We start from the raw sequence: 99204 nt of genomic DNA, 5'->3' as shown, positions 1-99204 counted from the left end.
ACCACAACGTTGATAGGTCGGGTGTGGAAGCGTGGCAACACGTGGAGCTTACCGATACTAATAAGCCGTGCGGCTTATCCATATTTTTTGATTAATACTCTACTGATTGCTCTACTATTCGATTATCTGAGTTACTATAGGAAGGCGGGTCGCAATCCCACCCCCCTTCCCTGCTAAAGGAAACAAACAGATTTTTCCGGCGGTCATAGCGAAGAGGCTCCACCCGTTCCCATTCCGAACACGGAAGTTAAGCTCTTCTGCGCCGATGGTACTGCACGGGCGACTGTGTGGGAGAGTAGGTCGCCGCCGGTTTTATATATAAAGCCCCGTAATGCAAACGCATTACGGGGCTTTTTTGTTACCTTACCACACCACAGCCCCGGCAATTCCTGCTCAATCCGTTTTTCTGCCATATCAAAGGAAAATTGTTTGTTTTTTTTCAGGCCTGACAACTCTATGCGACCGCATCCTGGTCTCAATCATCTCCTGAGCTTCGATGCAAAGCGTCGCCAGAGGCTGGGCGACAAGCCTTTTGAGTCCTATCTCCTCTCCCGTCAGCTCGCAATACCCATATTCCCTGCGTTCGACACGGTCCAGCGCCCGGTCGATTTTCGCCAGCTTCAGCCTGTCTCTGTGATTGGCTTCCAGGGCCATCGCCAGTCCCGACTGCGAAGATGCCACGTCGAAGGGATCCGGATGATGCAGCCCCTACTCATGCAGGTTTTTACGGCTGGTTGAAGATTTGTTCACCAGGTCTACCCGTAGTCCCAGCAGCACCATTTTAAAATATCGCAGCTGGTCCTCGTTCATGTATCGTTCGCTTTCCAGTGGGAGATATCCACCGGATACATCCATGGTTCCCATAATGTCCTCTCGTTCTATGACATTTTCCAGATATTGTCGGCTGCAACTTTCAGATACGTTTTTTTTCTGACCCGTAATAATCAGGTTTGAACATGACCTTACCCGGCAAATGTTCGGTTACCATTAGAATAAAATGAGAATATCTGCTGTAGTCTGGCATATATTGCTCTTTGATATAGTGATGCAGTGTGCTACTATTGGCCTCTTTGATGCGCCAAAAACGGTGTCGCAAATTATGGTGCACCGCTTAACCACAACTGATTCAACCGTCTTTATTCCATGAACAACAAAGCATTAACCGCGATTATTCTCGCCGCCGGCAAAGGAACGAGAATGAAGTCACGGATGGCCAAAGTCCTTCATCCGCTGTTTTTCCGGCCAATGGTCGGCCATGTAATTGAAAGCGTCCTGGGGCTTACCCCTGGGCAGGTCATTATTGTAGTAGGTCATCAACATCAAAGTGTGCGTGAGCAGCTCAGGCAGTACCGGGTCGAATTTGCCGAACAGCAGAGACAGCTTGGGACCGGCCATGCGGTATTGGCTGCAGAGGATCTGGTTGATGATCGCCAGCGGGATATAATGATTCTCTGCGGAGACACTCCTCTTATCAGGCCGCAGACACTGTCGCAGCTGCACCGGATTCATACCGAATGCGGAAACGATCTCACCCTGCTGACCACAAAACTTGAGGATCCCACCAATTACGGGCGTATCGTCACTGATTTTAACGGTAATATCTCCGGGATAATCGAGGAGAAAGACGCCACCGAGGAGCAGCGAAAAATTACGGAAATCAACGGAGGTATCTACTGCGTCAGGGCAGAACTGTTGTTTCGCGCGCTCAAAAACGTCTCCAGCGACAACGCACAGGGCGAGATTTACCTGACCGATATTGTCAAAATTTTCGTTGACGATAAATTACAGGTGGGCAGATTTACCGTTGTTGACCCGAAAGATGTTCTCGGGGTAAACTCACGTCGTGAGCTCGCAGAAGCCCAGCGGGAGTTACAGCTGCGAAGAAACATGACACTCATGGATGACGGCGTCTCTTTTATCTCCCCGGAGACCACCCGCATCTCTTTAGAATCTACGGTGATGGCAGATACAATTGTTGAACCCTGCGTTCATATCTCCGGGTCCAGTCATATCGGTCATTGCACCACCATAGAACAGGGCAGTGTGTTGAAAAACTGCATTGTCGGCGACAATGTCTTCATTGGCGCCGGATGCTACCTGGAAAACATAACCATTGACGATGGAGCGCGAATTCCGCCCCTGACAAAGCAAATAATCTCCTGATCAACCGGCGGTTTTTATTTGGCACCGCCCCAGAAAAGTTGAGGAAAAAATTATGAGTGATTTGAAAAAAATGTATTCGACCATCCTGGGCGACTCCTTTCCCCATGAGATGACCATCTCTTTTGGCGATCAGAAACTTGTCTACCGTAAACGCACCTGGGCGATCCCCCAGAGCGACGGTTCGACAGACGAGCGTGGCATCCGCTATGGAGAAAACCCGGACCAGGAAGCCGCACTCTACGAGCTTGTCAACGGCAACCTGGTTCTAGGCGACTGCAGATTCATAGAGCCAGGAAACGGACTGGTCTCCGCCATCAAGGTGGAAGATATGCTCCAGGTCGGCAAACATCCCGGCAAAATCAACCTGACCGACATAGACAACGGCCTTAATATCATCAAATACCTGGTAGACAAACCGTCGGCGGTCATTCTCAAGCACAATAACCCGTGCGGGGCGGCTTACGGCGATGACCTCGCAACAGCGTTCAACAAGGCCCTCAGGTCCGATCGTATCGCCGCATTCGGCGGTGCGGTGGTGCTCAGCCGCCCATGTGACAAAGAAACAGCAGAGCTGCTGTCACAAAACTATCTCGAGGTCGTCTGTGCCCCCGAATTTGAAGAAGGCAGTCTTGAAATCCTGAGCAGACGAGCCAACCTTCGTATTATCAAGATAGCTGGCATCGACCGGCTTGTTGATTTTGAAAAATATCGTTTTGTCGATTTCAAGAGCCTCATTGATGGCGGCATTATCGTTCAGCAATCCGCAGTCAACTCCATCCGTTCCCTGGACGACCTGAGCCCCGCCACCGCTTCCTGGAAGGGTAACGACTACAGCTGCAAGCGCCAGCCGACCAAGCGCGAGATAGACGATATGATCTTCGGCTGGGCCGTTGAGCACGGGGTGACCTCAAATTCCGTACTCTATGTAAAAGACGGGGCAACAGTGGGTATTGGAACCGGCGAGCAGGATCGCGTCGGGGTGGCGGAGATAGCTGTTCATAAAGCGTATATAAAATATGCCGACATACTCTGTTTTGACACCCACGGAATAGGTTACGCTGACCTGGAACTTGCAATCTCAAGAAATGAGCGTGACCGGGCGGAGAAAGATCTCATAGACGAGCGGGTTGCCAGGGAGCGCGCTGACCTTCCCGGATCGGTAATGATTTCCGATGCTTTCTTCCCGTTCAGGGACGGCGCAGATGTGGGAATCGCTCAGGGGGTGTCGGCAATCCTGCAGGCGGGCGGTTCCATGCGTGATTTTGAAACTATCGAGGCGTGCAATGAGGCGGACCCGCCGGTTGCTATGATGTTTACCGGCCAGCGTTCTTTCAAGCATTGACCTGAAGTTGTTAGAAGCTGTTAACGGGCCAGGTGCACCTGGCCCAGATTTTTCTGCCCGCATATGGTTGCAACCGACCGGCTTGCTGATATGCGGGCAATTCCACCCGTTGCTGCTGCACCAGCTTTTTCTCAGGCGAAAACCGTGCGGAAGAAAATCACATAGCCAACCGTACCGACGGTGACAACAAGCAGCGCAAACAACGCAAGGCCTGCCAGAATACGGCTCAAATTCACCTTTATCCAGCTCTGTTGTTTTACTTTTTTGCCCCTTCTGCTGTTGCTACGCCTGGCGACCATAAAGCCGATATCCCCTTATTTTCTGAGCGGCAGATCTGGATTTTTTCCCCCGCCTCTTTTGTTATTTTTCACGCATTACCACATAGCTGGCAAGAGACTCCAGAACCATTTTCTCTTTTTCCATCCGTGGTGAAGTAAATATCCGCAGGTTGTCCACGGCCCGGCGCGACGCATCCTCAGCCTGTTGCCTGGCGGTGACAAAACCGTCATAGCGGTCGATCAGCTCGACAGTCTCCAGGAGTCCGTCACGCCGTATCTCCTCACTGGAGATGATTGTAAGCAGACGGTTGCGGTCGTCAGTTCCGGCCCGGTCAATTGCCAGAATCAGAGGCAGGGTCATCTTTCCCTCGGCCAGGTCATTACCCACAGCCTTTCCCGTTTTTTCAGGGTTACCGAGGTAGTCCAGCAAATCATCGGTCACCTGAAAGGCGCAGCCGAGATTTTCACCATAACTTTTCAACGCCTTTACCTGGTCGCCATTTCCTCCACCGAACATGGCGCCAACCTCGCAGGCGGCCGCAATAAGCAGTCCGGTTTTCCCCATTATGGCGTTGTAATAATCAAGTTCTGATAAATTGTGTTTTTGAGCGTTTCTGAGCTGCATAAATTCGCCCTCGGCCATACCCTTGGTGGCCCTGCAGAAGCTGGCGAGCCCATCTTTACCCGCCATTTGGCCGACTATATCCATCGCATGGGCATGGAGGAAATCCCCGGCGAGAATGGCGGAGACAACCCCGAATTTCTTGTGCACCGAGAGCTTGCCCCGCCTGGTTGCCGACCCGTCGATGATATCGTCATGGAAAAGTGTCGCGGCATGAAGATACTCAAAAGCGATGCCCAGCTGGTAAATCCGCTCATTTTCCACGGTGCAGAGACGGCCGGCAAGAACCGTCAGAAACGGTCTGATGCGCTTACCGCCGTTGAAAAGACCATACTCCAGCACCGCTGACAACAGCTCGTCGATATCAGGGCCAAACAGCGCTTGGTCCTGGCGCATGCATCGATCTATTTTCGCCGCCTCACCCTTGACCTGTTCCAGCAGTCCTGCCATTAGTTGTTGATTATCCATTAATACTCCAACATAAAAGTGTACTATTGGTTTGTTGCACCATCGAAAAATGTCTCAATATCTTCCATCTTCTCGGTGACCGGTGACGGCGGCAGACTTTTGAGAAAAGTCGAGCCATAGCTTTTGCGCCGAAGCCGGACATCCATAATTGCGATCACCCCCCTGTCCGAGGCAGCACGCATAAGCCTGCCGACCCCCTGCCGAAGAGAGAGAACGGCCCTTGGGACCTGAAAAGTGAAAAAGGGATTCCGGCCGCTGCTTTTTATCTGTTCAATCCTGGCCTTCAACACCGGGTCACTGGGTACTTCAAACGGCAGTTTGTCGATAATTACGCAGCTCAGGGACTCTCCGGCGATATCAACACCTTCCCAGAAGCTTGCCACCGCCACCAGCACCGACTCCTTTTCCTTGCGAAACCGGGCGAGCAGGGATTTTTTTGACTGCTCGCCCTGGACCAGCACAGTATACTCGATATTGCTGCGCAGGACATCGGCCAGTTCATCCATTGCCTTGAAACTGGTACAGAGGATAAGTGCCCTGCCCCTTGTCAGGCGGAGTATCTCGGTAATAGTCAGAGCAAGCATGGAACGGTAATTTTCTTCATTGGGGAGCGGAAACCCTGCTCCGGGTATATAAAGAAGAGAGTGGTGCGCATAATCAAAAGGTGAGGAAAACTGCGCAAACCTGGTCTGCTCATCCAGTCCCAACCGGTCTTTCATGTAGGAGAACGACCCACCGGTAGACAGGGTTGCCGAGGTGAGGATACAGGTCTCAACGTTGCTGTAGAGCACCTCGTGGAGAACCGGGGCAACCTCCAGAGGGGTCGTCGACAACACTACCGCTTTCTCTCTTTTTTCATACCATCTCACGAACGAGGCGTCTTCTGGACCAACCTCAAGAGCAATATGGCGAAGGTTCTGCTCCAACTCTTCAGCTCTTTTTACCAACCCCGCCCAGCTCTCTCCATATTGAGTGTAGCGTCCGAGTTTGTCCCCTACCCTGGCGATACCCGTCAGCAGCAGTTCAACATTTTCGCGCCAGACATCAGCCGTCACCCGGTCTATTAAACCGTCCAGGGGAAAACGTCCGGTTGCCCCTTCAAAAACGGACGTGAACTGCTCCGCTCTCACCCGCAACCCCGATAGACTTGGCAGCAGTTCATCAACAACGTCCGGGTTCAGCTGCTGTTGTGCCTGATGTTCTATATCCGCTACTAGGTCGATGAGTTGAAAATGGCTGAATCTCTTGCCGAAAAAGGTACTGACGACATTTTCCACATGGTGCGCCTCATCGAAGATCACCGCCTGGTAACCGGGAAGGAGATCGCCGTAGCCACTGTTTTTAAGCGCCAGGTCGGAGAAAAAGAGGTGATGGTTAACGATGAGCATCTGCGCCGCGCCAGCTTTTTTACGCAGCCTGGTGATAAAGCAAGAGGACAGCTCCGGGCAATCGCCGCCGAGACAATGGGTTGACCGGGCCGAAATTCGGCTCCACAGGGGAGAATACTCATTGAGGAACTCAAGCTCCGCCCGGTCTCCGGTGGTCGTTTTTTCAAGCCACCGGTCGATCTTTTCAAGATCGGGATCATCGCTTAAAAACAGCTGGGGTGTGGCCCGGAGCTGGAACCACCGGTAAAGGCAGATGTAATTTTCCCTGCCTTTCATGCACAGAGCCTTGGCCGAACGTTCAAGCAAAGTCTCCACCAGCGGCAGGTCCTTGTCCACTATCTGGTCCTGAAGATTAAGGGTCGCGGTGGAGATCACGACCTTTTTCCCGGAAAGCAGAGCGGGTACGAGATAGGCAAGGGTTTTACCTATGCCGGTTTCCGCCTCGATGACGACGAGATGAGGGGGCTGGTTTTCGTCGCACGCCTCTTCTCTGCCAAGGGCACAGCCGACCATCCGGGCCATGGCGAGTTGTCCCTGCCGCTCTTCAAATCGGCTGAAGTGGTTCGCCAACAATCCTCCCTTTAAAAAAATATCTTCCAACTCCATCTCCTGCTGTTGCCTCCGGGCCAAGTCATCGCCTTTTGCTGGGTCTTTGTATTTTAGTGGTCACAATCATATTGGAACATAACGCTGGTTCCAAGTAAAATCGGAACCATAAGACCATATCATTATTATTTTCCGAAACATCGGCTAAAATATGGAGAGAACTGCCACATTTTTTGTTTCCATCGGATGTGGAAAAGATATAATTGATTGAGCCGAAAAATTCCCCTTAACGTGACTGAACCATGGTAGAACTGCTCTCGACCAAGAGTACTGCAATACCAGCCGCAGACCTGCTCTCTGCCGGAGAAGTGGTCGCTGTAGTCGACGACTCCCCGGATATCCAGCTGCTGCTCACCCATTACCTGCAAAGCGGCGGCTTTAACGTCGTCCATGCCAAAACAGCGGGTGAACTAAAAAAACTGTTTGAATCCCACGACATAGCCCTTCTTATCCTCGACATAGAATTACCGGATAAAAACGGCGCCGAGGTTCTCAAGGAGACCGCACCCGCATATCCCGATCTCGGCATCATCATGGTCACCGGGACCGCCGACCTGGAGATTGCCCTTCACTGTTTACGGGAAGGAGCGGACGACTACCTGACCAAGCCGCTGGCGTTCAAGCCGTTCAGCCACACCGTCCAGAACACCCTCAAAAAGAGGCGGCTTGCCATCAACTACAAGACCTATCAGAAAGAGCTGCAGATAACCAACGCCAGGCTGCGATTCCTCCATCAGCTCAACCTGAAACTGAACACAGCTTACCTCAACCTCTTCGAGCTGGAGAAAATCCTCTGGACCATCCTGCTGGTCATAACGGCGGAAGACGGCCTGCATTTCAACAGAGCCCGGCTGTTGTCGTACGACTCCTCCACCGGAATATTTGAGGGGAAAATGGAGGTTGAGGCTCCCCTTGACCAGAAGGTCGGGCACCCCCCTCTCAACCTGGATGTGATACTGCAGACCCTTTCCGATGAGGAGCCGGAAGATGATGGAAAAAAATACGGCAGTATCGGCCAGCTCGATATAGAAAAGCTTGCGGCCGACCATATCCTTTGCCATGTTATCAAGACTCAGAGGCCGGTCTTTGTTAAAAACGGCAGACATCCCGGCAGCCACATTCCCAAAAAATTTCTTGAACAGTTAAACCTATCTTCCTTTTTTGTTCTTCCGCTGTTTTCCTCAAGTCAGTTTTTCGGCGTCATCATTGTCGACAACCACGGTACCGAGATACCGCTGAAACAGAGCGATATCTTCGATCTTGAAATTTTTGCCAGTCAGGCTAGTCTTGCCATTGAGCACAGCTTTCTCTACCAGAAGATGTCCGAGAAAATCTCGGCGCTTGAATCGGTAACCCTGGAGCTGGAAAAAAGCCGCGACCTTCTGGTTGCTTCAGAGCGGGATTCCACTCTCGGGAAGATTTCTTCAAAGCTGCTGCACCGAATCCGCAATCCCCTCACCTCAATCGGCGGCACAGCTCGTTTGCTCACCAGAAAAACCGACGATGAATATACCTTGAAGTTTCTGGAAATAATTACCGAGGAAACCGATAAGATAGAGCAGACCCTCAACTATCTGTTCACCTTTGCAGTTGACACCAAGCTGACGCTTACCCGCTGCGCCCTTTTTCCGCTGATCAGAAAAACTTTAATGTTTTTCTACACCGCCTTTCACGAACACGACATTGAGACCCAGGTCGGTCTTGACGAACCCGGACCCGTGATTGTGATTGATGAATATAAAATACGACAGGTCGTCATGCATATTGTCAAAAACAGCATTGAGGCCATGCACCAGGGAGGGACACTTACCATACAGGCGACGGAACAGCCGGACCACGTCTCATTTTTTATCACCGATACCGGACAAGGTATCGCCAAGGAGCATCTTCAACTGGTAACTGATCCTCTGTTTACCACCAAAGCCACCGGTAACGGAATGGGCCTCTCCCTTGTTGACCAGATCATCAAGGCGCACAAGGGTGTCTTTTCCATCGCCAACAGTCCGGGGGGCGGAACTGTCGCGACAGTCACTCTGCCAATACTACCGGCGCAACAGGGAAACAACCACCCCGAACAGCGCAAGAGCAGCTAGCAGCAAAAAAGATGTCTGAAAAGCATGGAGGAAATCCGGACGGTTGGCCGGGTTGAAATCGGTAAGCATCTTGCCGCCGCTGTATTTTGCGTACAACGAGGCAAAGAGCGTTGCGCCAACGGTAGCCCCGCTCACCATCCCGAAGTTTCTTGCGGTCGCGAGAATCCCCGCGGTAGTACCGGAAAAAGAATCATCAACTTTTGACAACACCGAAGCGCTGTTGGGCGACAGGAAGATTGACTGGCCAGCACCCAGCATGGCAAGGATAAGGGCAACTTCCGTCAGGCTGCTGGTGTCGGTCAGCCTGGAGACGAGAACCATTGCGCAAAAGCTGATAAAAAGTCCAAAAGTGGTTGGAATTCTGGCGCCGATCTTGTCATATACAAATCCTGCGGTCGGGGAGAGAACCATAAGCGTTGCCGGAACCGCCATCATCATTTTCCCAACGGTGTCCACAGGCACCTGCAACAGATATTCGAGATAAAACGGCATCAGTATCAACACCGAAAAAAGCACCGCAAACGATACCGCGGCACTGACCACGGCCGGCCAGTATTTTCTGCTGGAGAATATTTCAGGCGGTACAATCGGATTGACACACCGCTGCTGCCGGATGACAAACAGGCTGCCGAGCAGGACAACCATCCCAGCAAGAATTACAACCCCAGGACCGATGCGTTCACCCGCCTTGTTGAAAAGAGATATCAGCACGACGGCGACAGCTGCCCAGAGCACGCCGCCAAGCCAGTCGCAGCCGTTGACACTTCCCGCCTTGGCACCGGGCAATCGCCTGTACATCACCAGGACACCGACCCCGAAAACCAGGGCGGCAATAGCCATTGAGACCAGGAAAACAGCCCGCCAGCCATACACTAATAGCAGCTGGCCGCTGACATATGGGCCGCTCAGCAGGCCACAGGCCGTGGCAATGCCAACCAATCCAAGGCTCCGTCCGAGATAATTGGGAGGAAAGGTTTCCTTCAGGATGGCCGGCCCGGACGACATCATCATCGACGCCCCGATCGCCTGAAAAAAACGGCTGAACACAAGAAAAGAAAAGGTAGTCGACACGAAACAGCAGAACGCTCCGACTCCGAAAATCCCCATTCCGCCGATATATATATTACGCCGTCCTACCCGGTCACCGATCATCCCCCAGAACACCAGCGTGGCGGTAATGGTCAGCAGATAGACGGTTACAATGATCTCACTCTGCTCCAGATCGAGCTTGAGCGAACGGGTAATGGTGGGCAGTGCCACATTGATCATGCCGCTATCCAGAGTGGAGAGAAACACTCCGGTCATGACAAAAAAAAGAATTGGCCAGCGCATGAAGATACTCTTGTCAACACCCCGAGGTAAACAATGAAAAAAGCCCGGTGGAGTTTCCTCCACCGGGCTTTTATACTGAACTATTCTACTGGATGACGCTGTCTCTTTATTAGAAGCTCAGAGATACGCGTACACCGCCTTCGAATACGTCGTCGTCACCGGTAGCATCGCCAGCTGCGAGGTATGCGAGAACTGCATCAAGATTCAGGTTGTCCATAAGCGCGTAGGTGAGTTTACCGTCAACCTCAAAACCGAGCTCATCTTCACCGGCTGCGTTGTCTTCAGCAAGCATCGCGTACCAGAGGTCTGCAGAAAGGGTCAGCTTGTCGGCAGGCTTAACGGTTACGCCAGCGTTAACTGCGAGAACATTGCTGATTCCGTCACCAGGAGCGTTGGCAGAAACGTTATTATCGAAAACACCGTAACCCATGATCTCAGACCAGTAGTAGGAACGACCTACAGGATTGAAGAATGCTTCCATGTCGCCGTCGGCGGCATCATCGTCGCCGGTTGCGTAGAAGACCTGGCCGTGTGCAATACCTGCATCAACACCCAAGGCACCGAGGAACGCGCTGATGTCGTCATCACCGTAGTCGCCGCCGTTATAGATAAGAGTACCCCATACGCTGGCTGCGTCCATCTTCATGTCAAAGTCAGCACCGAGATAGTAGGAATCCCAATCGCCTGCAAGAGATACCACGCCTTCGTCATCTACGGAGGTGCCTTCGTCAGCTGAGTAGTATACAAAGTACGGGGTGAGGTTGAAGTTGTCACTTACCTGTACGCCAACCTGGAGGAAGGCGATACCTTCGGTGTAGTCATATCCACCACCGTCTTCGGTCTTTTCAGAGATGTATCCCAGGGTCGGGGTAACGTTGCCGAGATTGGGAGAAACCACGATACCGGAGAAGTCATCGTCGAAGAGGAAACCGCGAGCGATAGTGTGACCCTGGATACCAAGCTTGGTGCGAACGTTGCCGAGGGTGAAATCAGCGTAGGAGTGCTTGACCTCGAACACCATGCCGTCAGAACCGACATCTCCAAGAGGCTCGCTACCCCAGTTGGAGTCGATCTCGAACTTGTTTACGAATTTGAAGTTGTCGTTGAATTTTGCGGTGTAGTAGAGACGGGTACGATTGTCGATGCGTCCGTAGCTTTCGCCGTCCTGAGCAAATTCGTCCTGAACGAAAGCGCGGGTACGCCAGTAGCCGCCGAATTGATTTTCCACTGCAGATGCGGTCGTAGCTGCTACACCACCAACCATCATCAAGCCTAAAGTTGAAGCGATGATCTTCTTCATTTTCGTTTCTCCTGTGATTTTTTTATCCCTTGTGGGATTGCTTTATCTCTACCCTCTGTCAAAAGCGCTGATGCCCGGTCAATATGCGACCAGCAAAGGCTAAAGACATAAAACCATTCGCTGAACAGTATACGTGGCTCCATTCTTTGTCAAGATTTTTTTACCCGGCAGTATAATTTTTTATACTTTTGCTATTTTCTTCGTTATTCTGCCACCTTTTGTGAAAAAACAAGGTCGTATACCGCCAACTCGCTGCGAGAGCCTCCCGGGAGAATAGCGGCGAGGGAACCGCTGGCGGGAATGTTGGCGATAAAAAGCGTTGCCCCTTCGTTTTTATCAGACTTCCCGGCGCTTCCAGCAGTGGGTGGTGTGACTGGTGGACGAACAGCATAATCCACCAGATATCCGCGGTAACTGCCCGTACGCCATGCTTCCACAAGTTCATCGCCGACCCAGGCCATCCCCACCACGGAACCCGATTTATAGGGGCGCAGTTTTTCAAAAAAGCCAAACGCCGTCATCTTGTTCTCGTTGATGACGATCTCGTCAGCCCCGTTTTGATCAAGGTCCGTCACCAGAATCCTCGCCGGCACAAACACCAGTTCCCTGTCGCCGTCTTCGTCAGCCGTAAAATTTTTCCGATCCTGCTCGTTGATCGCTCCGCCGGTATTCGGTCCCAGATACATCTTGCTTCCGCCAAACTTTGCACTGCTCACCCACATAAGCTGGTTCGACGGGCTGTATACCCTTAAGTGTTCATCGCCGTCCACGGCAACGACTTCGTAAAAATTGTCACCGTCAAGATCGGCATAGGAAAAATCAAACAGATTGAGTCCTGGCGGCAACGCCAGCTGCTGCTGCGGTTTCAGGACAAAATCTTTGGCTACGTCCATGACAAAAATTCCCGGCCGGACAAGCTCCAGCCTCTCGGTCCCGCGGCGCTGTCCGCACAGACGTACACCTTCTCCTGGAATGTCGACGGGTCGCAGATACCAGCGGATATAGTCGGCGATCACCTCAAATCCCCTCGTTTCGCGCCAGCCCAGTATCAAAGACGCGACATCAATTCCGCTGGTTGCGCTGAGAACTATTTCCTGGGTGCCGTCTTCGTCTACGTCGACAAGGTTAAGGGCGTGAATCTTTACATCTCTTGACAGTTCGATTGAACCAAGCTTTACGATCCGCCTTCCCGACACCCGGTAAGCCTCCAGGGTGGAGTGCTGCAGCACGATAAACTCCTGCACCCCGTTGCCGTCGATATCCCCCGCCGCAAGTGCGGTAATCTCTTTATCAAAAGTCAGTTTTCTTTTTACTCCGACTGATGCAACCGTAAAGCCCGCGCGTCCGGAACCTGCCACAGTACCGGTATAGAGCCCCCTCTTGTAAGCCTCTTCGGGGTGAGCGGTAGTGAACCCGGAAAGACCTGAAGGATCGCCTTTTTCACTTTTGGCCTTCTCTACAATCTTGTAGCCAAAACTCTCTGCGGCAATTTTCGATGCCAGTCGTTCTATATCGCTTATTATCTCTTTTTCCGTCAAGGAGTTGACCGTATAATTTTGTTCATCCCGGTCACCGCTCAGCGGATACAGTGTTATGTTGACGGTAAGCCCGGAGACCGTCTCAAAAACCCCGCCCGTAACGAGAAAGTTCGAGGAATCATCGTCTGCCGGAAACAGACCTGCCAGTTTTCTCTCTTTGAGCTGGGCGAGGTCCTGTTTGCTGAGCACCGTATCGATTACCTGGATGCGATCCCTCGACGCAAGACGACTCATGAGCATGTTTTCAATACTGTCGCCCAGAAATCCGTACTTACCTATTGAGTTTTTATCGAACTTTGCAAAAACCAGGCGGTAAAGCTGGCCGCTGTCCTCCGCCCAAAGCGGCTGAACAAAGCAGAGAAGAGAGAAAAATAGAGTGAATAAAAGAGGAATGATTCGCATACCGAAATATCTCCTAAATCTAGCACCGGATCGACCATTACGCCGGCTTTGCGTTTATGCACCGGCTTATGCACCAGTGGCGGGTTCTAAATAACACACAGACCTATCTATATCTTACTTTTTTTCCCCAGGCAAGATGTGTCTTGCCGGTTGTACAACTGAGCTATAACTTGTGAAAATCCAGAGCATTACGTTTGCACCTGCTAATTTTCCAGCTTTTGTTGCCACCGCTACTTCTTGCTTGACAAAGAATCTAAAAAGAAGAATGATTTAAGTAACCATGCAGGATGACGTATCCTGCTGAAGTAGTTAATGAAACTTTTGATTTTGCATAAATAATGACGCTGCAGACAACAAATTATTTTTGCATGCTGGCAATCCTGGCTTCGCTTTTGCTTCGGCCCGGCGCAATCCTTGCCGAAGAGAGCACCAGCCACCGGGTATACCGCATTACATCGTACGATCTGGGGGCGATCCTCGAACAGCAGGAACAGACTCCGGGGCTGTATAGCGAAAAATACCGGCCGCTTCTGATCACCAGCATCGCATCCGACGTTTTTACCAGCGAACATATGCAAAAAGTCGCTTCGGGGGATTCCGAATCCTTTCTGCCGGGAACCAGCACAGTTGCACTGTCGGCTCGCTTTACCGCCACCGAAAATTTTTCGTTTGAAGGAGCTTTCGGCGTAACCCGCAATCACCGTCCCTTTCAGCTGGACAAGGACAACAAGGCAGGCTGGGAAGCCGATGTCGGGCTGATATACAGGCTGGTCGAAAACCTCTCCTACGAGCTTCACCTGGGCTATATGGATACCGGAGACCTGTTTGTCGACAAGAGCACCTACTCCGATATCGAAAACATCATCATGATTAGCAACCGCCTAACGTTAAGCTTCTGACAGCTGCACTCCGCTTTTTCTTTTTTTCATGGAGCACACGACCGACCTTGCCAGATGATATACTATCTTGGCAACATTGACAAAAGTTTCCTGCATTCAATCTCGCCTGGCGGTATTACCCTGACAAAAAACATAAAAATCAGAATTTGAACCAGGCAGACTTGACATCTGAGGTTGCGTAGAATAAGAGTTGGCAAGTCCATCCTGCAAACAGTGTCAATCTCAGATCATAGGTCAGGTCATTATGCCCCCTGAAACACATGAAACCTATAACATCCTCATGTATTCTCACGACACCTATGGTCTTGGCCATATTCGCAGGACCATGGCCATCGCCAACCACCTGCGCGACGCTAACACCAACGTGCTCATCCTTACCGGCTCTCCGTTGGTGGGAAGATTCAAGATGCCGAAGCAGGTGGATTTCGTCAGAATTCCCGGGATGATAAAGCAGACCAACGAAGAGTACCGCTCCCTGTCGATCCGTATCGAGGAGGAGCAGGCGCTATCCATCCGAACCAACATTATCCTGGCCACTGCAAAGACATTTCGGCCGAATCTTTTCATCGTCGACAAGGAACCCCTGGGGCTGAAAAAAGAGGTGCTGCCGACCCTTGAATGGCTGAAAGAAAACAGTCCGCACACCAGAACCGTCCTGGGACTGCGGGATATCCTGGATGATTACCGGGTGATCCGCAAAGACTGGCGGGATAAGGATGTATACACCTGCCTGGATCGTCTCTATAACGAGATATGGGTATACGGCAACCGGGAGATATACGACCCCGTGGAACAGTACGCTATTCCACAGACCATAAAGAATCGCATAAAGTATACCGGCTACATTCCCAGAAAAACCCTGCCGAAAAACTGCAAATCAAGGGTCAGGAGACGCTACAGGATCCTTGACGACGACAAGTTTATCCTGGTTACCACCGGAGGAGGGGGCGACGGTTTCGAGGTTATCGATCACTACCTGAAGATGCACGACTATTTTCCAACCTCGCTGCCGTTCAAATCAATCATTATCACCGGACCGTTTATGCCGAAACGCCAAAGGGAACAGATCAAGAAAAGGGCGAAGACCCTCGGAATAAAAACCCTGCCATTTCACCCGCAGCTTGAAGAACTGATGACCGCCGCCGACCTGGTGGTCTCTATGGGCGGCTACAACACCATCTGCGAACTCCTCACCCAGCAGACACCATCCTTGATCATTCCAAGAGAGACCCCGAGGAAAGAACAACTTATCAGGGCAGAGCGGCTCAAGGACAAAAACCTTCTCGATTTCATCCCATGGACAGGGGTAACGCCGCAGCTTTTCAGAGATAAAATTTTTTCCATCCTCAACAGGAAGGAAGAATATCTCCGGTCAATGGCTGCGTTCGAGCTGTCCGGGCTCGACATCATGCTGGCCAGGCTCACCCTTTTCAAGGAACAGGCACCGGCCGGGTCTGGAACCGGTTGCAACCTTCATGACTTTGCCTAGATTATCATCAGACGTCAGAAACTCATAATGTCAACTACATCTGCGCCACACACCCGCGGAGGTCCGGTACTCGCCTATGTACTGAAGGGATACCCGAGAATTTCCGAAACCTTCATCTCAAACGAGATCCTGCTCCTCGAGCAGCTCGGCTTTGCCATGCATCTGTTTCCCATGCGCCAGCCGAGGGAAACGTTCTGCCACGATTCGGTCAAGAAAATACGTGCCAGGGTGGACTATCTGCCGACCGAACTCACCCAGCAGTTCTGTACCCTGCTGCGCGCAAACATCTTTCTTGCGGCCAAGAAACCAGCCGCTTTCAGGGAAGCACTGCGCCACGCGCGGGCGGGACTAAGTGTTAAAACCGGCAACCTCGCAACCTTGAAACATCTTCTGCAGGCGGGTTTTTTAACCAACAACCACCTGCTGGGCGACTCGCGCATCTCCCAACTGCACGGACATTTCGCCCACTCCCCCACTTCGGTAACCCTCATGGCGTCGATCTTTTCCGGACTCCCCTTCAGTTTTACCGCGCACGCCAAGGACATCTACACCTCGGAGCCGGGAAAACTGAGGCGTAAAATGGAAAAAGCCAGATTTGTCATAACCTGCACCGACCATAACAGGAAATATCTCGAATCGATAGCCCAGGGTGTTTCGACACCCGTTTATTGTGTTTACCACGGCATAGACCTTGCCCTGTTCAGCAATCCCGAGGTTCCAAGGGTTGCCGTCAAGCCGCCCTACCACATTCTGACGGTGGCCAGGATGACAGAAAAAAAGGGGTTGCCTACTATTTACCGGGCGCTGGCGCTGTTAAAGGCTGCAGGGATCAGGTTCAGGCACACCCTGATAGGTGACGGCGACGACAGGGAAAAGATACTCGAGCTCATCGACTCGCTGAAACTTGACCAGGACTGCCGGTGGCTCGGCACCAGAACCCACCAGGAGGTACTTGAGCAATTCAGGCAAAGCGACCTTTTTGTCCTCGGATGCAATATTGCCAAAAACGGCGACCGGGACGGAATTCCCAACGTCCTGGTGGAAAGCCTCGCCATGGGAGTACCGGCAGTTTCAACGAGCGTATCGGCGATTCCGGAACTACTGGTCAACAACGAAACCGGCATCACCGTCGATCCGGGCGACCCGACCCAGCTTGCGGCTGCAATGAAAAATATCCTGACCGATGCGGCTCTTCGCCGGCGGCTGATCAGCGGCGGAAAGCGTATTGTCGCGGAAAGTTTTGACAACAGAATGTGGATAACGCGGCTGGCCGAGCTGTTTCGTCGCCACAATGACGCCTTCGGCCCACATCTTAGCCGGCAAGAACTCCAGGTGAACGGCCATGAAATCTTCTGAACAACCGACGCTGTTCGGACTCCTCAGACACGGACAGACCCGGTGGAACAGCCTGAAAAAGATCCAGGGCCAAATGGATTCTCCACTGACCGCCAGGGGCAGAAGCCAGATTGACCAATGGGGGACAACCCTTGGCCAGTGGCACTGGGACAGGATCGTTGCAAGCGATCTCGGCAGGGTGGTGGAAACTGTAGAAATACTCAACAAAAAGCTGCATCTGCCGATCACCTACGACACCAGGCTGCGGGAGCAGTCCTGGGGGCGGTGGGAGGGGCTGACTCTTCCCCACATCCATGAAAATTTTTCACAGGACCTCGCGCTGCGGGTGGCAAAGGGATGGGGTTTTTCCGCACCTGGCGGAGAATCAAGGGATGCGGTCCGCCAGAGGGTTCAGGGCATTCTTACCGAGATCAGCAGCAACTTTCCCGGGGAAAAGATCCTTATCATATGCCACCAGGGGGTGATCAAGGCGCTGATCTACCATCTCATGAACAGGGCTTTTCTGCCGGAAGAGGATCCTCTTCTGCAGGTAAACGGTTTTCATCTAGTTGCCCTGGAAAGTGGGGTGTTCTCAATCAACAAGCTCAATATTCCCCGCTCGTTCAGGTCATGAAGGTAACCTATTACTGTCAGCACGTCCTTGGCATCGGCCACTTTTACCGCAGCCTGGAAATCTGCCGCGCCCTTGCGGCCGAATTCCCCACAACCCTGATCCTGGGAGGACCGGATGTACGCTTTGACAGGGGAGCCATCGAAGTGGTCTCCCTGCCAGGTCTCATGATGGACCGTAATTTCGAGAACCTCGCCCCCTGCACACCCGGCCGCACCCTGGACCAGACGAAAGAGCTGCGGCAACGGCTGCTCTTTGACTATTTCCAGCAAAAACGGCCGGACGTTTTCATCACCGAACTCTATCCATTCGGCCGGAAAGCATTCAGATTCGAACTCGATCCGATACTTGAAGGGGTAAAAAACAGTTCCCTTGGCCCCTGCATCTGCCTCAGCAGCGTGAGGGATATTCTGGTGGAAAAAAAAGAGGGGCAGGAAAAATACCAGCAGAAGGTCATAGACACCCTCAACACTTATTTCGATGGGGTTCTCGTCCATTCCGACCGGGGGGTAATAGCTCTTGAATCATCGTTTCCGCGACTTGACGAGATCAGATGCCCCCTGCACTATACCGGTTTTGTCGCCCCAAAAGTTGACGGTGTTGGCAACAAGGGTATCCGCACCAGGCAGCAGATCGGTGATGACGCAAAACTCATCGTCGCCTCGATCGGCGGTGGCAATGTGGGGTCCGAGCTCCTTTTCGCCACCGTTGCGGCCTTCAGGTCACTTGTTGGCCGTAACAGCGGCAATTATCACCTCCAGGTCTTTACCGGTCCCTACTGCAGTGATGAGGCTTTTGACCAGCTGAAAAAGGAGCAGGCGGCCAATATCAGAATAGATCGGTTCACCGACTCTTTTATCCACTGGCTCGAAGCCGCCGATCTTTCCGTCTCCATGGGAGGTTACAACACCTGCATGAACCTTATCCGAACGGGCACCCCCGCTCTTATCTATCCATTTGACCAAAACCGTGAACAGGCGGTGCGGGCAGCCAGGCTGAGTGAGACCATGCCGTTTTCCCTGCTGACAAAAGATGATATGGAAACAACAAGGTTTGGTGCCAAGCTTGCGTCGCAGCTATGCAAACAAAGATCTGCGACCAAAATCAACCTCGACGGCGCCGCACAAACTGTACGCATAATCAGCAATCTCAGGTGACACCCCGCAATGACCAGACCCGTATCCCCACTTTATCGCGACATCCCCTCAACGGTGTCATCAATGGTGTCTGCATCTATTGACCGGGCATGTGGTAACGCTGATAAACATCCGCTGGTGTTCTTCAGGGCCGACGATATCGGTATTCCCTCAAGACAATTTCTTCGCCTTGCAGCCTGTTTTCGCAAACACCGCATGCCGCTCTGTCTCGCCGTTGTGCCTTCCTGGGTGACAGCGTCACGTTTTACCGAACTTTACCGGCAGCTTGACAAAACTAACAGTCAATGGTGCTGGCACCAGCATGGCGCGACCCACCGCAATTATGAACCGCAGGGGAAAAAACAGGAGTTCGGCCCTTCACGAAACAGGGAGGACGTGGAAAAAAGTATAGCGCACGGTTGCCGGCGGCTGCAGGAAATAGTCGGCGATCAATTCCACAAGATCTTTACCCCCCCCTGGAACAGGTGCAGCCCAGCTAGCCTGCAGACGCTGGTCGAGTTAAAATTTCTGGCAATTTCAAGATTTGGGCAACCAAATTCTGCCGCACCTTGTAACCTGCCGGATTTTTACGTCAATGTGGATCTGCATACCCGCAAGGAAAAGGATCCCCGCACCGCCCTGGACAACTTGCTCATTGAGCTTGAACGGGGCATAATGTCCGGCAGGTGCGGTATCATGATCCATCACCAGAGGATGAATCGGGCCGCTTTCGATCTCCTTGATCTGCTGCTTGAAAAAATCCGGTACGAGAAAAAACTTATACCGGTCACTTTCCGGGATCTGTTGCAGCACCCCTCTGGTTGAGTGAGGATTGCAACAGCTTTTTGAATTCACCCGGCACACAGTATGGATTAAATCAACACTGATATGGGGCAACCTCTTGAAAAGTTTTTCAAAAAGCATGATAAGATAAGAGAGACCCCAGGCAATGAAGCACTTTTTTGCGCAGCGCACACAGAGTTAAGGAGAGACCATGGCCGATCGCTATCAGCCGCTTGTCAGATACTTTCAAAAACTGTCAAGAATCGAGCACGCAATCACATTCCTTCAATGGGACCATATGGTTATGATGCCGCCCCGAGGCAGCGAAGCCCGGTCCAAAGCGCTGGCGGAACTGAGCGCAACGTATCACCGGCGGCTTGTCAGCGATGAACTGGGAGAGTTGTTACAGGAGGTGGAAGACAAGACAGACAATCCTGAGCGGATAGCGAGCATCAGGGAGATGAAAAAGGTCTATTCCAGGGCGGTCTGTCTTTCCTCCGACCTGGTTGAGGCCAAGACTATTGCCGGGGCACGATGTGAGTATCAATGGCGACAGCAGCGCAACGACAACGACTGGGACGGATTCGCCGGCAACTTCAGGGAAGTGGTGAAGCTTTGCCGGGAGGAGGCGCAGGCCAGATTTGCACGGAATCCGGACAACTTTGCCACCCCGTACGACACGCTGCTCGACCTTCACTGTACCGGAGACGACAGCGGGTTTATCCAGGCGGTGTTTACGCGGCTCAAGCGGGATCTTCCGGGGATCCTTGAACAGGTCCTCGAGCGGCAGCGAGAGACTAAGCGTCCGAATCTGGCGGGAGAGTATCCGGTTGCGCAGCAGCAACAGCTCAATAAAAATTTGATGCTCAGTCTCGGGTTTGATTTCGAGTCCGGCAGGCTCGATGTCAGCGCTCACCCCTTCAGCACCGGCTGCAGAGGAGATCAGCGCATCACCACCCGCTACCGGGAAAACGATTTTTTCGACAGCCTGCTGGCCACGGCCCACGAGACCGGACACGCCAGCTACGAAAACGGTCTTCCCAGACAGTACGATGGGTTGCCGGTCGGCGGTGCCCGCAACCTCTGTCTCCATGAAAGCCAGAGTCTGCTGTTTGAGAAACAGCTCCTGCTGACCAGACCCTTCCTGGAGTTTTTTCTTCCCGTCATTCACCGCTGCCTCCCCGCCACCTCCCATCTGAGCGCCGAAACATTATGGCTTGGAGCAACCAGGGTTGCGCCCAGCCTTATCCGGGTTGAAGCGGATGAGGCGACCTATCCTTTCCACGTGATAATACGCTTTGAGATCGAGCGCGACCTGATAAATCAGCAGATAGAAATTGATGACATCCCAGAACTCTGGGATGAAAAAATGCGTCGATACCTCGGAATATCCACCGGCAGCAACTTTAAAGACGGATGTATGCAGGATATGCACTGGACTGACGGAAGTTTCGGATATTTCCCGTCATACACCATGGGTGCGATAAACAGTGCCCAGTTTTCCGCGGCAATTCGATTGGCCCACCCGGACTGGCAGGAGCAACTTGCCGGGGGGAATCTCGATTTCATCCGCCGCTGGCTGCTGGAGAATATCTGGTCGGTGGGATCGACTATTGAATCCCAGGAGATACTGCAAAAAGCAACTGGCCAGAAAACAAACCCGGATTTTTTTCTTGATCACCTGAAAACCAGGTATCTCGACTGCGGCTATTGACACCGCGTGAAAATAACCCGGCACCATTGACTCTTGTCACAACCTCACCAAAAGGAGCGACCCCTATGGAGCTAAACGACACTCAATCCGCGCTGATCCTGGAAGTAACAAACGAAGGGGAGATATCTGTGGAGATCGCCACAAAAAACTTTGAAACCCTTGCCTCGGCGTTATGCCAGGCCATAGCCGCAAAACTTGTAAACGATGAGGATTTCCAGAACGACCTGATGGAAATGATCGATATGGACGAATAGCTTCTTCAGCGGGTACGTCGTTTTCACTCATGTTTTTATCTGGGTGAACAATTGGCATTGCCGCCATGTCAAGATACACCTATAATAGATAATAATAATTATCACAAATCTGTTTTCCTCTGGGTGGTGGTCCTGGCTTAAAACGGCGAAGATAGATTTCCAGGTGTTACGCTTTTTACCTTTTATCCGGAGTCTCGTGGATGCGGCGATTAGTTGAGCTACCTTTATCGAAGTCTTTCAAGATGGCTTTTCAGAGTATCAGGGTGAGATTTTTCCGCTCGATGGTAACCACCGTAAGTCTCGTCCTGGCCGTATCCTTTTTCACCTTCATCCAGGCCAGCAACGATACCGCCGAGGGACTTCTCTCGTCAAACGACCAGACGGTTCTTCTCGAACTGGTAAAGGCCGGTTACGACATCACCCCTGAAAGCGGATCGATAGAGAGTTCCGCCAAACAGCGCTGGATTCTCTTTCTCTCTCTTCTGGTCTGCGTTGTCGGAATAATCAACGCCCAGCTGATGTCTGTGACAGAGAGATTTCGCGAGATAGGCACGTTAAAGTGTTTGGGGGCTCTGGACAGGTTCATCGTACGACTCTTTCTGATCGAAGCGGCCATGCAGGGAATCACCGGAGGCTTAGTCGGCGCTTTTCTCGGCAGCTGCGTAGCACTGGGTTCCTGTCTGGCAACCTTCGGGGGAAAAGCTTTTTTCTTCATCCCCTGGGGACAACTCCTGGTCACCATCGCCGTTGCAACCGGAACGGGCACTCTTCTCAGTCTTCTGGGAGTCCTCTACCCAGCCTTTATCGCCGCCAGGATGCAACCTGTTGAAGCGATGCGGGTGGATCAGTAACACTAAAACACAACCCAGGGTGACAGTCAGCATGAGTCAGACAAGCAAAATAGTCCGGGTAACCGGAGTGGTGAAAAATTTCGACCTTGGCAAGATAGTGGTAGAGGTGCTCAAGGGGATCGACCTTGAGATAGAAACCGGCAAATACATTTCGATAATGGGCCCTTCCGGCTCCGGGAAATCGACGCTTTTCAACATGATAGGCGGGCTCGACAAACCGACGGAGGGCAAGGTCTTTATCGATGAAGTCGATATCGCCCAACTTGACGCCTATGAGCTTGCCTGGCTGCGATGCAGGAAAATCGGCTATATTTTCCAGACGTTCAACCTGATTCCAGTCATGACCGCTCTGGAGAACATTACCATCCCAATGACATTTGCCGGCGTTTCCAGCGACGAAGCGCTCAAAAAGGGCATGGACCTCCTGAGCCAGGTCGGTCTTGCCGGCCGTCATGAGCACAGGCCGTCGGAACTTTCGGGGGGACAGCAGCAGCGGGTGGCGGTGGCCAGGGCCCTGGCCAACAACCCGTCGATCATTCTTGCCGACGAACCAACGGGAAACCTTGACCTGACTACCGGGGAAGAGATTATCAAGCTCCTCAAGGAACTGAGCATCGAACGCGGGGTTACCGTGATTTCCGCAACCCACGACTATAAGATGCTCAACGTCTCTGACCAGGTTATCTGGATAAGAGATGGAAAAATTGAAAAAATTCAGCAGCGGGAAGAGCTGAATATCAGTACGGGCGGACTTGCAAGCGCCCATTAATCAGGCATCAAACGTTCTCATACCCACCAAGGACGCCACCGCTTATGATATATCTTTATCGTATACTGGTACTGCTGATCTTTTTCGGGCTGCTTGCGGATTCGCTCTGGTGCAGCGCCAGTGCACCAGAGCGGGAGAATCTTGAGAAGACAATCCACGAACTGAGCAGTTACTCAAGCCGGACAACCGGCTCTGGCGGATATGAAAAAGCTGCCGACTACATCGAAGCCAGGTTGCGCCACCTCTCCCTGTCACCCCAGAACTACCTCTACGACATCCCGGTACGCCGGTTTACCAAATCATGGCTGACGGTCAATGACCAGAAGTACCCACTGCACCCGTTTATCTATAACGCCGTCACCCCGGAAGCAACAGACGGCGCGTTTGACGGTCCCGTCTTTTACTGCGGCAGGGGATTACCCGGACAGCTGGACGGAAAGCGGCTCAAAGACAGCATCGTCCTGCTCGACTTCGATTCGGCCCGAAACTGGCAACTGCTGGCGTCCCTTGGCGCCAAGGCGGTGATTTATCTCTATGAAGGCAAGCAACAGGACCGGATCTTCTACAAGGAAAAATCCGAGCTGACCCCTATACAGTTTCCATGTTTCTGGATGAAACGCCGTCAGGCTCAACAGATATTCGGCAATCTGGAAACAACTGCCGCCCCGCTTGTCCAAAACGCCACACTTTTTGCCTCGGCCAGGTGGGAGCGAACCAGGGCGCGCAACATCTATGCTCTCATCGAGGGTGGTGATGCCAAGCTGAAAAACGAGCTGCTCATCGTTGAGAGTTTTTTCGACTCCGAAGAATTTGTCGCCGGACTCTCCCCCGGGGCGGACGCCGCAAGTTCAATCGCCACTTTTCTTGAAGTTGCCGAGCAGTTCACCAAGAAGCCACCGGGCAGGTCGGTCCTGCTGGTGGCTTCTAGCGGACAGTTCCAGACTCTTGCCGGAATGCGCGATATAATGTGGAGCCTCAACACGAGATCCAAGGATCTCCGCACCCTGGACCACAACCTCAAAAAACAGCTGCAGAGACAGAAAAAATATCTCAAGACTCTCGACCAGATGTCTTTTCCCCTGGCTCCGGACGCGACCAGGGACAACATCCTCAAACAGGCCATAAATCACGATGTCAACCAGGCGGTCGACCGGGTGTCACGGCGGTTGATGCAGCTGCGGCTGGCCGACCAGACCAGCGCTACCAAGCAACTCATCAAGGAAACGGCCGCCGAGCGCTTTTTATACCGGCGCCTCGGGTGGACCGAGGACTACAGCAGCCTGCCGGCCAAAGAGACGAAAGTCCTCAACCGGCTTATCGTCGAGGCGACGGACCGGACCGCAAGAATTATCGCCGACCTCAAAGGCCAGGCCAGTGCGCTCAGCTCGGCAAAGACGTTTAGAAATCTTGTGCGGGACTACGATGTGGCCGCCGTTGTCAGCCTCTATTTATCGAGCCACGGCAGCGGGGTGGGCGCATTCAACAGAGGCTGGCTCTACAACCTCAAATCAACCGTCAACAGGAGCCCGTCCTACACGACTGTCGCCTCGGTCCTGAGAGAAACCGGAGCTGGGAACGGGAATACAGCCAACGGTGTCCGCTACCACGACACGCTGCGCCCGGATAGTCTCAGGACCTGGGATTCCTGGTTTATCGACCGGCCAGCCATGGGAGGAGAGGTCAGTAGCCTTGCCGGATACCTGGGGTTGAGCCTGGTTACCACGGACGACGCCCGACCGCTCTGGGGAACCCCGGAAGATCAAGAAGAACAGATAGACTGGAACTACCTCGCCCACCAGGCACAACTGGTACGACGGCTCCTGTACGGTCTTGGTGGCGCGCCCCGGCTGCACGAAAACAATCTCCCGCGCGATGGGCTGGTAACCGTTACGGTACGGGCCAACCTGCTGTTGCAGGGGGAGCTTTTCGCCACTTACCCAGCCCACGACACCACCATACTCGGCTACCAGGGCCTCAACAGATTTTATGCCATGGTAGACGAAACCGGCTATTTCACGATAAAAGGACTCGCCGACAAGAAGCATGTGCTCGACAAGTTGATAATAGAGGGCTACCGGTTCGATTCGAAGACCGGCAAAGTAATCTGGGCGATTGACAAGAAAGAGACAGGCAAGGCCAACTATCGGCTCAAACTGCTGAGGAAGTCGATGCAGAGCGACCTGGTCATGTTCAACTGCCGGGAGACGACGCTTTTCGACCTGCTGGAACCGCGGACATTTGCCTACATGACCAAACTTCATCTCTTCGACGGGAGGAGGGATGCGCCACCCGAACACTATTGGTACAGCCGGATAGACACCAGGGAGTCGATAATCTCCTCGATCTACACAGCGCCCGGGACCCTGCTCAAGCTTACCTTGTCCGATACCGTTCTGACCACCAAGATGATCTTATCCAACGGCACCGACGAGAATCGCATGGGCCTTGGATATCCAGTGGACGATTTTCCCACTATTCCGAACACGATCTACCATGCCGCAAAAGACGCATGGACACTGCTGGAACCGCGAATCGTCAACCTGGAGAACCACGGGATCTTCGATCCCAGGATAAACGAACTCAGATCCCGGGGGCTGGCAGCTCTCGATGATGCGGAAAAAAGTCTTGACGCCCTGCACTATTCCCGGGCAAGAACGGCGGCAGCCACCTCCCAGGCACTGGCCGAGAGAGTATACGTACAGGTCGAAAAAACGCAGAAAGACGTACTGTTCGGAGTGCTTTTCTATATCGCGCTCTTTGTCCCCTTTGCCTTCGTAACGGAGCGCTTTCTTTTTAATTTCAACAACATATACAAAAGAATAGCCGGTTTCTTCCTGATCCTGGCGGTACTGATAGCGGTCATCTACAACGTACATCCGGCTTTTGAGCTCGCATACAGCCCAATGGTCGTCATCCTTGCGTTTTTCGTTATCGGGCTGTCGTTTATCGTGTCGCTCATAATCTTTTTCCGGTTCGAAGACGAAATGATTCTTCTGCAGCGCCGTGCCGCCCATAAAAGATCGGTAGAAATCAGCAGGTGGAAAGCTTTTACCGCCGCCTTTTTCCTCGGTGTCTCCAACCTGCGCAGGAGAAGGCTGCGGACGGTTCTGACCTGTTCCACCCTGGTCATCCTCACCTTTACCATTATGAGTTTTACCACCATCAAGTCGAACAAGAAGCAGGTAAGACTTCCTTTTTCCTCCTCGGCCCCCTACCGGGGACTGCTGCTGAGACAGATGAACAACAGGAGTCTGCCTCCCCAGGCCACCGAGATACTGATGTCGGCAATGTCTGCAAGCGATCGGTCCGCCCCCAGAGTATGGATTGAGAGTCAGGACCCGTCAAGACCGGTCCACGTGTCGGTACGCAATAAGGACAAAGAACTCGGGCTCCAGGGACTCATCGGCCTGAGTCCCGATGAACCCTATGTAACCGGACTTGACCGGTTGCTCACTGCGGGCAGATGGTTCAACAGGTCCGACATCAGGGCGATCATTTTGGAGAAGCAGACCGCGGATCTTCTCGGAGTCGCCCCCGACGGAGAACAGAATGTTTCCCTGTGGGGAATCCCTTTTACCGTGATCGGGACCTTTGATGCGAAAACTTTTGCCGAAGCCGTCGACCTGGACGGCGAACCGCTCACTCCGGTCATCTTTCCCAACGAGGCGGACACTGAAATGACCGAAGAGGAGCTGGAAGCCATGGAGTCAGGAGACGATGTCCGCTCGTTCCAGTCCCGCTACATCCACATTCCCGCCGGACAGACGGCAATCATTCCGGCACAGACGCTGGCGGCCGCCGGGGGAAGATTGAAAAACATCGCGGTGCGGCCCGCCAATCCCGAGCGGACAGGGAGCCTGGCCGGACAGTTGTCGGACCGTTTCAGCCTGGCCATCTTTACCGGAGAACCCGACGGGGTCTGGCTGTACAATATCAGCGACACCATGAATTACAGCGGAGTGCCCAACATCATTATCCCGCTGCTCATCTCCATTCTCATAGTACTCAACACCATGATAAGCGCCGTCCATGAACGGAAAAATGAGATAGGCGTCTACACCTCGGTCGGCCTTGCCCCCTCTCACGTCGGCTTCCTCTTCGTCGCCGAGGCCATGGCCCTTGCGGTTATCTCCGTGGTTCTCGGCTACCTCATCGCCCAGGTCCTGGCGGCGCTGCTGTCAACCACTGCGCTCTGGAGCGGCATTACGGTCAACTACTCGTCAATGGCCGGCGTCGCGTCAATGATTCTGGTAATCCTGGTGGTGCTGATCTCCGTCATCTATCCGTCCAGGGTAGCGGCGCGCATTGCCATTCCCGATGTCCACCGCACGTTTAAACTGCCCCTGCCGGAAAATGACAGAATTACCGTCACCCTTCCGTTTCTGATGAAGTTCTCCGAACACGAATCTATCGGCGGCTTTATTTACCAATACCTTGAGAGCCACCGGGATATCTCCCACGGTCTGTTTTCAAGCGGCCCGATACAGATAGTGTTCAGCTGTTCGACCGTGGACGAGATTATCAAGATGGTCAAGGAATCGGATGCTCCCCACCAGCTGCAGTGCCTCCATATCCGCTCCAAGATATGGCTTGCCCCTTTTGATTTCGGCATAATGCAGACCGCCGACCTGCAATTCTGCCCCGCCAGGGAGGGGGAGGAATTTTTAGAGATCAAAATAACCCTGCACCGACAGTCGGGGGAGTCCGCGGCCTGGCACCGGCTCAACGTCTCATTTCTTCATGAAATAAGAAAACAGCTCCTTATCTGGCGGTCCCTTGACCAAAAAACCCATGCCGAGCTGGGCGACCGGTTCAGGACCACCGTTGACCAAACCGAGTCACAGCTATCCCATGATGTCACAGACGAGGCCTACTGAGATGGAAGACACCCTGCAGTCCCGAAAACCAGCCATAGTACGAACAAGAGCAGTTGTCCTCGGACTGCTGCTGGCTGTGGTGATCTGTCTCCTGACCCCTTACAACAATATTTTCCTGCGCGCGACCCCCCTTGGCGGCGGACATTTTCCGCTCGCCCCGTTTTTCATATTTCTGCTTATGGCGACGGGGGTTGCCCTGATCGCCGCGATCTTCAAATCGAAACTTTTGCTCACCGGCCCGGAACTACTCGTGATCTGGATTCAGATGGTGGCAGGCTCAGGGGTGGCCTATACCGGCTTTGCCAGGACTTTTCTGATTAACCTGACAGCCCCTTATCATTTTGCCACCCAGGGCAACAAATGGCAGGAAGTGCTGCATCCGCTCATTCCTCCGGCACTGACGCCCTCCAATCCCGAAGCGATCATGCTGCTCTACAACGGATTACCGGACGGACGCCGCCGGGAATGGCTGGAGATCGTCACCGCCATCCCCTGGAGCGCCTGGATAACCCCTTTGGTTTTCTGGACTTTTTTCACCCTGCTCTGTTACCTGATCATGCTCTTTCTCATCAACATCATCTCCCGGCAGTGGATCCATAACGAGCGGATGAACCTTCCCCTGTTAAAGGTACCCGAGGCCATAAGCAGGGCGGTGAACGACAACCAGGCCGGGCTGTTTTTCTCCAACCGGTTTCTTCTTGCCGGGATCGCCGTCCCGGTCTTTCTCCACCTGGTGAACGGCCTGAACCTCTATTTCCCGTCGATCCCAGCAATCCCCACCCTGTTCCTCGCCGGCCCCTATTTCCCCAAGCAGGGGTTGCTCGCCGGCTTTTATAAGTTGAAGATATACATTTATCCGGCGTTTATCGGGTTCGCCTTTCTCACCTCAAGACAGATATCCTTCTCCTTCTGGTTCTTCTTTCTCAGCGCCGGTCTGCTTTACGGCATTCTCGGGCTGCTCGGATACACCATCCCCGCCGCGGAGCTCGGGATCACCTTCGGTCCCACCCTGGCCCGGCCGGAAGAAATGCAGATGATAGGAGCTTACGGAGTATTCTTTCTTTTTCTGGTCTGGCTTGCCAGGCTGCATCTTTTAGATGTGTGCCTCCAGTCTTTTTTCGTTAAAAAAAGCCCCCCCGTCCGCTCGGAATGGTTCGATGTACGGATATCTTTCTGGGGCGCAATCGGCGGGATGGGCCTTCTCGTCTGCTGGTATATATATCTTGGCATGGCCCCTGTAACAGCCACTCTTCTGGTCGGAGCTTTCTTCATGATCATGATCGTCGCCACCAGGGTCATCTGCCAGGGAGGCCTTGCCTATTTCACTCTGACCGCGGCCCCTGCCGACGGCATGATAGCTCTTTTCGGCACCAAGCTTTTTACCGGTGCAAGCGGTCTGCTGGCGGGGATGAGCCAGAAAGTTCTCTTTGTCGACCTCCGCGAGTCCTTACTCCCGACCCTGCTCCACAGCCGTCATCTGCACCGGGGAAAGAGACCGGCGCTGCTGCTCTTTGGCGGGCTTGCGCTGACCATCTCCGCATCCATGGCGGCGTCGATTCTCGCCATGATGGCTCTTTGCTACAAATACGGCATACGGGAGCTGCAGCTCGACTGGGCAACGAGGACCACGACAACCGTTTACGAAAATATTTACCGTCTGATCGCCACCCAGAGCGTCACCGGGGAATGGGTTCTCATATTCGCCCTGATCGGCGCGCTGGTGATGCTCGTGCTGGTGGTGTGCTATCATCGATTGCACTGGTGGCCAATACATCCGATCGGATATCTGACGGCATACAGCTCGGCCATGCGGATATTGTGGGTCAGTTTCTTCATCGGCTGGGCGTGCAACGCGCTGTGCATGCGTTATGGCGGAATCGCGATGTTTCGCAAACTGCAGCTTTTCTTTATCGGTTTAATTATAGGGGATTTTCTCATGGGAGGATGCTGGGCGATGGTCGGGCTCTTTTCCTCTGAAAGCTATCAGGTACTCCCGGACTGACCGGGAAAACCCGCCAATCAAGCCATCACTGAATCTATGTACGACGATAAGGAACTAAAGGAATATCGGGACCTGCTCCCGCCTCCCACCGAGTTTGACGAAGGGTTCGACTGGAAAACCATTATCGGTGCAATCTTCATCGGTTTTCTGATGATGCCGGGGTCGATGTACCTGCAGCTGGTCATAGGTCAGGGCATAGGTCCGGCGGCCAGGTGGGTTACCATTATCCTGTTTGCTGAAGTCGCCAAGAGAGCTCATTCAGACCTCAGGCAGCAGGAGATTTTCCTGCTCTACTACATGGCCGGTGCCGCCCTTGCCTCGCCTTTTTCCGGGCTGCTGTGGAATCAGTACCTGGTGCAGTCCGACGCCGCCAGGATGCTAGGGGTAACGGAATTTATCCCGTCCTGGATTGCGCCGTCTCCGGAGTCCCAGTCGATGGTTGAGAGGACCTTTTTCCACCGGGACTGGCTTGTGCCGATCCTGCTGCTGGTGGGTTCCCAGATAATTCAGAGAATAGATCATTTCGGTCTGGGCTACGCCCTGTACCGGGTGACTTCCGATGTCGAAAAACTGCCCTTTCCCATGGCCCCGGTAGCGGCACTGGGAACCATGGCTCTGGCGGAATCGGCTGAAGAAAAAAAGCAGAGCTGGAAATGGCGGGTATTCGCCATAGGCGGAGTCATCGGCCTTGCGTTCGGCTTTATCTATGTACTGCTGCCGATCATCTCCGGCCTCATTTTCACCGAACAGATCCGGCTGATCCCCATTCCGTGGATCGAGCTTACCGGTTATACCGAAGAAATTCTGCCGGCGGTTGCAACGGGGCTCCAGCTGGACCTCGGCCTTCTTTTTGTCGGCATGGTTCTGCCGTTCTGGGCTGTTATCGGCGGTTTTGCCGGACTTATCATCACCATCGTCCTCAACCCGATACTCTATAAAGAGGGAATACTTCACCGCTGGCATCCGGGAATGGCCACCGTCGATACCGTTTTTGCCAACAATTTTGATTTCTACATGAGTTTTGGCATCGGCTTGGGCCTGGCGATCGGTGCCATCGGCATCTGGTCGGTAATACGGTCATTCAGCCAGCAGGACACCAACCGCGGCAAGCTGTCGGACCTGTTCAATCCGCCGCCCGGCAGAGGGGATTTCAATTTCTGGATCGCAATATTGATCTACCTTTTCTCAACCCTTTCCTACGTTGGACTCTGCGTCTGGCTGGTCCCCTCCTTTCCCTGGGTATTTTTTCTCGCCTACGGCTTTATCTACACCCCGGTCATCTCCTATATCACCGCGCGGATGGAAGGGATAGCCGGACAGTTTGTCAGCCTCCCGCTGGTCAGGGAAGCCAGCTTCATAGCCGGCGCCAGGTTCTTCGGCTATCAGGGGATAGAGATCTGGTACGCACCGATCCCGATTCACAATTACGGTGAAGCAACGGTGCAGTTCAGGCAGATCGAACTCACCGGCACCTCGCTGAGGGGAATAATCAAGGCTGAAATCCTGGTTTTCCCGATCGTCATGATCGCCAGCCTGATGTTTTCCCAGTTCATCTGGCGGCTTGCCCCCATCCCGTCGGCGAGCTATCCCTTTGCCCAGGAACTGTGGCATCTCCAGGCGCTCAACACCCTGCTGATGCAGACTTCCACCATTGAAGGCAACTCGATGTTCTACCAGGCCCTCAATGGCACCACGGTGTTTTCCGGGTTCGGGTTCGGCCTTATCGTGTACGTCCTGCTCAGCCTCCTGGGGTTGCCGGTACTCCTTATCTACGGAGTGGTGCGCGGGCTCGGACAATCCACCCCCCACGGGTTGATCCTTGAGCTGGTCGGCGCCCTGGTCGGCCGTTACTATTTCCTGAAAAAATATGGATCGATGTGGCGTCAGTACGCCCCCGTCCTCCTGGCTGGTTTTTCCTGCGGTATGGGGTTGAGCGGCATGCTGGGTATGGGATTTGCCCTGATCCTCAAATCACTGAGCCATATGGCCTATTGACGGCGTCCGGCCGGTGCAGATGCTTTTTCTTGACACCGTCTCAATAGAGCAGCATATTTTGTGGTATACAACGATGTCCGCACTACTGACACAACCTGCAAAACCATTTTAAGAGGAATCTGTAATGCCAGCGTTACCCCTTAAAGCCATATGGCTGTCAACTGTTGCCCTGGTCTGTTTTTTGTTCGTAGCTCCGGTGCACGGGAAAGAGGTTCCCCTGTCGATAGCGGGAATTTCCATCGGCAGCGATATCAATTCCTATCCCAACATCATGGACACCAACTTCATGAAAGAAAAGGTGATTACCGACTGGCACGGGTTCAGGAAGGGAGTCATCTCCTATGGTGTCTGTCTCTATAGCGACCGGATCCTGAAAATCGACATGAAGTATGCGGACAAATCGAAAACTTTTTACAATAAGCTGCTCGATAAATTTAAAGAGAAATTCGGCGAACCCGATATCTGGGAAGGCGACTCATTTGGCGTCAAGTACATATGGAAATGGAACTTTTACGACGCTAACAACGACAAGGTAACCCTCAAACTGCAGCACAACAGCAAGGACACCAGCGAATCGATAGGAAACATGGTAAAACTTGCCTACCCGGAAAAGATCATAGAGGAGAGGAAGTGCTTCATGAAAATGTGCAGAAACACCATGAACAACTTTCCTGCCCAATCCCGTGATGAGTCGCAAAAAACCGGCTGGTCCTACCTGATCCCCGACTGACGATGACTGAACCATATCCACCTGGACCGGCAAAAATGGTTGGCTGGAACGGTATAGAACTGACCGTTCCCAAAACCTGGGAGGCAATTGTATCCGGACCGTGCCACCTGCTGTTTGAGTTTGATTTTGCGCCGCTTTTTGAACTTCGCTGGGAGCGTGTCGGCAAACTCTCGTCCAGCCGGTTTGAAGCACGTGTCAGACAGATCCGCCACCAGGCGCAAAAAGGTGGGCGCCCGCTGGCAAGGAGCATCAATAAAGACGACTTGGCGGCCAATTTTGATTTCACCCGGCTGTTTGGTGACGACCGCGGTGAGCTTTCCGAGGGAATTTGCTACTGCAGCCAGAGCACCATACTGCTCGTCTTCCAGGTGTTGACCCACCAGCACCGATTGAGAACTATGGTAAAAAGTGTTCTCAAGTCCCTCAAGTGCCGCCCGGGATCTGAGGTTTTATGGAGGGTCCAGGATTTTTCCCTCAAACTTCCCCCCTCTTTTCATCTCCAGGATTTTTCCTTTCTGGCCGGCTTCACCAGCCTGAAATTCAACGGTCCTGACTACTCGCTCATGGCTGGCAAACTGGCCGGTGCCGGGAAAAGGCTTGAGCACCAGTCGCTGGCTGCGCTCCTGCCCGTTCTTGCCGGAACCGACCATATCAGGTTACAGCAAAAAGAACACAGCTGCACCGGGTACAGAAAACCAGGATGGGGAAAAAGAATGTTCTATCGCCTGAAAAGAGAGCCCCCTTTTTTGACGGCAAAAATCTGGCGTACCACCGGGAGCGATCACCTCCTTGCCATCATTCTGTCATCAACGTCGAACATCTGCGACACATCTCTTGACAGCCACAGCCAACGCTATGAAATTATTTAGTAACAAAAAGGGTTTCCAACAGACTGCCGACGCACCGAAACTTACCCGCACCCAGTCTCTTGGCTGTATCCCGGTAAAAACGGAAGGTGTCACCTGGGCGGCGGGGGAGAACGGGGACGCCCTTATCGAGTATCCGATCGCGCTGAAACCGTTTTTCATAAACATCCTTGGCAGGTTCACCGGAACCCCCCGCACCAGGCTCACCAAAAAACTTCAGCTTGACGAGACCGGCAGCAGGGTCTGGTACCTGATGAACGGGCAACACGATGTCAAGACCATAATAAAACAGGTGGCGCAGGAAACCGGCCTGTCCCTGCAGGAAGCCGAACTGGCGGTTACCGCCTTTTTAAAAGAACTCGGTAAACGGGGACTTATCATGCTCCGTCACCCCTGATATCGTGAATCTTTTTGCGGTATTTTTTATCTGTTTAACCCGGTTTTTCAACAACGAGAGAACAGGAGCGCCATCATCACCTGGATGGTGAAATCGGCAGCCCCAGCTTTTTGGCAACCAGCTGCAAATCAAGCCAGGTGGCCTTTTTCATCTCGGCATTCTGCAGCAGGTAGGTCGGATGGTAGGTGGTCAGAACCGGTATCTGCAGTTGCTGGTCAACGGAGTACATGTGGAATTTGCCGCGTAATCTCGATAACGGCATCTTTTTTTCCAGGACGGCTCGAGCGGCGATCATCCCCATGGTACAGATGAGGTCGGGCCGTATCACTGCTATCTGGCGGCGCAGGTACGAAACACAGCTGCGCACATGGTCTGCGTGCGGCTGGCTGCTGGTCGAGATTGCGCATTTGATGACGTTGGTGATGAAGACCTGGTCAACCGACAGACCGATAGCTGCCAGCATGCGGGAGAGCATCACATCCTGTCTGTGACCGAAAAGATACCGGCCACCCTGGCCACTGTTTTGTTCATCTATGCCGAGCCAGTCGCCGATCACAAGCAGTTTTGCCTGCTCATTTCCCCTGCCCGCCACAGGATGGATCCGTAACCGGTGCAAGTCACAGGCGCTGCATCCGGCAACCTCGGTAGAGATTTCCTCCAGATTCGCTTTTATCTGTGCAAGGGTGAGCTCGTTTAGCGGCTTGGCCGGGGGGCGCCGGTCTTTTCTTTCTAGCGAAGATGGTGGATGAAAAGAGGTTGTTTTTTCCTCCGCCTTCCGGGCCGCCACAGGGACCGCCTTCATAAACGACCGCACGGAGGAACTTCCGGGGTAATACTTTATGCCTATTTCCCGGTGATACTGCAGCACCCCCCGTATGGCTGATAATATACTCTGTTTTCTGTTGTCCACCTGGCTCTCTTTTTTTTACAAAACCAAGGGTTCAATGAAACGGGAATTCAAAAATCTGCCACTCTTCGCCAATGTGCGGAACGTCACCGACAAATATCCCGTAATAGCTGAACGTTATTTGGGTCGATCCGGCAGGGATGGCAAGAGTTTTTCTCTTCTCCAACGAGTGCATGACCTGTCCCCTGACGGAATAAAAAGGGGTGACATCCAGTGTCGCCAGCACCCGCCCTTCTTCATCGAGAAAATTCAATTTCAGGAAAAAATTTTTTATTATCGGAAACGAATCTGTCAGGCTCCGGTCAAAATGAAGTCGGCCCCGGTATTCATAGGAACCCTCATTTTCCCTGAGCGAATAGACAAGCTTAAGTTCGGGAGTCTGGTACACCTGTTCTGTCTCCGAATCAACGGTCAGCACGATCCGCTTTTCCGGATCGGCAACACTGCCCTGTTCAGGAACAAGATACCCGGAACACCCTGCTGTCACCAGCGCCAACCAGCAAAACAGCCAGCATATAAATTTTGTTTTCATCCCACACCACACGGAATTTTTTTTGTTTATATCGAGTTTTCTAAAAAACTGAATCAGGCGCTGAGCCAGGAAATATTCTACCCCGAACCGTTGCCTGAGACAATCTTTTACATCTAAGGCCTGAAAAGTCAAAGCCATAAGCTTCATTTTTTGGTAATTTCATTAACCATGACTATTATTGTATGACACAAAAAAATGTAATCAACCAAACAAGAGAGGTACCACCCTTGACCAAGGAAGAATTCAGCCTTGCAAGAAAAAAACTTGGCAAGACCCAGAAACAGCTTGCAGAACTGCTCGGCGTGTCGTTGAAGACCATACACAGTTACGAGCAGGGGTGGCGGACTATTCCCTCCCATATAGAAAGACACATCTATTTTCTGCTGATCAACCAGCGAGGACGCAGAGACAGCCTCCAGCCCTGCTGGGAACAAAAAAACTGTGCAGTAAAGGACCAGTGTCCGGCCTGGGAATTCCAGAGTGGACATCTATGCTGGTTTCTCTGCGGAACCCTGTGCGAATGTACCCACGACGTTCCGCAAAAGGGCAAATTGGCAATCTGCAAGGAGTGTGCAATTTTCACCAATCTGCTGAGCTAGAACAAGCCCGGCGGTCATCGCGCTGAAGATTTCGGTGCCATGACCGCCGGGCTCAGCGCAGATTTGCCAGCCGTAACCTCAACAGTATGACCTGAACCCGCCATGCCCATTTTTGAATATCGATGCAACAAATGTGAAAATGTATTTGAATTACTGCAGCTTTCATCCTCACAGCAGGACAAAAAACCAACGTGCAACAAATGCGGCAGTGAAGACGTCAGCAAGCTGATCTCAGCAGGAGTTGTCCGCGCCGGCGGGGAAGGCTCGGCGCCCTCGCTCCCGTCGTCCAGAGGATGCGGAGCCTCAGGCTTCTCGTGAGCTGCCTGATGGTGGTTCCGTGCGAACCCCTCAGTTATTTTTCATTTTCCCGAGCGTGAGAAATCAAAAACTTTCTCGTTTTTCTTGAGGAGATTGTGCTTTCTCCTGGCAATATCCTCAAGATACTGCGGATCGGCAAGCAGCCGTTCAATATCCTGCTGTAGGGCGGCATTTTCCTTCTCCAGAAGGTTCGCTCTTTCCTCAAGCCGACGATAATCGGATAACTTGCCAAAAAAAGACAACAGCCCGGCGCCGGGAGCAAACATAATCCACGACAGGAATAGAAGAACGGCGACCGCCATGACTTTTCGAAAAACCTTCTTTTCCCCCGACGGCAGCATTTGCTGAAGTTTCGTTCTCTTTCTGGAGTGGTACATAATTCATCAAATTAAAAGTATGCAGATTCAACACCCGGTAATTTTAGTCAGCGCCTGTCTTGTCGGCCTCTGTACCCGCTATGACGCAAAGCTCAAACCAAGCCGTCACTGTCTGGCCATGCTCAATAAAACGTCCTGGATACCGGTGTGTCCCGAGCAGCTGGGAGGTCTGCCCACCCCCCGGGAAGCGGCGAACATCCGCGGCGGAGACGGTGACGCTGTCCTCAACGGCATAGCCACAGTTATAACAAAAAACGGCACCGATCTCACCCAAGAGTTTATCAAAGGAGCCAAGGAGATCGAAAAAATAGTAAACCTTCTCCACGTTGAAAAAGCGTATTTAAAAGCTGGGAGCCCTTCGTGCGCGGTAGCAGACCCCATAGGAGTTACTGCGGCCCTGCTGAGAAGGCGGGGGGTTGAACTGGTTGAATTCTAGGCCTGTTGCTCTCGTTCACCTGCAGCGTCTTCCCCCCCTATTCGCAAAATACGCAAAATGATTATACCCGATTCGTACAGGATATAGAGCGGCCCTCCCATCAGCGACATGTTCACCACATCAGGAGTGGGGGTCAGAACAGCGGACAAAATGGCGATCAGGAGCACCGCGTAGCGTCGGTTTTTTTCGTAAAACTTTCTTTTGAAGACCTTCACCTTGGCCAGAAACACCATAAAGATGGGCAACTCGAAAATCACTCCGAACGCGAGAATGAACAGGGTGATGAAATTGACGAACCTGCCGACCGAGATCACCGGCTTGAGCTCTTCCGAGCTAAATCCGAGCAGAAATTTAATACCGAAAGGCAGGGTGACAAAATAACAGAATATTGTCCCCGCATAAAAAAGCAGGCAGGTAAAAAAAATAAAAAAGAACAACTGTCCGCCGGGGACACCGAAGGGTTTGCACATCGACCGCCACAGTACGGTCATCAGCCATGGCACAAGGACATAAATTGCCGCAAACAGGGAAAGTTTGACGTGGGCGAGAAAAGGCCCGGCAACTGAAAAAAAGTAGAGTTTATCCGCCAAATGTTCCTGGACCAGATGAAGCAGGTGCGGCGAGAGAAAAAAAATCGCCACCGTCGTGAGGATAACGGTAACTCCCAGGCGGCGAATCGATTTACGCAACTCGGCGATAAAGATGACCAGTTTATTCAGGGGAATCATTTATTGCAAAAACCAGGTTGCTCTCATTGTAGAGTTGTCTTTTGACCTGAAAAGGGAGCATTCAGATGCTGCACTGTTTGCAGGACAACCTATCAGAAGCCTGGGAAAATTGCAATTTTATAGAGGTTGATTTCAACAAACAGCCGTGATAAATAATAAATTCCGCAGCGTTAACAATTCACATCAACCAGATAAAAAACCATGCTCGAGCTACGATTCATTAGAGAAAATATTGAGTTAGTTAAAGAAAAATGCATACGCAGGGGAATGGAGCCGACCCTGGTAAACGATTTTGCTAAAACGGACAAAAAACGGCTTGCACTGTTACAGGAGGTCGAAAACTTAAAAAATAAGCGTAATACGGTTTCCGACCAGATCGGCATATTGAAAAAAGGCAGTCAGGAAGAAAAGAAAAAAGCCGACGACTTAATCGTCGAGATGCGCGAGACCAATCAGTCGATCAAGGAACTCGACGGCCAGCTGGGCGATATTGAACAGAGCCTTGCAGAGATTGTCATGGCCATCCCCAATCTCTGTGACGACAGCGTCCCGGTGGGCCAGGACGATTCCGACAATGTCGAGATAAGAAAATGGGGCGAAAAACCGACGTTCACTTTCGATCCCAAGCCCCACTGGGAGCTCGGGGAGCAGCAGGATATAATCGATTTTGAAACGGCGGCAAAACTCTCGGGAGCAAGGTTCGCCCTGCTCAAAGGGTTCGCCGCAAGGCTTGAGCGGGCTCTCATTAATTTCTTCCTTGATCTCCATACCCAGAAACACGGCTATACCGAAGTGCTTCCCCCTTTCATGGTCAACACTCCCACCATGACGGCGACAGGGCAGCTGCCAAAGTTTGCCGAAGATCTCTTTAAGATACAGGACTGGGACCTCTACCTCATCCCCACTGCAGAGGTGCCGGTGACCAATATCCACCGGGGCGAAACCTTGAGCGAAAAAGATCTGCCGCTGAAATACACCGCATATACCCCCTGTTTCCGGTCGGAAGCGGGAAGTCATGGCAGGGACACGAGAGGGCTCATAAGACAGCATCAGTTTGACAAGGTGGAGCTGGTCAAGTTCACCACCCCAGAGACTTCCGGCCTGGAACTTGAGAGTCTTCTCAGTGAAGCTGAAACAGTTCTCAGGATGCTCGGACTGCACTATCGGGTAGTGACCCTCTGCACCGGAGATCTCGGTTTTTCGGCAACAAAGACATACGATATCGAAGTCTGGCTGCCTGGCCAGAACGCCTATCGCGAGATTTCCTCATGCTCCAACTTTCTTGATTTCCAGGCCAGGCGCGGAGGCATAAGATACAAACCCGCCGGCCAGAAAAAATCTAAACTTGTCCATACCCTTAACGGATCGGGGTTGGCGGTCGGCCGGACCCTGCTGGCAATTCTTGAAAATTACCAGCAGGAAGACGGCACCATCGTGCTGCCCGAGGTGTTGAGGCCGTACTTCGAAAATCGTTTTTAAATCGAACCCGGGTCCTTGATGCTTAAAATCACAGGGGCACGGGTTCCCCATTGGCTATCAAGGCCTGGTGTTACAGAACGGATGGAATGCAAAAAGCGACATTGTTTTTTTACCAGCTGATCCTGACCTTCATCCTGTTGCTCGGATGCGCTACGGGAGGCGGTGCGGCGCAGGACGCAGCTGTCACGGACCGGATTCGCACCCTGGTGGCGGACCTGGACGATACCGAGGTACGGCAGCTGCTCGAAGAACTACAGCAGGATACTGCTGCGTCCCGCCAACCAGCAGATGGCGCCACAACGACCGTCGGTCCACCCCCGTCGGCGACCAGGGTTCTGTCCCTGTTTGAATCCGAATTTCTTGAATCTGACAACCGCCTCCGAGCACTGTTCAAGGCCATCCCCGGTGTGAGCGATGACCTTTACCGGACACTGTTGACCCTATCTTCTTCAGGAACAGTTCGGGGTATTTATGTCAACATGTTGTGGATCGTTTTTTTCATTTCGGCAGGTTTTGCGGTCGAACAGATTGGCCGTCGCATGCTGTTTTATGGGAGATTCCGGATCAACAGGGAAGAACTCGATCCCCACCTGCCAAAGGGCAAACGTCTGCAGGCCAGCGTCATCCATATCCTGCCCGACCTGATCTGCCTGGTGATTTTCTTCGGAATATCCTGCTTGTCTTTCACCCTTTTTGGCCCCACCCAAAACACTCCTGTCTACCTTACGTTTCTGGCACTGCTGCTCACCATCACATCAACCCGGGCAATCTACAGCGGTTCTCTGATTCTGTTTGCCCCGGATGTTCCCGAGTTCAGATTCGTTACTCTCAAGAGCAAGACCGCCAGGGCCTGGAGCAACATCACCACCGTTGCTGCCGGATATATGATTTCGGTACTGATGTTTCTTGCCCTGATCCAGAAGCTCGGAGCGGGAGAAAAAACAGTGCAGCTGCTGTATCTGGGTTTTGCCACCCTCCTGCTGGGAGCCATCGGCGCAAGCTGCATCGTTTACCGGACCAAAGTAAAAAAACACCTCTTTTCCTCAGACCAGAAGAACAAGGAAACCCTGTGGGTCCTGGAGCAGCTCGGTGCGGTCTGGCACATCCTCGCCCTGTTGTACCTGGCGCTGTTGTGGGTCCTTCTGGTCAACTCCATTACCCTGCCGCAAAATGGGACACGGGCCGCGTTCATGTTCAGCGTATTTGCGTTTCCGCTGTGGCTGGCCGGCGACAGGATCGTCCAGCGGGTTGTCCTGTATGGCGTCACCCTGTTGAAGATCCACCAGGAACAGTACCAGGAGTCTGCGGACACGGAAGAGATCGTGCGCCAGAGAGAAGATGGGAAAAAGATATACCTCAGGATCAGAAAGTACGCCAGGACCGGACTAGCGGCAATAGTCGCGATATTGCTTGCCGGGTTGTGGGATTTCAGGATTCCGTTTATCTCCAGATTGGCCGCGATCGCCCTGGATTCTCTGATTATCATCGCCATCGCGCTCACATGCTGGCATCTCATCAACACCTGGATAGCTAAAAGGCTTCAGGATTCGCTGGTGGAAGAAGAGTCAGCCGTCGACGACGAATGGGGAGCAGGCCCTCCCAAGGGAAGAGCGGAAACGCTTCTGCCGATAATTCGCAAATTTGTCGCCATAGCTCTCACGGTTATGGTCACCATGACCATTCTCTCCGCGACAGGGATCAATATCGGGCCGCTGCTCGCCGGTGCGGGCGTGATTGGCCTTGCGGTGGGGTTTGGGGCGCAAAAACTTGTATCCGACATCCTGTCCGGTTTTTTCTACCTGCTCGACGACTCCTTCCGGGTCGGGGAATACCTCACTGCCGGCTCGGTTTCCGGCACCGTGGAATCGATAACCCTCAGGAACCTGATGCTGCGCCATCACCGGGGAATGCTGCAGATAATCCCACACAGCGAACTCGGGGCGATAACCAACTATATGCGTGGCGGAATCGTGGTGAAATTCAACCTCGATTTCCCATACGACACCGATATCGACAAGGTAAGAAAAATCATCAAGAAGGTCGGCATCGCCATGCTCGACGATGAGGAGATGGGCAAGGATTTCATACGGCCGGTCAAATCGCAAGGCGTTCGCGAGATCACCAACTCGGTGATGACCATCAGGGTCAAGTTCACCGCAAAACCCGGTTCCCACTTTGTCATCCGGCGCGAAGCGTTTAAACGGATAACCGAAGCATTACAAGCCAAGGGGATCGAGTACGCTCACCGTAAAGTTATTGTCGATATCCCCGGCCTTGACAACGCCGATAAGGTGAGCAGCCTTTCAGGGGAAACCAGGGAAAAGATCATCAACGGTGCCGGCGCTGCAGCTTTTGCCAAGAGCGGCCCGGACCAGAAACAGCAACCGCAGCAGCTGCGCCATGGCGACAAAGCGGTATTTTAAAATTCCCTGGCCAAATCCGGTTGTGCGAGGTAAAAACTACGTGCTGAATTCTATCTGTTTTTACCGTCTATTATCGCCGGGATGATCTCAGTGCTTACCGGGCGCACGGCCCCTGCCCGGGACAACGCCGCTCTGCCGGCTGCCACTGTCTTGTGCACCAGCGCACTGAAACCAATACCCGGTTACAGCAATTTCTCTATTTTACAACAAGGAGCACAGGCATGGCTGACTTTTACTATCAGGACCCTTTCCCGCTGGGCGAAGATCAAACACAATACCGAAAGATCGAAGGATCTGAAAAATTGGTTAAGGTCGAAGATTTCGGCGGCCGGGAAATAGTAAAAATCGACAGGGAAGCTCTGACACTGGTCGCCAACACGGCGATGAAGGATGTCTCGTTTATGCTGCGTCCGGCGCACAACCAGCAGGTGGCGAAAATACTCGAAGACGATGAGGCGTCGATGAATGAAAAGGGAGTCGCGCTCGCTTTTCTCAAAAACGCCGAGGTTGCCGCAAACATGGTGCTGCCCATCTGTCAGGACACCGGAACCGCCACCATCGTCGGTAAAAAAGGACAGAATATCTGGACCGGAGTCAACGATGCGGAGGCGCTGTCTCTTGGTGTCTACAAGACCTATACCGAGGAAAACCTGCGCTACTCGCAAACAGTTCCCCTCGATATGTACAGGGAGACCAACACCGGAACCAATCTTCCGGCGCAAATCGATCTTTATGCCACAGAGGGCGACGAGTATAAATTCCTGTTCGTTGCCAAGGGAGGCGGAAGCGCCAACAAGACCTATCTTTTCCAGGAGACAAAAGCGCTGCTTAACCCGGATACCCTGGTAAATTTCCTGGTGGCGAAGATGAAAACCCTTGGAACCGCCGCCTGCCCGCCCTATCACCTCGCTTTTGTGATCGGCGGCACCAGTGCTGAAGCCAACCTCAAAACCGTCAAGATGGCGTCGACAAAGTACCTCGACGAACTGCCATCCTCAGGCAACGAACATGGACGCGCCTTTCGCGACAGGGAGCTGGAAAAGGTCCTCCAGGAGGCCGCACAAAAGCTGGGTATCGGCGCCCAATTTGGCGGCAAATACTTCACCCACGATGTCCGGGTGGTGCGTCTCCCGCGCCACGGAGCTTCCTGCCCGGTAGGCATGGGGGTCTCCTGTTCTGCAGACCGCAACATCAAGGCCAAGATCAACCGGCAAGGCATCTTTATCGAGGTGATGGACAGCTCTCCGGGGAGACTGATCCCTGAGAAATACCGGGCCAAACATGACCACGGGGTGAAAATTGACCTGAACCGGCCGATGGAAGAGGTCCTGGCTGAACTGACTAAACATCCGGTCGGGACATCGTTGCTGCTTAGCGGCACCATCGTGGTCGGCAGGGATATTGCCCATGCCAAGTTCAAGGAACTCCTTGACAGAGGCGATAACATTCCGGAATACCTGAAAAAGCACCCGATCTACTATGCCGGACCGGCGAAGACCCCGGCGGGAAAACCTTCCGGCTCTTTCGGTCCCACCACAGCCGGCCGTATGGACAGCTATGTCGATCTGCTGCAGTCAAAAGGCGGATCCATGATCATGATCGCCAAGGGCAACAGATCGCAGCAGGTGACGGACGCCTGCCGACTCCACGGCGGTTTTTATCTCGGTTCGATCGGTGGTCCTGCAGCGATTCTTGCGGAAGAAAATATCAAGAAGGTTGAGTGTATCGACTATCCGGAGCTGGGTATGGAAGCGGTATGGAAAATCGAGGTTGAAGATTTTCCGGCATTTATTCTGGTTGACGACAAAGGCAACGACTTCTTCTCCGGCCTTATGTAATAAAAACATAAACCCGCACCGGGACCTGCGGCGGATCAGTGCCGCAGGTCCATTTCTTCATTGTCGTGGCCATCACTTCAGGTCGATGTGGATATCGATCGACTCAATCGTATCCCCGCCCGCTCTCTCACTGATAAAATCAGCTACCAACCTGGTGATTTTTTCACTGTCCTTTCCGACAAGAGATATCGGCCGGTCGTTGACCAGGACAACGCATGTTGTTGTTTTTTTCCCCTCAAAAAACCGGTCCAGGATGAATTGGGCTATTTCCCGGGCATCGTCCAGGGAAAAAACGGGCAGATGCGATACGACCCTGTGGCTGGCGGCAATAGCCACCACCCCGTCCACCTGCTCCCTGATCCGCATGTCGCTGTCCTTGAAAACCTCGATTTTGGCGATGCTGTCCGCTGTTTTGAACCCTTCACCGACAACCAGATCGACTTCCGGGAAAAACCTGTTGGCAAGGGTTGCCAAATCGAGCCCCTTGTTTCCGGTCCGGACGATCATCTGGTCGGGAGCAACCAGCATTATCCCGTCAGCTCCGGCTTTTGTGTGCTTGTAAGTATCCGTTCCCGGGGAATCGAACACGATCCCCTTCTCACTGCTCGATTTGATGACAGCCACATTGTAACCAAGCCTCTTCACCTCCGCCACTACACGGCTGGCAAGCGTCGTCTTGCCGCTGTCGTGCCACCCGATAAACGATACGATTGCCGGCATACATACCCCACAGAAAAGATGAAAAACGGTATTTCAGGCAGGGATCGCTAAAAAGAAAAATGTCCCGGCCTTCCACACCCTGCATCTCGTTTTTTTAAAAAGTATCTTGAAATTATCTGCAACCCTCTTTACGGTATCCCGCACCACGTCGTTTCAGCTACTCCAACGTGGCATGAATCCTAAACAACTATCTACGCGACAGACGACAATGAGTAAAGCACAAACATACACCACTTCGCTGACCATGAGTCACACCACCACCGTGCTCACTCCCGACGGGGCGCAAGAGCAGCTTGAGCAAGTGGCCATAGAGACCCCCTACTCCATTGCTCTCAACGATGAAACGATCGGTTCATCCATGGTATTGCCTTCAGCTCTTGAGGAATTTGGTGTCGGCTTTCTGTTCGGGCAGGGGTACATAAAACACCCCCGGGAGGTGAAGGAGGTCTACGTCTGTCCGGAAGGACGCATTGCGGTTTACGCAGACGTGGACAGCTCGACTCCCAAAGAAGTCATTATCACCTCTGGATGCGGCGGAACCGGAAAGATTTCAAAGGAAATGCTTGAAGGCGCCTTCGAACCGCTGCAGGAATGCACCATAACCTTCGATGAAATGGGCCGTTTCATCAAGGATTCCCTGCAAAGCTCGCCCCTGGGCCCCCAGACCCATTGCATCCACGGCTGCGGGTTCTGGCAGAACGGGCAACTTCAGGTCTACTATGAAGACGTGGGCCGCCACAACGCGGTAGACAAAGTCCTGGGCGCAATCCTCCTTGGCCGCATAGGTCCGAAAGGGGCAATCTACACCACCGGCAGACTCACCTCCGACATGGTACTCAAGTGCGCAAGAATCGGCATTCCCATCATTATGTCGAGAACGGCGCCGTCATCTCTTGGGCTGGCAATAGCCAGAAGAGCCGGGGCCACGCTCGCTGCCTACGCAAGACCGGGCAGGGTCAACGTATTCAACGAACCCCGGCGCATTATCTGTTAGCGTGCACAGTCACCGGGGAAGGCAGGAAATAAGCCAATCGAGCGACATCAGCTTTCTTTTGTTTTTCTGCCTTCAAGCCCCAGCTCTATGAGTTTTTCCAGAAACTGGGGAAAAGCCAGTCCGTATTCCGCCGCCGCCTGGGGCATAAGGCTGGTTTCGGTCATGCCGGGTATGGTGTTGGTCTCAAGCAGATAAACATTTCCGTCGTTGCCGATGATCATATCCGTTCGGGAATACCCCTTAAGACGCAAAGCCTTGTGTGCTTCAACCCCGTACCCCTGAACCAGATCCCTGAGTTGTTCACTTATATCAGCCGGGCATATCTCTTCGCTGGCCCCGGGCTTGTACTTGGCATTATAATCGAAAAACTCAAACTCCTCTCCGGGGATGATCTCGATAACCGGCAACCCGACCGGGTCGTCGTTACCGAGAACGCCAACCGTAATTTCCCGCCCCTCGATATACTTTTCCACCATTACCTGGCTGTCGTGAACCAGGGCCTTTTCGATCCCATCCACAAGTTCCTGCTTCGACCTGGCAATGGTCAGGCCAAGGCTCGAGCCTTCACGAACCGGCTTGATAACCACGGGAACCCCGAACCTGGCCTCCAGAGAGTCCGCATCAAAGCTGTCACCCTTCGTTACCAATTCCCAGTCGGCCACCGGCAGTCCATACAGTCTGTAGAGTTCCTTGGCCAGGTGTTTGTCCATCGCTATGGCACTGCCGAGAACTCCCGCCCCCTGGTAGGGTATCTGCAGTAAATCGAGAAAACCCTGCATGGTGCCGTCTTCGCCGTAGAGTCCGTGAAGAAGTATAAAGGCGAAATCGATGTTTGCGGCATCGGCGGCCAAACGGGGGAGGTCGGTTGCCGGATCGTACCGTTTTACATCGAATTTATCAGGATCGAGGGCTTTTTCCACTCCGGCGGCGCCGTTCAGGGAGACTTGGCGTTCACCGGACACTCCTCCGGCAATCAGGGCAATACACAGTTTGCTGGTCTGCATGTTATAGTTATCCTCCTGCTCTGTTTTCAGTTGTTCATAAAGGCAGTGAAAGTAAAAAACACTGCTCTGTGATACCGATGGATATGTTAGTATCCGGCAAGCTTAACATAATCGGGCAGCTTGCCCAAAAGCTGTTTTGCCATTATGGCAAAACAGTGGGTGAGGCCCGTCGGATTAACACATTTTCTCCTGAGAGAGCAGCGCCGCCACCCGGGTATTGGTGCGGCCGCCTGTACAATCGGTTGCCCCACCACGGCCCGCCCTCTTCTTCGCCGAGGGGAACAACCGCACCGTGCAAAATTCCATTGACAAACGGACTTGCTGTTTAGTATATAAAAGAGATTGTTGTCACTAAATAAGAACTATTTGTCGAGAAGACGTGCAAGTGCATGATCTTTTTCAATAAACAAGATTATTTCGTTAAACGGAGCCCATAATGATAGAAGTTGAAGTTCGAGGAGATCTTGAGTACGCGATCCGTCAGCTCAAAAAAAAGCTGCAGATAGACGGTATCAAAAGAGAGCTTAAGCGTCGCGAATACTATGAGAAGCCGAGCGTGAAAAAGCGCAGAAAGCAAGCTGAAGCTCGGAGAAAGCTCCGCAAGTTCAACAGAATGCGAAAGGCCATGTAAGCCGGTTGACGGTTTTCTGGTAACCAGCGTGCAATCGCCGATGCCCGCTGGTTACTTTTTTGCCGGACAGCCGGTGGTCCCTGTCATAACTACAGCCACACGAACAACTATCGCAAATTCTACCCTACCCCCGGTTTTTGCAGGGCATCACGAACGTTACCTGCATTACCTGATCACCGAAAGAAGATTTTCGGAAAATTCAATAGAAGCCTACGACAACGATATAACTATTTTTCTGACCTATGTGGCAGCGACAGGCACGCGCTCGCTCAACCGGGTCGACATCGCAACGCTCCACTCTTTTCTCGATCATTGCCGCACAGTCAGGAAATCGTCAAACCGGACCAATAGCAGACGGGTCTCGGCCCTGAAATCTTTTTTCGATTTTCTCGCCAGGGAAAACCAGGTCAACAACAACCCCTTCAACATCGCCGGATTGCCGAAAAGCGGCAGTACCCTGCCCAGGGCACTCTCGGTGGAAGAGGTCCAGCAACTGCTGGAACCGCCCCATATCCTCACCCCGATAGCCAGGCGAAACAACGCTATGCTGGTGCTGCTCTACGCCACCGGCCTGCGGGTTTCAGAACTTGTACAGCTGCCGCTTTCCGGATGCAACCTGCACGCAGGGTTTGTCAGAGTGGTGGGCAAAGGCAGCAAGGAACGCCTCGTGCCTTTTGGCGAGTTTGCCAAAGAAAGGGTCGAACTCTACATCAAGACGGCGCGCGCGCTGATTTTAAAAAACAGGCGGAGCAACTATCTCTTCATAACCCATCTCGGGACCTGCATGACCCGGCTGAGGTTCTACCAGATTATCAGGCAGGCCGCCCTGGCGGCGGGGATCACCAAGGAGATATCACCCCATATGCTGCGACATTCCTTTGCCACCCACCTTCTGAGCCACGGAGCGGATCTGCGTTCGGTACAGATGATGCTCGGGCATTCTGACATTGCCACCACCCAGATATATACCCATATCGACCAGGACAGGCTGAAAAAAATCCACAAGAAATTTCACCCCAGGGGATAGACCTCGCTCTTTTTTTCCGGCCAAAGGTCATACCGACCTTGCCCGAAACATCCAAGCGGCAAGTGTCAGGGTCAGCGAGGCGATAATCATTAGCGGCCAGATATGGGGCCATACCGCCGCCAGATCGGCACCCTCAAGAAAAATTGAGCGAAGCGCTATAATTATATAGCGGACAGGGTTGATCATATCCGCCTGCTGAAGCCATGGCGGCATATTCTCGACAGGGGTTGCCAGACCGGAAAGAGTTACCGCCGGCATGATAAAGACAAAGGAGCCGAGCAGACCCTGTTGCATGGTCATGGACAGCGAAGAGACCAGCAGGCCGACCCCGACCATGGTCACGATAAAACAGAGCAGCGCCACCGCCAGTGCCGCTATGGTCCCGCGAAACGGTACGCCAAACCAGTACACTGCTCCTGCTGCGAAAATCATGGCGTCGCCGAACCCGAAAATAATCCCGGGAAGTGATTTACCCACGAGAATCTCCGCCGGGGTAAAAGGGGCGACCAGCAGCTGGTCGAAGGTGCCGAATTCCCGCTCCCTGGCAACGGAAAGGCTGGTCAGGATCATGACCACGACCATGCTGATCAACCCTCCCAGCGCGGACACAATGAACCAGCGGCTGCGGAGGTTGCCGTTGAACCAGGCCCTCTCCTCCAGCAGCAGCCCGGAGGAGCCTGGTTGCACCACCCCCTGGTGCACCAACTCCTCGTTGAACTGGTGTACGATGGTACCGAGGTATCCGAGGGCGATCAGCGCCACGTTGGGGTTTCTCCCGTCGGCGATAACCTGGATTTTCACCGGTACCGACCGACGCACTTTTTCTGCAAAGGTGTCGTCAATATGGATGACGAGCCTGCTCTTTTCTCCGTCTATATATTCGGCTATCTGTTGCTGGTCGTGCAGCATGCCGGTCAGGCGGAACACCCCCGATCCTTCCACTTTGGCGAGGAACTGCCGGGACAGCGCCGAGCCGGATTGGTCAAGGACCGCATACCGGACGTTTTTCAGATCGTAGGTAGCGGCGTAGCCGAAAACAAAAAATTGTATCAGGGGCGGCCCAATAATGACAAAACGGCTCTTTGGATCCTTCATGATAAGGGTAAATTCTTTAACCACCAGTGCCAGTATCCGTCGCAGAACAATCATTATCCCTCCAGCCGTTTAGTTATTTTTCGATAGGCCAGGGTTATGAAGAAGATTGCCATAAAACCGAGCATCAGCCCGTCAGGCAGCAGCACCTCCCACACGTCACCGGCCATGAACAGGGTATGGCTTATGGAGACAAAATAACGTGCCGGAACTATATGGCTGACAATCCGGATTACAGCAGGAGTTGACTCAAGGTCGAAAATCAACCCGGAGAGAAAAAATGCCGGCAGGAACCCGGCCACAATGGAGATCTGGGCCGCGACAAACTGGATCCTGATGGCCGCGGAGAGCAGCAGCCCGAACCCGAGCGAGGCCAACATGAAAAGGGAGCTGAGGACGAACAGGGCGCCGAATGAACCGCGGAACGGAACGCCGAAGATGAGTACCGCAACCGCAACCGACAGACCCATGCCGACCATCCCAAGCAGATAGTAAGGGATAATCTTCCCCAGCAGGATGTCAATCCGACGAAGGGGGGTAACAAGCATTGCCTCCATGGTCCCCCGTTCCCATTCCCGCGCCACCACCAGGGCGGTGAGCAGGATGCCGATGAGGGTCATGATCAGGGTGATCAACCCCGGCACCATGAAATTCCTGCTTTCCACTTCCTCATTAAACCAGACCCGCTGGGCAATCGACACCGGCACCCCCACCATGGCAAGCCCCTCACCTGTACGTACGTCGAACCATTTACCGGCAACCGTGCGAACGTAACCCTGAATCAACCTGGCGCGGTTTGCATCTACACCGTTAACAATTACCTGCACCTGGCCACCAGCCCCTCCGGCCACCTTCGCCGAAAAATTCTCCCGCAGATGTATGATCCCGTCTACCCTGCGCACATTGAGCAGCTGTTCCGCCTCCGCCATCGTTGCCACCCGGGTCACAACAAAATTTTGCGACAGCTCAAAGCGCTGCAGCAGCTGGGAAGAGCCGTTTCCGTTGTCTTCTGCGACGACCGCCACCGGTATGTACTCGGCGTCAAGCGTCACGCCGTATCCGAAAATAAACAACAGCACCATGGGCATGACCAGTGCAAGGGCAATGGAGCTCGGGTCACGAAGGATCTGGAGAAATTCCTTGCGCAGGATACCGCGAAGACGCATGAAAAACAGTGCGGTGCTCATGATCTTTGTTCCTCTGGCGACGCTTTTTTTCCGGTTCCGCCATCCATGTTCACCGCTCCATCGGCCAGAGCGATAAAGGCGTCGTCCATGGTGGGCTCGGGATTATCGGGACTACAGGCGAGCTCCCTGATTTTTGCCGGAGATCCCATGGCAAGAGTCTCGCCCTGGCTCATAATCAGCATACGATCGCAATACTCTGCCTCCTCCATAAAATGAGTGGTGACCACCACCGTTACACCCTGTTGGGCAAACCCGTTGATCCGCAGCCAGAATTCACGGCGGGCAAACGGATCCACCCCCGAGGTGGGCTCATCGAGAAAAAGGATATCAGGTTCATGCAGCAGAGCCGCGGCCATCGCCAGCCGTTGCTTGTAACCGCCGGGAAGTGAAGCCGCCATCTTGTCCTGCCACTGTTTCAGGCCGAACTCATCATACGCCCACCGGATGCGGTGCTCCAGCCTGCTGTTGTTCAGGCCGTAGGCCTTGCCGAAAAAGCGCAGATTCTCTTTTACACTGAGCTGCCCATACAGGGAAAACTGCTGAGCCATATAGCCGAGCCTTGCCCTGGCACGGGCCCGGGAGCGGTGCAGATCATAACCGGCCACGCTGATCTTCCCTCCGCTTGCCGGCAGAAGACCGCACAGCATACGAAACGTGGTACTCTTGCCGGCGCCGTTTGGCCCCAGCAGTCCGAAGATCTCCCCGCGGTTCACCGTAAAACTGAGGTCCTTCACCGCGGTGAACCCGCCGAAAACCTTCTGCAAATTTTGCGTCGTCACGACCGCATCGTCTTGCCCATCTGGAACATCCGCCAAATTCCGGCCGCCCAGCTCCTGGCGGAAATGATGCCCGCTACCGGGAATCATCGCCATGAAGGCGTCCTCGAAACTCGGTTCAACCGGCTTGATCGCTCTTTTTTCCGGTACCAAAAACCCGATTCCCGGCTGCTTTTCCTTCTCGGTTACCACGCGGACCTTGCCCGAGCGGATGGTTACATCGACAACGCCGGACTCCGCTGCAAGCTCCGCATAGAGACGCCGTACCGACTTTGCGCTGACGGCAGCCACCTCGAACACTCGGCCCCGCATCTTTGTCATGAACTCACGGGGCGCACCTTCAAGTAATACCTGTCCCTGGTGCAGCACCACCACATGATCGCACCGCGCCGCCTCGTCCAGGTAGGAGGTGGAGACAAAGACCCCGATATTGTCCTTTTCCACAAGCTCATATACGATTTTCCACAGTTCCCTGCGGGACACCGGGTCAACCCCCACCGTCGGTTCGTCAAGCAGCAGGATACCGGGGGACTTTATCAGGGCGCAGGCCAGTCCAAGTTTCTGCTTCATGCCCCCGGAAAGCGCGCCGGCCTTTCTCCTGGTGTACGCGGCCAGGCTGGTCATCTGCAGCAGGCGGTCGTACCGCTTAGGCCTTTCAGCCCTGGGCACCCCCTGAAGATCCGCGTAGAGGTCCATGTTTTCAGATACGCTAAGATCCTGATAGAGCCCGAATTTCTGGGGCATATAGCCGACCGCCGACTGGACTTTCAGCGTCTGGGTTACAGAATCGAGGCCGAGCACGGTAACCGAACCGGAGGTGGGTACCAGCAGGCCGGCCGCAATGCGAATCATGGTGGTCTTTCCCGCACCGTCTGCCCCGACAAGTCCGGTAACCCGCCCCCGCATCGCTTTGACCCGGACATCCTGCAGGGCATGGACGATCTTTTTATTTTTTGCCACAAACTCTTTATGCAGACCGCAGATCTCAAGAACCGGATCGCATTGCACCTTTTCTGATGCAGCCAGCAAGTCGCCGTCCATCATTTTTCCCGCAGCACTTCCCTGCCGGCGGTTGAATCCTGCCGGAGAGGTGAACTCGCTCCCTTTTGCGGACGCGGTTCTTCGTCGACGACCACAGTTACCGGCATGCCCAGTCGCAGACGGTTATCGGGATCGGCCACCACGACCCTCGTCTCGTAGACCAACTTGGTCCTTAATTCCTCCGTCTGCACCGTCCTCGGGGTAAATTCCGCCACCGGGGAGATAAACCCCACCACTGCCTGTACCGGCTGTTCAGGAAATGAATCGCTGATCACCCTCGCTGTCATTCCGGTTCTTATCCGTCCAAGATCGGGTTCTGACACATAGGCCCGAACCCATTTCGGATCGGTGAGCGCGAGGATGAGAACAGGCTGGCCGGGCCCCGCCATCTCTCCGGGTTCCAGGATTCTGCTCTCTATCGTTCCTGACGCAGGAGCGGTAAGGGTCATGTCAGCCAGGCGTACCTGCAGCTGAGCAAGGCCTGCCCTGGCAGCCGCAAGCCGGTAGTCAGCGGCTGCTCGATCTTCCGCTCTTGGACCCTCGATCACCAGATCGAGCGCTTTTTGTTTCACCTTAAGCAGCGCCCTTTCGACCTCAAACCTTGACCGGGCCTCGTCGAGATCCAGTTTCGAGCTGGCTCCGCTGCCCGACGTCTTCTCAAGCCTGCGTAACACTTTCAGGTTATTGGCAACCTGCACCCTGGCAGCCTCCACCTCCGCCCGGGCCTGGGCGATTTCCTGCGGACGGCTTCCAGCCGCAAGCCGCTTCACCACTTGCTCCTGCTCGCCTATCCGTCCCTGCGCCTCCCGGATCGCCGCCATGACCAGGTCGCTCTTGAGGCGGGCAAGGACCTGCCCCGACTCTACCCTGTCACCTTCTTCAACCAGCACCTCGGTTATACGCTCCTGCTCCTTGAAAGCAAGACTTGCGTCCCGGATGTCGACGGTGCCGTAAATTTTCAACATATGGCCGGGTTGACCCTCACTGTCCCTGCGGTACCATTTCCTGCCGAAAATGACCGCAGCGGCCACGACCAGGATCACCACCACGACTACCATTGGCTTTTTCATGTCTCATCCATCCCCGATTTATCTTACTATTGTACAAAAACCACCACAACTGCGGACAGTTACCACCTGCATACCACGCCCCCTGGTGTTATCCGCCGGTACCGGTCGTCATCTTCCACCCGACAAGATCATGATCCGTGGCCCAGGCCATAACAACGCGGCGGCACCAATCCGCCGAAACAAGAACAACCTCTTTGGGAGGTATCAGCCCCCCACACATACACAATCGATCTCACCCCAGGGCGTTAACCACCGACCTGGTATGTTCGAGTATTATTTTCCTGATCTCCGCAATCTCGCCGGGATCGTAACCATCAAACTCGAGCGCCCGGACGACGGTTTCCCGAGCCACGCGAAAGATGATCACCTGTCCCATCAGGGCCACACCTCTCAGTTTTGCCGTTTTCCGGTCCTGCCGAGGATCGAGAACCACCAGCAGATCGGCCAGGGAGTCGAGCATCAATTCCATAAAACCTTTAAAAATAAGGTCATATGCAGCCGACGGACAGAGCTGCTCGCGCAGGATTATCCGCGAAACCCTGACAGCTTCGGGAGACCCTACCATGAACATGACCACATTTTCCAGCAGTCGCTCAAGCAGCAGCCGTGCCTTGCCTACACCGGAGTCGCAACTGAAATCGGTGGTGGCGATCTCCTGCTGCACCTGCACGATCTGCGACCGGACAATCGTCACCACCTCACTGACGGCAGCCCTGTACAGCCCTTCCTTGCCCTTGTAATAGTACGGTATTGACGCAATGTTGACGTTGGCCCCGGTAGCGATCATCCGGGTTGTGGCCCCTTCATACCCGTATCTGCCAAACACGTCGATGGCGGCACGGAGCAACCTCTGCTTTGTTGATTTCGTCTGCTGCCTGCTTTTTTCTGTCATTTTTGTTCCCGTTAAACGAAGTGCATCATACATCGACAGTATAAAATCAATCAAATGATTAAGTCAATCGATTGATTTTATACTGGAGCAGGATATGGGGCCTTTTTGTCACCCCCCCTTGCGAGATGATGTGGCAATCTTGACCGTTTTACCCTACAATACCTCTATATGACATTTACTCTTTTGATTTCTTTTACTTATACCGATGCCTTATGCAGTTGATCACCACCCATGTAAACGCCGACTTTGACGGCCTTGCCTCAATGATCGCGGTACAAAAGCTCTATCCCGGAGCGACCATGGCTTTCTCCGGCTCCCAGGAACGCAACGTACGAGCGTTCATTGCCCAGAGCCTCGGCTACAACTACACCTTCGCCAAGGTCAAAGACATCGAACTGGACAAGGTATCAAAACTCATCCTGGTGGACACCCGCACCTCGGGCCGGATCGGCCCGTTCAAGCAGTGCCTCACCAACCCCGGCATTGAGATACATCTTTACGACCACCACCTGGAAAATGGCGCGGACATAAAGGGCCACCTGGAAGTGATTGAAAACTGCGGCTCCACCACTACCCTGCTGGTAAACATCCTCAAAAAAAAGAAGACTCTCATCTCAAGCCAGGAGGCAACCATATTCGCCCTCGGCATTTATGAAGACACCGGATCCTTCACCCACCTCACCACAACCCCCAAGGATCTGCTGGCTGCTTCCTGGCTGGTCAAACAGGGTGCGGAGCTCGACCAGATCTCTCAATTTCTCACCCACGAGCTGACCTCCCACCAGATATCCATCCTTCATGAGCTGATGAAAAGCGCCAAGCAGTACACTATTCAGGACATCCCCATAGTGGTGGTGACTTACAGCCTCGACGAATACATGGATGAATTCTCCCTTATCGTCAAACGATTCATGGCCATGGAAAACCTCAACGTCCTGTTCGCCCTTATCTCCATGGGGGGCAGGATCTATTTCATCGCCAGAAGCAGGATCGCCGACGTCAACGTGGGAACCATCGCCCGGGACCTCGGCGGCGGCGGCCATGCCACGGCGGCTTCCGCCACCATCAAGGAGATGACCCTGATCCAGGCCCAGGAAAAACTTATCCACACCCTCCACCGCCATATCCACCCCCAGCCTATCGCCAGCGAGATGATGTCGACCCCGGCCATCACGGTAAATCCCGAACTCACCATAGACGCGGTCAAGGACGTCCTCACCCGATACAACATCACCGCAGCGCCGGTCTGTGCCGACAGTGACCAAAAAACCCAGAAAAGCACGGCAATACAAGGCATTATCACCAGACAGATTGTCGAGAAAGCAATGCACCACAACCTGGGCAGAAGGCCGGTAAGCGACTACATGACCAGCGAGGTGGAGACCCTTCCCCTTGGGGCGACCCTTGGTGATATCCAGAGGCTTATTATCGAAAACCGGCAGCGGATCATCCCTATCCTCGCCGACGACAACATAGTCGGCATCATTACCCGCACAGACCTGCTCAACCGGCTGGTCAACGACCCCGCCCACCTGCCCAAAGACCTGCTCAGCGAAGCAGATCATCCATCCCTTGAGAGGACGAGAAACCTGACCACAGTAATTGTCGAGTGCCTCCATAAAAAAATGACGACCCTCTTGAGGACCATCGGCGAGGTGGCGCAAAAAAGAGACTATAACGCCTACGCCGTGGGTGGATTCGTTCGGGATTTACTGCTGAAAAAACCCAACTTCGATCTCGACATCGTCATTGAGGGGGACGGCATCCTCTTTGCCAAAGCGCTGGCCGCCCACCTGGGGGGACGTTACCGCAAACATGAACGGTTCAAGACCGCAGTGGTGCTCATGAAAAACGGCTTCAAGATAGACATCGCCACCGCCCGTCTGGAATATTACGAATACCCGGCAGCCATGCCGACAGTCGAGCTCTCTTCCATCAAGCTTGACCTCAGTCGCCGCGATTTTACTATCAACGCCATGGCCATCCAGCTCAACCCCGCCCGTTTCGGTACCCTGATAGATTTTTTCAACTGCCAGAGCGATCTCAAGAAGAAGGTGATCAAGGTTCTTCACAATCTCAGTTTCGTGGAAGATCCCAGCAGAATATTCAGAGCGATACGGTTTGAAAAGCGGATGGGATTCCAGATTTCTCCCCACACCAGGAGATTGATCAACAACGCGGTCACCATGAAGCTGTTCGGCAAAGCTGCCGACATGAGGTTTTTATCGGAACTTAAAATCATCCTCAGCGAGGAGAACCCTCTCCCGGCTCTGCAGCGTCTGTCGGAATTTAATCTTTTTCAATTCCTCTGGCCCGACCTTCGCCCCCACTACAAGGTTGACCGAAGGTATGGCCATATTCTGATCCAGGCCCAGATGGCCATTTCCTGGCACCGGCTGCTTTACCTGGACGAGCCGTGCCAGAACTGGATGGTCTACCTGCTCACAATCATGTCGCGCTCGCCGGTGGATATTCTGCTGCGCTTCTGTAAACGGTTTGAGGAAACCCAGAAAAACACCAACTATCTACGGGATCAGAAAATTCTCTGCGACAGGGCAATACACACTCTCAGAAGAGACCGCCGGATGAAAAACAGTGAGATCGTGGCGTGCCTGGAATCCATACAGATAGAAGGGTTGCTCTATATGATGGCCATCGCCAGAAAAAACCATGTCAAAAAAGCAATCTCTTCATATGTAACCACCCTCAGGGAGCTCAAACCGGCCGTTACCGGAAAAGACCTTATCGCTCTCGGCTACACCCCCGGCCCCAGATTCAAGAAGATTCTCGATTATCTAAAAAATTGCCGGCTGGACGGGCTTGCGGCATCCAGCGAACAGGAAATCCTGCTGGTCACCAAAAAATTTCCCCGCTAACCCGGACTACTGATCACCAGAGTTTTTCACAGCTGACAGCGGCCGGCCTGCACACCCCGAAAGGCGCCCGGTTTTCAGGAACTATCCATCGCAGCGCAGGGCCGACCTCCGGTTTTGAGACGGGAACCACCGAGAAATTTCATCAATATCCGTTTTCATTGCAAAACCATGCTGTTGACTGTAATGTCAGGAAATCCGTGAGAATTGCGGCAAAGAGGTTGCCCTCCCGTTCCAAATGGTTACTGTTGAATCACACGATAACAGGACGTTTTGTTAACTATTAAGAAACTACATTCAGTACAATGAACAATTTTATAAGCGAACTGACCATCCTCGCCCCGCCGCTGCTTCTGGCGCTTACACTCCACGAATTCGCCCATGGCTACATTGCCTATCGACTCGGTGATCCCACCGCCAAGAGCCTGGGAAGGCTGACCCTCAACCCGCTCAAGCACCTGGATCCGCTTGGCACCATCGCGTTCTTCTTTATCAAGTTCGGCTGGGCGAAACCGGTGCCGGTCAATCCCGGTTATTTCAGAAATCCCAAACGGGATATGCTGTGGGTTGCGCTGGCGGGACCAGCGACAAATCTGGGGTTAGCCGTCATCAGTGCATTGCTGGCAAAAGGACTGTGGCTGCTGGCGTCGACAATTCCCTACTCCAGCCTGGCGGAAGCGATCCTGGTGCCGGTCAACGGCATGCTTATTGCCAGCGTATGGATCAATCTGGTTCTCTGCATCTTCAATTTCCTGCCGATCCCCCCGCTTGACGGCAGCAGGATCCTGGCCGGACTACTGCCCAACAGGCTGGCAGCTTCCTACATCCGCTACGAACGGTACGGATTCATCCTCATCCTCATACTCGCTTTCAGCGGCATGCTGTCCAAGGTTATTCTGCCACTGATCAGCTTTGCCAACCATCTGCTGCTGTCCTGATCGGAAAATGATCGCCGCCGGGCAGGTAGCTACTGTTTCCGGCACGGCACCAGGGTAACAAGCGATTCGTGAAAAGTCGCACCGCCTCCCATATCAGTCAGCTTCTGGGAGGTGAGGTCGTTGATTCCTTTATCTTGCCCCCCGGCCGGTGCGGGCTCTGCCGGCCAGTAAAGTCCCGGCGCGGCAACCACTTGCGGCCCCACATCGGTGGTCACTCTGGCCACTCTTGTAACCGATCCCCGATGGTTGACAATCTGCACCCGCTGCTTGTCTACAATCCCCAAGAGCTCTGCGTCGGCGGGGTTGACCAGCACGGTTCCAACCGTACCGGGATAACGCTCGCCGAAGGTGCTGTTCAACAGATCGGCAACAGGCGGCGTCACCAGCTGCAGCGAAAACCTCGACTGCAGGTCGGGGTCGTCTGCTTCTTCCTGGCACGTAAGGCTAATCGATCTTGGAGCGAGAGATTCGCTGTCGAGGACGAAGCTGAACTTGCGCCCGCCCGTTCTGAACTCCTCCCCGTACCCCTCAGCTTTTGGTGACACCACATATCTGCCGTCCATCATCTGCTCAGCTGACAGCCCGGAATCCGCCGAATCAATAGTGGCGAGGTATTGTAACAGCCGGTCGCGACAGCTTTCCTGAAACGGTTGTTCATCAAATCCCATCTCCTTTGCCATGAGTCTGAACAGGTCGAAATTACTTTTTGCCTCCCCGACCGGTTCAATCACCGGTTCAGCGACTCCAAGGTAGAAATGACCGTATCCGGTGTAAAGATCGAGGTTTTCCAGAAACGTGGTCGCCGGGAGCAGCAGGTCGGCATATCTGGCGGTTGGCGTCATGACCTGCTCATGGACAACGGTAAAGAGGTCCTCCCGTGCAAGCCCCTGACGGACCATGGAGCCGTCGGGGCAGACACTGAGCGGGTTGGAATTATAGACCACAAGCGCTTTGACCGGCGGTGTCCGGGCAACCAGCGCCCTGCCCAGCTGCACCATGTTTATCCGTTCGGTCTCTTTAGCCAGAAGCTTTTTGTGCACCAGAACTTCCCTGTCGCCACCGAACGCCCGGCTACTAAGCAGTACCCCCCGGCCACTCCCGCCACCAAACAATCCCAGCACGGCGCCAAGGGCGGTCACCGCCCGCACCGCCATTCCCGCCCTGCTGTTTCGGGTCATGCCGACGCCGATCCGCATAAATGTTCTGCGGTTTTCCGAGACCAGAGCAGCCAGCTGCTCCATCTGCTCTACTGCCACCCCACTTGCTGCAACAAATTCACCAATCTTCCGGGTTCGGAGATAGCTTTCAAACTCGGCAAACCCTTCGGTCGACTGCTCGATAAACGCTCCGTCGGTCTTCCTCCACCCCAGAAGAATCTTACAGCAGCCAAGGGCCAGGGCGCCATCGCCGCCGGGACGAACCTGGATATAGTAATCGGCAGATTTTGCCGTTTCGTTTCTGCAGGGGTCTATAACCACCAGTTTCGCCCCTTTTTTTCTTGCCTTGACCACATATTGCCAGAAATGAACGTTGGTGACCTTGATATCGATTCCCCAGGCGACTATCACTGAACTGTCCGCCGCCTGCTCAGGGGGACACCCAGCCAAACCACCGCAATGGGCGTCCCAGCCGGCCCCTGCCGCCGCCGAACAGATAGTCTGATCGAGCTGCAGGGTTCCCAGCCGGTGAAAAAAAGGAAATCCGGCGAACCTGTTGATCATTCCCATATTGCCGGCATAGCAGTAGGGCAGAATAGTTTCAGGGCCGAATTTGTCGCGAACCTGCGACAGTTTTTCACCACAGAGCCGTATCGCCTCCTGCCAGCTGATACGCCTGAATTTTCCGGCTCCTTTGTCGCCGATACGCAGCTGCGGATAAAGAATGCGGTCGCTCCCGTACAACCGCTCGGGATAACGGTGCATCTTCCTGCAGATAAAGCCGTTGGTATAGGGATGATCTGGGTCGCCGCCCAGCGCCGTCACCCGCCCGCCGGTAACATGAACGATCAGGCCGCAGCTGTCCGGGCAGTCCAGGGGACAGATACTTTTTTTCAGCTGTTTTACACCATCACCAGACAACATGGCCTCCTCTTTTTCAATTGTTCAGACTTATCCCTTATACCGGCAGGAAAGAGCTGGAAAACCTGTTGCCGGCAGACAACCTTATCCCAGGATGCCGTGACCGCTGTAGAGATATCGTTTGATCTTGTGGGTCGCGGTCTTGATAAAGGGTTCACGACGTTCGAAGACCTTTGCGATCCGGGACGATTTCGACACCTTTTCGTTGAGTTCAAAACGCATCTCATCAAGAAGTCTTTCTATGAATTCACGGCGTTCAGAACGTGACTTTCCCGCGGTCTCCTCATCGATAAACTCATAGTCGGGATAGACCCACGCCTCCAGCTGATCGTTGGCCTCGATTATCAGACTTTCCACCACCCAGTGATAGCTGTTGATCTTGTGCTCAATGGCCTCCGGGTAGACATTTTCCCCGTTGGTCAACACGATGACATTTTTAGACCTGCCGGTAACATGAAGGTTTCCCCGTCGGTCGACAAATCCCAGATCACCGGTGGACAGCCACCCGTCGTCGCTGAGCACTTCGTCGGTCGCTTCCTTGTCACCGTAATATCCGCACATCACGTTCGGCCCTGACACGGTGATCTCTCCTATGCCATGCTCCGGATCGGGACGGACGATTTTCACCTCCACCCCCGGAATAGGTTTTCCGGCCGATCCCACCGAGATGGTAGGATCTCCCAAGGGGCCCCCGGAAATAAGCGGGGCCGATTCGGTCATGCCGTAGCCTATCAGGTAGGGAAATCCGGCCTCATTGAAAAATCTTTCCACCTCAGGATTCAGTGCCGCCCCCCCGATGCCCATGAGTTCGAGGTTGCCCCCGAAAAAGGCCGTTAATTTTTTACCGATTTTCTTATAGATCAACTTTCTGCCGACCTCCAACCTGCACAGCAGCTTCAGGGCGACGGATTTTTCGATCTGCGGCAGGATCCGCTTCTTGTAAATTTTCTCAAGTACCAGAGGGACGGCAAAAATGGCAAAGGGTTTTTCATGGTTGCACAATTTCTGCAAAATAGCTGGAGTGGGAGTTTTCCCCGCATAGGCGATCCGCCCGCCGCAGAGCAGCGGAAGAATAAACCCGCAGGTAAACTCATAGGTGTGGGACATGGGCAGAATAGAGAGCCATACCGAGCCAGGCTCCACCTTGGCAAGCGTTGCCGCGGCATAGGCGTTGGCGGCAAGATTCCTGTGGCTCAGCATGACCGCCTTGGAATACCCGGAAGTCCCTGAAGTGTACAGGATGGAGGCCAGGTCGTTTTCCGCCACCGGGCTGAATACCGGATCGTTTTTTTCGTCGGCAAAAGCTGCCAGCGCCTCATCGAGATAGTCCGTAAAGGTCTGCACCGGGACGATATCGACTGTTGGAACATAGTTATCAAGAGTTATTACCGGACAGCGCAGCACCTCCTGCATCTCATAGATCTTTTCAATCTGTTTCTGGGTGGTAAACAGCACTTTGACCTGCATAACATTGAGAATATGGTGCACATCGGTCTCCGGCAGATCGGGAAGAATGGGGACCGCCACGGCGCCCAGACGCACAACAGCCAGATAGGCTATTCCCCAGTTATGGGAATTTTCACCCAGGATAGCGACACGATCCTCTTTCTGGATTCCCTCCGCCTGCAGCCTGACGGCCAGAGACAAAATTCTCTCGTGCAGTTCACCATAGGTCAGCGGCGCCTCCATGGCCATGCCTATGGCGGGCCTGTCCCTGTATTTTGCACAACTGGAGTCGATGACATAGTTTAGCGTCCTACCGACTTCAACCACTGAATTCATAAAGCACCTCTAACTCTTTCTCTCCGACAAGCCACTCTTCATGCAGGTAGCTGCAATAATACGATATTGGCTGTGATTGTACACAAAACCACAGGTCCGGTCAATTGCCTTACCCTTTAACCAGCCGCTAAAAACAGTAGAGCAAACGGGGGCCACCGGTTGACAGCTGCGATGAGGGTGCGTTTCGGCGGATACGGAAAAGACAGAAGTTAAAGGGGAAAACGGGAGGAGAATTGGTGGGGAATTCGTGTGAGATCGCAGGGGCAGGTGACAGGTGGCGCACTTCGGACTCCTGTCTGAAGTGCGCCACCAGCGCGCGTTACGCGTTTTTGCGGCTGTTCACATATGCCGCCAGGTCTTTTTCAATACCCGGATCGATATCCGGTTTCTCATACTTGGCAAGACGCTGGCTCAGCTTGGAGCCTGCAACCTCGTCGATTTTCAGCCTTCCGGCCTTGGTCCAGGCATCATGATTGGTTCGCACCATCAGATCCGGCATATAGAATTCTGACCGGCACAGCTTAAAGGTCTTGGGATGGGTCAGATACTGTCCGCCGGGGCCAACCTCGGCGATCATATCGATATCTATCGCCTCGTCACTGATGTCAATCGGCTTGATCATCTGCCTGACCATGCCGCAGATCTCTTCGTCCATCAGGAATTTTTCAAAGCTCATGGCGATATAGGAGCCGAGGATACCGCACGAATGGAGGACACAGTTGACACCGCCGCGCAGCGTGTTCAGAAGAGCCAGCGCCGATTCCGCCCCGGCCTGGCCGTCTGGATAAAGAGCGTCGGTAAGACCGCCGCCGGACCTGCTCGGCATGTTATAGAACCGAGCCATCTGGGCGGTGTAGTTAATATTTTTAGACAGCTCCGGAGCACCGATGGAGAGCCCGCCGGTTTTCATATCCATGGCTGACGAGGTGGAACCGTAGACCACCGGTGCACCTTCGCGGACCAGCTGGGCCAGGGTTATCCCGGTGAGGATTTCCGCATTCTGCAGCGCCATTACTCCGGCGAGGGTCACCGGGCCGGAGGCTCCTGCCATGATCAATGACGCCACGATGCAGGGCTGGCCGTGACGGACAAGCTCGATCAGCGACCCTAACATCTCCTCGGAAAACTGCAGCGGAGAAAGAGAGTTGATAAGCGATATGGAAACCGGCTTGTCCATGATCTTGTCTTTTCCGCCCCAGGCGATACCTGCCATTTCAATGCCGTCAAGAACTCCCTGGCGGGATACCGGGCTGCCCATAAACGGTTTGTCGCACAGCAGGATGGAAGAAAGTGTCATGTCCAGATGGGCGGTCGCCGCCGGAAGATCGCCCGGCTCGACCATCATCCAGCCATTCATGTCTATATGTTTGGAGGTATGGATTAATTTACAGAAGGTATCGTAGTCCTCCATACGCGCTTCCCGCTGGTCGCCGCTGGCATCTATGATATAGGGGGCGCCGTACCCCGGCAGCAGCACGAAATCATCGCCGCCGACAGACACGCTTTTTTCCGGATTGCGGGCTTCAATGGCAAATTTTTCAGGAACCTTGCTCAGTGCGTCCCGTACCTGGGTCTCCGTGGGGAAGACCTTTTTCCCTTCCACCTTGAACCCGTTTTTCTTGAATATTTCCAGAGCTTCCGTGTCGTTTATAACAATTCCCGCCTTACCCAGCAGCTCCATGGATGCGTCATGAACCTTAGTCATCTGGGCCGAACTCAATTCCTGCATTCTATCGTACATAGTATTCTCCTTTGCTTATGTCGTTATTCGCGATTGCTTCGCGCAACGACTTTTTCATTACTGGTGTCTATTTCTGGGCATCACTTTGTCCGTTGAGTCCTTTGAAGATGCCGAAAAGTACCAGCAGCAGCAAAAACATCAGGGGAAAAGCGGTGGCTATCGATGCGGTCTGAATCGCTTTCAAGTTACCGGTTCCGGCAAGCACAGCCGCCACGGCTCCCAGGGCTATGCCCCAGAAAGCGCGCAGATTCCTTCCCGGGGTTTCATGTCCGGAGACGAACATCGCCAGGGAAAGCGCTGCAGAGTTGGCGCTGGTAAGGAAAAACGTGCCGATGAGGAAAACGAGGAATATCGACAAGATACCCGTCATCGGCAGATTCTGGGCGATGGCGAAGATGGCGCTCTCCACCCCGTGCTCCTGCAAAGTGGAGGTGACGTCGAAGCTGATGCCGGCGCCGCCGACCACACCGTACCAGAGAAAATTGCCCAGGGTCGGGAGCAGCAACGTTGCCGCGATGGTTGCGCGGATGGTCCTGCCTTTTGAAATTCTGGCGATAAATACCGCGACAAACGGTGCCCAGCTCATCCACCACGCCCAGTAGAACACAGTCCACCCGCCGATCCAGTTGCCTTCGACGCCGGGAGCGGTATAAAGACTCATGGGCAGAAAATTAAGCAAGTACTGACCAAGGGAGTTGGTGGTAAGATTGATCAGGAAAATAGTCGGTCCAAAAACCAGGATAAAGAACCAGACGGCGACAAAGACCCACATGTTGACATCGCCGACAAGTTTTATTCCCTTTTCCAGCCCGGTGTAGACCGAGAAGGTAAAGATCGCTGTCAACACGGCTATTATGATATACATCCCGCTGTCGCCAAGCTCCATGCCATACTGGTATTTCAACCCGGCGGAAAGCTGCAGGGCGACAAAGCCGGTGGTGGTGGCGAGGCCGCCAAGGGTCGCAAAAACTGCAAAAATATCGAGAATTTTACCCCAGATCCCATTAATTTTATCACCGATAACGTAATAAAAGGCGGTGGAAAATTTCAGCGGCAGCTTCCGGGTGAAGCTAGCGTGGCCGATGGCCACCGTCAAAATGGCATAAATGGCCCAGGCGCTGAGTCCCCAGTGGAAAAAGGAGTAGGTCATGGCGTTGGCCGCTGTCTCAGGAGTCTTCGGTTCACCCCCGAAAAACGGCGGAGCGCTCATGTAATGGTAGGCGGGCTCGGCCGGCCCCCAAAAGACGATTCCAGCAGCAATGGCCGAACCGAAAAGCATCGCAAACCATGAAAAATTACTGAATTCAGGCTTGTCTTCGGCAAGTCCCAGCTTTATGCTGCCATACCGATTGCCCATCAGAGCAAAACAGCCGACCACCAGGAGAAAAGCGGTGAGAAGGTACAGCCACCCCCAATAAGTCGTTGTCCAGGAAAAAACCGCGTTGATGCTGTTTTGCATATTTTCAGGAAAAACAACCGACCAGAGAACAAACAGAACTGTAACTGAAGCAGAAACCCAGAATATAATCGGATCAAATGGTCTCTGTGCCGTAGTTGTAGTCGACATCTCAACTCCTCCCCACAAATTATTGGTTTAATGATTGCGACGGGAAACCGCCATTTCGTTGTGCCTCCTATAGTGCACACGTCATGCCAACAAGGGTCAAAGCTCTGCTTATTTTTTTTACAATGTATTATTGGACAGTTACCTCCATTCGGCGCTATTTTCGCCAGAAGCGGACATGAAAACTTTTTTTCAGTGAAAAAATCCTTGCATGCAAAACAGCGGTATATTGAAAATTTTTTTTCAGTATACCGGTAAAAGACATTTCGGATATGACCATTATGCGGACGGGTCGCCGATTGAAATGCTGATTAAAAAGTACAACAGAACTAGAAGCAGCGGGACCGGTCAGGTTGCGGCGGTATTTTTCCCTTTTATAAAAGTTTCGCGGACCAGCCCGTGCTTTTTCATTTTGTAATGGAGAAGCTGTCTTGAAATCCCGAGTTTTTTCGACGACTGGCTGATATTGCCGTTTGTGGCGGCAAGCACCTCTTTTATTGCCGCGTACTCGAGTGCCCGGTGTTCTTCGGCAAGATTTTTCCGCTGCGCCGTCTCCGTGTCCGTCGCCATGCTTTTGCCTTCCGGCTCCCTATTTTCCCCATTCGCTCCAATAGCGCCAAAAGCAGCGGTCTGGTCGGGGGCGGCGGCTGCGGGGGGCGAACAGGTCTCGGAGATAAACGGGGCGTCCCTCACCGCCTCAACCCCCAGCATCGATTCAAAGGCGGCGGAAAAATGTTTGAGATCTATGGTATCGTTATACCCGACAATATTCATCGCTCCCTCGATCAGGTGTTCGAGCTCTCTTATATTTCCGGGCCAGGCGTAATTTTCAAAAAGATCCATGACCTCATCGGAAACAGCCCGGACACCCGTTCCGAGAGTCCGGTTAAGGCGCTTGATAAAATGATTCACCAGCAGCGGGATGTCGTTTTTCCTCTCCGCCAGGGGCGGTATTTTGATCATCACCACTCCGAGCCTGTAAAACAGGTCCACCCGGAGCTCCCCGTCGTTGATCGCTTCACGGGGCGAACGGTTCACCGAACTGACTATCTTTATATTGAGGTCAATATCTTTGACCGAACCGATCCGGTGCACCTTCTTTTCCTGGAGCACGCGCAACAGCTTGGCCTGCAGGTTGAGCGGCATGGCAAGAAGTTCGTCAAGAAACAGGGTGCTGTTATTGGCGATCTCCAACAGCCCTGCCCGGTCAACCGCTCCGGTGAACGCGCCCTTGGTGGTGCCAAAGAGAATACCTTCCAGAAGGTGATCCGGAATGGCGGCGCAATTTACGGCGACGTAATTATGGTTGCTGCGCAGGCTGTGATTATGAATGGATTGGGCGAAAAGCTCTTTTCCGGTCCCCGTCTGACCGATAATCATAATCGGCGAAACCGAGCTGGCGGCCTCCCGCGCGGTGTGTACCGACCTGACAAGCTCCGCGTTTTGTCCGAGAATATCGCCGAAGGTGTAGCGCGTTCCGTTTTTCTTCTTGGGCTTGAGGTCCGGCACCGACACCACCGGCGTCGTTTTTTTCAATATCTTGTAGTCGCGGACAAAGCAGATGGCGCCGGCGACCCTGTCGCCGCTGTATATGGGGAAAACACCGCAAATGGTATTGGCAACCTTGCCGGCACTGGTTTTGTAGAAAAAAGTCCGGTTGCGCATGGGCTCCCCGCTGCGGATGCAAAGCATGATCAGGCTGGTGTCACGGGACAGCTGATATATGTCGGTCACTTTTCGACCAATGGCGTATTTCGCATCCAGCCCGTCTATCTGCGCCTGGGTCTTGTTGTAATAGACTATATTACCGTCACTGTCGGTAATAATGACACCTTCATCGAAATGATCAAATACCGATGTCACAAAGTCAATATTGTTGACATCAAACTTTGCTATGATTTTTTGCATACCGATGACACCCGCTCCCGTTGTTTTGATTTTCAGTCAAAGCTTACCTTTGCCGGCGCCAAAGTGCAAAAAAAGATATCCCTTTTTACCCGGCCAGGCTGTCTCTTACCAATACCACCCGTCATGACGGTTGCCAAGTCATTTGAATTGCACCACAATCATAGACAAAACCTTGTCATTGTCCCCCCATAAGCGATTTAACCCGGCTTACGGTCAGGGTAAGCGCCCCGAAATCCTCCTCGACCAGACCGGTCACCAGATAGCCCGCCCCGGTCCGCAGAAGATGGGCGTGGGCACGGTAGACTTCCGGAAAAAACGTGGTCTCCACCTGGCCGGTCTCATCCTCAAAAGTCAAAAACTCCATCACTTCCCCGGTGGCGGTGGAGACAAGTTTTCCCGTCAACAGCCACAGCGCAAGCTCCACCCGCTGACCAACACGGCCGCCAAGCTCCACCACCCTTAGCAACCGGTTGGTGCCGCTCTTTTTTACCTGCGGAAGGCGGCACAGCGGCCTTGCGATCTCCAGGGGATGATGGCTGCAGAGAAACCCGAGAACCCGATATTCCCGCCGCAGCCTGGTCGCAAGATCTGGGGGAGGAAGCGACGGGGGATCGGTTTTTTCCGTAAACAGCAACGCAACCCTGCTGCGGTCCCTCTGGAATGCCGCCCACTGCCACAGCAGAACGGTCCGGTTCGGTTGGGGCTGCAGGCCGTCCAGGGCGCCGGCATGGATAAGCGCCCTGGCTTCATTGTCCGCAGGACTGGTCCGGCGGAAAAAATCCTCCACCCCCGCAAACGGTCCCCGCTTTCTCGCCGCCACCAGTCGCACCACAAACGGTCCGGACACCCCGGCGATCGACTGCAGGCCAACCCGGATCCCTTGCCCCTCCCCCTTCCAGCGGATCGCGCTGTCCCGGACATCGGGCGGAAGAATTTTCAACCCGAGCCGCTTGGCCTCTGACACATAGGCAAAAGTCGAGTAGTATCCCCCCTGGTTGGAGATAACCGCCGCCATGAAATGGGCCGGAAAATGGGCCTTGAGGTAGGCTGCCTGAAACGACACCCGGGCATAGGAGGCGGAATGCGGCTTGCAGAACGAATAGCCGTCAAAGCTCATCATCATCGCCCACATCCGCCTGGTTTCATCCGCTTCTATGTTGTTGGCGCTGCAACCGGCAAAGAATTTCTTTTTATAATGCCCGAGCCGGTGCTCCCTGTCTTTTTTAGACATGATCTTGCGCAGCCCGTCCGCCTCTGCGTGGCTGAACCCGGCAAGGGCAACCGCCACCTTCGAGACGTCTTCCTGATACACCATCAGGCCGAAGGTCTCGTCGAGCACATCGCCGATCTCAGGACAGAGCGGCGTCCACCTCCCTCCATGAAGCCGGCGTACATATTCGCGCACGAATTCGTTGGCCGCCGGCCGAATGATGGAAGACTGGATCACGAGCTGGGCAAAGTCACCGGTCCCCGCTTTTTTCTCAAGCAGCCGCATGGCCGGACTCTCTATGTAAAAGCAGCCCATGGTCTCACCGTTGGCCACCGTCAGCCTGGTCCGCTGGTCTTCCTCCGGGCGCCACCCCTCTTCGTTAAAGACCGCCCCCCTGGCGCAGATATCCTCGATACAGTCGCGTACAACACCAAGACTGCGGTTGCCGAGAAGATCAATCTTCACCAGACCCGCCTCTTCTGTAGCATCCTTTTCCCATTGAATGACCGGAATACCCTTGGCGGCCATCTCCACAGGCACATAGCTGTCTATCGGTTCCGGCGTGATCACCACGCCTCCGGGATGGACCGAGATATAGCGAGGCACGCCGACAAGTTTTGCGGCAAGACGAAGGATATCCGACCAGGGATGGTCAAGATCCTGGTCTTTCAGGGCGGGCAGCGACTCCAGCTGGTGCTTGAGATCCTGGTCCTTGACCCGGTGCAGGTGCGAAATTTTCTTGGTCACCCGCGAAATTTCATGCCCCGGCAGGCCAAAAGTTTTGGCGGTTTCCCGTATTGCCATTTTCAGCTGAAAAAAAACGTGGTTGCAGACCATGGCCGCGTGACCGGCAAAATCGTGCAACACCTCGTTTAACACCTCATCTCGCTCATCCCAGGAAAAGTCTATATCGATATCGGGGGGATCACTTCTGCCGGGATTCAAGAAACGTTCGAAATAGAGATTATACTTCAAGGGACAAACATTCGTGATTTCAAGGCAATAGGCAACCAGCGACGCGGCCCCGGAACCGCGGCCGCAGATCCGCCGCTTTTTTCTGCCTCCGTCTCTACCACGGCGATGGACAATATCACGGACCACGAGAAAGTAGGTGGCAAAACCCATTTGGCAGATCACCTTAAGTTCATGTTCCAGACGCTCGATGACATCCTCTCCCAGGTCGTTGCCATACCGGCGCCTGGCGCCCCTGTACGCCTTCTCCCTCAGGCTCGCGGCCGTGCTCTTCCCGGTGTCACCGCGCCAGGGAGGCATCACCACGCCAAACTCGGGACCTGAGAACCCGCAGCGAAGGGCAAGCCCATCGGAGCCGTCGACGGCTTCGGGCCAGACGGCGAACGCCTCTTTGTAGGTGCCGATCGCTTCAAGCGCGGCTGCTGCGCGGGAGGAGCATTCCGACCAACAGGCGCCCTCGCGCACCGCCTGGAGCAGCGCGTAGAGTTCCTGGTCGGCCGCTGTTGCCAGGGAACTGTCCGGGGTGGCGATTGCCGGAAGGTTGTGGCGAAGGGCAAAATCCCGCAGCCTGAGACCGGAAGCCGACGGCCGGGAGCTGAGATCGGCGGCGACGTCCGCCCCCAGGCGGCAGTAGCGCTCCAGCAGGACGATATCGGAACAGAGAAGCAGCAGACCGTCGGCAAAAAGAGGCAGATCCCGGGACAGCTGAAACGACCCCCGCGCGTTGGCCCGCGCCGAAAGAAGGCGGCAGAGATTCCTGTATCCGGCACTGTTTTTAACCAGGCAGGTTACAATGCGTGGGGAACCGGCTTCGGAGACCTCGGCGCCCACAATCGGGCGCAGCCCCTGTTGTCGGCAGCCGCGCAGAAATTCCCAGAGCCCGTAAAGATTGTCGCGATCGGTAAGGGCCATTGCGGTATAACCGAGCCGCTTGGCGCGGTGGCACAACAGCCCGGGGGGAGCGGTCCCGCGCATCAGGGAATAGTAGGATCTCACCCGCAGAGGAATCATGACATGGGGCCAGGCAGCAACAACCCGTCAATGAACCGTACCCACGGGGCAGGTGTACTGCCGTCCCACCCCTATGATGTCGTGGCCGTAGCGCGACCGCAGCCCGTCCACCGCCTCCTGCAGTCCGTGCTGCCTGCGGCTTTTGGCGTCGAGTTCGGGAAACAGCGACAGCTGGGGAGACCTCGGCTGCAGCCGGTCGCACACCAGGCGGCAGCTGCGGATTCTGGTCCTGCGGATCCAGGCACGCTGCAGAGCGGTGGCGGCAAGTTCGCGCAGCAGACGGTCTTCCGCTGTCCCCTTGCCACATGACGCCTGCCGTACCACATGCGCCCCGTCGGAGTAACACAGCCAGATCCCTGTCCGCCGCGCCACCTGATTCCTGCCGCGCAGCAAAAAGCCCGCGCGCCCTGCAAGAACCGCCACCACGGCGGAAAGCGCCTCCCTGTCGTTGGTGTCCTCACCAAAAGTGTGCGCACACTCCACGGCGCCTGCGGCCTCATCACGGGTGGTGACCCTGCTGCCGTCATCTCCGCGGCTGGCGTCATAGAGGAAATCACCCCGGCCGCCGAAAGCCACCCTCAGCTGAGAACGGGAGAGAGTGACAAGGTCCCTGACGGTCGTCAGCCGGAACTCCTCCATCTTCAGCAACTCTTCGGCGGTTAATCCCGGCAGCAACCTGGTTGGCAGGGGCGCCAGGAAAGCGGCCTCTTCTCCCGGGGTCACGATATATTCCCCCACCGGTTTCACCAGCCTCGAGGCTACCTTGGATATCAGTTTGCTGGTTCCAAGCGTCCAGATCGGATCGATTCCGAGACTTCTGCGGACCTCGCGGCGCACACGCCAGCCGATGTCCGGCGCAGGGCCATAAAGCCGGTGCGTACCGGTCACGTCGACAAAAAAATGGCCGTCGCCCACCCCGCTCTCTATCAGGGGAGAATAGCCTTCAAGGGTTTTGCCAAACGCTGTCATCGCCTGCTGATAAAGATACGGCCGCGGGGTCAACACAACCGCCCCAGGGCAGAAACGCGTGGCCTGTCTCAATAACATTCCCTTGCGCACCCCATCGCCATAGGCCTCCTCACTCATATCATACACAACCGCACGGGATGCCCGGCAGGAAGCGATGACGACCGGCTTTGACCGCAGCGCGACATCGGCCTCCCGTTCGACCGCAACGGCAAAGTCAGCCACGTTGAAGTGGAGCACCGACCGTTCGTAGCGCATGGAATTCGCCCCCCTGTCAGCCATACAGTCCCTCCCCCGGCGGCAGCTCTTTTCCCGCCGCCGTAAAATGCCCATGCTGCTGCAGGATGCGCTGCAGCAGCATGCCGTTGTGCGGTGCCCGGGCCCGGACATGGTTGTTGAAAAAGACGAGCCCCCGGCCGCTGCGACGGGCCATCGGCACCAGATACTGCGCCGACCAGCTGGCCAGCTCCTCCCGGCAGTAGTCATAGGCGAATTTCTTCTGCATATTCCCCGATCGCCACCCCTCCTGATTGCGGCCATGAAAACGGACATAGAAGAGTTGCGGATTGGTGACGACGTCAAGGGAGGGAAAGAGTTCGGCAAGAGCGGGGACGTCGACGGCCACCAGCGTCACACGGCGTCTGCCGAGCTCTGAAAAAACGGAATCAGCGAGCCAGGACACGTGACGAAACTCCACCGCAACGGGCAGCCCGTGCAACCCGTCGAGGAGGGCGGCAAGGTAGGTCCGGTTGGCGATGGTCCGTTCGAAGCCGGGAGGGAACTGGACCAGAACCGCCGCCAGGCGGCCCGCCTTTACAAGCGGCGCTATTCCGTCACGATACTGCACCAGCTGGTGGCGCCAGTTGTCATCACGCTCGTGGGTCATGGTCCTGGTGAGCTTTGCGCAGAAAAGGAGATGGGAGGGACTCCCGGCTACCATACGCTCCAGGATATCCGCCCGGGCCATCTGGTACCAGGTATAGTTCAACTCCACCACCGAGAAACAGCGTCCGTACAGGCCGACCATCTCATTGCTTCTGGTCCCCGGGGGATAAAAACCGCTGTCCACCCATTCGGTATAGGAGTATCCACAGGTTCCCACATAGACGGAACATATCTCCGTTTTCCCTCCAGACAGTGGCGACATGGCCAGGTCGACCCTGCCGGGGCTGTCAGTTCTGGCCGTGCTCACCGTCAAACTCCCGATGTTTTCCCCTGATAACGCCGACAACTTTACCCTGCACCAGCAGCTCACTGAAAGGATAGCACATCACCGGATACGCATCGTTGGCGGGGTGTAGCTCGACATGGTCCGGATAGAGAAAAAAACGCTTTACGGTGGCCTCTTCGCCCTTGATCAGAACCGCGACGATCTCCCCGTTTTCGGCATATTGCCGGGGCTCACAGACGACGAGATCCCCGTCGAATATACCGGCATCCTTCATCGACTGCCCCTTGATCCGCAGACCGAACAGGTTCTCCCCCCTGAAAATCGAGGCGTCGACAACGACGGTCCCCTCCCACTCCTGCTGGGCGTACATGGGCAGCCCCGCGGTAATCCGGCCGACGATCGGCAGCTCACGACCGCGGCGCGATCCGTTCGTTTTGCCGGGAACAGGATTGAGACGAACGGTCCTGCCGTACCGCCCTTCACGCTTCAGGACCCGTTTGCGTTCCAGCTGGTTCAACAACTGCGCAACCGCGGTATGGCTGACCCCCAGATCCGCGGCAGCCTGCCGCAGACTTGGGATCCGCCCCTCCCCGTCCATCCGTTCCACCAAGTAATCAAGATACTGCTGCTGTTTTTCCGTCAGTTCCATGACCGCCCCCGACAAAGTACACTTACAATGTTTATTTGTAATAATTGTACATGTACAATCAGGTTTGTCAATAAACATTTTGCCGTCACCACCTTTCACCGATCAGCCGTACCGACAGGAGAGGGGAGCGCGCAGAAAAGCAGTACCGCAAAAAGCACAACCGGGATTTGCAATCGCAAATCCCGGTTGTGTGGGAAAATCATTTTGCGGTCTTTCTCAGGACATTACGGTAGAAAAACCCGCCCGGTCACAGGGACCGCACCAGCCGACCGAAACCTCCGGGGATGGTTCCCGAAGACCAGAATGCCCGCCCCTGCTTGAAATCGACAAACCAGTATCCGCCCGGCTTTCGCTGGGCATCGACGAAAATAAAAGGCTGCTCCTTTGAAAAACAGAGATCCAGGTACACTCCCTTAACGTTTTTCACCGGTTCCATAAGAGACATGGCCTCCTCCATTGTCGGCATGCGCCAGTCGCTGAAACCGCAAAATTCCCTTTCATTGAGCTCTGCTATGCTTTTACGCATCAACCGGATCGAACCGATATCGATGCCTCTGCGCTGCCACATCAGCGAGGTTTTCCGGTCGACAACGACATCGGGATCATTTCCGGCAACAAACGAATTTTCAAACCGGCCCGACGGGTTCTGCTCCAGATCAAAGAAATTCCATTTCTCCATTATCCCCTGAAGCTGTTCATCCTGGATGATGGCCCCGACACGCGGCAACGACACCACCTCTTGGGTAAAACTTTTCTCCGCAGCCGAGGGCAGTTGCGGCCCCATGTCCTCTATGACGGGAGTATCCACCCGCGGCACCACCAGCCGCGAATCACCGCCGTCAAGGACGTTGTCGATAAGCCACTTCTTGATCCGGTCGTTGATTGCGTAACTCTTCTCAAAAATCGATGAGGTTCCCTGGTCTGCCACACAATCCCTGATTATCTCCGGCGGTGCCTTCACCTCCGCCATGACCTTGGCGTGCTTCACCGCCCGCTCCATCAGGCATAGCTTCGGCTCCTTTCCCCAGTTGTCGACAAAAAAATAGTAGACACACTCATTATTATTGCGCACCCGCTCACGTCCGCCCCATGATTCGTAGGTCCCGAAAGAAAGCGCGGGATTCATCTCCCAATCGATCGGGCTGATTACCTGGTCTCCGACCCTGACTCCATGAAACTCTCCCATACCACCTCCACCTGTTTAGGGATTACCTGAACATTTCTCGACACCCCGGACCTTTTTCTAAAAAAAAAAGCGACCGGACGCATCCGAGTCATGAACCATTCACCGTAAACTCATTTTGCTTTTTGCGGCCAACAAGCTACAATAGCTTCAGGACCATTACACATAACCTCCGGATAACACCTGGATTTAAATATACATATTGTAAAGTATTAATTATCATTACCAAAATGTCCACCGTAATTGACCACAAAATGTTAAAAAGGGGCTTTCCCCTTCCAAGGGGAGTGACGATCCTCAAAAGTGGGATTAATTTTGCGATCTTTGCAAGGCATGCAACCCGGGTGGTTCTGGTTGTCGACATCCGGCGGCAGGAAAAGACAGAGCATTACGAGTTCGAACTGGACCCGGACGAGAACCGTACCGGCGATATGTGGCATATTCTCCTTGATGCCGACCTTGACGATTTCAGTTACGGATTCCGGATGGACGGCCCGAGCCATGACGCCAAAGGACAGAAACTGGGGTATGACAGCCGCGTCGTGCTGATGGACCCGTACAGCAAAACCGTTATGCCGAGAAAGTGGGGAACACCGGCACAGTACGGCCGCACCCCATGCTCCACCATCGTCTCCACGGAGTTCGACTGGCAACACGACAAACCCCTGAAGATACCCTTCTCCGAGACAATTATCTACGAACTGCACGTAAGAGGGTTCACCCGCTCCCCCTCTTCCGGGGTGAAGGCTCCGGGGACCTACCTCGGCCTGACGGAAAAAATCCCCTATCTCAAGGAGTTGGGAATCACGGCAGTGGAGCTGCTCCCGGTCACTGAATTCGACGAGAACGATACCGTGTTCCACTGTCCGGAAACCGGCCGGCGGCTCAAGAATTTCTGGGGATACAGCCCGGTCTCCTTTTTCGCCCTCCAGCCGGGCTATGCCAGCGATCCCGGCCAAACGGTCAATGAATTCAAGCAGATGGTCCGCACCTTCCATCAGGCGGGCATCGAGGTGTTTCTCGATATCGTCTACAATCACAGCGGCGAAGGTGGTTACGACGGCACCACCAGCAGCTTCCGGGGAATTGACAACAGCATATACTACCTCCTGGGTAAAGACGGCAGCTATCTCAATTTTTCCGGATGCGGCAACACCCTCAACTGCAACCATCCGGTGGTCAGGGAACTGATCCGCGACTCTCTGCGCTACTGGGTCACCGAGATGCATATTGACGGCTTTCGGTTCGACCTTGCGTCAATTCTCGGACGGGACCAGCAGGGCAACGTGCTCCCCAACCCGCCAATGATCGAAGTCATTGCCGAGGACCCGCTGCTCGGCGACACCAAGCTGATAGCCGAAGCCTGGGATGCAGCGGGCCTCTATCAGGTAGGCAGTTTCTCCAGCGACACCAGGTGGGCGGAATGGAACGGCCGCTACCGCGACGATGTCCGCTCTTTTTTAAGCGGCAAAAGAGCAACCGTCAGCCACCTGGCCACCCGGATCGCGGGAAGCTCCGATCTCTACCAAACCAGCGGCAGAAGCCCGCTCTGTTCGATTAATTTTTTAACCAGTCATGACGGATTTACCCTGTACGACCTGGTCAGCTACAACGACAAGCACAACCTGCCAAACGGCGAGCAAAACCGTGATGGAGAGACCCGCAACATCAGCTGGAACAGCGGCGATGAAGGAACAACCTCAGACACCGGTATCATCCGTCTCAGACACCGGAGAATCAAAACTTTTGCGGCGATACTGCTTCTCTCCCAGGGGGTGCCGATGCTCCTTGGCGGCGATGAATTCGGCCGCACCCAGCAAGGCAACAACAATGCCTGGTGCCAGGACAACGATACCGGCTGGGTCGACTGGACCCTGTTGGAAAAAAACAGGGATCTGCACAGATTTTTCAAAAAATGCATTGCACTGCGCAAGAACAACCCGATCTTTCGCCGGGACGACTTTTTCACCGATGAGCCATCTTCTCCCACCGCTTCCGCGGAAAGCACCATATCCTGGCAATATCTCGAGCCAAACCGGCCCGACTGGAGCGACGACTGCCACGGTCTTGCGTTCCTGCTCCGGCAGCACCTGGACGCCGGGGAAGTGTGCAGTTTTCTGGTGATGCTCAACGGCAACCGCGACATCCCCCTCTTTTTCACTGTCCCCGCTCCCCGTCCGGGGAAAATATGGAGAAAAATCATAGACACCGCCGCCGACTCCCCGGCAGATATTGTCGCAATCACCTCCGCACCGGCTTTAATGACCGAAATGGTCAAGGTCCTCCCTTTTGGCTGCGTGGTACTGCAGGACCGACAGCCCGCAAGTGGCCGTACCATTTGACCTGCGTGGCAGCACCCGGGCAGCGGACGGCGACCGCTGCGGCTCCGGTTGCAATCAAATCTGCCCGCCGAAAGGCAAAAACTCTTTGGCACAACACTCGTCTTATGATAGTCTTCTGCGCATAATCGGCATCCACTGTTAGCAACATTTCCCTTTCGTGAACAACTCTATTGTATACAGATGATAAAGGTTCTTTTAACCGGCGACTCCCTGGTTGCTGACCACAACTGGCAAAAAAGGCTCAAAGGTTACGACGTCAACAACCTCGGGATGGCGGGAGCAGTCACCAACGATCTGCTGAGCCTGATACCGCTTATTAAAAAAAGATCCCCCGGGGCTGACATAATAATGGTCATGATCGGCACCAACGACATGCTGTGCGGCAACATTGCCTTTACCACCTTCTTGAAAGAGATTCTGGTAAAACTCCACAACCAGTACCCGATGGCGGAAATACTAGTAAATTCATTGTTCCCGATGTCTCTCCCCCACCTTCCGGAAGATATCATACGTGATGTCAACCGCCGGATAAAGGAAATTGCGATCAAGACCGGCAGCTGCTTTCTCGATATCCATCAACGGGTATTACTCTCGGATAAGACCATTTTCCAGGAAGACGGAGTTCACTTGACTGAAAACGCTTACGAAATCTGGGACCGGATGCTTATCGAACATATTGCATTTCTCATTGAAGATGACTAACGTGGTCAGTCGTTGGCTGATCAATCTTCATTTTTTCCAGGAGTATGCAATGCAATCAAAACCTTTTTTTTCACTGTTGGGGCTGTTCTTTATCTGCGCGCTTTTGGTCTGTTCACCTCATTTGCCGGCAGCGGCAGGAACAACCTCCACACCACCGGCAGTTAGCGGGAAAGTTACCCAAACCATGAATGTTGCCGGATACACCTACATGCTGGTCGACACTGAAGGCGGGCAGAACTGGGTCGCCATCCCTGAGAGCAGTGTCGCAGTCGGCGACACGGTCCGCTACAAACCGGGTATGGTCATGGACAATTTCACCAGCAAGACCCTCAATCGCACGTTTGACACGATTACTTTCAGCGACGGACTCGAACAGCAGCCGGCGGCCCCACTGGGAGGCGGAGAAGACTCTTTTGCCGCAGCGGTTAAAGCCGAACAACAAACAACCCACACGGCCATGGCCCCTTCCGCTGAAGAGGTCTCCGGAGGCAGTGTAGGAGCCATTGTGCCGTTCAAGGAGATCCACGTCGACAAGTCAGTTGCGCCAAACGGATACAGTGTCGAGGAAATTTTCGCCAAAGCCGAAGAGTTGTCCGGCCAAAAGGTGCGGATAAAAGGAAAGGTGGTGAAATTCAGCCCCATGATCATGGGCCGCAACTGGGTCCACCTGCAGGACGGAACCGGTGACCCGATGCACAACACCCACGATCTTGTCATAACCACCGCCGAGACCGTAGAGTTAAACAGTACGGTAACCCTTGAGGGGGTTCTCAGCGCCGACAAGGATTTCGGCGCGGGATACAAATACGAGGCAATCGTAGAGCACGCCTCGGTCATCAAATAAAGGCAAGAGGAACATGCACTATCTACTTGTGGGCCCGGGCGCGCTTGGGTGCCTGCTCTATGCCCTGATGGCAAAAGGGATGCACCAGAACGATCGGTTCACCGTGCTCGACTACAACCGCGAACGTGCTGAACTTCTTTCCAGACGCGGAGTCATATACCAGTGCGGGGCTGCCGAACGGCTGCTTCCGGTGACCACCGCCTCCGACCCGGAGACGCTTGAGCCGGTGGATGTGGTTCTGCTCTGCGTCAAGTCCTACGATGTCAAAAACAGCCTTGACTTCTGCGCTCCGATCCTTGGAGAGAAAACGCTGCTGCTGTTCCTGCAAAACGGCATAAGCCATCTTGAACTCGACACCTGCGGCCATAAGGCGTACCAAGCCTACGGCACGACCACCGAGGGAGCCACCCTGCTCGGCCCCGGTCATGTGAGGCACGCCGGAAGCGGAACCACCTCCCTGGGATTTATCACCCCGCCCGATGAACATTTTAAAAACCTGCTCCAGAAAACGGCAGACACCTTGACCAGATCGGGACTGCAGGTCAACATTACCGGCGACATACTGGCAAGAATCTGGACCAAACTGTTCATCAATGTCGGTATCAACGCCCTTACCGCAACACTCAACTGCAAAAACGGGGAACTCCTCACCCTGCCCGGCGTTGATAAAAGAATGCGTGCGGCTGTTGAAGAGGCCAGGCTAGTTGCCGCGGCCCAAGATATTATCGTGCCGGTCGACCCCTTCGATGCCGCCAGACAGGTGTGCCGGAACACCGCCGGCAATATCTCCTCAATGCTGCAGGATGTGCGGAAAAAACGGCGAACGGAGATCGATGCCATCAACGGTGCCATTGTCCTGATGGCGAGAGAACATGGTATTTCGACACCGGAAAACGACCGTCTGGTAAAGCAGGTAAAAGAACTTGAGGCAACTTATGAAAATGGTTGATGGAAATTTTGCCACTCCACTATCTGCCAGGAAAATCAAGGTGTCGGAGATCGGTTTTGATTTTGACGGAGTGATCGCCGACACCGCCGAAGCGTTTATCCGTCTTTCCTGTGAAGATTACGGCTATTGCGACTTCACCAGAAAAGACATCACCAACTTTGAGCTGGAAAACTGCGTGAACATGCCGATGGAAATCGTCGAGCGCATTTTCACACAGATCCTGGAGGACAGCCTGGGGGCGAACCTGCAGCCCATGGCCGGAGCGCTCAGAGCTCTTGACCGGTTGACAGCCGGCGGGCAAGTGACCATCATCACCGCCAGGTCCCGGACTGAGCCGGTCATAGACTGGCTGACCCATCACTGCAAAGCCGACACAGCCAACCGCATCACCGTGGTTGCAACCGGCGACCACGACGACAAGGTCCGCCATGTCAAGGCCCGCAGAATAACATATTTTGTCGATGACCGTGCGGCCACCTGCAACCAGCTGGCCAAGGCGGGAATAGTCCCCATCGTTTTTACCCAGCCGTGGAATGCAGGAAAACATGCGCTTTACGCAGTCGACGGCTGGGAAGAACTTCTTGACCTTATCGACTCCGCCCGGTGAGATCATGAGATGCCCGAACTGCAACAGTGAAATAGAAGTCTATAGAAATCCGGTCCCCACGGTTGATATAATCATCGAGATCGGCGACTCCATTGTACTGATAAAAAGAAAGAACCCGCCGTACGGCTGGGCTTTGCCGGGAGGTTTTGTCGATTACGGCGAATCCTATGAAAATGCGGCACTCAGGGAAGCGCGGGAAGAGACCGGGCTTGAGGTGAAAAACCTCAGGCAGTTCCGCACCTACTCGGACCCGGACCGCGACCAGCGCATGCACACCGCGTCAACCGTATTTATCGGCTGCGCCGAAGGTAGTCCGGCAGGTGGTGACGATGCGGCCATGGCCAGGCTTTTTACCGAGCAGGACCTGCCGCAGCTGGCTTTTGACCACGGCAGGATACTGGCCGACTATTTCAGTTGCAAAAAACAGCGGTGAAACAGGTGCGCTTTCTTGCGTTAATATCCATCATCTTTTGCCGCTGAAAACATTAAAGACTGCCCCGGTGACCTACAGCAGTGAATGCAGCAGCCAGTAACTCAACAGCCCCACACCTATGGAGCCATAAAGGATCATTCAGGGAGTGCAGTTCTTTTTCAGTTTTCCGGCAAGCAACCAGAAAATCGCGCCGCCCATCAGGGCGGCCGCTGCAACGGTGATCATCTCCTTCACGCCGGTCACCCCCTTATCTTTGTACCGGGCCTTTTCCGCAGACGGATCGACGACGGAGTCACCTCGACCAGTTCATCGTCGTTGATATAGGCGATGCAATCCTCAAGTGACATAACCACCGGCGGAGTGAGAATCACCGCCTCGTCCGAACCGGACGCCCGCATATTGGTTAGTTTCTTACCCTTTGCCGGATTGACCACGAGGTCTGTTGAGCGGCTGTGCTCGCCGACAATCTGCCCCTGATAAAGAGGCTCGCCCGGATGAACAAACAGCTTGCCCCTCTCCTGGAGATTGAACAGCGCATACGCAACCGCGGTGCACGGTTCCTTTACCACCAGCACGCCGTTGACCCGATTGACGATATCTCCGGCATATGGTCCATACTCCTGGAACACGTAAGCCATCATCCCCATCCCCTTGGTATCGGTCATAAACTCGGAGCGATACCCAAGCAGTCCCCTGGTCGGGATGGTGAACACCAGCCTCGCCATGCCGTTGGCGTTATCCATCTCCTCCATCTGGCCTTTGAGTTTCCCCAGTTTTTCGATAACTGCTCCCTGGAACTGCTCGTCGACATCGACGGTCAGCCTCTCGTACGGCTCAAGAATCTTGCCGTCTTCCTCCCTCATGATGACCTGCGGCCGGGTTACCTGGAATTCATACCCCTCCCGGCGCATCTTCTCGATGAGGATGGAAAGATGAAGCTCTCCGCGGCCGGACACCTTGAATCCAACCCCCTCTTCCAGGACGTCGCAGTGCAGGGCGACGTCAGCAAGGGTCTCGCGGTGCAGGCGATCTCCCAGATGGCGGCTGGTAACGTAGCGCCCCTCCTTGCCGGCGAAGGGGGAATCGTTAGGGACGAAGTTCATGGAGATTGTCGGAGGATCGATGGTTATAAGCGGCAGGGGGGCGGGCCGTTCGGGATCGGTAAAGGTTACCCCCACGGTGACGTCTTCCATCCCCGCAACGGCTACAATTTCACCGACGCCGGCTTTTTCCACAGCGGTTTTACCATCGCATTCAAAACGGTAGATCTTGGAAATACGCACCGGTTTGATGGAGCCGTCCCTTCTGGCCACAACGATAGGCTGATTAAGCCGCATGGTGCCGTTGATGACCTTGCCGATACCGAGCCGACCGAGATAGGGAGAATAGTCGATGGTGCCGACCTGCATCTGCAATGGCTTGTCGCTTGAGCCGGTGGGAGCGGGAATATGGTCGACGATCATCTTTGACACCGGCTCCATGGTTCCGCCGTTTACCACCGGTTCCTCGGGATCATAGAGCGCGTAGCCGTTTTTAGCCGATGCATACACTATCGGAAAATCGAGGATCTCATCAGGGGCGTCGAGCTTTACGAACAGATCGAACACCTGGTCGACAACCCAGTCGCAGCGCGCCGCAGGCTTGTCTATCTTGTTGATAACGACGATCACCGGCAGGTGGTTTTCAAGTGCCTTTTTCAGAACGAAATAGGTCTGCGGCATGGGACCTTCCTGGGCATCCACCAGCAGCAGGGCGCCGTCAGCCATGCGCAGCACCCGTTCCACCTGGCCGCCGAAATCGGCATGCCCGGGGGTATCGATTATATTTATCCAGTAATCCTCGAATCTGTAAGACCCGTTTTTCGCGGTTATGGTTATCCCCCTTTCCCGCTCCAGATCCATGGAGTCCATCAGCCTCTCGGAAACCTCCTGGTTGTCACGGAAGATCCCCGAATACTTGAAAAGCTGGTCCACCAATGTTGTTTTTCCATGATCAACGTGGGCTATGATCGCCACATTTCTGATCTTACTCTGTTCCATCCCGTTACCCGTCAAGGCTGCATCGACCTGCAGCGTTATCGTCAGACCGTATTCGCCCGGCATATAAACAAAAAAAGCACACGCCTGTAACAGCGGTGCCGCCCGTTAAAAATCACATCAAAGTGTAACTTTACAGTATAACCCTTGATGAGATATTTTGCAAGCACGGGATTAACAACCAGCCCTTTCCCTCCTATTTTTCGACTTTTTTTACAACTGGGACAGAATCACTCCCCGATCATTTGCCGACCTGAGGAGGGCGGGAATATTTTCATCGATATAATCATAAACCTTCGCCCTCTTGTTTTCCGCAGGCCGCATTATTCTTCCGATTACCTGGAGAAGCCGCCCTTCGAAACGAATCGGCGTCGTCAAAAACAGCGTGGTCAGGCCGGGACAGTCGAATCCCTCGCCGATAAGCTGCAGAGTTGCCACCAGCACCTCGATATCGCCGCTCAGCACCCGGGCGACCACCTCGTTTCTCATTTCAGCAGAGAGCTGGCCGGACAACAGCTCGCAGCTTATATTGCCGGCCTTCAACCTGTCTACGAAGAACCGGCAGTGACTGATCCGGTCGGAGACGACCAGGATCGTTTTACTCTCTTTTTGGGCCGCTTCGGCGATAATATCGTCGAGAATCTGTCTGTTGCGCCCTTCATGGCCTACCAGAGCCTTGATCAGTGCCTGGTAATCCCCACGGTACCGGTAGGAAAAGCTGGTACCACGGCGAATGATTTCCGGCGAGAGAATCGCCCCGGTCGCCATCAGCTCATCCCTCTCGACCCGGTGTATCCGGTCGCCCATGAAATAGTAGATCAATTTCGTCATTTCCCCGTCGCTGCGAAACGCCGTCGCCGACAGGCCAAGAAGAAAGTGGCAGTCGAAAACGGAGACGACGTCGGTAAACAGGCTTGCAGGCACCCGGTGGCATTCGTCGACCACCAGGTGACCAAAGCATGGGGCAAGCTCTTCAACCCTTTTCCTGGCACTGTTTACTATGGCAACGGTTACCGGCCGTATCTCAAACCTACCATCCCCCACAAGCCCCGCCTCACAGCCAAGAAACTCGCGAATCCGTTCCTGCCACTGGTACAGCAGTTCCTTGGTGTGCACCACTACCAGGGTCGGCTGTTTCCTGCGGGCGATAAGGGCCAGGGCCATCACCGTCTTGCCGCTGCCGGTCCCCGCTTCTATAACCCCGAAAGATTTTCCCGCGGCGGCGCCAACCGCATCCTGCTGATAAGGACGCAATGTTGCGCTCAAGGTGAACTCCTCGGCTGCCAGCAGCCTCCGGTTGTCGACAATCTCCGGATCGAATCCGCAGAGCCTGCGGCAGCAGAGAACCGCCTGGTTGGCAAACCCCCGGGGAAACCTGAGCCCACCAGGTATGGAATCATAATATCTCAGTTGACGCTTCAAGTTCTTGCCGATCCACCGGCCATACTTTTTGGCGGCAGTATACTGCGGGTTTTCCAGGGTCAGCTTATTTTTGATCTCCTGTTCCAGATCAAAAGCGATCCCTGTAAACGCACAGTCGGAAGAAACGGTCAGTATCGGTTTGGTGGCCATAATCCGGTTGTATCCTCCGCGCCGGCGTGGACCGGATGCGGGACAGAGATGGTAATAGAGTTTCTCACTTGCAAATTGATCCTGCAGCAGGTACCCTACTTCGACTCTTATATTGCTTCTAATGTCGAGGTTTTAGGTTTATGAAAAAAATTCGCGCCGCCATGGCGGCTTTTATTTTACTTACCATAGTTATCGCTTTTCCGGCACATGCGTCAGAAAACATTATCCTGGAGATCCCCCAGAGTGTCATCGCCAGGACCACCAGAGCCCTGCTGCCCTACGACGTCGACACTCACTCCAAGTCAATTGACGGCAAGATAACCATTATCGATATCAGTAAGGTGCAGCTGGAAAAGGACCAGCTCAGCTGCCGCCTGCACATGGCTGGCAGCAACCTGGCCCTGGTAACGGATATTGCCGGGCACCAGATAAAACTCAAGGTGGGAGCCGTTGAGATCAATTTCCACAGCGAAGCAAGGCTGCGTTTTGACCGCAACCGCCAAAAACTGTTCGTCCGTCCCTTCATCAAAGACCTGACCACCACGGGGGACGGCATCAACGACGAGATAGGCCGCACCCTTGTTTCACTGTTCAACGGCAGGGAATTTCCCCTGGCCATGCAAAAACTGGAACCGCTCATTGTCGAAGCGGGAGCCAAGACCGTAGCCATCGATACCCGGATAGACGACATCAAAGCCAGCCGGGGCAAGATCACCCTCAGGCTGGCCCCCGTAATCACCGCGAAATAGATCCACCAGGGAGCAGTTATCACCACATCAGGTCATCCGGCACCTTATAATCGGCATAAGGATCGTCGGGGTCGCTGGCCTCCGGGGTGGGAGCTGCAGTTGTCAGGTGAATAAAGACAGCATTGCTGTTGGCCCGTATTTTCTCGGCCACGGCTTTGGGTATTACTTCAAACTGTTCTCCCAACTCGACAATACCCAGCTGGCCCGAACTCAGCATATCGGCTGTTTTTTTGGTAACGAAGATCCGGTGAATCTTTCCCGAGACGTTGAACCTGTACGCCACGCCGCCGTCGTCTCCGGCGACTTTGTGCTGCTCGACAAGTTGTTTTATCTTTGCATCTTCGGCCCTTTTCTGCAACTTGGCCTCGCGCTCTTTGTTCAGTTCACGGGCACGGGCTTTTTTCTTTTCCTGGGCTTCCTTGGCCATACGCAGGTTTTCGTCGGCGATGACGTCTGTACGTTTGCCTTTGGTCTTTTTCTTCTGCTGGTGCTTCTGCTTCTTGACCTCGTTGGCCTTTTTCTTGTCCACCAGCCCCAACTTCAGCAACTGCTCTTGAAATGTCTTGCCCATAACCAATAAATCCGTCCGATTATTTTAAAAACCTGCCGCACATCGGGCAGCAACCCTACCCTGCGACCATCTTGTTCACCTTTGTTTTTTTATCCCTGCGCCCATCTGCCTGCCGTCCCTTTTCATGGGGCGACCAAAGGAGCCGGACCAGTCCTGTAGAGAAGATAGCATGTTCCGCCAAGTGACGCCACCAGTAGACGCAGCTGAGGGCATGTAAAACGTTTTTACCGCCCAGCAACAGTAACCGCCAACACTATGGTCACCAGGAAAAAGTGATACAGAAAACATAGCTGCTTATCGATCGTTTTTGCAAACAGCTCTGTCGGTCGCAGCGGTCCTGCCTGCCCGAACCGCACGACACCACCCGGCCTGGACCAGACATCTTGTGGTTTTCACCTTACATCGGTCTATGTCAGGTAGTTTTGGTGGTCCGGTTGACCTATTGTGACGATGAAGAGCAACAAAAACTGCAACCTGAAACCTTATGGAGGAAAAGATGAAACTGACGATGATGATCATAGCGCTTGTTATGGCCGCAACTCCCGCACTGGCTCACGACAGGGATCAATACCATATCGACGCCCGGAAACAAAACGGCTGGCACCGGGAGTACCGTGCGGACACCCCGCACCGCCATGGCGCAGCGCAGGCAAGAATTCCGAGCACCAATCACACCGGCAGAACCTTCTACCGCCACCACCAGCAAACTTTTCAGGCGGGCTGGGACATCCCCCCCGGACAGGCGGCAACCGCAGACAACTGTTACAGATACTCCCTGCGTGCCGAGGGCGGCAGGGGAGCGGCGAGGATATTGTCGCTGCCGGGAAAAAACTACATACAGGTGGAAAACGGAACAAGACACGGGTTTGTCTGTTTCAATGAGCAGCAGACCCTGGAGCTTGGCAAGCTTGGCAATACGGCAACCGAGGTTCAGCTTGTTATCTCCCGGGTGGGAAAATACCGTTTTTCAAGCGGAGATCCGGGAGTCAGCTACAAAAACAACTGGTACAGGTCATATGTGAAACTGTAGCGCCTTTTAGGGTGCTGGACATGTCAAAAAAAGCGGATCGATGGCTGCAGGACAACGTTGACCCGCTTTTCACGCCGGCATAAGCGATCGACAGACAACCGCGTTGGGTTCAGCCGACCAGCTGGTTCATTTCGAAGATGGGCAGCAGGATGGACAGGACGACAAAACCTACCGCCACCCCCATCAGCGCGATCATGGTCGGCTCAATTATCGAGGTCATGGCAACGATAGAGATCTCGACCTCTTTTTCATACATTTTCGACACCTTTTGCAGCATCTGCTCGAGACTGCCGCTCTGCTCACCCACTTCGATCATCTGGACAAACATGGGCGGGAACCACGGCGACTCCCTGAGGGCCAGGGTCATGCTCTTTCCTTTACGCACATCATCCATGGAGGTCTCGATGACTCCGGCCACATGAACGTTATCGACAAGATTTTTGACAATACGCATCGAATCCATCAACCCGACGCCGCTCTCCAGTAACGAACCAAGGGTCGAGGCGAACCGCGCCAGGATTATCTTGCGCACCACCGGACCTACTACCCACACTTTCAATTTGACAAAATGGTACACCCGCCTGCCCGCCGGCTGGCCGATAACGTAGCGCAGCCAGAAAAACAGCACCATGGCCGAAGCGAGGATAAGCCACCAGAAATGCTTCAACACGTCGCTGAGATTGATAAGGACAAGGGTCGGCAGCGGCAGCGTCCTGTTCATTTCGGCAAAAACCTGCGTAATATTTGGCACGATATAGGTTATCAGGACAAAAAGTATCAGTCCGCCTATCACCGCCATAAAAAGCGGATATATCAACGCAGCCCTCACCTTCGCCTTAAGGATCTCCTGATTCTCGCCAAACTCGGCAAGACGGTCAAGGACGATATCAAGTGACCCCGAAGCTTCTCCGGCTCTTACCATATTTATGAAAACCGAGGAGAAAAGCCGCGGATGCCTGGCAAGCGCCTCGGTGAGACTGTTGCCCTCGTTCACCTCGTCTTTTATCTGCGCAATCACTTTCTGCAGGGCGATGTTGCCGGTTTGCTGCGACAAAGAGCCCAGCGCCTGTACCAGAGGGACACCCGCTCCGAGCAGGGTCGCCAGCTGCCGAATCACCGCATTGACTTCGGCCGACTTGATGTTTGCAAACAGGCTGAGACTGCGTCTGCCTTCTTTGCGGCTCTGCCTGTTGCTCTCCACTATCCCGACGGGAAAAATGTTCCGTCCGCGCAGTTTGGCCCGAGCGGCTCCTTCGCTGTCGGCATCGATAATTCCCCGAATCTTTTTCCCTTTTTTATCAAGGGCGCTGTAATCGTATACTGGCATAACCTTTACCGAAAATAGACATTTATCCTATCCGGCAGAAAGCCATTGTCCGGACGGTGCGAACGGCAGTTGTGCTGCTCCGTATCATGGTCCGGAGCCGTTCGTATCTGATCGATCATGACAACTCTATTATAACACAACAAATTTTCCGATCCTTTTTTTATTGCAGCCGCTCATTGACCCGGATCACATAATTTTCCCTGGCGCTGCCCTTTACCTATTTATCGATAGGCACTGGTTCACTATTATTGTAAGATAAAGTACTGTTCAGCCGGATCCAGGATCTCCAGGAGGTTGGGCCGTACGGCAAAAAAATATCGTAAAACCAAAAAGGTAACAAGTTTTCACACTCAATACGATTGATAAAGACAACATGTATACCCGCTACTTCGGCTTAAAGGAAAAACCCTTCACCATCGCTCCTAACCCGAACTACCTGTTCATGAGCGAACAGCACCAGGAAGCGCTGGCCCACCTGCTCTACGGTCTTAACAGCGAGGGATGTATCATCTTACTGACCGGTGATATAGGAACCGGAAAAACAACGATCTGCAGAAGCCTGCTGCAACGGCTGCCGCAGGATACGGAAGTGGCGGTTGTGTTCAATCCCAAGCAGACAATCACCGAGCTTCTCGGGTCCATCTGTGAAGAACTGGGCATAAAAAACATCAAGGAAGGCTCGTCAGCCAAAGCTCTTGTCGATGCCCTCAACGAACATTTACTGAACTCCCACGCCCGGGGCAAAAACACGGCATTGATCATCGATGAAGCCCAGAACCTGGATGTCGAAATCCTGGAACAACTCCGTCTTCTCACCAACCTTGAGACCGACACCAGGAAACTGCTGCAGATTGTACTGATCGGGCAACCGGAACTACGGACGATTCTGCAGGCTCCGGAACTGGAACAGATCAACCAGAGAATCACCACCAGATATCATCTTGGCCCCCTCTGCCGCGCAGACATAGATGCATACGTAGAGCATCGACTTGCAAAAGCCGGGATTCCGCCGATCCTGAAGCTGTTTGACCAAAAGGCGCTTAACTATCTGGCTAAAACGTCCAGGGGTATTCCACGAATAATAAATACACTTTGCGACAGAGCCCTGCTCGGGGCATACGCGACCAATAACGTCACCGTTTCCCACAGCATCATCAAAAACGCCAGAAAAGAAATAACCCAAGGGTTTTCATCAGTTTCACGACCGCCGGAACGTACCGGGAAAATTGCGGCACTGGTGCTGTCGGCGCTGGCGCTGCTGGGCGGCTCCGTTTTGCTGTTCCTGCAATTCTCCCCCTATTCGATGAGTGATCTTCCTGCGCTGAACCGAATCCGGCAAGAACAGCCGCAGCAGTTGTCGGCGCTTACAAACGGTGCCGACAACGGTCCGCTGGCGGCCAGTGATGCTTCCCGATCTCAACAGCCAACTCTTTCAGAGGCCAAGGAGTAAACACAGAATGTCCTTTATCCTGGATGCGTTGCAAAAATCGGATCATGAACGGCACAAGGAGTCCGCTTCCCCGCTCTATTCGGCGCACGGTTCATACCCCCAGGCAGCTTTGCCACCCAAAAACGGCAACACCCGTTTTTTCAAGCCACTGCTCTATCTTATCATCCTGGCGGTCCCGATTGGCGCTGCACTCCTTTTTTTCTCCGCCCACCGGGACCAACAGGAAGCACCGGCAACCGCCACCCTTGCACAGCAGGTGAAGTCGCCTGACCGGCATCACTACCCTCACACCCAGTCTGCTGACAGTTCAGTCGCGGCGATCGACACCGGCGAGCAGCCGGCAGGCGTCGTCCTTCAGGACGGACCTGCATTACCCGAGTCGTTACAGCCTCCCAGGCTGTCGCCTGAGAAACGTAAAGTCATATTCCAATATTTCCGCGATCAGTCGGACAACACGTTAGAGGTTGCCCCGAAAAACACCGAACCCGCAGCAGTACCGGATTTTTCCGAGCTTGCTGAAAATATCAAGAGCCGGATTCCGCCCCTGCACTTTGCCGGTCACACCTATTCCGAGACCCCGGACCAGCGTATGATCATCATCAACAACAACATCGTAAAGGAGGGTGACATGGTCGACGCCAGGCTCCGCCTGGTAGAGATCACCTGGGAAGGAGTCGTCCTGGAATTTGCCGGGACGCGGTTCGCCATGGAAGTCCGCTAACGGGGAAAGACAAAGGTTTTCCTTACCACATGCCAATTATCAAGGAGTTGCCGATGAAGGAGCGTTTGGCGAGGTGCACTCCGGAGGATTGCCGTCTTTTGGGCTCGACTTTACATTTCACTTTATCCCGTGGTTTGGATAAAATGAAGTAACCCATATCCATGCGCAGCCCGGCAAAATCCGGCGCACGCCCTCTTTGCCAAAGACCAAGCCGCCTGGCCCGCAGGTTTTTGCCAACCACCACCAATGGTTGACAGAAAAGAAAGCACAGCCGGCGCTGCAGATGGCAACAGAAAATGTGACAACACCTACGGAGTTCTTTTGAACGAAGAGAAACAATAGTGAAAATTAAATCTTGACCACCACTTTTATAAAGAATGCATATTGTTTTTTAACTGATTACCAATACACCATTGGTAGGATATATCGACACCGCCCCAATCATTTTTTGGCGCTCCATCTCCGGTAGAGTATCCACAGATCTTTTCATCTACCAGCAAGATCAGTGGTTCCAGGCGGTCAGTGCATCACTGAAGAAACAGACTTTGTCAACACAGCCTCAAGGGAGGGATAAAATGAAAAAACACAACCGACTATCGTTGCTGCTGGCAGCTCTTGTTGCGGTGGCGTTTTTCTTTCCGTCATCGACCTGGGCTTACTATGTGTTGACCCCTGAATTCGGCACAAACGGCGTTGTCCTTGATGATTCAGGGCTGGGTGATGATTTGCTCACCAGTGTGGTTACCCAGGACGACGGAAAAATTGTCGCCGCCGGTTATGTCAATAACGGCGCCGTGACCAACATTGCCGTCGCCCGGTACAACCCCGACGGCACGCCGGATTCTTCCTTCAACTCGACCGGCAAATTCACCGCAAGCTCAGGAACCGGCAACAGCAGGGCCGTCGACATCGCACTGCAGGAAGACGGCAAAATCGTTATTGCGGGAACGGCAGAAGAATCTGTCACCGAACTTGTTGTCCTGCGGCTCACATCGGACGGTTTTTTTGACGCAACCTTCGGCGACAACGGCCGGACCAGCCTGCCGGTTGGCAACGGCTCGGTTGCCGATTGCACACTCCAGCTCGATCCAGCGGGCAACATCCTGGTGGGCGGCTCCGGGGAGAACGGTTCGTCAACGTACGGTTTTCTAGCAAAATTCACCACGGAGGGTTCTCTCGCCGCCGGATTTGGCCAAAACGGCATCGCCCTTGCCGACAACCTGCAGGTAAGCGCGCTTACAAGCCTTGAAGTGCAAAACGACAACAGCATCCTGGCGGTGGTGGCGGCAGAGATCACCGCAGAGAACCGGCCGGCTCTGCTGCGCCTTGAAGCTGACGGCACTATTGATCCCTCATTCGGGACCAGCGGGATACAGGAGATAGCCCTCACTAACAGCACCGCCGTTGTCACCGATTCGCTCACCGATACCACGGGAGATATATTTTTGACCGGCTATATCGAGGGTGACACCAGCAGCGCGGCCTTTGTCGCCAAGATTGACAACTCCGGCCAACTTGATCCCGGTTTTGCCACAGACGGGATCTACGCCAGCGCCTTGACGGCCGATTCACGGCTGAACGGTATTGTTGTGGTGGACGAAAACACTATCGCCGCGACCGGGTATGTTACAGGATCAGAGGGCAAAGACGTGCTTCTTGTCACCATCAGGACGGTCTCGGCAAGTCCGGGTGAAACCGAACAGTTGTCAGTCGTCTTCAGCCTGGTATCAGGCGACGATACAGGACAGGCCATAGCAGCTCCCGGTGACGGCTCGATTATCGCTGCCGGATCAGCTTCAAACGGGACAGACAGCGATTTTGTGCTGGCACAATTCGTCCAGCAAACGGCCCTGGCGACCATTGGCGGAGCAGACGGGACAACCTCAGGAATAACAACCTCAGGATATAGAATAACCACACTGCCGGTGATCAACATCACCCGCGTCAGCGCAATGAGCGGAGGGATTATTGAGGATGCCCAGTCACTTCCGGCCTGTGAATCGTCGTGCGAGCAGGAGTGCTCCGACCAGCCCGAACAGATAGACACCTGTCTCTCCACCTGTCTGTCGGGATGCCAGGAAAAACCGACCGTAACCCTTCGCGGTATCGTCTACGGCACCAGTAACCCCCCGGAGTATGAAACCGCTCCCGAGGAAAGTCCGACTCCGACCGAAGATACCCAGAGTAGTGAGCAGAGTTCTCTCTTCCCGCAGGATGCGGCCAATATCTCCTATTTTGTAAAAAGAGGGCAGACGGAAAACGGAAGCGGCACCGGTCAATACACCGCCGATATTGCTGAAGTAACACCGGATACGACCTATTTTGTCCGTGCCTATGCCGTCCTCTCGGACGATACGGTAATTTACGGCAACACCCTTCTGTTTACCTCTCAAGATGCCTGTTTCATCGCCACCGCAGCCTACGGGACCATAGCCGACAAACATGTCTTTGTTCTTCGCGAATTCAGGGATAAAGTGTTACTGTCGAGCAAACCCGGCAGATACCTGGTGGGAACCTATTACAGGATTTCACCCGTAATCGCCAACTTGGTCGCCGAAAACCACGCAATCCGGATACTGGTACGGGCTCTGCTTTTACCTGTTATAGCCTTTGCCGCGTTCGTATTGTACACCAGCCTGGCTGTCAAAATTGTCCTTCTGGCAACCACTGTCTTGACTCCGGCTATTTTTTACGCAGTTATCAAACGAAAAGAGGTCAGCTAAATGAAATCAGGCGGGAGACGATCTGCTTACAATTTTTCCCTGAAAAAAGAAGGATTCACACTCATTGAACTGTTGGTGGTACTGGTCATCATAGGCATTCTGGCCGGGTATATCGGACCCAAGATAATGGGGCATCCCGAAGAGGCAAAACGGACCAAGGCGGTGCTGCAGATCCAGGGTCTTGAAACGGCATTGAAACTCTATAAACTCGACAACGGGAGCTATCCCACCACCGAACAGGGGCTGCAGGCACTGATCGAACCGCCCACCACTGGCAAACTGGCGAAAAAATGGCGGGATGGAGGATATCTTGAAAAATCGATAGTACCGCTCGACCCGTGGGGGTATGAATTTGTCTACCTCAGCCCGGGAATCAATGGGGATTTCGACCTCAGCGCCTACGGGGCGGACGGGGAAGCCGGAGGTGAAGGAGACGCACGGGATGTCAACAACTGGGAAATTGAATAGCGGCGCTACTCCTGTGTTACCCCCGTTGGTCGGTGATGATGACAACATGTGGCGAGAAAAGGGGTTCACCCTGATGGAGCTGGTTGTTGTCTGTGCCATAATCGGCATCATGCTCTCCATTGTCGTTCCGGCAATGCGCGGCTTCGTCTTTGGCGATCCCCTGAAGACATCGTCGCGCAAACTCATCGGATATGTGGCCGAGGCAAGAAGCAGATCGATCCGCCTGCAGAAACCGTATATTCTCTATATCAGCCAGCTTGAAAACCGTCTCAGCTACGAACCGGCGGCAAGAGAGGAGACAGATGCTGAGACCGGTGAAACGGCCCGGGAGTTCAAGCTGCCCGATTCGGTTTCAATTTCGGAAATATGGGTTGAAGGGGAAAGCGGCGTGGAGGGAAAACTCGGTGTATGGATCAATGAGCAGGGATACATGAACCAGACGATGATACAGCTCCAGGATGACGCGGGGGAATCGGTAACACTGCATTTTCACACCTTCCTGGACACGGTTTCCATAACCGATGATTTCACCGTCCCCGGCCGGAGCGGCGACCTATGAGAAAAAAAGTCGCGACCTTGCCGACATCCCGGACCACGCGTAACGACCGCGGTTTCACCCTTCTTGAGGTCCTGATAGCCGTCGCGATCCTCTCCATCTCCCTGGGGGTGCTGTTCGGTTCACAGTCACGGAGCCTTGACTATGCGATGGAGGCCAGCTTTAACTTTACCGCCCCCATGCTCGCAGCAAAAAAATTCGCAGAACTCGAGGCGATGCAATCGATAGAGGACAATGAGGGCAATTTCGGTGAAGAATATTCCGACTATGGGTGGAAACTTGAAACGGAAGAGGCGTCTTTTCTCTACCTGGCGAGCCTGCAGGATCTGCAGCCGCCGATTGTCAAAGCGACACTGACGGTCTTTCGGGAAGATACAAGCCTTTCTTGTTCACTTATTTTTTATGGCCAATGGTAAAATGTCTTTCTTTCCGGTTGCAGCAAAAAGCCGCAGGGTATGCCAGCAAGGCTTCACTTTGCTGGAGGTTCTCTTTGCCACAACAATTCTGGCCGTTGTCATCTCGATTGTATACGGTGCCTACCACACCTCCTTTCGCACAATTTTTGGTGCCGGGGAGGTGGTGCAGGAAACCAGTGATGCCCGGATAATTATCGAGAGATTCAACGAGGACCTGTTTGCGGCCGTCATCGGAGCGGGAAGTTATCTTGAAGGAGAGCAGCAGGCCATCTCCGAAAAACGGGCGGACAGGCTGCGTTTTATGTCATCAACCTGTCTCCAGGTCGGCAACAACATACACAGTCAAGGACGCTGCATGATCAGCTACGAGACAGAACCAGACGACGAGACCGGTCTGCTTAGGCTGTTGCGCAAGAGCGTACCGTATCGTATCGGCCAGCAGTCGATCCAGGATTCCCGCTCCCACCTGATCGGAAAAGGCCTCGCCCTGGTACGGATTACCTATATGGACAGCGACGGAAACGAGACCGACGAATGGCACAGCAACCCGGATGACGAACCGGCGCCGGGAAATACCGAGGGCGCAGAACTCCCCCGGCTGATAACCCTGACTTTTTCCTTTGCCGGCAACAGCGATGAAGAAGAACAATCCTCCAAACAGTACCGGACCGCGGTCTATCTACCCGCATCCACCGTGCAACAGCAGTAAGCGGCACAATGGGACAACAGACATCAAAAGGGTCGGCAACATGAACCTTGGCCCAGGCAACCAGAAAGGCGTGGCACTGCTGATAACCGTAATGACCCTGACCCTGCTGACAGCGCTGACCGTGGAATTTCACCGCGCAACCTGGCAGAAACTGCTCGCCGCCGATACATATAAGACCAGGGGAGAACTGCAGGCGATAGCCATTTCCGGTGTAAATATCGCAACAGCGCTCTTGGAAAAGGATTTTGTTGACAACAATTTTGACAGCGCACTCGATGACTGGGCCGCCGTCAAAACCGCCGATTTCGAAGAACTGTTCCCCGACGGCACCCTTGTCCTTACCATCGAAGATTTATCGGGAAAACTACCGATAAACAGCCTGGCGGAACAGGCGGGTCGTACCCCCCCCGGCGAAACAAATCCTGCACTGGAGTTGCAGAACATATTTCTCAACCTGCTCACGTCGGGAGTCTTCAACGTTGAAGGGGAAACAGAGGCCGAAAACATTCTCGACGCCATCATCGACTGGATCGACACAGACGACAAAGAGTCTGATTTCGGCGCTGAAAGTGGATACTACCAATCCCTTGAACAACCTTACGACTGCAGAAACGCTCCGATACAATACATCGAGGAATTACTGCTGATCAAAGGAATAAGTCCGGAACTTCTCTACGGTGACGGGGAGAGGGAAGGGCTGGTCGACTACATCACCATCTACGGTGATGATGGCAGGATAAATATCAACAGTGCCGACCGGTTGCTGATAAAGAGTTTCGATCCGACCATCGGCGACGAATTGTTAGAAAGATTTGACGATTTTCGAAAAATGCCTGAGAATAAGGAGAAACTTTCTTCGCCAAACTGGTATACTGAAACCAGCGGTTGGCCAGGGGATATTGTTTTGAGCAATACCATAACAACCACCAAAAGCAGTTTCTTCCAGATACGGTCCACCGGGATCTCCGAAGACCTGAGCAGGACAATAGTGATCGATCTGCAACGTGACAGCGATGGTAATCTCATTACAAGAAAAAGAATCGTGGAGCAGCAATGACCGAAAACCTGTTTTGCCTTGAATTGCAAAAAGACTCTTTCGCGGCAATTGTCGTGGACGCCAGTTCCCGCGCGAAGGTGGTTACCGACTGCTGTTTTTTCAAGGATCCGGACCTCTCTCTGGAGCAGGTGGCAGAAGAACTCAAGCAAAAAACAGGCACTAGTAACATCCGTTGTGTTCTTCTTTTTTCACCCGATTTCTTTTTATTTCACAATCTGTCTCTGCCTTTTGGGGACAAGAAAAAGATCGCCCAGGTTCTGCCCTATGAGCTCACGGAGAATTCCCCTGTTGCCGCAAGCTCCCTTGTTCTCGATTTCCTTCCCAGCAATTCAACGACAAATGAGACGGATATCCTCCTGGCCGGACTTTCGCGGGAACTGCTGAGCAAGCGGCTGTCAACACTTGCAGCGGCGGGACTCGATCCGGACAGGATAACAATTTCCGGGGAAGCCGTCTGCCTCAATATTGCCGAAGGGTTGCAACAAAAAGATTTTGTACTGCTTAACTGCCAGGAAAAGTTTATCCATCTTTTTCTGGTACGCGATGGTGCCATCGTCCTTATCCGCTCTATCGCCTGCGGCTCTTCTTCTGTTGAGGCAACAGTTCTGGAAATCTCCAGAAGCCTGCGCGGAGCCGGCGGTCGAAATGGGGAGTCGACCGGTCCGAATTTCTATCTTTCAGGCAATAAAAAGCACAGCAACGAGCTGGCCGATTGCCTCACCAGGCAGTATGACTCGGCAACAGTTCAGCTGTTCGCGCAGAGCGAGCAGCCTTTTATAAAAATAGATGAAAAAATCAGCAACGATTATGATCCGGAACGGATGGACCAGCTGCTGGCGCAGACCGTCAGGGTTAACGGCAAGGGTTTCAATTTCAGAAAAGACGAGTTCAAAAAATCAAAATCGATAAAAGAGTACCGTTCCATCATATTCAGAACCGGCATTCCCCTTCTTCTTTTGGCGGTGATTTTCTTTGGGTACCAAGGATACAAGCTTCGAGAATTGAAGGTGAAGCATGAAACGCTTCGACATGAAATCGCAACGGTTTTCCAGGAGACAGTTCCTGAAGTGACGAGAATCGTAAACCCGATACAGCAGCTGAAGGTTATCAACAACAATATCAGCACCACCTATAAGGCAGGGATCCCCGGCGGCGGGGAACAGCATTCGATGATCGGTCTTCTGATCGAACTGTCGGCACGCATACCACGCTCGTACAAAATCAAGATCACGCGGCTGGTTGCCGATCTTGATACCGTGAGAATAAAAGCCCTGACATCCGATTTCAATACGGTTGACAATATCCAGAAGGAGCTCGAGAAATCTGCGATGTTCAGCAGTGTGACAATAAGTTCTGCCAACCAGACCGCAAAAGGCGACAACGTACGTTTTGAACTGAACCTGAAACTTGCCAGGTAAACCATCGATGATCAGACAGCTCAAACATAATAAATATCTGGCCCTGATATGGAAAAAACTGGGGTTTAACGATCTCAACCCCAGGGAGAGATGGGTTCTCATAGGCGGGCTTGTGTTCGTGGCCGGCTTTGTCTTCCTGCAGCTGGTCGTTTCACCGTTTCTTGCGGCAAAAGACAAACAGATAGAGTCGGTTGCACGAAAGCAGCGAGAGTTGCTGGAGATCCAGGAGCTTCGCCGGGAATATCTCAGCCTGAAATCCCAGGAGAACTCCATCCAGGGCAAAATTGCAAAACGTGACAAAAATTTCACGCTGTTCACCTTTCTGGAAACGCAGGCGGGAAAAGCCGGGGTAAAAAAACAGATAAAATATATGAAACCGTCCGTAATCGAGGGTGATTCCGTTTTTAAAGAAGTCATGGTAGAGATGAAACTGCAACAGGTATCACTTGATTCCCTGGTAACTTTTCTTCGCCAGGTCGAATCGGATGAAAAGGTGGTCTTTATCAGCAGGCTGCTCATCCAGGAAAACGATGCGGGATCGGGCGAACTCGACTCCATCCTGCAGATTGCCACTTTTGAAACCAGGGAGAACTCATGATGCGGGCTCTGTTTTCCATGCGAACGGTGTTGTTTTTCCTCTACGGCCTGGTGCTGGTGATCGTTTTGGCCTACGTTCGTTTTCCCGCCGATGATTTTAAAACATATTGCGAAAAATCTCTGGCCGACCTGCTCCAGGCCAAGGAGTGCAGGATAATGGAGATATCGTACCTTTTTCCCGCAGGAGTCCGGCTGCAGGGACTCACCCTTGTTCAACCCAACGGCGGCGCGGTTGACAGTTTCACCATGCAATCCCTGAAGATTTCTCCAGGAGGCTGGAATTTCTGGAGAAGCTTCGATCTTGACACCAGCCTTTACGAGGGGACGGCGACGGCACGGATTATGCTCGACTGGAAAGGAAATCTTTTTCAGTTCACCCAGATCGAGGGGAAAGAGATAGAGCTTGCCAGGTGGAACGACCAGGAACAATCGCTGCCGAGAAAGATTTCCGGCCTGCTCTTTTTTTCGGGGAGATACAGCGGAAATTTCTCCACCCCGTTTGAGGGAGAGGGTAAAGGCAATGTCATCGTCCAAGACAGTGCCATAGAACTGCAGCGCCCCCTGCTCACCCTATCCCTGCTGACCATCACGGAGGCGGAATCGAACCTGCACTATAGAGGCCGGCTGCTGTCGGTGACAGAAGGGAAATTTTCCGGCAGGGACCTGCGCGGTGATTTCGAAGGTGACATAGAGTTTTTCGGGCAGAAAGGGAGGTCGGCTCTGAACATTACAGGCAACCTTGTACCACAGGCCGGTTTCTTTAAAGATCATCCGGACGAGGCGGAACTTGTTCGAGAATTGCTGATCCGTTACAATGCCCACCAGCTTCCTTTCGAGATGGGAGGCTCGGTGGTTAGACCAACCTTCAGTCTTGCCGAATAGCGCTTATATGCATAGCCGAAATTCAAACATAGTTATTCTATTTATCATTACCCTGGCCGCGGTGGTAACGGTTGAGGGATGCTATTGGGCAATGGAACATTTTCTCTTTATGGAGGCGAAGGAGATACGGACGCAGGATCAGGTGGTCGCCAGCAAACAGTTGGTGGCAAGGGCACCAAGACCCATACGCCAGGATTACCGGATCATCGTCAGAAGGAACCTGTTCGGCGCCGACACCCAATCACAGAGCGGTAACACCAACATTGAAAACACCGAACAGCTGGCGCCGACCCAGCTCAACCTTGTGCTCATGGGCACCGTCTTGTCCGGTGGCGACGGCGATCACGCCTTCATCCTCGACCAGCAGAACAAGAAGCAGGAGCTTTACCGCACCGGAGATACCGTTCAGGGCGCCCAGATAAAAGAGATTCTCCGGCGCAAGGTCATCCTGCACCGCGACGGTCAGGACGAAGTTCTCGACATGGCTGAAGCGGAAAAAGTCAGGGCCTCCTACGCACAAACTAACAACGTAACAAGGCCGACAGCCGCCCGTTACCGCCGGACACCGGAACAGGTATCAACCCGGGGCATACCGAGAAGAAACGTTACTCGACGACGAATTGTAAGACCAACCCAAAGAACCCTTCCCAGGAGAACAATCGCACAAT

The 99204-nt window shown here is 53.8% G+C and carries 84 protein-coding genes and 2 rRNA genes (2 of these 86 cut by a window edge); 53 read left to right on the top strand and 33 right to left on the bottom strand.

The genetic code is table 11. The features are described from left to right. Positions 1–82 (top strand): 23S ribosomal RNA (locus BLQ17_RS05070); the annotation flags it as partial. 113 nt (positions 83–195) lie between these two features. Next, positions 196–312 (top strand): 5S ribosomal RNA (rrf, locus tag BLQ17_RS05065). Positions 313–414: 102 nt separating this feature from the next. Here the strand turns inward: rrf and BLQ17_RS05060 are convergent. After that, positions 415–681, bottom strand: a complete 267-nt coding sequence (locus BLQ17_RS05060; protein WP_092220436.1) for a TraR/DksA C4-type zinc finger protein — start codon at positions 679–681, stop codon at positions 415–417. A gap of 27 nt (positions 682–708) precedes the next feature. Further along, entirely contained in the window at positions 709–864 is a 156-nt protein-coding gene (locus BLQ17_RS22495) for a hypothetical protein (protein ID WP_176761097.1), read from the bottom strand. Between the two features lie 279 nt (positions 865–1143). Here BLQ17_RS22495 and BLQ17_RS05055 point away from each other — a divergent pair, with 279 nt between their 5' ends. Both BLQ17_RS05055 and BLQ17_RS05050 read left to right on the top strand, forming a co-directional pair. Continuing rightward, positions 1144–2163: a bifunctional UDP-N-acetylglucosamine diphosphorylase/glucosamine-1-phosphate N-acetyltransferase GlmU gene (locus tag BLQ17_RS05055; RefSeq protein WP_092220434.1), complete on the top strand. Its 1020-nt coding sequence runs from the start codon at positions 1144–1146 to the stop codon at positions 2161–2163. A gap of 52 nt (positions 2164–2215) precedes the next feature. Then, positions 2216–3505, top strand: a complete 1290-nt coding sequence (locus BLQ17_RS05050; RefSeq protein WP_092220432.1) for an IMP cyclohydrolase — start codon at positions 2216–2218, stop codon at positions 3503–3505. A gap of 131 nt (positions 3506–3636) precedes the next feature. Here BLQ17_RS05050 and BLQ17_RS22490 read toward each other — a convergent pair whose 3' ends face one another. From BLQ17_RS22490 to BLQ17_RS05040, 3 genes are all read right to left on the bottom strand, one after another. Beyond that, positions 3637–3804 carry a hypothetical protein gene (locus BLQ17_RS22490; RefSeq protein ID WP_176761096.1) on the bottom strand — a complete coding sequence of 56 codons (168 nt, stop codon included), beginning with the start codon at positions 3802–3804 and terminating at the stop codon, positions 3637–3639. Positions 3805–3865: 61 nt separating this feature from the next. Next, positions 3866–4873 (bottom strand): polyprenyl synthetase family protein, encoded by a 1008-nt coding sequence (locus tag BLQ17_RS05045; protein WP_092220430.1) that lies wholly within the window; start codon positions 4871–4873, stop codon positions 3866–3868. Positions 4874–4896: 23 nt separating this feature from the next. After that, the gene (locus BLQ17_RS05040; RefSeq protein ID WP_176761095.1) at positions 4897–6861 is read right to left on the bottom strand and encodes a DNA repair helicase YoaA; all 1965 of its coding nucleotides are present in this window, start codon (positions 6859–6861) and stop codon (positions 4897–4899) included. A gap of 248 nt (positions 6862–7109) precedes the next feature. On the opposite strand from BLQ17_RS05040, the gene BLQ17_RS05035 reads away from it, so the two are divergent. Beyond that, positions 7110–8960: an ATP-binding protein gene (locus BLQ17_RS05035; RefSeq protein WP_092220426.1), complete on the top strand. Its 1851-nt coding sequence runs from the start codon at positions 7110–7112 to the stop codon at positions 8958–8960. Here the strand turns inward: BLQ17_RS05035 and BLQ17_RS05030 are convergent. The 3 genes from BLQ17_RS05030 to BLQ17_RS05020 form a co-directional block, all read right to left on the bottom strand. Next, positions 8910–10292 carry an MFS transporter gene (locus BLQ17_RS05030; protein ID WP_092220424.1) on the bottom strand — a complete coding sequence of 461 codons (1383 nt, stop codon included), beginning with the start codon at positions 10290–10292 and terminating at the stop codon, positions 8910–8912. The genes BLQ17_RS05035 and BLQ17_RS05030 overlap by 51 nt on opposite strands. 109 nt (positions 10293–10401) lie before the next feature. Further along, complete coding sequence (locus BLQ17_RS05025; protein ID WP_245694996.1) at positions 10402–11520, bottom strand: alginate export family protein; 1119 nt, start codon at positions 11518–11520, stop codon at positions 10402–10404. Between the two features lie 275 nt (positions 11521–11795). After that, positions 11796–13532 (bottom strand): FG-GAP repeat domain-containing protein, encoded by a 1737-nt coding sequence (locus tag BLQ17_RS05020; RefSeq protein ID WP_092220420.1) that lies wholly within the window; start codon positions 13530–13532, stop codon positions 11796–11798. Between the two features lie 338 nt (positions 13533–13870). Here BLQ17_RS05020 and BLQ17_RS05015 point away from each other — a divergent pair, with 338 nt between their 5' ends. The 16 genes from BLQ17_RS05015 (at position 13871) to BLQ17_RS04940 (ending at position 34260) form a co-directional block, all read left to right on the top strand. After that, positions 13871–14431, top strand: coding sequence for a hypothetical protein (locus BLQ17_RS05015; protein WP_143005441.1), 561 nt, complete (start codon positions 13871–13873; stop codon positions 14429–14431). 244 nt (positions 14432–14675) lie between these two features. Next, positions 14676–15920: a glycosyltransferase family protein gene (locus BLQ17_RS05010; protein WP_092220417.1), complete on the top strand. Its 1245-nt coding sequence runs from the start codon at positions 14676–14678 to the stop codon at positions 15918–15920. A gap of 27 nt (positions 15921–15947) precedes the next feature. Further along, positions 15948–17276: a glycosyltransferase family 4 protein gene (locus BLQ17_RS05005; protein WP_092220415.1), complete on the top strand. Its 1329-nt coding sequence runs from the start codon at positions 15948–15950 to the stop codon at positions 17274–17276. Further along, positions 17263–17889, top strand: coding sequence for a histidine phosphatase family protein (locus BLQ17_RS05000; RefSeq protein ID WP_092220413.1), 627 nt, complete (start codon positions 17263–17265; stop codon positions 17887–17889). The genes BLQ17_RS05005 and BLQ17_RS05000 overlap by 14 nt, the downstream gene beginning before the upstream one ends. Next, positions 17886–19043: a glycosyltransferase family protein gene (locus tag BLQ17_RS04995; protein ID WP_176761094.1), complete on the top strand. Its 1158-nt coding sequence runs from the start codon at positions 17886–17888 to the stop codon at positions 19041–19043. Before BLQ17_RS05000 ends, BLQ17_RS04995 begins: the two co-directional genes overlap by 4 nt. A 9-nt stretch (positions 19044–19052) precedes the next feature. After that, the gene (locus BLQ17_RS04990; protein ID WP_143005440.1) at positions 19053–19847 is read left to right on the top strand and encodes a polysaccharide deacetylase family protein; all 795 of its coding nucleotides are present in this window, start codon (positions 19053–19055) and stop codon (positions 19845–19847) included. A 169-nt stretch (positions 19848–20016) separates the two neighbouring features. Then, entirely contained in the window at positions 20017–21519 is a 1503-nt protein-coding gene (locus BLQ17_RS04985; RefSeq protein ID WP_092220407.1) for a carboxypeptidase M32, read from the top strand. Between the two features lie 65 nt (positions 21520–21584). Continuing rightward, on the top strand, positions 21585–21773 hold the full coding sequence (locus BLQ17_RS04980; protein ID WP_092220405.1) for a twitching motility protein: 189 nt from the start codon (positions 21585–21587) through the stop codon (positions 21771–21773). 200 nt (positions 21774–21973) lie between these two features. Then, entirely contained in the window at positions 21974–22624 is a 651-nt protein-coding gene (locus tag BLQ17_RS04975; protein WP_092220403.1) for an ABC transporter permease, read from the top strand. Between the two features lie 31 nt (positions 22625–22655). Continuing rightward, complete coding sequence (locus tag BLQ17_RS04970) at positions 22656–23393, top strand: ABC transporter ATP-binding protein (protein WP_092220401.1); 738 nt, start codon at positions 22656–22658, stop codon at positions 23391–23393. A 44-nt stretch (positions 23394–23437) separates the two neighbouring features. Beyond that, positions 23438–28270 carry an FtsX-like permease family protein gene (locus BLQ17_RS04965; protein ID WP_092220399.1) on the top strand — a complete coding sequence of 1611 codons (4833 nt, stop codon included), beginning with the start codon at positions 23438–23440 and terminating at the stop codon, positions 28268–28270. A gap of 1 nt (position 28271) precedes the next feature. Then, a complete protein-coding gene (locus BLQ17_RS04960) occupies positions 28272–30272 on the top strand; it encodes a DUF6785 family protein (RefSeq protein ID WP_092220397.1) in 2001 nt (666 codons plus the stop codon). A gap of 36 nt (positions 30273–30308) precedes the next feature. Further along, on the top strand, positions 30309–32267 hold the full coding sequence (locus BLQ17_RS04955; protein ID WP_092220395.1) for an OPT family oligopeptide transporter: 1959 nt from the start codon (positions 30309–30311) through the stop codon (positions 32265–32267). A gap of 124 nt (positions 32268–32391) precedes the next feature. Next, positions 32392–32997 carry a hypothetical protein gene (locus BLQ17_RS04950; protein WP_092220393.1) on the top strand — a complete coding sequence of 202 codons (606 nt, stop codon included), beginning with the start codon at positions 32392–32394 and terminating at the stop codon, positions 32995–32997. Positions 32998–32999: 2 nt separating this feature from the next. Then, positions 33000–33866 carry a hypothetical protein gene (locus BLQ17_RS04945; RefSeq protein WP_143005439.1) on the top strand — a complete coding sequence of 289 codons (867 nt, stop codon included), beginning with the start codon at positions 33000–33002 and terminating at the stop codon, positions 33864–33866. Then, the gene (locus tag BLQ17_RS04940; protein WP_092220390.1) at positions 33853–34260 is read left to right on the top strand and encodes a PqqD family protein; all 408 of its coding nucleotides are present in this window, start codon (positions 33853–33855) and stop codon (positions 34258–34260) included. Before BLQ17_RS04945 ends, BLQ17_RS04940 begins: the two co-directional genes overlap by 14 nt. A 76-nt stretch (positions 34261–34336) precedes the next feature. Here BLQ17_RS04940 and BLQ17_RS04935 read toward each other — a convergent pair whose 3' ends face one another. Together BLQ17_RS04935 and BLQ17_RS04930 are read right to left on the bottom strand one after the other, a co-directional pair. Further along, positions 34337–35170: a uracil-DNA glycosylase gene (locus BLQ17_RS04935; protein ID WP_092220388.1), complete on the bottom strand. Its 834-nt coding sequence runs from the start codon at positions 35168–35170 to the stop codon at positions 34337–34339. 31 nt (positions 35171–35201) lie between these two features. Next, complete coding sequence (locus tag BLQ17_RS04930) at positions 35202–35699, bottom strand: hypothetical protein (protein ID WP_143005438.1); 498 nt, start codon at positions 35697–35699, stop codon at positions 35202–35204. Between the two features lie 182 nt (positions 35700–35881). Between BLQ17_RS04930 and BLQ17_RS04925 the strand changes: the two genes are divergently transcribed. Both BLQ17_RS04925 and BLQ17_RS23640 read left to right on the top strand, forming a co-directional pair. Next, positions 35882–36298: a helix-turn-helix domain-containing protein gene (locus BLQ17_RS04925; protein WP_092220385.1), complete on the top strand. Its 417-nt coding sequence runs from the start codon at positions 35882–35884 to the stop codon at positions 36296–36298. Between the two features lie 102 nt (positions 36299–36400). After that, on the top strand, positions 36401–36616 hold the full coding sequence (locus BLQ17_RS23640; RefSeq protein WP_092220383.1) for an FmdB family zinc ribbon protein: 216 nt from the start codon (positions 36401–36403) through the stop codon (positions 36614–36616). Positions 36617–36657: 41 nt separating this feature from the next. Here the strand turns inward: BLQ17_RS23640 and BLQ17_RS04915 are convergent, their stop codons facing one another. Further along, positions 36658–36993, bottom strand: coding sequence for an FtsB family cell division protein (locus BLQ17_RS04915; protein ID WP_092220381.1), 336 nt, complete (start codon positions 36991–36993; stop codon positions 36658–36660). A 19-nt stretch (positions 36994–37012) separates the two neighbouring features. Between BLQ17_RS04915 and BLQ17_RS04910 the strand changes: the two genes are divergently transcribed. Then, positions 37013–37429: a 2-thiouracil desulfurase family protein gene (locus BLQ17_RS04910; protein WP_092220379.1), complete on the top strand. Its 417-nt coding sequence runs from the start codon at positions 37013–37015 to the stop codon at positions 37427–37429. Here the strand turns inward: BLQ17_RS04910 and tatC are convergent. Beyond that, positions 37426–38157 carry a twin-arginine translocase subunit TatC gene (gene tatC, locus BLQ17_RS04905; protein WP_092220377.1) on the bottom strand — a complete coding sequence of 244 codons (732 nt, stop codon included), beginning with the start codon at positions 38155–38157 and terminating at the stop codon, positions 37426–37428. The genes BLQ17_RS04910 and tatC overlap by 4 nt on opposite strands. Before the next feature lie 201 nt (positions 38158–38358). Here tatC and serS point away from each other — a divergent pair, with 201 nt between their 5' ends. From serS to BLQ17_RS04890, 3 genes are all read left to right on the top strand, one after another. After that, complete coding sequence (gene serS, locus BLQ17_RS04900) at positions 38359–39636, top strand: serine--tRNA ligase (protein WP_092220375.1); 1278 nt, start codon at positions 38359–38361, stop codon at positions 39634–39636. A gap of 86 nt (positions 39637–39722) precedes the next feature. Continuing rightward, complete coding sequence (locus BLQ17_RS04895) at positions 39723–42059, top strand: mechanosensitive ion channel family protein (protein ID WP_092220373.1); 2337 nt, start codon at positions 39723–39725, stop codon at positions 42057–42059. A 221-nt stretch (positions 42060–42280) separates the two neighbouring features. Next, positions 42281–43897, top strand: a complete 1617-nt coding sequence (locus BLQ17_RS04890) for a fumarate hydratase (protein WP_092220372.1) — start codon at positions 42281–42283, stop codon at positions 43895–43897. A gap of 72 nt (positions 43898–43969) precedes the next feature. On the opposite strand, the gene mobB is transcribed toward BLQ17_RS04890, so the two are convergent. Beyond that, positions 43970–44617: a molybdopterin-guanine dinucleotide biosynthesis protein B gene (gene mobB / locus BLQ17_RS04885; protein WP_092220370.1), complete on the bottom strand. Its 648-nt coding sequence runs from the start codon at positions 44615–44617 to the stop codon at positions 43970–43972. A gap of 208 nt (positions 44618–44825) precedes the next feature. Between mobB and fdhD the strand changes: the two genes are divergently transcribed. Further along, complete coding sequence (gene fdhD, locus BLQ17_RS04880; RefSeq protein ID WP_092220368.1) at positions 44826–45611, top strand: formate dehydrogenase accessory sulfurtransferase FdhD; 786 nt, start codon at positions 44826–44828, stop codon at positions 45609–45611. Between the two features lie 47 nt (positions 45612–45658). Here the strand turns inward: fdhD and BLQ17_RS04875 are convergent, their stop codons facing one another. Further along, a complete protein-coding gene (locus BLQ17_RS04875; RefSeq protein WP_092220366.1) occupies positions 45659–46615 on the bottom strand; it encodes a D-alanine--D-alanine ligase family protein in 957 nt (318 codons plus the stop codon). A gap of 439 nt (positions 46616–47054) precedes the next feature. Between BLQ17_RS04875 and rpsU the strand changes: the two genes are divergently transcribed. Both rpsU and xerD read left to right on the top strand, forming a co-directional pair. Then, the gene (gene rpsU / locus BLQ17_RS04870) at positions 47055–47246 is read left to right on the top strand and encodes a 30S ribosomal protein S21 (protein ID WP_342674179.1); all 192 of its coding nucleotides are present in this window, start codon (positions 47055–47057) and stop codon (positions 47244–47246) included. 40 nt (positions 47247–47286) lie between these two features. Further along, positions 47287–48273, top strand: a complete 987-nt coding sequence (gene xerD, locus BLQ17_RS04865; RefSeq protein WP_092220362.1) for a site-specific tyrosine recombinase XerD — start codon at positions 47287–47289, stop codon at positions 48271–48273. Between the two features lie 27 nt (positions 48274–48300). Here the strand turns inward: xerD and BLQ17_RS04860 are convergent, their stop codons facing one another. From BLQ17_RS04860 to BLQ17_RS04840, 5 genes are all read right to left on the bottom strand, one after another. After that, positions 48301–49422: an ABC transporter permease gene (locus BLQ17_RS04860; RefSeq protein WP_092220360.1), complete on the bottom strand. Its 1122-nt coding sequence runs from the start codon at positions 49420–49422 to the stop codon at positions 48301–48303. Next, complete coding sequence (locus BLQ17_RS04855) at positions 49422–50552, bottom strand: ABC transporter permease (protein ID WP_092220358.1); 1131 nt, start codon at positions 50550–50552, stop codon at positions 49422–49424. Before BLQ17_RS04855 ends, BLQ17_RS04860 begins: the two co-directional genes overlap by 1 nt. Continuing rightward, positions 50549–52372 (bottom strand): ATP-binding cassette domain-containing protein, encoded by a 1824-nt coding sequence (locus BLQ17_RS04850; protein WP_245694995.1) that lies wholly within the window; start codon positions 52370–52372, stop codon positions 50549–50551. Before BLQ17_RS04850 ends, BLQ17_RS04855 begins: the two co-directional genes overlap by 4 nt. After that, positions 52369–53439 (bottom strand): HlyD family secretion protein, encoded by a 1071-nt coding sequence (locus tag BLQ17_RS04845; protein WP_092220356.1) that lies wholly within the window; start codon positions 53437–53439, stop codon positions 52369–52371. The genes BLQ17_RS04850 and BLQ17_RS04845 overlap by 4 nt, the downstream gene beginning before the upstream one ends. Before the next feature lie 232 nt (positions 53440–53671). Next, on the bottom strand, positions 53672–54331 hold the full coding sequence (locus BLQ17_RS04840) for a CerR family C-terminal domain-containing protein (protein WP_176761093.1): 660 nt from the start codon (positions 54329–54331) through the stop codon (positions 53672–53674). Positions 54332–54543: 212 nt separating this feature from the next. Here BLQ17_RS04840 and BLQ17_RS04835 point away from each other — a divergent pair, with 212 nt between their 5' ends. Together BLQ17_RS04835 and BLQ17_RS04830 are read left to right on the top strand one after the other, a co-directional pair. Continuing rightward, a complete protein-coding gene (locus tag BLQ17_RS04835) occupies positions 54544–57207 on the top strand; it encodes a CBS domain-containing protein (protein WP_092220352.1) in 2664 nt (887 codons plus the stop codon). 302 nt (positions 57208–57509) lie between these two features. Beyond that, on the top strand, positions 57510–58142 hold the full coding sequence (locus tag BLQ17_RS04830) for a site-2 protease family protein (RefSeq protein WP_092220351.1): 633 nt from the start codon (positions 57510–57512) through the stop codon (positions 58140–58142). Positions 58143–58171: 29 nt separating this feature from the next. On the opposite strand, the gene BLQ17_RS04825 is transcribed toward BLQ17_RS04830, so the two are convergent. The 10 genes from BLQ17_RS04825 to BLQ17_RS04780 form a co-directional block, all read right to left on the bottom strand. Continuing rightward, positions 58172–60223 carry a molybdopterin-dependent oxidoreductase gene (locus tag BLQ17_RS04825; protein ID WP_092220350.1) on the bottom strand — a complete coding sequence of 684 codons (2052 nt, stop codon included), beginning with the start codon at positions 60221–60223 and terminating at the stop codon, positions 58172–58174. 81 nt (positions 60224–60304) lie between these two features. Next, on the bottom strand, positions 60305–62002 hold the full coding sequence (locus BLQ17_RS04820) for an AMP-binding protein (protein ID WP_092220345.1): 1698 nt from the start codon (positions 62000–62002) through the stop codon (positions 60305–60307). A 319-nt stretch (positions 62003–62321) separates the two neighbouring features. Then, positions 62322–63743, bottom strand: a complete 1422-nt coding sequence (locus BLQ17_RS04815; protein WP_092220343.1) for a trimethylamine methyltransferase family protein — start codon at positions 63741–63743, stop codon at positions 62322–62324. A 67-nt stretch (positions 63744–63810) separates the two neighbouring features. Continuing rightward, entirely contained in the window at positions 63811–65310 is a 1500-nt protein-coding gene (locus tag BLQ17_RS04810; protein WP_092220341.1) for a BCCT family transporter, read from the bottom strand. Between the two features lie 345 nt (positions 65311–65655). Then, positions 65656–67215 carry a sigma-54 interaction domain-containing protein gene (locus BLQ17_RS04805; RefSeq protein WP_092220339.1) on the bottom strand — a complete coding sequence of 520 codons (1560 nt, stop codon included), beginning with the start codon at positions 67213–67215 and terminating at the stop codon, positions 65656–65658. A gap of 175 nt (positions 67216–67390) precedes the next feature. Beyond that, positions 67391–70408: a DNA polymerase III subunit alpha gene (locus tag BLQ17_RS04800; protein WP_092220337.1), complete on the bottom strand. Its 3018-nt coding sequence runs from the start codon at positions 70406–70408 to the stop codon at positions 67391–67393. A gap of 27 nt (positions 70409–70435) precedes the next feature. Further along, entirely contained in the window at positions 70436–71656 is a 1221-nt protein-coding gene (locus tag BLQ17_RS04795) for a DNA polymerase Y family protein (protein ID WP_176761092.1), read from the bottom strand. After that, the gene (locus tag BLQ17_RS04790) at positions 71649–72566 is read right to left on the bottom strand and encodes a DUF72 domain-containing protein (protein ID WP_245694994.1); all 918 of its coding nucleotides are present in this window, start codon (positions 72564–72566) and stop codon (positions 71649–71651) included. The genes BLQ17_RS04795 and BLQ17_RS04790 overlap by 8 nt, the downstream gene beginning before the upstream one ends. After that, the gene (lexA, locus tag BLQ17_RS04785; RefSeq protein ID WP_092220333.1) at positions 72547–73194 is read right to left on the bottom strand and encodes a transcriptional repressor LexA; all 648 of its coding nucleotides are present in this window, start codon (positions 73192–73194) and stop codon (positions 72547–72549) included. Before lexA ends, BLQ17_RS04790 begins: the two co-directional genes overlap by 20 nt. A 247-nt stretch (positions 73195–73441) precedes the next feature. Beyond that, positions 73442–74380: an Lcl C-terminal domain-containing protein gene (locus BLQ17_RS04780; protein ID WP_092220331.1), complete on the bottom strand. Its 939-nt coding sequence runs from the start codon at positions 74378–74380 to the stop codon at positions 73442–73444. Between the two features lie 251 nt (positions 74381–74631). Between BLQ17_RS04780 and glgX the strand changes: the two genes are divergently transcribed. The 6 genes from glgX (at position 74632) to BLQ17_RS04750 (ending at position 80254) form a co-directional block, all read left to right on the top strand. After that, the gene (glgX, locus tag BLQ17_RS04775) at positions 74632–76719 is read left to right on the top strand and encodes a glycogen debranching protein GlgX (protein WP_092220455.1); all 2088 of its coding nucleotides are present in this window, start codon (positions 74632–74634) and stop codon (positions 76717–76719) included. Between the two features lie 180 nt (positions 76720–76899). Further along, positions 76900–77421 carry a GDSL-type esterase/lipase family protein gene (locus tag BLQ17_RS04770; RefSeq protein ID WP_092220330.1) on the top strand — a complete coding sequence of 174 codons (522 nt, stop codon included), beginning with the start codon at positions 76900–76902 and terminating at the stop codon, positions 77419–77421. 49 nt (positions 77422–77470) lie between these two features. Further along, positions 77471–78265, top strand: a complete 795-nt coding sequence (locus tag BLQ17_RS04765; protein WP_092220328.1) for a hypothetical protein — start codon at positions 77471–77473, stop codon at positions 78263–78265. Between the two features lie 13 nt (positions 78266–78278). Then, positions 78279–79214: a ketopantoate reductase family protein gene (locus BLQ17_RS04760; RefSeq protein WP_092220326.1), complete on the top strand. Its 936-nt coding sequence runs from the start codon at positions 78279–78281 to the stop codon at positions 79212–79214. Then, complete coding sequence (locus tag BLQ17_RS04755) at positions 79201–79821, top strand: 5' nucleotidase, NT5C type (protein WP_245694993.1); 621 nt, start codon at positions 79201–79203, stop codon at positions 79819–79821. Before BLQ17_RS04760 ends, BLQ17_RS04755 begins: the two co-directional genes overlap by 14 nt. A 4-nt stretch (positions 79822–79825) precedes the next feature. Next, positions 79826–80254 carry an NUDIX domain-containing protein gene (locus tag BLQ17_RS04750; RefSeq protein ID WP_092220324.1) on the top strand — a complete coding sequence of 143 codons (429 nt, stop codon included), beginning with the start codon at positions 79826–79828 and terminating at the stop codon, positions 80252–80254. A 239-nt stretch (positions 80255–80493) separates the two neighbouring features. On the opposite strand, the gene typA is transcribed toward BLQ17_RS04750, so the two are convergent. Together typA and BLQ17_RS04740 are read right to left on the bottom strand one after the other, a co-directional pair. Then, entirely contained in the window at positions 80494–82293 is a 1800-nt protein-coding gene (gene typA, locus BLQ17_RS04745; RefSeq protein WP_092220451.1) for a translational GTPase TypA, read from the bottom strand. Positions 82294–82503: 210 nt separating this feature from the next. Then, positions 82504–83862, bottom strand: a complete 1359-nt coding sequence (locus BLQ17_RS04740; protein ID WP_092220322.1) for a DEAD/DEAH box helicase — start codon at positions 83860–83862, stop codon at positions 82504–82506. A 140-nt stretch (positions 83863–84002) separates the two neighbouring features. On the opposite strand from BLQ17_RS04740, the gene BLQ17_RS04735 reads away from it, so the two are divergent. After that, positions 84003–84611, top strand: a complete 609-nt coding sequence (locus BLQ17_RS04735; protein ID WP_092220320.1) for a hypothetical protein — start codon at positions 84003–84005, stop codon at positions 84609–84611. Between the two features lie 19 nt (positions 84612–84630). Here BLQ17_RS04735 and BLQ17_RS04730 read toward each other — a convergent pair whose 3' ends face one another. After that, the gene (locus BLQ17_RS04730) at positions 84631–85182 is read right to left on the bottom strand and encodes a DUF2058 domain-containing protein (RefSeq protein ID WP_092220318.1); all 552 of its coding nucleotides are present in this window, start codon (positions 85180–85182) and stop codon (positions 84631–84633) included. 496 nt (positions 85183–85678) lie between these two features. On the opposite strand from BLQ17_RS04730, the gene BLQ17_RS04725 reads away from it, so the two are divergent. Beyond that, positions 85679–86212, top strand: coding sequence for a hypothetical protein (locus BLQ17_RS04725; RefSeq protein WP_092220316.1), 534 nt, complete (start codon positions 85679–85681; stop codon positions 86210–86212). Positions 86213–86321: 109 nt separating this feature from the next. Here BLQ17_RS04725 and gspF read toward each other — a convergent pair whose 3' ends face one another. Continuing rightward, a complete protein-coding gene (gene gspF, locus BLQ17_RS04720; RefSeq protein WP_092220314.1) occupies positions 86322–87539 on the bottom strand; it encodes a type II secretion system inner membrane protein GspF in 1218 nt (405 codons plus the stop codon). Between the two features lie 373 nt (positions 87540–87912). On the opposite strand from gspF, the gene BLQ17_RS04715 reads away from it, so the two are divergent. Further along, a complete protein-coding gene (locus BLQ17_RS04715) occupies positions 87913–88989 on the top strand; it encodes an ExeA family protein (RefSeq protein WP_092220312.1) in 1077 nt (358 codons plus the stop codon). Between the two features lie 7 nt (positions 88990–88996). Beyond that, on the top strand, positions 88997–89710 hold the full coding sequence (locus BLQ17_RS04710; RefSeq protein WP_176761091.1) for a general secretion pathway protein GspB: 714 nt from the start codon (positions 88997–88999) through the stop codon (positions 89708–89710). A gap of 575 nt (positions 89711–90285) precedes the next feature. Continuing rightward, positions 90286–92433: a delta-60 repeat domain-containing protein gene (locus tag BLQ17_RS04700; RefSeq protein WP_092220306.1), complete on the top strand. Its 2148-nt coding sequence runs from the start codon at positions 90286–90288 to the stop codon at positions 92431–92433. Next, a complete protein-coding gene (gspG, locus tag BLQ17_RS04695) occupies positions 92434–92901 on the top strand; it encodes a type II secretion system major pseudopilin GspG (RefSeq protein WP_092220304.1) in 468 nt (155 codons plus the stop codon). After that, on the top strand, positions 92876–93460 hold the full coding sequence (locus tag BLQ17_RS04690; protein ID WP_176761090.1) for a pilus assembly FimT family protein: 585 nt from the start codon (positions 92876–92878) through the stop codon (positions 93458–93460). Before gspG ends, BLQ17_RS04690 begins: the two co-directional genes overlap by 26 nt. Beyond that, complete coding sequence (locus BLQ17_RS04685) at positions 93457–93873, top strand: type IV pilus modification PilV family protein (protein ID WP_092220301.1); 417 nt, start codon at positions 93457–93459, stop codon at positions 93871–93873. Before BLQ17_RS04690 ends, BLQ17_RS04685 begins: the two co-directional genes overlap by 4 nt. 1 nt (position 93874) lies before the next feature. Next, a complete protein-coding gene (locus BLQ17_RS04680) occupies positions 93875–94582 on the top strand; it encodes a PulJ/GspJ family protein (RefSeq protein WP_176761089.1) in 708 nt (235 codons plus the stop codon). 40 nt (positions 94583–94622) lie between these two features. Then, positions 94623–95639, top strand: coding sequence for a type II secretion system minor pseudopilin (locus BLQ17_RS04675; RefSeq protein ID WP_176761088.1), 1017 nt, complete (start codon positions 94623–94625; stop codon positions 95637–95639). Beyond that, positions 95636–97057 carry a PilN domain-containing protein gene (locus BLQ17_RS04670; protein ID WP_092220295.1) on the top strand — a complete coding sequence of 474 codons (1422 nt, stop codon included), beginning with the start codon at positions 95636–95638 and terminating at the stop codon, positions 97055–97057. The genes BLQ17_RS04675 and BLQ17_RS04670 overlap by 4 nt, the downstream gene beginning before the upstream one ends. A 7-nt stretch (positions 97058–97064) precedes the next feature. Next, on the top strand, positions 97065–97655 hold the full coding sequence (gspM, locus tag BLQ17_RS04665; RefSeq protein ID WP_092220293.1) for a type II secretion system protein GspM: 591 nt from the start codon (positions 97065–97067) through the stop codon (positions 97653–97655). Beyond that, entirely contained in the window at positions 97652–98536 is an 885-nt protein-coding gene (gene gspN / locus BLQ17_RS04660) for a type II secretion system protein GspN (RefSeq protein WP_092220291.1), read from the top strand. Before gspM ends, gspN begins: the two co-directional genes overlap by 4 nt. 7 nt (positions 98537–98543) lie before the next feature. Then, positions 98544–99204, top strand: partial view of a type II secretion system protein N gene (locus tag BLQ17_RS04655; RefSeq protein ID WP_176761087.1) — the 5' portion only. It continues 2 nt past the right edge of the window; 661 of the gene's 663 nt are visible here — the first part of the coding sequence; the start codon lies at positions 98544–98546; the stop codon is cut by the window's right edge — 1 of its three bases falls inside, at position 99204. After that, a protein-coding gene (gene gspD, locus BLQ17_RS04650) for a type II secretion system secretin GspD (protein WP_092220284.1) crosses the window boundary here: on the top strand, positions 99203–99204 show a 2-nt sliver of it. It continues 2293 nt past the right edge of the window; a 2-nt sliver of its 2295-nt coding sequence is all that appears in the window; its start codon straddles the right edge of the window (only 2 of its three bases are visible, at positions 99203–99204); the stop codon falls past the right edge of the window. The genes BLQ17_RS04655 and gspD overlap by 4 nt, the downstream gene beginning before the upstream one ends.

Source organism: Desulforhopalus singaporensis (genome assembly GCF_900104445.1).
Taxonomy (GTDB): domain Bacteria; phylum Desulfobacterota; class Desulfobulbia; order Desulfobulbales; family Desulfocapsaceae; genus Desulforhopalus_A; species Desulforhopalus_A singaporensis.
Note: the sequence above shows the minus strand (reverse complement) of the source record. Positions and strands in the feature narration are given on the sequence as shown.

Excerpts from the sequence above, each read along its gene's own strand:
- BLQ17_RS22495 (WP_176761097.1), bottom strand. The coding sequence starts at position 864 with ATGGGAACCATGGATGTATCCGGTGGATATCTCCCACTGGAAAGCGAA.
- BLQ17_RS05055 (WP_092220434.1), top strand. The coding sequence starts at position 1,144 with ATGAACAACAAAGCATTAACCGCGATTATTCTCGCCGCCGGCAAAGGA.
- BLQ17_RS05050 (WP_092220432.1), top strand. The coding sequence starts at position 2,216 with ATGAGTGATTTGAAAAAAATGTATTCGACCATCCTGGGCGACTCCTTT.
- BLQ17_RS22490 (WP_176761096.1), bottom strand. The coding sequence starts at position 3,804 with ATGGTCGCCAGGCGTAGCAACAGCAGAAGGGGCAAAAAAGTAAAACAA.
- BLQ17_RS05045 (WP_092220430.1), bottom strand. The coding sequence starts at position 4,873 with ATGGATAATCAACAACTAATGGCAGGACTGCTGGAACAGGTCAAGGGT.
- BLQ17_RS05035 (WP_092220426.1), top strand. The coding sequence starts at position 7,110 with ATGGTAGAACTGCTCTCGACCAAGAGTACTGCAATACCAGCCGCAGAC.
- BLQ17_RS05030 (WP_092220424.1), bottom strand. The coding sequence starts at position 10,292 with ATGCGCTGGCCAATTCTTTTTTTTGTCATGACCGGAGTGTTTCTCTCC.
- BLQ17_RS05020 (WP_092220420.1), bottom strand. The coding sequence starts at position 13,532 with ATGCGAATCATTCCTCTTTTATTCACTCTATTTTTCTCTCTTCTCTGC.
- BLQ17_RS05015 (WP_143005441.1), top strand. The coding sequence starts at position 13,871 with ATGACGCTGCAGACAACAAATTATTTTTGCATGCTGGCAATCCTGGCT.
- BLQ17_RS05010 (WP_092220417.1), top strand. The coding sequence starts at position 14,676 with ATGCCCCCTGAAACACATGAAACCTATAACATCCTCATGTATTCTCAC.
- BLQ17_RS05005 (WP_092220415.1), top strand. The coding sequence starts at position 15,948 with ATGTCAACTACATCTGCGCCACACACCCGCGGAGGTCCGGTACTCGCC.
- BLQ17_RS05000 (WP_092220413.1), top strand. The coding sequence starts at position 17,263 with ATGAAATCTTCTGAACAACCGACGCTGTTCGGACTCCTCAGACACGGA.
- BLQ17_RS04995 (WP_176761094.1), top strand. The coding sequence starts at position 17,886 with ATGAAGGTAACCTATTACTGTCAGCACGTCCTTGGCATCGGCCACTTT.
- BLQ17_RS04990 (WP_143005440.1), top strand. The coding sequence starts at position 19,053 with ATGACCAGACCCGTATCCCCACTTTATCGCGACATCCCCTCAACGGTG.
- BLQ17_RS04985 (WP_092220407.1), top strand. The coding sequence starts at position 20,017 with ATGGCCGATCGCTATCAGCCGCTTGTCAGATACTTTCAAAAACTGTCA.
- BLQ17_RS04980 (WP_092220405.1), top strand. The coding sequence starts at position 21,585 with ATGGAGCTAAACGACACTCAATCCGCGCTGATCCTGGAAGTAACAAAC.
- BLQ17_RS04975 (WP_092220403.1), top strand. The coding sequence starts at position 21,974 with ATGCGGCGATTAGTTGAGCTACCTTTATCGAAGTCTTTCAAGATGGCT.
- BLQ17_RS04970 (WP_092220401.1), top strand. The coding sequence starts at position 22,656 with ATGAGTCAGACAAGCAAAATAGTCCGGGTAACCGGAGTGGTGAAAAAT.
- BLQ17_RS04965 (WP_092220399.1), top strand. The coding sequence starts at position 23,438 with ATGATATATCTTTATCGTATACTGGTACTGCTGATCTTTTTCGGGCTG.
- BLQ17_RS04960 (WP_092220397.1), top strand. The coding sequence starts at position 28,272 with ATGGAAGACACCCTGCAGTCCCGAAAACCAGCCATAGTACGAACAAGA.
- BLQ17_RS04955 (WP_092220395.1), top strand. The coding sequence starts at position 30,309 with ATGTACGACGATAAGGAACTAAAGGAATATCGGGACCTGCTCCCGCCT.
- BLQ17_RS04950 (WP_092220393.1), top strand. The coding sequence starts at position 32,392 with ATGCCAGCGTTACCCCTTAAAGCCATATGGCTGTCAACTGTTGCCCTG.
- BLQ17_RS04945 (WP_143005439.1), top strand. The coding sequence starts at position 33,000 with ATGACTGAACCATATCCACCTGGACCGGCAAAAATGGTTGGCTGGAAC.
- BLQ17_RS04940 (WP_092220390.1), top strand. The coding sequence starts at position 33,853 with ATGAAATTATTTAGTAACAAAAAGGGTTTCCAACAGACTGCCGACGCA.
- BLQ17_RS04930 (WP_143005438.1), bottom strand. The coding sequence starts at position 35,699 with ATGAAAACAAAATTTATATGCTGGCTGTTTTGCTGGTTGGCGCTGGTG.
- BLQ17_RS04925 (WP_092220385.1), top strand. The coding sequence starts at position 35,882 with ATGACACAAAAAAATGTAATCAACCAAACAAGAGAGGTACCACCCTTG.
- BLQ17_RS23640 (WP_092220383.1), top strand. The coding sequence starts at position 36,401 with ATGCCCATTTTTGAATATCGATGCAACAAATGTGAAAATGTATTTGAA.
- BLQ17_RS04915 (WP_092220381.1), bottom strand. The coding sequence starts at position 36,993 with ATGTACCACTCCAGAAAGAGAACGAAACTTCAGCAAATGCTGCCGTCG.
- BLQ17_RS04910 (WP_092220379.1), top strand. The coding sequence starts at position 37,013 with ATGCAGATTCAACACCCGGTAATTTTAGTCAGCGCCTGTCTTGTCGGC.
- tatC (WP_092220377.1), bottom strand. The coding sequence starts at position 38,157 with ATGATTCCCCTGAATAAACTGGTCATCTTTATCGCCGAGTTGCGTAAA.
- serS (WP_092220375.1), top strand. The coding sequence starts at position 38,359 with ATGCTCGAGCTACGATTCATTAGAGAAAATATTGAGTTAGTTAAAGAA.
- BLQ17_RS04895 (WP_092220373.1), top strand. The coding sequence starts at position 39,723 with ATGCAAAAAGCGACATTGTTTTTTTACCAGCTGATCCTGACCTTCATC.
- BLQ17_RS04890 (WP_092220372.1), top strand. The coding sequence starts at position 42,281 with ATGGCTGACTTTTACTATCAGGACCCTTTCCCGCTGGGCGAAGATCAA.
- mobB (WP_092220370.1), bottom strand. The coding sequence starts at position 44,617 with ATGCCGGCAATCGTATCGTTTATCGGGTGGCACGACAGCGGCAAGACG.
- fdhD (WP_092220368.1), top strand. The coding sequence starts at position 44,826 with ATGAGTAAAGCACAAACATACACCACTTCGCTGACCATGAGTCACACC.
- BLQ17_RS04875 (WP_092220366.1), bottom strand. The coding sequence starts at position 46,615 with ATGCAGACCAGCAAACTGTGTATTGCCCTGATTGCCGGAGGAGTGTCC.
- xerD (WP_092220362.1), top strand. The coding sequence starts at position 47,287 with ATGCCCGCTGGTTACTTTTTTGCCGGACAGCCGGTGGTCCCTGTCATA.
- BLQ17_RS04860 (WP_092220360.1), bottom strand. The coding sequence starts at position 49,422 with ATGATTGTTCTGCGACGGATACTGGCACTGGTGGTTAAAGAATTTACC.
- BLQ17_RS04855 (WP_092220358.1), bottom strand. The coding sequence starts at position 50,552 with ATGAGCACCGCACTGTTTTTCATGCGTCTTCGCGGTATCCTGCGCAAG.
- BLQ17_RS04850 (WP_245694995.1), bottom strand. The coding sequence starts at position 52,372 with ATGATGGACGGCGACTTGCTGGCTGCATCAGAAAAGGTGCAATGCGAT.
- BLQ17_RS04845 (WP_092220356.1), bottom strand. The coding sequence starts at position 53,439 with ATGAAAAAGCCAATGGTAGTCGTGGTGGTGATCCTGGTCGTGGCCGCT.
- BLQ17_RS04840 (WP_176761093.1), bottom strand. The coding sequence starts at position 54,331 with ATGACAGAAAAAAGCAGGCAGCAGACGAAATCAACAAAGCAGAGGTTG.
- BLQ17_RS04835 (WP_092220352.1), top strand. The coding sequence starts at position 54,544 with ATGCAGTTGATCACCACCCATGTAAACGCCGACTTTGACGGCCTTGCC.
- BLQ17_RS04830 (WP_092220351.1), top strand. The coding sequence starts at position 57,510 with ATGAACAATTTTATAAGCGAACTGACCATCCTCGCCCCGCCGCTGCTT.
- BLQ17_RS04825 (WP_092220350.1), bottom strand. The coding sequence starts at position 60,223 with ATGTTGTCTGGTGATGGTGTAAAACAGCTGAAAAAAAGTATCTGTCCC.
- BLQ17_RS04820 (WP_092220345.1), bottom strand. The coding sequence starts at position 62,002 with ATGAATTCAGTGGTTGAAGTCGGTAGGACGCTAAACTATGTCATCGAC.
- BLQ17_RS04815 (WP_092220343.1), bottom strand. The coding sequence starts at position 63,743 with ATGTACGATAGAATGCAGGAATTGAGTTCGGCCCAGATGACTAAGGTT.
- BLQ17_RS04810 (WP_092220341.1), bottom strand. The coding sequence starts at position 65,310 with ATGTCGACTACAACTACGGCACAGAGACCATTTGATCCGATTATATTC.
- BLQ17_RS04805 (WP_092220339.1), bottom strand. The coding sequence starts at position 67,215 with ATGCAAAAAATCATAGCAAAGTTTGATGTCAACAATATTGACTTTGTG.
- BLQ17_RS04800 (WP_092220337.1), bottom strand. The coding sequence starts at position 70,408 with ATGATTCCTCTGCGGGTGAGATCCTACTATTCCCTGATGCGCGGGACC.
- BLQ17_RS04795 (WP_176761092.1), bottom strand. The coding sequence starts at position 71,656 with ATGGCTGACAGGGGGGCGAATTCCATGCGCTACGAACGGTCGGTGCTC.
- lexA (WP_092220333.1), bottom strand. The coding sequence starts at position 73,194 with ATGGAACTGACGGAAAAACAGCAGCAGTATCTTGATTACTTGGTGGAA.
- BLQ17_RS04780 (WP_092220331.1), bottom strand. The coding sequence starts at position 74,380 with ATGGGAGAGTTTCATGGAGTCAGGGTCGGAGACCAGGTAATCAGCCCG.
- glgX (WP_092220455.1), top strand. The coding sequence starts at position 74,632 with ATGTTAAAAAGGGGCTTTCCCCTTCCAAGGGGAGTGACGATCCTCAAA.
- BLQ17_RS04770 (WP_092220330.1), top strand. The coding sequence starts at position 76,900 with ATGATAAAGGTTCTTTTAACCGGCGACTCCCTGGTTGCTGACCACAAC.
- BLQ17_RS04765 (WP_092220328.1), top strand. The coding sequence starts at position 77,471 with ATGCAATCAAAACCTTTTTTTTCACTGTTGGGGCTGTTCTTTATCTGC.
- BLQ17_RS04760 (WP_092220326.1), top strand. The coding sequence starts at position 78,279 with ATGCACTATCTACTTGTGGGCCCGGGCGCGCTTGGGTGCCTGCTCTAT.
- BLQ17_RS04755 (WP_245694993.1), top strand. The coding sequence starts at position 79,201 with ATGAAAATGGTTGATGGAAATTTTGCCACTCCACTATCTGCCAGGAAA.
- BLQ17_RS04750 (WP_092220324.1), top strand. The coding sequence starts at position 79,826 with ATGAGATGCCCGAACTGCAACAGTGAAATAGAAGTCTATAGAAATCCG.
- typA (WP_092220451.1), bottom strand. The coding sequence starts at position 82,293 with ATGGAACAGAGTAAGATCAGAAATGTGGCGATCATAGCCCACGTTGAT.
- BLQ17_RS04740 (WP_092220322.1), bottom strand. The coding sequence starts at position 83,862 with ATGGCCACCAAACCGATACTGACCGTTTCTTCCGACTGTGCGTTTACA.
- BLQ17_RS04735 (WP_092220320.1), top strand. The coding sequence starts at position 84,003 with ATGAAAAAAATTCGCGCCGCCATGGCGGCTTTTATTTTACTTACCATA.
- BLQ17_RS04730 (WP_092220318.1), bottom strand. The coding sequence starts at position 85,182 with ATGGGCAAGACATTTCAAGAGCAGTTGCTGAAGTTGGGGCTGGTGGAC.
- BLQ17_RS04725 (WP_092220316.1), top strand. The coding sequence starts at position 85,679 with ATGAAACTGACGATGATGATCATAGCGCTTGTTATGGCCGCAACTCCC.
- gspF (WP_092220314.1), bottom strand. The coding sequence starts at position 87,539 with ATGCCAGTATACGATTACAGCGCCCTTGATAAAAAAGGGAAAAAGATT.
- BLQ17_RS04715 (WP_092220312.1), top strand. The coding sequence starts at position 87,913 with ATGTATACCCGCTACTTCGGCTTAAAGGAAAAACCCTTCACCATCGCT.
- BLQ17_RS04710 (WP_176761091.1), top strand. The coding sequence starts at position 88,997 with ATGTCCTTTATCCTGGATGCGTTGCAAAAATCGGATCATGAACGGCAC.
- BLQ17_RS04700 (WP_092220306.1), top strand. The coding sequence starts at position 90,286 with ATGAAAAAACACAACCGACTATCGTTGCTGCTGGCAGCTCTTGTTGCG.
- gspG (WP_092220304.1), top strand. The coding sequence starts at position 92,434 with ATGAAATCAGGCGGGAGACGATCTGCTTACAATTTTTCCCTGAAAAAA.
- BLQ17_RS04690 (WP_176761090.1), top strand. The coding sequence starts at position 92,876 with ATGTCAACAACTGGGAAATTGAATAGCGGCGCTACTCCTGTGTTACCC.
- BLQ17_RS04685 (WP_092220301.1), top strand. The coding sequence starts at position 93,457 with ATGAGAAAAAAAGTCGCGACCTTGCCGACATCCCGGACCACGCGTAAC.
- BLQ17_RS04680 (WP_176761089.1), top strand. The coding sequence starts at position 93,875 with ATGTCTTTCTTTCCGGTTGCAGCAAAAAGCCGCAGGGTATGCCAGCAA.
- BLQ17_RS04675 (WP_176761088.1), top strand. The coding sequence starts at position 94,623 with ATGAACCTTGGCCCAGGCAACCAGAAAGGCGTGGCACTGCTGATAACC.
- BLQ17_RS04670 (WP_092220295.1), top strand. The coding sequence starts at position 95,636 with ATGACCGAAAACCTGTTTTGCCTTGAATTGCAAAAAGACTCTTTCGCG.
- gspM (WP_092220293.1), top strand. The coding sequence starts at position 97,065 with ATGATCAGACAGCTCAAACATAATAAATATCTGGCCCTGATATGGAAA.
- gspN (WP_092220291.1), top strand. The coding sequence starts at position 97,652 with ATGATGCGGGCTCTGTTTTCCATGCGAACGGTGTTGTTTTTCCTCTAC.